A 113,533-nucleotide genomic window follows, 5' to 3' on the forward strand; every position below is an offset into this window, starting at 1 on the left:
GTCCTCTCTCATTGATAGTTTGGTCACTTTCAATAATAAGAGAGGTTATTAAAATTTGGAATCGAGTGGCTCATTTTTTATGCGATCAATACCCTAAAAACGGCTCAATTTTAGATTATCAAATACAGATAATAGCAGCAACAATCCCAATGAGCAATATCGGTGTCCATCCTTCTAACATTAAAGCATCCATTTTGTTCCTCCCTTTACATATTCTTATCAAACAAACTGGAGCATTTGTTGAAATATCGCACCAGTTACTTTAAGTACATTACTTCACAAATTACAGTAGTCGTTCTAAGTTATTCTCTATTTTCAAATGGAAGTCTCGAACTTTCATCTTCATATATAGAGTAAGTCCACCCTCCGATTTCCATTTTTGAGCATTGGTCATTATTGCAAGAAAAAAGATAGGACTGCTCATCAGTACGAACACTAACCCCAAAATAGTATGGGAATACTCCACCTTTATTCCTGTCTATACCTGCATCAATAGCAATGATGTTCTCTTTTTCTTCTAACTTCTTATAATCCTCACTCTCAACAGTTTTTTGAATCATTTCACTTAAAATGACTTTTTCTTCTGGGGAAGGTTCATACCATTGCTCAATTAAAAGCCATTTTCCTAATATATACAAATTTACACATAAACTTATTATTAATAAAGCAAGCACAATCTTTTTTTTCATATATCCCATCCTTTATTTAAGTCGACTTATACTAAGCTGCCCCTTTAGTACAATAACTTCTTCGTAAAATAGCGTTAAACCTTCTTGAATTAATGCACCAGTTTGTTGATTTAATCTTTTAATGTTTCAACTTCCTTTATCACACTTGTTAAAGCTAAATCGTTTTCACTTATCGTATGTCCTTCTACAAGGGAGATGTCGTATTCTCCATTAGAGAACTGTATGTAATTCGCATCTTCTTTGTTCCTTTCAAAATATATTGTGTACTTATTTTTAGTCACTGTATTTAATTCCCAACTAGAACCTATTCCTACTCCCACACTGTCTGATATTCTCTTTGCGTAATATCCTTCCTTGTCTTCGATTAATTCTCCAACAAAAAATACATCCTCTCTCGACTGTACTACTAATAACTTTTCCTCTCTTGTCGTTATAATTAAATCAATATTCCCTTCAATATCTTCTTTCTCAATAAAATGTTCCAAAGTTTCTTCTTTAGAAGAGAAATGGTCTATCTTATCTTTCTCACTACAAGCAGATATGAAAAAAATAGCTATAACCAATAAAATAACTATAAATTGTCTAATAATAACCTCCACCAGTTGACTTTTTATAAAAACCAATTGCCATTGTTCAACAATCTTGCCACTTTAGTTAAGTACAATATTTCACAAAATTATTATACCAGATATTAGTAATTATCAGAAAAAATAATATCCTTGTCATTATAATAGTAAAATTCGTCTGAATTAGACGGAATTTATATGTCATTTTATCCGTCAATTATAATGTCATTTGAGTCGAGTTTTTTGAAAATGCACCTCAAAACGGAACCCTTTACTATTTTCTAAAGACAGCTTTTTGTGCACATACTGAGTTTAAATACAAGGTTTATTCACTACTTTGGACTATCCATTAACTATCTTAAAAATCATAGGAAAACTATCCAAAGTGATCACCAACCTGCCAAAAGCGATTCCTATCTTTTTTTAAATCAGTTTTCTAAACTGCATACCCCCTATCTCGTCAACTATTATCAATAAACATGCTCCACCTCATACTCCTCTTCTTCCAAAATCGAAACTACATGAGGCTCCATAATTAAGTGCAAGCTACCGACAATAACAAATTATGATTCAATTAACCTGTAGTAATATTCAGTTTATTCGTAATGAAAGTAATAATTTATTTTGTGTAAATATATTGACAAATTTAATTTGATAAAATATACTTGTTCAAAGAGTTGAACTTAGTTTTTTATGTTGAACGGAAGAGGGGGAATTTATGAAACAATATAATGTACCTGCTTTAGAGAGAGCAATATCGATTTTAGAATTAATCAGCCAATCAACTGAACAATATACTGTAACTGAAATATGTACAAACTTGGACTTACCTAAAGCAACCGTATTTACCATTATGAATACACTCGAACGTTACAAGATGGTTGAAAAGGATACAACTGGCAGATTTCAAATAGGTGCAAAGTTATTTCAATTAGGTATGACATACTTATCCGACTACAGCATGATCGATTTAGCAAAGCCTTATATGAAAAAATTAATGAAAGAAACGGGATTTACTGTTCATTTAGGTATTCTACATGAAAATAGCATTATGTATATTGCTAAAGAAGAACCAAATAGTTTCATTAAATTTTCTACTTATCCTGGTCTAACTACAGAAATTCATCTATCTGGATTAGGAAAAGCTATTTCAGCTTATTTAGGTGATACAGAGATTGATAAGATTTTAACTGAGGAGGGTCTGAAAAAAGCAACTAATAATACTATTACTTCTATGGAAAAGTTTAGACAAGATTTAGCGAAAGTTCGAGAAAACGGTTATTCTCTTGAGGATGAAGAAGGAGAAAAAGGTGTTAGATGTATTGCGGCTCCAATTATTAATGTTCGACTCCAAACACCAACTGCAATTAGTATAACAGCCCATATTTCTCAATTAGAACCGCAACAATATGAGGATATTGGCCTGTTAGTTAAAACAACTGCACAAGAAATATCTAGGATTATATAAGGCCTAATAAATATGAAAAATAAGGAGGTAATTGAATGTTAAATGAAAAAAGTAAGCAATTGCATGAAGAAGCAAAGAAATTTACTCCGGGTGGGGTGCATACTTCAATAAGAAACATCGATCCTCGCTTAATTTTTACAAAATCTGAAGGTGCATATATATATGACGCTGATGGTAATAAATATATTGATTTTCAGGCAGCATTTGGACCTTATATTTTAGGACATAATTATAAAGAGGTAAATGACCGTGTAATAGAATCCCTAGCTAGAACTGACTTATATGGGGTGGGTACAACAGATTTAGAAATAAAATGCGCCGAGAAAATTACAAAGTATGTACCATCAGCAGAACAAGTACTGTTTTGTAATTCAGGTTCTGAAGCAACTTACCATGCGATACGTTTATCAAGAGCGATAACTAACCGTAAAAAATTAATAAAGTTCCAAGGATGTTATCATGGTTGGCACGATTATGTGGCAAGAAATATGTTAAGTGAGCCTCATATGATTGGAAAAAGGGACCCTGGTTCAGCAGGTATGATGGACGAAGCAATCGATAATACATTAATTTGTACATTTAATGACTTAGATAATGTAGAGAGAACACTAGTGGAAAATAAAAATGAAGTCGCGGCATTAATTGTTGAACCGATTCCCCATAATATAGGTTGTATAATGCCGGAAGTAGGTTTTTTACAAGGATTACGAGACTTATGTAGTAAGCATGGAACTATATTAATATTTGATGAGGTAATTACAGGATTTCGTCATGATCTAGGTGGTTATCAAAATGTAAGCGGTGTCACCCCGGATTTAACAACAATGGGAAAAGCAATGGCTAATGGTTTTCCAATGGCGGCATTAGCAGGTAAGAAAGAATATATGGAACGTTTTAATACGAATTCAGGAGGAGATGTCTGGTTTGCTGGTACATACAATGGCCATGCTATTGGAACATCAGCAACTATTGCAACAATGGAAATAATGGAAACAGAACCAGTGCATCAACATATTTTTGCACTCGGAGACAGAATGCGAAATGGTATTCGTGAAATTCATGATCGATTAAGTCTTAAAGCTTATGTTGCAGGATTTGGTTCTGTTTGGACCACTTATTTTATGGATTTTGAACCCAAAAATTATACAGATCTTATGCAGAATGATGCAAAAATGTATGTAACCTATCGTAAAAAGTTATTGGAACGAGGAATTTTTAAAATGCCAATGAATATTAAGCGAAATCATATAAGTTATAGCCATACGAAAGAAGATATCGATAATACATTACAAGCTATAGAGGATGTTTTAAAAGAACTTGTTCAGAGTAGGGTTTCTAAATAATTTGATTTAAATTAATAAATTTATATTAAATCATAAAGGGGATTCTTTATATGAATAAAAAATCAATCATCTTCTCAACTTTTATTGTTATTAGTTTAATTTTAGTTGGTTGCGGAGCTAATGGTAATCAGTCTGAAGGTAGTAGTGGTGATAAGGTTACATTAACATTATGGCATTATTGGTCTGGGCATTTAGAGGAAGTATTGCAAAGTAATGTGAATGATTTTAACGAAACACAAGATGGTATTGAAGTGGAGTTAACTTTTGTTCCTTATAATGAATTAACGCAACAGCTTTTAATTGGAGCAACTAGTCAAGACGTACCGGATATTATTATCGGTGGTATTAACGAAGTTCAATTTTATGCGAAGTCTGGGATTTTAGAAAACATTAATGAACAAGTAGAAAATTCTGGATTAGCAACTGGCATATACGAAAATATTGCTGCTATTCATAAAATAGATGATGAGTTCCATGGGCTTCCACTCCATACAAATGCAGTAGGGCTTTTTTACAACAAGGACTTAGTAGATGAACCTCCTGTAAATTGGGATGAACTAACTAATTTAGCTACAGATTTAACAGAAGATGGTAAATACGGATTTTCTGCTTCTGCGCATAATTCACAACATGGTACTGCATCATGGATTCCTTTTTTATGGTCAACTGGAAGTGGTGTAGAAGATTTGGGAAGTCCTGAAGCAATAAGTTCACTTGAGCTATGGAAAAACATGTACGATGAAAGTATTATGCCTAAAGAAATCTTACAAAAAGAATTAGAAGAGGTTGGAGTAGATTTTTATAATGAAAGAGTTGCAATGATTATTGGGGGTTCTTGGATGATTCCAGCTTTAGAGGAGGAAGCACCAGATTTAAATTGGTCAGTCGCTCAAATTCCGAAAGACCAAATGCATGCTTCCGTAGTTGGTGGAGAAAGTATTGCGATTGGTAAGGGGCAATCTGTTGATGAAGCATGGCAATTTATTGACTTTCTCATGGAACCTGAGCGTCAACTTGAATGGTTAAAAGCGACTGGTAACTTCCCAGCTATAAGCGAGGTAGCAAATGATCCATATTTCCAAGACGATGAAGTTAGAAAAGTGTTTGCAGAAGTTATTTCAACATCTCAAGGATATGGTTGGGGAGAAAACCATAATGAAGTTAACACTGCTATTTATACTGCTATTCAAGAAGCGCTAGTCGGTGGAAGTACCTCTGAAGAAGCTCTTAAAAAAGCAAGTGAAATTATACAACCGTTAATAGAAGAATAAGTTGAGATTTTGTTATCCTCAAATCTAGTTATATTAGATTTGGGGATGACCTCTTAACAAATTTTTTGTAGAAATGGAGGTTGCATGGTGAAACAGAGTGAGTTCAAGAGGATTATAGAAAAGAGTAAAGACTATACCTTTTTAATGCCTGCAAGCTTGTTTTTATTGCTTTTCTTAGTTTATCCAATATTTTTTAACCTCAATCTTAGCTTTAGAGATGTAAATGTCGGTAATTTAATTCAAGGAGAACGTGAACTAGTCGGTTTAAGTAACTATGTCACTGTTTTAAAAGATCCATTATTTGTAAAGGCTTTAGCTAATTCTATAGTCTTTACAGTAGGTACTATTATATTTTCCACATGTATTGGTTTTATGCTGGCTCTTTATTTTAATAAACCATTCCCTGGGAATAAATGGATGCGTTCAATTTTATTGATTGCATGGATGACTCCAATCATCATAATTGGTACGGTTTTTAGATGGATGTTAAGTGGTGAAAATGGAATAATTAACGAAATTTTAATGAATATAGGTATTCTCTCCCAACCAAATTATTGGTTAACCGATACAAATACAGCTCTATTCAGTGTAATCATCACTAATATTTGGATTAGTATTCCTTTTAGTATGGTAATTATATTATCCGGATTACAAGCTTTACCAGGTAATATTTATGAAGCTGCTAAAATTGATGGTGCTAATAGATTTCAACAGTTTTTTTATATCACTTTACCGTTGATGAAGCCAACTCTACTTGTATTATTAATGCTTGGAGTTATATTCACATTTAAAGTTTTTGATTTAATTTATATAATGACTGCTGGTGGGCCTGCTGATGCAACTCAAGTTATTCCTTTTTTAGCTTATCAATTATCGTTTGGAATGTATAGATTTGGAGAAGGAGCTGCTTTATCTAATATTTCCTTTATTATAATTGGGTTATTTGCTTTGGTTTACCTTTATTTTATAAGAAGGGAGGAAGTAATGTAATGGCAAAAAAATGGATACTATCATTTATTGGCCTCTTTATAGTGCTTACATTTTTATTTCCAATTTATTGGATGGTCATATCTTCTATTAAACCAGCTGGAGATATATTTGGTGATTCATCTATTATTCCAAAACGAATAACGTTTGAAGCATATATTAATATATTTAACCAACAGGATATAAGAGTACTAAGTTATTTTAAAAATAGTTTAATCATTAGTTTTGGTGCAATGATAGGTACACTTTGTTTAGCTACGCCAGCGGCTTATGCGATCGCTAGAAGGAAAATAAAAGGCATTACTTTATTCCTTTTATTTGTGTTAATCACTCAAATGTTTCCTAGTAATATGCTTGCATTACCGCTTTATTCTATGTTTGCAAATATTGGCTTGCTAAACACATATACTGGTGTCATTATTGCGAACATGACTCTATCAATCCCCTTTGCAATTTTGGTAATGAGAACTTATTTTTTAATGATTCCTACTGCTTTAGAAGAAGCTGCAGCTATAGATGGTTGTACTCGATGGGGAACATTTTTTAAAATCATTCTACCACTTGCAAAACCTGGGGTGTTTACGGCCGGGGCCTTTAGCTTTTTGTTAGCTTGGGGGGAATTTTTATACTCATTAACGATGTTAAAAAATAATGATTTGTGGCCAGTTACGCTTGGCATGAGACAATTTGTCGGTCAATATAGTACGAACTGGTCCGAATTAATGGCTCTGTCTGTTGTTTCCTCGCTTCCTATAATTATCATTTTTATTTTTACGCAACGATATATTGTAAGTGGGATTACAGCGGGATCGACCAAATAGTTTATTTAAAGGAGAGGTACTATATGAATAGACTGAAGATTGGTATAGTTGGAACGGTGCGTGGAGCTGATTTTTATGAAGACTTTAATTTGTTTAATAATGTAGAGGTTACAGCTGTTATGGATACGGATAAAGAAGCACTCGAAAATTTTAAAAACAAGTATGAAGTGGGTAAAACCTTTACTAATTATGAGGATTTAATTGATTCCAATATCGATGTAGTAGTGTTGACTTCACCAATCCATTTTCATGCAGAACAAGCGATCCAGGCTTTAGACAGGAATATTCATGTTTTATCAGAAGTTACAGCTGCAACAACTTTAGAAGATTGTAAGTTATTATTTGAAGCTGTAAAGCGTAGCAAAGCACAATATATGATGGCAGAAAATTACTGTTATATACGTGAAAATGTCGCTATTCATAATATGGTTTCAAAAGGTGTGTTTGGAAAAGTATATTTTGCAGAAGGTGAATATTTACATAACGTAAAATATTTACATTATGATAAAGCTGGAAATCCTACATGGCGTAGAAGAGAGACAATGGGAAAACGAGGGTGTACTTATGGCACTCATAGTCTTGGCCCAGCTTTGAGTTGGTTTAATGAGAGGGTTAAGTATGTGAACTGTCTAGGTCCCGGATCTCATACCGTTCCGGAATATGAGAATGATGATACTACCATTATGTTATGTAGAACAGAAAGTGGTGCGTTAATAAAGATTAGGTTAGACATGGTTTCTAATCGACCACATAATATGGGATATTACTCACTACAAGGAACAAAAGGGTGTTATGAATCTCCAAGAGTACCAGGAGAACAGCATAGAGTATGGTTACAAGATTATAGTAGATCTAGTGAGGAATGGATTGATCTAGAGGATTTATATGATGAGTTTCTGCCTAAAGAATATATTAACCTTCCTGTTGAACGAAAAGATTCTAATCATTGGGGCGCCGATTATTTTATGATCAAAGATTTTATCAACTGTATCTTAAATGACAAACCAGTAAGAATCGATATTTATAAAGCCTTAGAATATACTTTACCGGGAATTATATCAGAAAAATCTATTAAATTAGGGGGAGCACCTATAGAGGTTCCAGATATTAAACAATGGTAATGTTATCAAGAATAATAGAGGATGGGGTTTATATTGAATAAAAGAGTATTAATTACTGGCGGAGCAAGTGGTATTGGAAGAGGTATGGTTGAAAAGTATCTATCAAATAATTGTAAAGTAATTATTTTAGATAAAGATGCAGAAAATCTATCTAAAACTGTTTCGGAACTAAATGCATTGTATCGAGATATAGAATCCGTTGTTTGCGATCTAGGAAATGAAGAAGATATAAGGAAAACGGTAGAATGGGCGTACGATGTATGGGGAGGCATAGATATCTTAATTAATAATGCTGGCTTTGCTGTTCGAGAATTGTTTGTGGATATATCTTTAGAAACCTGGGATAGAATATTGGACGTAAATTTGAGAGGGACTTTTATTTTAAGTCAGTTGATTTCAAGAAGAATGATTCAAGATAGAATAAGTGGTTCAATTGTAAATATCTCTTCTAAAAATGGCTTAGCTAGTAGTTCTTATTTAGCACACTATAACACCTCCAAGGCTGGTATTAATTTATTGACACAATCGATGGCTGTAGAATTAGCAAAGTTTAATATAAGAGTTAATGCAGTTGCCCCTGGATTTATAGATACACCTTTAGATACTAAGTTAAAACAGGAAGATGTTAGCTTGGATTTGACTGAAAGAACACCGATGAAACGATTAGGTTCTGTTGAAGAAGTTGCGAATGGTGTTTATTTTTTAGCTTCAGATCAAGCCTCGTATATTACTGGAACTATTTTAGTAATTGATGGTGGTCATCTTGCAAATGCTAGTGAATTATAATATAGCTATAAAATATTGAGGTGGAAATCTTTATGGAAATGTGGGAATTAGTTCAGAATGAACAAGCACAATTAGGAGAAAGTCCATCTTGGAATGAGGTAAATCAAGTTTTATATTGGATTGATAGTAAAAAAGGTCGCTTATATATTTATAATCCGAAAAATAATGAGCAACGTAAAATTGAAATAAATGAACAGATTGGCTGTGTAGTCCCAAGGGGAGAACTAGAAGTTGTTATCGCTGCAAAAAGTGGTATTTATTCTGTTCATCTAATAGATGAAACGAAAAAATTAATTAACAACCCTAATAGAGATCCAGAAAATATATTCAATGATGGGAAATGTGATCCAAGGGGGCGCTTTTGGGTGGGGACAATGAACGGTTTAGATGCTTACAAATTTAGTGGTGAATTGTTCTGTATCGACCGCCGCGATCGAAGTATTTCGACTAAACTTCATTCTATTGGATGCTCCAATGGTATAACTTGGTCTCCCGATTTTACCATAATGTACTATATTGATACATTAGCCTTTGAAATTGCAGCTTTTGATTACAATATAGAAACCGCTGAAATCAGTAACAGGAGTGTTGTTGTAAAAATACCTGATGAATATAAATTGCCTGATGGTATGTCAGGGGATACAGAAGGTATGCTGTGGGTCTCCCATTGGGATGCAGGAATTATATGTCGCTGGAACCCACATACTGGAAATTTATTAGATTCCATTCAATTACCTGCTCCACGTGTTACTTCTTGTGTATTCGGTGGAGAAAAGTTAAATGAACTATATGTTACAAGTGCCCGTGAAGGTTTATCTAAAGAACAGCTAGAAGCGTATCCTTCTTCGGGAGGATTATTCCGAATAAAACTAAATGTCCAAGGGTTACGAACATATTCATTTATTTAGTATCTTTAATAAACGTTAAAAAGGGAGGTTTATTCTTTTGAAAAATGAACCTAAAAAAAGTGAGAAATATTTTTCCGATCCGTCAATGTGGGGATTTATTCATCGTTCCTTTACCAAATCGATGGGTTACACAGACGAGGATATAAAAAAACCCGTTATCGGTATATGTAATACGTTTAGTGAACTAAATAAATGCCATTCTCATTTTAATGAACTTGTCGAGTATGTAAAACAAGGAGTATGGCAAGCGGGTGGAACACCAATGGAGTTTCCAACCATTTCTATTGGAGAACCTTATGTAAAACCGACAACAATGCTTTTAAGAAATTTAATGGCCATGGATACAGAAGAAATGGTGAAGGCACATCCAATTGATGGAGTTGTATTAGTTGGTGGATGTGATAAAACGATACCAGCTCAGTTAATGGCCGCAGCTAGTGCAAACACTCCAGCGATTGTACTTTCAGGTGGTCCGATGTTAAATGGCCGTTTAAATGGTGAAAGTCTCGGTGCTTGTACAGATTGCTATCGATTTACTTTAGAACACAGTGCGGGAACCTTAAATGATGAACAATTAGCAGAAGTAGAAAATGCGATTTGTCGTAGTGATGGTCATTGCATGGTAATGGGAACCGCGAGTACAATGGCTTCAATTGCTGAAGCATTGGGTATGGCTTTACCGGGTTGTGCAGCAATACCAGCTGTTGATTCAAGAAGGCGGCATATTTCTCAAATGACTGGTAAGCAGATTGTCCATTTAGTAAAAGATAATCTAAAACCAAGAGATATTATGACAGAAAAGGCTATTGAAAATGCGATAACTGTAACGATGGCAAGTGGTGGTTCAACGAACAGTATTATTCATATTGTTGCTATTGCTCAACGACTTGGAATGAAATTACCTTTGGAAAAATTTGATGAAATTAGCAAAAGGACTCCATTTTTATTAAACTTGCGTCCATCTGGAAAATATCAAATGGAGGAATATTTTGAAGCTGGCGGTGTTCCAGCATTAATGAAAGAATTGGAATCTCTCTTAAATACAGAATGTATTACTGTTACCGGTAAAACAGTAAAGGAAAATATGATAGGTGTTAAAACTTTAGATCGAGAGGTTATTTTTCCATTAGATGATCCTATTGAAAATGATGGGGGTATTGTTGTTTTAAAAGGAAATATTTCTCCAAATGGGGCATTGATTAAGAAGACTGCTGTATCAAAGAAGTTTCTCAAGCATATTGGTAAAGCAGTAGTTTTTGAGTCTTTGCAAGATATGGAAGAAAGGATTAATGATCCTGATCTTGATGTTGATGAAAATAGTGTATTAGTTTTGAAAAATGTTGGACCAAAAGGTGCGCCAGGAATGCCAGAAGTTGGACAAATTCCTATACCAAAGAAGTTATTGAAAAGGGGTGTGCGTGATATGGTTCGTATTTCTGATGGAAGAATAAGTGGTACCTCTTACGGTACGCTCGTTGTACACGTTGCTCCAGAAGCAGCAGTTGGTGGACCGTTTGCTTTGATTAAAAATGGTGATGAAATTGAAATAGATCTAAATAATCGAATCTTACAACTGCACGTAGATTCCGATGAACTTAAAAGTAGAAGTTCGAAATGGAAAAAACGAGGCACCTATTATGATCGTGGATATGGCTTATTATTTGAGGAAAGAGTTCTACAAGCTGATTTAGGGTGTGATTTTGACTTTTTATTACCTAAAGAATTAAGACCCCTTAATGATTAAAAATGAGATGAAAAGCGAGGAGGATAATGATGGTATTTGATTGCCATACTCATCTATTTGGTCCAGGACAGGTAACAGGTGCAATGAGAACTGCGTGTAAAAGAGCTTGGGGTGATGAGCATGAACTAGTTGCGCTACCAGAAGAAAATTGGGAGAGTGTAAAAGACGTAGATGGTGCAATAGTTTTAGCATTTGATGCACCTGCAACCGGGACAAAAGTGCCGAATGAATATGTTGCAGAATATGTTTCGAAACATCCTGGAAAATTATTCGGTTTTGCTAGTGTAGACCCAAATAATTATCTTGCTCCTAGTATATTAGAAACTGCTATTAAAGAGTTAAATTTGAGTGGTCTGAAGTTAGGACCAATGTATCAAAATTTTTATCCAGATGATAAAAAACATTTCTCACTTTATGCTAAAGCAGATGAACTAAATATTCCTATTTTATTTCATCAAGGTACCTCCTTTGTTCCAGAAGGATTTTTAGATGCTTCACGCCCTGCTGCGCTGGATCCAATTGCAAGGGAATTTCCAGATTTAAAAATAATTATTGCACATATGGGACATCCATGGGTAGGAGAATGTATTTCCGTTGTTCGGAAAAATACAAATATGTATATGGATTTATCGGCTTTAGGTGGACGTCCATGGCAATTTTATAATGCTATGGTATTAGCAATGGAATATGGGGTAACTCATAAAATATTATTAGGATCTGACTTTCCTTTCTTCACTATTAAAGAAACGATAGATCTGTTATGGCGGATTAATGATGTTGTTGAAGGAACAAAGATGCCAAAAATACCTAATCAAATTATAGAAGATATTATAAATCGAATGACCCCTGAAATTCTAAATTTAAGTTAATAAACTTTTATATAGAGATTTAGAGAATTTTGTGATATGAAGGAGGTAATTGGAGATGAAGTTGCTAACTATTTTAAATGAAGGAAAAGAAGTATTAGGTGTTAAAACAAATGAAGGTATTATTAATATTAGTCAAACACTATCTATTCATCCAAATGCTAATATTCCAACTAATTTGATGGATGTAATTAACGGTGGAGAAAAAGTTGTAAATGAAATTGAATACTATATTAAACAATTACCAACTGATTCTATTCAATATCTTAATGAAGAAGAAATTGAATGGGGTCCAGCAGTAACGAGACCTAATAAAATCATTTGTGTAGGTTTAAACTATAGAAAACATGCGGATGAAACAAAAGTTCCATATCCTGAAACTCCGATTTTATTTACTAAATATAACAATACTCTTACTGGACATGAAAAAGATATTACAGTCCCGAAGGTAACAAACAAGCTAGACTACGAGGTAGAGTTAGGAATTGTTATTGGAAAGGAAGCTAAAAATATCTCGAAACAAGACGCATTAAATTATGTGTTTGGTTATGTTACAGCAAATGATTTATCTGCTCGGGATTTACAATTTGTGTCCTCTCAATGGCTATTGGGTAAAAGCTGTGATGGATTTAGTCCAGTAGGTCCTTATCTAGTTACTCGTGATGAGATTAAAAATCCAAATAATTTACAACTTAAAACGATTGTAAATGGTGAGGAAAGACAAAACTCTAATACAAGAGATATGATCTTCTATTGCGATGAGATTATTAGTTATATTTCAAAATATATGACACTAGTACCTGGAGACTTAATATTAACTGGTACCCCGGAAGGAGTAATATTAGGTGACCCAGAAGACAAACAAGTATATTTAAAACCTGGTGATGAAGTTAGTGTGGAGATAGAAAAAATAGGTAATTTAACTAATCGATTTGTAAAAGATCATTAATTGTCTGTTCCATTTATAACTTGTCTTTTGTAATTGAACTTTATAATAATATAACCCTTTACTGGTGTGTATCTTTAGCTATCAAATAAAAAAAGCTGTCTCGAATTGAGACAGCTCTCCAATCAATAAACATGCTCCACCTCATACCCCTCTTCTTCCAAAATTGAAACTACATGAGGCTCCATAATTAAGTGCAAGCTACCGACAATAACAAAGTATGTATCGCCATTATCTTCCTCAAGAAACTCCGTAATTGTATCAGCCATTCCATAGTTACGTTCATCATTCAATGCTTCCATAAATGCTTGTTCTTCAGCTGTTGGTTCTGCCTCTTCCTCGGTTAAAGCAGTTAATAGTTCATCGACATCCCCTTCTTTATAGAGGTTGAATAGCTCTAGCATATCTTCCTCATAATCATCGATATCAACTAATGATTCCTCTAGCATTTGAATTTGATAGTCATCCGATGTATCAGCAAAAATGCTCAGCTGTTCCTCAACTGTTTCGAGGGCAATAATTTCTTTGTCATCTTGAGCGGCTCTGTCTAAAAAGTATTGATCGACCCCATTCATAAAACCAAGTTGTTCTGTCATGAGCTGTTGAATGGTGGAGGATAGGAACCATGGCTTAAAGCCTTCAACCATCTGTAATGGCAATCCAAGTTCATCTAGTGTCGCAGATAAATCAGAATACACATCTTCTGGAATATGATCTTCTATTGTGGTCCCGTCTTGATAGGCGCCAAGATCCATTGTTAATTGCTGTACCTCCATTACATTTAAATCGGTTATATCAATTTCAGGCACAACGACATCAGCTTCTCGATATGCATCTTCAATTTTTTCGTTTAATGGATAGAAGTCTTCTGTTCCAGCATGAATGGTTCCTTGCAGATAAACGGTTGTATCACCGTTTTCTACTTTCCACAAAAAGCCACCCGGACCATCCGGACTTCCGACGACTTCTGTTTCTTCTGTGAAGTGAACGACAACGTCTTGTTCGGTTAATTCATCTAATAGTGCTTGTTGCTCCTCATCAATTGGATTACTCCTTACATTAACTTCTTCGAGACTTTCTAAATCCTTTAAAAGAGAGAAATCATTAATTTCATTATCTTCTAATGATAATACTTTCAAATCATCTAATAACTCTATTCCAGTAAGGTCCTGAATACCTAAACCAGAAAGGTCAAGCTCAACTAATTCATCGAAATCTGACTCGTATAACTCTCCGTCTGTTTTTTCAACTTCCGCACGTAATCCTTCCTCTAATTGTTCATCGGAAAAAGAAACAGCTTCTTCTGATTGACATGCCGTGATAACAAGTGCAAGAATCACAATCAGTAAGTTGGCAAATAGGCGTTTCATAAGAACAGCTCCTCTTGTATGTTGTGTTTTTATCATTGGGATGAAAATAAGTGATGGTGAAGTTTTGTACTAATATTATCCCTGTCTCAATTATAAATGATAATTGGTATGATTAGGAAAATAATATGAAAAAACTCTGGTCATGATTAGTTTTATAAATCAGATTAAAATTTAACGAACGTTAATATATTTTTACATAAATAATGTACGCATTTTGTTGACAAATCGTTACTGAGTTAGTAATCTATTGATGTGAATTAAAAGAAAAGCGTATAATTTCGGGGATAGGGCCCAGAGTTTCTACCAGACTACCGTAAATGGTCTGACTACGCAAAGATGAAAGTAATCAAGGGATTGATGTAATCTCTTGTATTACCCCTTCTTGCATAGTTAATGGGTAGTGCTCTTGGTCAAATGATCAAGGGCATTTTGGCAAGCATAAAAGTATAAAACTTTTAAATTTGCATGAGTGCTACTAAGGCATCCGCTTAAAAGCATAGCGAATGCCAAGTTTGCTAATTTCCGAAAAAGCTGAGGAGGACAATGAATGAAAAAGTATTTTCAGTTTGATGAACTGCGGACGAATTACAGAACGGAGTTTATGGCTGGTTTAACCACGTTTTTAGCGATGGCATATATTCTTTTTGTTAACCCATCAATACTTGCTGAAGCGGGAATGGATGAACAGGCTGTCTTTGCAGCAACTGCCATAGCTGCAGCTGTTGGTTCGTTATTTATGGGAGTGATTGCGAAGTATCCAATTGCATTGGCGCCTGGAATGGGATTAAACGCCTTTTTTGCATACACGGTTGTATTAGGCTATGGTATTCCTTGGCAAACGGCATTAGCAGGAGTTCTAGCATCAGGAATTATCTTTATTATTTTTACATTAACAGGTTTACGTGAACTGATTATAAATGCTATTCCTGCAAATATGAAATTAGCAGTTGGAGCAGGGATTGGGTTATTCATTGCTTTAGTTGGGCTTATTAACTCAGGAATTATTGTTAGTGATGAAGCCACTTTAGTTGCACTTGGTGACTTAACTTCACCAACTGTTTTATTAGCTATCTTTGGGGTTGTCGTATCTGTCATACTTCTAACGCTCGGTCTAAAGGCTGGGATTTTCTACGGGATGATTCTAACGGCAATTGTGGGAATGATCTTCGGGTTAATCGCTGCACCTTCCGGAATTGGCAGTATTGTAAGTTCTGTTCCAAGTCTAGAGCCAACATTTGGTCAAGCGTTTTTGCATTTTGGTGAAATTTTTACATTAGAAATGCTCGTTGTTATTCTAACGTTCTTATTTGTTGATTTCTTTGATACTGCAGGGACACTGTTAGCAGTCGCAAGGCAAGCTGGTTTAGTGAAAGATAATAAACTGCCTCGTGCAGGAAGAGCATTGTTTGCAGATTCGACTGCAACTGTAGTTGGAGCAGTTGTTGGTACATCTACAACAACTTCTTATGTCGAATCAACGTCTGGTGTTGCTGTTGGTGGACGCTCTGGATTCACCTCGGTTGTTACAGCTGGATTCTTCTTATTGGCTTTGTTCTTCTCACCATTATTAAGTGTTGTAACAGCAGAAGTGACAGCTCCTGCATTAATTATCGTCGGTGTGATGATGGCGAGTGCGCTGAAACATATTGAATGGGAACAATTTGAGATCGCAGTACCTGCTTTTTTAACAGTACTCATGATGCCGTTAACCTATAGTATTGCAACAGGAATTGCAATTGGATTTATTTTCTATCCAATCACAATGATTGTAAAAGGGCGGGCGAAAGAAATACATCCAATCATGTACGGATTATTTGTTGTCTTTGTTCTATATTTTGTTTTCTTAAGTTAGCCAAGAGAATGTTTCTTTTCTCTTGGCTTTTTTTATGTATCTATCCAATTACTGATGGTCACAATGAAATGGCTGATGTTTTAAATGAAAAAGCTGATGTTCACAAATAGTTTTTCACGAATACTTACTCACATCAAAAAGTTGAATCAATATGTAATACGTTGGATTATTACCACGAAATAAACATAAAAAAGGACTACTGTTGCAGATTTGAAATAAAGTTAAATCGTTTGTAAGAAGTTCGACCATTTATTCAAAAGGTTGCACCGTTTTCCCCCTTTGGATAAGATGAATCCAAAGGGTTTTTTACGGAAAACCATATTCCGCAATCAGGCCATTATGCGGAATAACGTTATGAAGGATTTTTATTTTTGGAGGGAGGGTATCTAATGAAAAACTTTCATTACGAAATTAAAAAGCTTCCTGCCTATCGTGCTATGGGAATTAAATGCGACGTTGCATTTACTGAAATGAAAAAGATTAAAGATGTGATTCAAAGTGGAATTAACAGAGTGGATGAGCTTGAATATGCTGTAAATAAAGATACAAGATTGGGCTTTTCTTATCATATTCGATCAGATGGTTTCGTTTATTATTCTGCCTATGAAGTACGGGAGGAACAACAACTTCCAGAAGATATGGTTGAAATTCATGTGCCAGAAATGACCTACTTGGCCACAAAACATGATGGTGGAAGTATTGAAGAAACTTATGGAAAAATCATGGAATGGCTAAATGAAAATGAATACATAGTTTTTAAAGAGCAAGGTGTTGATTACTATGATGACTTGCCGATAAAGCATGAAAAATACCCAATTGATGTAGATACAAGGGATCCACATTTTGAAATCTTAATACCTATAGAAAAGCTATAGACAATCTAAATGAGGTGCTTTTGCGGAACAAGCGCTTTGCAGGCCATTTAATGGATTAATAAGGTAGCTTAGTAACAAATCATTTGACATTCAAAGGAGGAGTTTCTTTGAAGTTTAACACTGAAAGATTAACAATTCGACCGTTTAAAAGTAATGACTTACATAATGTATTTAACATTTACAAAAACGATGATACATGTAAATATCTCCTGCATGATAAATGGACACATGAAAATATGGAAGAAGAGTTTAATAAAAAGCTAGAAAATAGTGCACTTACTAAAGAATCAATGTTAAGTGTGGCGGTAGTAAATCGTTCTAAAGTAATTGGAGATTTATCTGTATGGTATACAGATATGAAAGATACTGTTGAAATTGGTTATAGTTTTTCTAATGAATCTTCAGGAATGGGTTATGCAACAGAAGCCGTGGGCAGTTTAGTCAAGAAGCTATTTGATGAATTTGATGTGCATCGTATACAAGCTAACCTTGATGCAAGAAATGAAGCATCACAAAAATTATGCGAGCGTATTGGTATGAGGAAAGAAGCTCATTTCATTCAGGATTTTTGGAATAAAGGGGAATGGACAGATAGCATTGTATATGGAATGTTGCTTTCAGATTTAAATTAAAGCTAAAATCAAGAATACCTGCTAATATCAGTTTAACCGAACTTAGGTAAATAGAGTGGGATTGTCGAAAATCACATAAGAAAGTGGTCAAGCTTTTTTATAAAAATTGAACAATCCCTCACAAAGAAAAGAATCCATTTTGATCAGTCTTTTTTCAAAATGGATTCGTAATACTAGTATTTTGATCGACCTTTATTTTAAACCTACTACTAACAAAATAGAAGCTCCTAATACATTATTCCACTTCCCGAACCGCACCCTCTTTTCCGAATGGCAGCAAGTGATAAAGAATAAGCGAGACCGTTCCGATTGCTGCGAGAGACCCCATAACTAGATACATCATGCTTCCACCAAATAATTCGATAATTGGACCACCTGCTAATGAGCCGATAATCCCGGAAAGACCAAAGTACACAGAGAAGAAAATGAGATGACCAGTTGATTGTAGTAAACTTGGAATTAATCGTGTCACATATTCAAAGGCAGCTGTGTAAAATACACCAAACGTTAATCCATGCATGAATTGAAGTGCGATAACATGCATCGGGTCATCAACATATGCGTATAAGAACCAACGAATCGTATAAAGGATTGCTGCAGCTATGATAAAGATTAATGTTCGGTACTTTTTGAACCAAAAGCCTGCAAGTGCAAATACTGCAGCTTCTGAAATAACTCCCATGAACCAAGCAAGTCCAACTAACGATTCGCTTCCGCCAAGTTCTGCAATATAGAGTGCTATATAATAATCATTCATGCGGTGGGTTATGGTAATAAAGACAATGACAACCAGAAAGAGAAGGAAAGGTTTATTTGTAAAAATTTTGCGAACATCTTTCAACTTTACAGGCTCTGATTCCACTTTCACATCTTTCATTGGAATGAGGACAAATAAAATAACGAGTCCGAAAAATAAATACGGCCAAATCATATATTGAACACCGAATTGGTCAAGAATTCTACCAACAATTAATGCTGAAATTGCAAAGCCAACAGAACCCCACATCCGAATTGAACCAAAGGAAATATTTAATTCATCTGCTCGTCTTTGGGCAAGGCTGTCACTTAGCGCTCCAATTGGTGTCGCGAAGAAGTAAAACGCTGCGCCTGTAATTAAGATAGTCGATAATGTATCCATCTGAAAGAAGATAGAGCTTCCAATTAGGAGACCAATCACACAAATGAACAATATTTTTCGTACTGTTTTGAATTTATCGCTTAAATATCCCCAAATTGGCTGTGCAAGAAGGGATGCACAAGATTCAACTGCGAGCACCCAGCCAATTTCAGTTCCGTTTAACCCACGATAATGTAAATAAAGTGGCAAAAAACTAATCAGAATGGTGTTGGAGGCATGAAAGCTTACAAATAATGTTTTTAAAGGTATAAGTGATTTTTGTATGGACAAACGTCTTGGGCCCTCCTTATATAAAGTCTACGATTAAATAGTAAGCATATAAATGAATGTGTTAGACTACTATACCATGATTTTTTAGTGTTAAATAGAATTGTTAAGAAAAAAACAAATAACAGATTAATCAGAATGTATTGGTTGCACAGACCAATTAGGAGGAGTTGTAATGAAACCAATTATTGGAGTAACAGCGTCCATGGAAACGGACCGGGCTTACTACAGTACAGCTAAACGAAATGTGAAAGCAATTATCGATGCAGGAGGTATCCCTGTCATTCTACCATACATCATAGAAGGGGAGGATGTTGCAGAAATTGTTAACCGGTTGGATGGTCTTTATGCCACAGGTGGGGGAGATATCGACCCGATTCTATTTGGAGAAGAACCGCACCCTAAGCTTGGTTTGATTATACCGGAACGCGATCAATCGGAACTTATTCTTATTCAAAAAATGCTAGAAATGAAAAAACCAATTCTTGGTGTTTGTAGGGGAAGTCAGATTTTAAACATAGCTGCTGGTGGAGATATGTATCAAGATATTTATTCGCAAATCGATAAGCAATTGCTCCAGCATTCGCAAAAAGCGCCTTTTGATTATGGTTCCCATTTTGTTTATGTCAAGAAAGACTCGCTATTACACAAGCTGACAGGTGAAGATAAATTACGTGTGAATAGCTATCACCACCAGGCTAATCGTAAGGTTCCGAAAGAGTTTCAGATTAGTGGGGCTGCAAGTGATGGTGTGATTGAGGCAATTGAGAGTAAAACCCATCCTTTTGTACTTGGCTTGCAATGGCATCCGGAGGGGATGACGGAAGTAAATGATGAAGCATCGCTTAAAATTTACGCTGGCTTCATTAAGGCAAGTATTTCTAAATAGAAGGAGAGCTGTCTTTTAAAGACAGCTCCCTCCTCGCAATTATTTCCAAACGCTATCAATAAACTCATCTCTTCCAGATTTCGCACGGTCTTCTTCATATTCCGCTTTATGCGTTTTGTAAAAATCCTGATGGTAATCTTCTGCATGATAAAAGGTGGTAGCTGGAAGAGTCTCTGTAACAATCGGTTTTGAGAATTTGCCACTTGCAGCTAATTCCTGCTTAGCAGTCTCCGCTAATTCTTTCTGGTTTTCATCGTGATAAAAGATTGCAGTACGATATTGGTCTCCACGATCATCAAACTGTCCCCCAGCATCTGTAGGATCAATTTGTTTCCAAAATAAATCAATGATTGTCTCGTAGGAAATTATATCTGGATCATAGGTGATTTCAACTGCTTCATAATGTCCCGTTGTACCAGTTTTTACTTGTTCATATGTCGGGTTTTTCACATGTCCACCAATATATCCGGAAATAACACTATGTACGCCATCCCATTGATCAAATGGCTTTACCATACACCAAAAGCAGCCCCCTGCAAATGTCGCCTTTTTAATTGTCATTCATGATTCCTCCCTGTATGAATTGGAACGATAATCTAGTAAAATATACTATATCACAAATAAGCAGGTGACATAATGGAAGAACCTCACGTACATAAAATATTTACAAATCATAAGGAGTTAATGGAATCCTTTTTATTACAGAAAACGGGATTTTTGAGTGATGCAGAGAGTCAAGATGCTAATAAAAGCAAAATGGATAAAGCAATCTTTGCTTACCCAATTAAACATTATACGGAGTTGCAAGACATGGGGTCGAACGGTGAAAATTTTGCTGTGCTTGAAATGGATGAATTTACTGTGTTTATTGGAGATACGTTTAAAATTGGTGATGCCATTATTCAAGTTTCGCAGCCCGGCCCTGTATCAAGGCAACATCTTCAAGGTGGATTACAAACAGGCTGGTACTTTCGGATAATACAGGAGGGGATGATTCAAGGCGCGACAGATTTTGAATTACTTGAGCGCCCATATCCAGAATGGTCAATTGCGGCATGTACAGAAGTAGTATATTTGCATCAAGATGATTTTCGCGCTGCAGATGATTTGTATGCCTGTGAAGCACTTGGTGATATTTGGAGACGTACATTGCGAAAGAGATTACGGGGATTTTAATTGACCTTAAGTGCGTGTTCACCAGATTTTTTGAACAACCTTCTATAATCAAATATCGATGCACAAAGGAATGGTTATCTTGCTAGCCATTCCTTTTATGATATTAGAATATACAGTGCTTGTAATTCGTAATTCCAATAACTTCCACGTAAGTGTTACTTCGCGCATTTCTACAAGTTCTCGGGCGGCACCTCTACAAGAATTTAGTTTTATTCCTATTTAGGAAGGGTAGTAGAAAAAGGATGTATCAATTACATTTGTTGACGAATTGTTATACATATACATGCAATTCGAAACATAGGGATTAAAAAAATGAAAAATTAGAGGTGAGTCAATGGGGTTAACCCAGCAAGAAAACGATGATTCAGACGGTAGGAAGGATACAATTATTGACAAGATAAAGAGCGTTGGTCCAGGGGCCATTATTGCCGCGTCATTTGTTGGTCCGGGGACTGTGACAACAGCAACGCAGGCTGGTGCATCATTTGGCTACGCGCTTGTCTGGGCGGTTGTGTTTTCGATTATTGCTACCATGGTTTTGCAGGAAATGTCAGCTCGCCTAGGAATTATCGCACAAAAAGGTTTGGCAGAGGCGATAAGAGATCAATTTGCAAATCCTATTATTAAATATAGTGTGATTTGGTTTGTGATCATAGCCATTTCGGTAGGCTGTGCAGCGTATATGAGTGGTGATTTGAATGGCACATCATTGGGTATATCTGCTTTAACAGGTGGATCGGTTAAAATGATTGGTCCGATCGTTGGTGTTATTATCCTAATACTTGGATTAACGGGAAGTTATAAATTAATTGAGAAATTAATGATTGTATTTGTCGTTCTCATGAGTGTTATCTTCATTACAACCATGTTTATAGCAAAGCCAGATATTGGAGGGATTCTTACTGGAATGTTTGTGCCGACAATTCCGGTTGGTTCCATTATTACGGTTATTGCTTTAATCGGAACAACAGTTGTACCGTATAATTTGTTTATTCACTCTACATCTGTGCAGGAAAGATGGAATAAGCCTGAGCATTTGAAAAAGTCACGTTGGGACATTTATTTATCGATTGGCGTCGGAGGATTGATCACAGCAGCTATCTTAATTACATCCGGTACATTAATGAGAGGAATTGAAGTTCAAAGTGTTGTCGATTTAGCGGTACAATTAGAGCCGCTTTTAGGAACCTATGCAGAAGCTTTTCTTGCAATTGGTATCTTTTCAGCAGGGTTTTCTTCTGCTACTGCATCAGCACTAGGGGCAGCAATCACAGTCAGCAGTATGCTAAAGTGGGAGAATGGGATGAAAAATTGGCGTTTTAAAGCGGTCTTTGCTTCCGTTATCCTCATTGGAATCATTACCTTTATCTTCAATTTCCAGCCGATGGATGTTCTACTTTTTGCTCAAGCACTAAATGGCATCCTTTTACCTGGTATTGCGATCTTGTTAATGATTATTATGAACAACAAAAAAACACTTGGCAGCTATCGCAACTCCATAAAAATAAATGTGATCGGTTCTGTTGTTGTGTTAATCTGTCTTGGTCTCGGTATGTATAGTTTTGTTACCGCTATTCAATCATTCTTAGCATTATAATAGGTGAGTTAGCATGATAATCAAGAAAAGTTCCATTATTGGTGTCCCTGTGCTTTTTTGGCTGGACACCAATTTGGTATGCTCGGATGAAAAAGGAAATTACCCACAGATGGAAAGATAGCTCATAAAAAAAATAATGCGATGGTACAAATTATATTTAAAATGAGGTATTCTAAAAGTGTGTATTTAAAATGAAATTTTACAACCTCTAAAATGGAAAGAAATCTAAGGAGGAATTCTATTGCTAAGTAATGCATTAATCATGCTCGCAATTATTTTTGCTGTTAATGTTGTCTACGTATCATTAATGACTATCCGAATGATTTTGACACTTAAAGGACGCAAATATATTGCTGCTTTTGTCAGTGTGTTTGAGATAACTGTATATATTGTTGGTTTGGGACTTGTACTAGATAATTTAAATGAAATTCAAAACTTAATTGCTTATGCACTTGGGTTTGGAACGGGATTAATTATTGGCTCCATAATTGAAGAAAAGCTGGCGCTCGGTTACATAACAGTTAATGTTGTTTCCACTAATCCTGATCTTAAATTTACAAAGAGAATTAGAGAAAAAGGATATGGAGTCACAAGCTGGTCATCGTATGGGATGGATGGAGATCGGTTATCGATATCAATTCTCACCCCGAGAAAATATGAGTTAAGGCTATACGAACTGATCCAGGAAATAGATCCGAAAGCATTTATCATTTCCTATGAACCAAAACGGATTCATGGCGGTTTTTGGGTTAAGCAAGTACGAAAAGGAAAGCTAATGAATCCAAAGAAAAAAGCTGCTGCAGAATCGGCGAAAAAGCAAATAGAGCGGGAAGAGCTAATGAAAGAAGATCCCAGTTCAGTAAATCAAGAAAAGAAATGAGTAGACGTTCATAAGTCTATTCATTTTTTTATGCATTGTTATAAGATATGGATTCTTGAAATATAAATCAATTTATAGGTAAACAATGGTATGATAAAATAATAGAATATAAAAATAATTTGGAAAGGAGGATGAAAATGAGACATATACCAATTGTTCATAGCCAGCTTTCACCACCGCCAATACGTGACCGATTTGTACAGCGCAGTCATTTGAATAAAAAGCTCATGCAGATACCGAACTACCCGTTAACATTATTGTATGCTGGAGCTGGATATGGCAAAAGCACGGCATTATCTCTCTTTACCAAAAATAGAAATGCAGCTGTCTGTTGGTATTCCATTTCCAAAAATGATGATGATCTCTTTCCATTTCTAACAAAACTCATTAGCTCTATTCGGCAATGCCATCCGCGGTTTGGCAACTCCATCGAAAAGGAATTAATGCGGCTGGATAATTATATGAATACGGAAGAAATTTATTCACTCGCAACGTTCTTTATCAATGAAGTAATTCAGCTTGATGAAGAAATTCTGATAATCTTAGATGATTTTCACCTTGTGATGAATTCGAGTGAAATTGAAAATATGCTCTTATATGTAGTCGAATATATACCATCAAATTTGCATATGATTGTCTCGAGCCGGAAAAAACCACGTTGGAATATTCTGCCCAAATTAAGGGGACAAGGGGAATTACTAGAGCTAACGCATTTTGACTTTGTTTTGTCGCCTGCTGAAATGTCCTATATTTTAGAGGAAATATACAAGACTGATGTTTTGGAGGAAGAGGTAGCGCAAATTTATCGCGCTACAGAAGGGTGGGCAATCGCATTCAATATGTTAGCCCAACAAATTGCTGAAAATACGTCCATAACTGCGATTTTACAAAATAAAAAGAAATCATTAAAGGACTTGTTTGCTTATTTGGCCTCGGAAGTATTGTCCAAACAGTCGTTAATTACACAGCAGTTTCTCATGCAGTCCAGTATATTTCATGTTTTATCACCTGAGATTTGTGATCACGTCCTTGAAATTCAAGGATCAGAAGAAATTCTAGTTGGACTCGTAGAACAGAATTTGTTTATTGAAGAAGGGGAAGGAAATGTCTATCGTTATCATGCATTGTTTCAAGCTTTTTTAGAAAACTTATTTATGCGTAAATATGAAAACGAATTCAACCTTTTGCATAAACGGGCAGCTAGCTACTATAAGCAAGTAGAGGACTTGGAATCTGCACTATATCACTATAAAAAGATAAATGAATCACAAGCAATTGCTGTCTTATTAAATGAGCATGGCCGTACAATGCTCCAATCTGGTAGATTGCAAGCTTTATATGATTTACTAGTTGAACTTCCTGACAATTATAAAGGGCAGTATCCACTGCTTTATTTTTATCAAGGGGAAATTGAGCGGTACAGATCATTATATGATCAAGCAGAGCACAACTATAATGCGATAAGTGATGCAATCACAAAAGGTGATAAAGCAAAAGACTATATTATGAGTCTTGCTTTAGAGGGAAAGGCACGTATCTATTTGGACACGATTCAGCCGGACCGGGCAGAGCATTTTGTAAATCAGGCCATTCAATTGCGTGAAAAAGCCTCCGCATCAAAGGAAGAGATGGCACGGCTATATGTATTAATGGCTGAGAATTTATTGAATGCCGGTCAAGCAGTAAAGGCAGAGGTTTGGTATGATCGTGCAAAGCGTCTAAACCTGCCGTTGGAAGAGAGTGAAAGTAATTTACAAGCGAGAATATATTTGAGGACAGGAAGGCTTGCACAAGCGAAGGAGATTTTAATTGCACGTAAACAGCAAAATGCAGGAAGTGAGAAAGAGCATTTGCCACAATCGCATCGAGAAACGGATTTAATTTTATCGATTATTGAAGCTTTTATGGGCAATGAAAAAGCAAGTAAACAATTAGCATCAGATAGCATTCAATTAGGGTTGGCGATTAAATCACCTTTTGTAGAAGCATGTGGCTGGATGCGATTAGGACATGCAGTTCAATTAATCAATCAATATAATCACAAATTAGCAATTCAATGCTACCAAACTTCCCTTGATATAATGGAGAAGATTAATGTATCTCGGGGCAAGGCAGAGCCATATATGGGGCTTTCTATTCTTTATGGGAAGCAGCAAGCATACAGCCTCGCGATGGATAATGCAAAACGAGGATTGCTGGAAACAGAGAAGGTAAATGACCGCTGGCTAAGTGCATTAATTAAGCTAGGAATTGCGATTACAGAAGTGTATCGGATGAATTACGATCAAGCAGTAAAAGCGATTGAAAAAGTAAGAACAGATATGATTGCTTGTGGTGATCGATATGTTATGATGGTTACCTCCTTTTGGTCAGCGTACATCGCATTTGAAAAGGGAGAGGCGGATGGATTTAAAGAAGAAATGATTGCGTTTCTTACAGCGGTTCAAGCTGAAGCATACGACTTTTTTCTGAAAAGAAGAACGACCTTTGGTCCGCTTGATATGCAAAACATGGCACCGATGCTGCTCAAAGCAAAGCAATTAGATATCGAATCTACCATTGTTACACGCATGCTGTCTGATCTTGGACTTGATAAAACTGTTAAAAATCATCCTGGCTATACGTTAGTAATTCAAACGTTAGGTCAATTCAAGCTATGGCTAGGTACAAAGCAAATTGAGTCAAACGATTGGCAACGTGGGAAGTCGAAGGAGTTATTTGAGCTTTTTATAACTAATCGAAATATAAAATTACAAAGAGAAGAGATTTTCCAAAGTCTCTGGCCAGACCAAGATGAAAAAACAGCAACTAAAAACTTTAAAGTAACCCTTAATGCTCTCTTAAAAGTACTAGAGCCACATCGAAAAGCAAGAGAGGATTCCTTCTTTATTATACGAGAAGGCAGCTCCTACGGGATTAATCCTGATGCGGTCTATGAATTAGATACGATCACGTTTGAAGCGCTTATCTTAAAGGGATTAGAAGAAAGTAATCCAAAGCACGCAGCAGAGTTATTAGAAAAAGGGTTAATGGTATATCAAGGTGATTACTTAAAAGACCTTCGATTTATTAGCTGGTGTACCACTGAAAGAGAACGCTTGCGTCAGTTGTTTTTACGTGGTGCAGAAAGGCTAGCGCAGCATTCGGTTCGATTACTAGACTTCCATCGGTGTATAGAATGGTGTGAGAAAATCCTAAGCTTGGACTCCACGTGGGAGGAAGCATATCGCCTAATGATGTATTGCTATTATCAAAATAATAACCGTCCTCAAGCGATTCGATGGTATGAGAAATGCTGTAATGTGCTGCAAGTGGAATTAGGTATCGAGCCAATGCAACAAACAGAAGAAATATATGATTTGATTATGGAATCAGAGGAATTAGACAAATATTGAGGAAGTTCTAAAGTATGTTATATCGAATGAACATCAAGCATCCGATTTCTTGGATGCTTGATTTTTTAAATGAATTTAGTAACTTTTAATATTTAAAATAAAATACACTTGCTAATTTTTAGATAATTATTTATAATCAAAAACTGAGGGGTGATTCATATGTCAGAAATTAAAGCGACACAATTAACTAAAAAGGGAATAAAAACAAGGCAAAAAATATTAGCAACGGCAGAGCAAATCTTTGGTGAAAAAGGATACTTTGAAACATCGATTGCTGAGATCACTGTACGAACAGGGGTAGCACAAGGGACGTTCTACAATTATTTTCCAACGAAAAAGGCGATATTTGATGAGCTGATTTATCAATTAAGTTCGGATTTCCGTTATGCGATTAAAAAGAATATGGATGAGGCTGACACATTTGAAGAAAAACAACGTGCGGGGTATTTTGCCTTTTTTAAATGGGTAATGAACCATCGTAATTTATATAGCATTATACAGCAATCCGTATTAGTTGATAACGAGCTTTATCGATGGTATTACGAAAAAATAGCCGATGGATTTATCAGAGCCATTGAGACAGCGGTTGATAGTGGAGATTGTAAACCGTTAAATCCAGAAACCGTGGCATATTGTTTAATGGGGATTGGACAATTTATTGGAATGCGCTGGGTGCTTTGGGAGGATAAGCTCGTACCAGAGGATGTATTTGATGAAGCAATGGAAATAATCTTTCATGGAATACGTGGCAGGGGGTAGACGAAATGGAGTCAATTGCTAATTGGATTCATAAGCGAGGATTAATCACGCCGAATCGCACCGCATTAATAAGTGAACATAATCAATATACCTACAAATCCCTTTCTACTAAAGTCAAATCGATGGCTGGTTTATTGCAAAACAAGTATCAGCTGGAAAAAGGAGATCGGGTCGCAATTCTTTCGCACAACCGGGAAGAATATATTATTTCTTATTTCGCAATAGCGCAGCTTGGTCTAATTGCAGTTCCTTTAAATATCCGTTTACGAGCTACTGAAATAGCTTTTCAATTAACGGATAGTGGCACAAAAATGATTCTCTTTGAAACAGAGACAGAAGCATTACTTGAGGAAATAAAAGACTTGTTCGTTTTTGAAAACGCTTACTCGTTTGATGAGAGAATAGCAGATACCGAAGAAACAGTAGTGACAGTGGAAGTAGACGCGAGTGTGGATCCGTTTATTATTTGTTACACATCGGGAACAACTGGAAGGCCAAAGGGAGCTGTATTAACACAGGGAAACATGTTTTGGAATGCGGTAAATAATCAATATGCAATAGATATTACTTCAACAGATATTGTTCATGTGCTGCTTCCATTGTTCCATATCGGAGGAATTGGTTTATTTGCTTTTCCAACATTACTTGCAGGTGGATCCATCGTTATTCCCGGTAAATTCAATGCAGAGCTGGCGATTCGTTCCATTGAAACCCATCGTGTAACGATCGTTATGGGAGTCCCTACAATTCATGATGCAATTAGAAAGCATGCCTTATTTGATACAGCCGACTTTTCATCCGTGAGATGGTTTTATAGTGGAGGAGCCCCTTGTTCAGAAGAGATTATCCGCTCATTTATTGATCGTGGTCTTCCGTTTGGCCAAGGAATGGGGATGACAGAAACTGCTCCAACCATCTTTATGTTGTCTAAGGAGGATTACAAGCGAAAGATAGGATCCATTGGAAGGCCAGTCATGTTTTGTGAGATTGCTCTCGTAGATGAAATGGGTCAACCAGTTGATACTGACGAAGTTGGCGAACTGATTATTAAAGGACCAAATGTGATGAAAGAGTATTGGGGGTTGCCTGATAAAACAAAAGAAGCAATACGTGATGGGTGGTTCTATTCAGGTGATTTAATGCGTCAGGATGCGGAAGGCTTTATTTATGTGGCTGGAAGAAAAAAAGATATGATCATTTCTGGCGGGGAAAATATTTATCCATTGCAAGTGGAACAAACCATTTATGAGCTTCAAGCAATCCATGAATGTGCTGTAATTGGGATGGCTGATGATAAATGGGGAGAGGTACCGATTGCATTTATCTCATTAAACGATGGGAAAACCATAAGTAAGACAGAAATTATGGCACACTGCAGAGCGAACTTAGCAACTTATAAAGTACCGAAAGACATTCGGATTATCGAAGAATTACCGAAAAATGCGACTGGAAAAATAGATAAGGGAAAACTTACTCCTTTATTCAATTTCCCAATTTAAATTTATCAAACTAGCCTAAAGGGGGAATTACATTGGATTTTGCAGTTGGTGATGCAGCAGCTTTTTCAAGGACAATAACAGAAACAGATTTTACTATTTTTGCAGGTTTAAGTGGAGACTATAATCCGATACATGTGGATAAGGAGTATGCAAGGGAGACATTTTTTGGAGAACGAATTAGTCATGGGCTACTAACTGCAAGCTTCCTATCGAGATTATTAGGAATGCATTTGCCAGGTCCTGGATCTGTGTATGTATCACAAACCTTAACCTTTAAAAAGCCTGTCTATATTGGCGATACGATTACAGCTAGAGCAGAGGTCATCAAGGTAGAAGATGAAAAAAGGCTGCTAACGTTGGCCACGACCTGTTTAAATCAACATGGAGAAATCGTATTGGATGGCGAAGGGGTTATGAAACTACCAAAAAAGGAGCGTAATCGATGATTGGCATACAAGCAACCAGTATTTATGAACCAGAATTGAAAGAAACTGCAGTAGATTTAGCAGTTAAAACTGGGATACCAGAGCAGGTTATTGTGGAGAAGTTTGGTCTTTATGAAAAACGAATTGCTCCGGATCATTTGCATGCATCCGATTTGGCAATTGCAGCAGGTAAGAAAATTTTAAGGCATATCGATCCGAAAGCAATTGATGTTGTGATTTATTTTGGTAGCCCCTACAAGGACTATCCAATTTGGACAGCGTCCTCTAAAGCACAATATGAGCTTGGAACAACTAGTGCATATGCCTTTGAAATGATGAATGTAAGCTCTTGTTTTCCAATCGCAGTCAAAGTGGCGAAAGACATGATTCGTTCCGATGAAAGTGTTAACCATATTTTACTCGTTGGCGGATCAAAAGAGTCCATGACAATCAATTACGAGAACCCTCGTTCACGGTTTATGTTTAATTTTGCGGATGGTGGGACCGCTGCATTAGTATCGAGAAATGCGACAAAAAGTGAGATTCTTGCTTCATCGATTATCACGGATGGTTCGTTTAGCGGTGATGTACTTGTTCCAGGAGGAGGGTCTGTCCAGCCTGTTAGTACGGAAGTGGTAGAGAAGAAACTACACTTTCTTGATGTACCCGACCCACTAGGAATGAAAGAGAGGCTTGATCCGGTCTCCATACCGAACTTTACGCGTGTGATCAAACAAGCGGTAGAAAGGAGTGGAGTAAGACTAGATGATTTGAAAATGCTCTTTCCATTGCATACAAAGAAATCCATGTTCCGTGAGATGCTTGAAGGAGTTGGCTTAAAGGAGGATCAAGCTGTTTACTTAACACATCACGGACATATGTCTGCACTTGATCCATGCTATGGGCTTCATCTGGCAGAACGAAACGGATTATTGAAGAACGGGGATATCGCTGTTATTGTTTCCGCCGGAACTGGCTATACGTGGGCTGCTACTGCGATTCGTTGGTTTGGGATGGCTGTGTAAAAGACGTAGGTTTACGCAATGCACTGTAACTTCCTTGTAACTTGAAAATTTTATGATGATTGTAGGTAAAACGATTCTATTCAAAGGGGGCAAAAAGTAATGATAGCTAGGAGATTTGGAGTTGTTTTGATTGCAGTGTTGATCATTGGTGTACTAGCAGCTTGTGGAGATAGTGAAGGGGCATCTAGTGAAACAAAGGATACAGTCAAGGTTGGTGTACTTATTTCAGCAACTGGGGCATTAGAAACATACGGTGGCATGACAGAAAGAGGATTTAAATTAGGAATGGAATATGCTACAGACGGAACGATGGAAGTTGCAGGCAAGAAAATCGAATATATTTTTGAAGATACAGAGACAGACCCGACGATTGCACGGCAAAAGGCATTGAAGCTACTGGAAGATGATGAGGTAGATTTTCTTGTTGGATCATCAAGCTCAGGCGATACGCTAGCTGTAACACCATTAGCAGAAGAATACGAAAAAATCATGATTGTTGAACCAGCTGCAGCTGATAGTATTACAGGCTCTGAGTACAATGATTACGTATTCCGTACGGCAAGAAATTCCTCACAGGATGCCATTGCAGCCGCTGCAGCAGTAGCGGGTGAAGGAGTTAAAATAGCAACGCTTGCACCAGATTACTCCTTTGGTCATGATGGGGCAAAAGCATTTATCGAAGCTGCAGAGGAATTAGGGGCAGAGCTTGTTCATGAGGAATATGCCGATCAAGCAGCAACCGATTTTACAGCGAATATCCAAAAAATAATTGAAAAGAAACCAGATTATCTTTTCGTTGTGTGGTCGGGAGCAAATACGCCATGGAATCAAATTGTAGATATGCGTGTGGAAGAGCAAGGAATTAAAGTAACGACAGGTGTTGCCGATAATGCAACATTGCCATCTATGAAGCCTTTAGTAGGGATGGAAGGTTTTACGCTTTATTATCATACATTACCGGATAATGAAGTGAATGACTGGTTAGTTGAAGAGCATAAAAAACAATATGATGGTGAAGCACCAGATCTATTTACAGCTGGAGGTATGAGTTCAGCTCTCGCAATTGTGGAAGCGCTTAAGCAAACGGATGGTGATACAGACGGTGCAACATTAATTGAAGCGATGGAAGGAATGAGCTTTGAAACACCAAAAGGAACAATGACATTCCGTCCAGAAGACCATCAAGCATTGCAGGAAATGTATTCGGTAACATTAGAAGAAAGTGATGAATTTGATTATCCAGTTCCAGTATTAAAACGTGTTCTAACACCGGAAGAAACAGCACCACCAATTATGAATGAGTAGTTGTAAAACGCGTTACAGGCAAGATAAATTGCTAGAGTATTATACAGAAAATAGGACAAATCTTTCATATCCTTACCTAAAGGGATTTGTCTAAGGATAAGAATGTATAAAATTAGGCGCAATCATGCTGATTTATCATAATTTACCACGTCTGGCTCCAGCGCCCTAAATGGGCGCTCCTTGAGCCTTTGTAATACATCATGCTGTAGGGGAGGAAGGAAATTGGCAGCAATTTTGGAAACAAAGGATTTATCGATAGCATTCGGTGGGCATGTAGCAGTAGATCGTGTTTCTGTACAAATTACCGAGAAAAAGTTCACCTCGATTATCGGGCCTAATGGTGCAGGAAAAACCACCTTTTTTAACCTGCTTAGCGGACAGCTCTCACCCACAAATGGTTCCATCTATTTTAAAAATCATGACATAACAAAGCTTTCTACAACTGAACGTACACGTATGGGAATTGGAAGGTCGTTTCAGATTACGAATGTTTTTCCAAAACTAACCGTCTTAGAAAATGTCCGTTTAGCGGTTCAATCACAAGCGAAGGTTCGATATCATATGCTTTCTCATTATTTACATTATAAGAAATTTGAAGAACGGGCCTATGAGCTACTGGAAGTTGTCTTTTTGAAGGATAAGGCAAAATCGATTGCAGTTAATTTGGCACATGGAGAAAAACGAAAGCTTGAGATTGCTATGTTACTAGCCTTAGATACAGAGATTATGCTGCTGGATGAGCCAACGGCAGGTATGTCCTTAGAGGAAGTCCCGGCAATCATCGATGTAATTAATAAAATTAAACAACAAGGAGAACAGACAATCGTCCTCATCGAGCACAAAATGGATATGATTATGGGATTATCAGATGAAGTGCTCGTTCTATACCACGGAGAATTAATTGCGCAAGGTTCACCACATGAAATTGTGGAGAATGAAACGGTTCAATCCGCCTATTTAGGAGGTGGTGTCTAATGGAGAGCTTACTCGAACTAAAACAAGTCGAAGCATTTATTCAGCATTATCATATTTTACATGATATCTCTTTTGAAGTTCCAAAGAGTGAGGTTACTGTTCTATTAGGAAGAAATGGTGCTGGGAAAACAACCACATTGCGTACGATTATGGGATTAAATCAAGTATCTAAAGGGACGGTGCGATTTAAAGGAGAGGAAATTTCAAATCGATCCACACATCAAATTGCAAAAAGAGGTATTGGTTACGTACCGGAGGATCAAGGGATTTTTAATGGCCTGACCGTAGGAGAGAATATGCGCGTAGCGATGAAAAAAGAAGACGAAGAAACAACAAAACGGATGGAATGGGTGCTTGAACTGTTTCCGGATTTGAAGAAGTTTTGGAAGAAAGAAGGCGGCCAATTAAGTGGCGGGCAAAAACAAATGCTTGCTATCTCCAGGGCATATGTCAATAGAAATGATCTATTACTGATTGATGAGCCGAGTAAGGGACTCGCACCAATCATCGTTGATAAGGTGACTGAGTCGATTCAGCAAATGAAGGAGCAAACGACAATTGTTTTAGTGGAACAAAACTTTATGATGGCAAGTAATATCGGCGATCATTTTTATATTATTGATGATGGCGCTACGGTCCACCACGGGAAAATGGAAGAATTGAAGGAAGACAAGATAACAATGAAAAAATACCTTGGTATTGCATAGGAGGGATTGGAATGGATTTATTAATAAGCTTAGTAATCAATGGGCTTGCGACGGGCATGCTAATATTCCTCCTTGCAGCCGGATTAACACTTATATTTGGTTTAATGAGCGTGCTGAATTTTGCTCATGGTGGCTTATTTATCTGGGGTGCTTATACAGGTGTTTGGGTTTTTCAAATGAGTAACAGCTTTATCTTAGGAATTATTGCTGCAATCAGTATAGGATTGCTTCTGGGACTCGTAACGGAGAGACTGATTGTTAGGCCAGTATACGGAAATCATATTCAGCAGATATTGATTACCCTCGGATTTATGCTTGTGTTGCAAGAGTTAATTAAAGTGGTGTTTGGACCAGATCAAAAAGCAGTTTTTCCACCGGATATTCTTGCAGGAAGCTTTATTGTTGGTGACATTGTCTTAATTAAGTATCGACTGTTTATTATTGCAATCGGCATACTGATCTTTGTTATTTCAACCATTATCTTAAAAAAATCACGAATTGGATTAATTGTACGAGCAGGTGTTATGGATAAGGAAATGATTCAGTCGCTTGGGATCAATATTAAGCTCGTATTTATGCTTGTCTTTATGGTTGGAGCTGGGCTTGCAGGATTAAGTGGCGTGCTTCATTCCGTGTATTCTGGTGTTATTTATGCAGAAATGGGATTGGAATTCTCCATTCTCGCATTTATCGTTGTTGTTATCGGTGGGATGGGCAGCTTCTCTGGCTCTTTATTTGCGGCTATATTAGTTGGCTTAGCGCAGGCTTTTATGGCTTATTATGTACCAGCACTTTCCTTGGCAGTGAACATGTTATTAATGACAATTGTACTCATTTTCAGACCACAAGGCTTGTTTCAGGTGAAGGGGTGAGGACGAAGTGAATTTACGTAATGTAGATAAAAGTACCTGGATTTATTTAATTGCTAGTTTGTTATTGTTTATGGTGCCATTTATTCTTACGGGCAGAAGCATGCAATTTATTTTTATCCAAATATTTATTTTTGCGATCTTTGCCATGAGTTATGATATTTTGCTAGGATTTACTGGGATTATTTCATTTGGGCATGTGATGTTTTTCGGAATAGGAGCGTATTCAACGGCAATTACAATGAGTAAGTTTGATTCAACAATAGGTTCTTTTCTTTTTGGGGTCGTTATAGCGGTGATTCTCGCAGCCTTTGTAAGTTTTATCGTCGGTGTTTTAACATTAAGGCTGAAGAGCCACTTTTATGCGATGCTCACATTGGCTCTTGCCGGGTTATTCTTAGTTGCCGCTGAAAAATGGCGCACCTTAACAGGAGGAAATGATGGATTTACATTTAGACTTCCAGAGATATTCCGTGATTCACAAAGTATGTATATGTTCTGCTTGCTATCTCTGATTTTAATATTTTTTGGGCTTAGACGATTTACGAAATCTCCATTTGGTAGAGTATTAATGGCCATCCGTGAAAATGAAAACCGTACAGAATCATTAGGCTATAAAATAGTTCATTATAAAGTGATTGCCAGTGTTGTAGCAGGGGTAGTAGCTAGCTTTGCAGGTGTTTTATATGCACTTTCGCTTCGTTTTGTAAATACGGGTGTATTTGCGACCGACCTTACGATTGATGTCCTCTTGATGACGATTATTGGTGGTGTTGGGACATTAGTTGGACCGATACTGGGTGCCGGTTTAGTTGAATTTGCGCATCATTGGTTATCTGGTTTAGCAGATGTACACTGGATATTCGAGCGTTGGATTATCCTGTATGGAACTGTCTATATTCTAGTTGTTATTTTCTTTCCGCTTGGCATTGTTGGGACCATTCAATCGAGGTTTTCAAATCGTCCATTAAAAGGGTTACGCGATAATCGAAAAGCAAATGAAAATAAGGGGAGGAGGGCTTCGTGATATGCAAATAGGAATTTTAAGTACGGGTGTCTATATTCCGGAAAAAAGAATAACATCAGGTGAAATAGCAAAGCGGGCAGGACTTCCACTAGAGGTTGTCGAACATAAAATGGGGATAAAAGAAAAGCCGATCCCAGGTGAAGCTGATCATACGGTGGAAATGGGGGTTCGTGCAGCGAGAATTGCAATCCAAAAAGCTGGAATTGATCCGAAGACCGTTGACCTTGTCATCTATATTGGGGAAGAATATAAAGAATACCCCGTTTGGACAGCCGGAATTAAGCTGCAATATGAGATTGGTGCGAGTAATGCATGGGCTTTTGATACAGCATTGCGATGCGGAACGACGGTAATGGCATTAAAAGTTGCTAAAGATATGATGATTGCTGATGATAGTATTCAAACCGTACTGCTCGCAGGAGGCTACCGAAACGGAGATCTGATAAACTATGAGAATCCCAACACAAGGTTTATGTTTAATTTAGGTGCGGGTGGTGGAGCAATCATCCTGCAAAAAGGCGATGTGAAAAACGAGTTGCTTGGCACGCACATGATTACAGATGGGGCATTTTCCGAAGACGTGATTGTTCCAGCCGGTGGAACAAAAACCCCAATAACAAAAGAATCATTAGAGGAAGGTCTCCATCAATTTGATGTGCCAGATCCACTTGGAATGAAGCAACGATTAGAAGAAAAATCAATGGTTAATTTTATCGCATGTATCGAGAAAGCATTGCATAAAAGCGGCTATCGTAAAGAAGACATTGACTATGTTGCGATGCTTCATATGAAGCGTTCTGCACATACATATGTCTTAGATCAACTTGAAGTTTCACTGGACAAATCGATTTATTTGGAAAACTACGGTCATATTGGCCAGATGGATCAGATCATTTCATTAGAGCTTGCTGAACAACAGGGAAAGCTTAAAGATGGATCTATTGTTGTCTTTGTGTCTGCAGGAATTGGCTATGCATGGGGTGCAACGATTTTAAAATGGGGAAATTAGAGGTGAGTAAAATGATTGATGTGAAAAAGGTTTTACTAGCAAACGGTGAGGAGATTGCTTACCAGGAAAGAGCCGGTGGTGAGGATGTTGTTATACTTGTTCATGGGAATATGACATCTTCGGTCCATTGGGATGTGGTGATCGATAATTTAGCATCTCATTATAAGGTGTATGCCATTGATCAACGAGGATTCGGAAAGTCCAGCTATCATCAACCGATAACAGAGATTAAAGATTTTGCGGATGATCTGAAGCTTTTTGTAGATGAATTGCAATTGAGAGATTTTGCACTTGTAGGCTGGTCACTTGGTGGAACGGTTTGTCAGCAATTCTGTGCCGATTATCCAGGTTACTGCAATCGTTTGTTTTTGCTAGCTTCAGGTTCATCCAGGGGTTATGCTTACTATCCAATTGGAGAAGACGGGCTTCCAGATACAATCAACCGCCTTCGTACGATAGAAGAAGTGCGGGAGAGTGATAAGGCGAAAATTGTACAAACAGCGTATGATACGTTGAATTACGATTTTCTAAGGCAAATGTGGGATATGGTTATCTACATTGACAACAAGCCTGATCCGGAACGCTATCAGAAATATTTAGAGGATATGACAACGCAACGCAATTTAGCAGAATGCTATCAAGCATTAAACCTATTTAATATTAGTGATGTTCATAACGGTCTTATTGCTGGTACGAATCAAGTAAAGGATATTGATATCCCTGTCATGATCGCATGGGGTGAAACAGATATGGTTGTAACAAAGGATATGACAGATGAATTAATTGCGGATTTTGGTGACAAAGCAGTGCATAGGGAGTTAAAGAAATGTGGACATTCTCCTTTAATTGATGATCTTGATCAATTATTAGACGCAATGGAAACGTTCTTCGTTGGATCGACTACGAATAAAGGGGTTTTATAGATGGGGAGACTTGAGGGGAAGGTTGCAATTATAACCGGGTCCGCAAATGGAATCGGACTGGAGGCTGTCAGGGTGTTCGCAAGTGAAGGGGCAAAGGTTGTACTTGCAGATTTTGACCATGAAGTTGGTGAGAAACGTGAGCAGGAGTTAGCTGCTGAAGGGATAGAATGTAAGTTTATTCCAGTGAACGTATCAGATGCGGATAGTGTGAATTCAATGACTGAACGTGCCAAAAGCGAATTTGGAAAAATTGATATTTTGGTTAATAATGCCGGAATAACAAGAGATGCTATGCTTTCAAAAATGTCAGTAGAACAGTTCCAGGAAGTAATTGAGGTGAATTTAACTGGTGTTTTTAACTGTACGAAGGCAGTTCTTCCAGCGATGATAGAGCAGGGTAAAGGAAAAATTATTAGTACGTCCTCGGTATCTGGCGCATATGGCAATGTTGGACAAACAAATTATGCCGCAGCAAAGGCTGGTATTATTGGGATGACAAAGACGTGGGCAAAAGAGCTTGGTCGCAAAGGGATTAACGTGAATGCTGTCGTTCCAGGCTTTACAGAAACAAGCATGGTGGAGGCAGTTCCAGACAAAGTCATTGAGCAAATGAAAGCCCAAATTCCACAACAGCGCCTAGGAAGACCAAGAGATATTGCGAATGCATATCTGTTTCTTGCATCAGACGAATCAGATTATGTAAACGGGCATGCATTACATGTTGATGGAGGAATTATGATGTAATTGAATACAGGTGATTTACAGTCTGATGGGCTGGTAAATCACCTGTTTTTACTTGGGTTTGTAATTCTTGCTCCCTTTATACTAAACGTACTTCATCTTGATCAGTTACTGAATGATCTAGCTTATGCCCCAAATGAGTTACCAACTGGCCAAGAAATCCGTGGTTTTGGGCGCTTATGCCCTCAATGAGTTACCAACTGGCCAAGAAATCCGTGGTTTTGGGCGCTTATGTCCTCAATGAGTTACCAACTGGCCAAGAAATCCGTGATTTCGGGCGCTTATGACCTTAATGAGTTACCGAATGGCCAAGAAATCCGTGGTTTTGGGCGCTTATGCCCTCAATGAGTTACCAACTGGCCAAGAAATCCGTGGTTTTGGGCGCTTATGCCCTCAATGAGTTACCAACTGGCCAAGAAATCCGTGATTTCGGGCGCTTATGCCCTCAATGAGTTACCAAATGACCAAGAAATCCGTGGTTTTGGGCGCTTATGCCCTCAATGAGTTACCAAATGACCAAGAAATCCGTGGTTTTGGGCGCTTATGCCCTCAATGAGTTACCAACTGGCTAAGAAATCCGTGATTTCGGGCGCTTATGACCTTAATGAGTTACCGAATGGCCGAGAAATCCGTGGTTTTGGGCGCTTATGCCCTCAATGAGTTACCAAATGATCTAAATATCCCTCCGTTCGGTAACTCAACGCCCTAAGAGTTATCAAACACGCTAGTGAAGTACCGAGTCCCAGGTGTAACTCCCCTGTAACTAGATCGATTTATACTGAACGTAATTACTTAGTTGGGCAAGGGGTGGCGAGGATGCTATATGATATTAATTGGTTTGAGAGCCGTGTTCAGTTAACACCGAAGGATATTGCGATTATTGATTCAGAAACAAAAGAATCATGGACATATGAAGAGTTATATGAGCGTGTAATAAAAGTTTCAAATTTTTTTCATACAAAAGGAGTGCGGAAAGGTGACCGAGTTGCTATCTTAGCTCCTAATCATATTAGTTATTTTGATTTTTTCTTTGCTTCCATGAAAATTGGCGCAATCTTCGTCCCGTTAAACTGGCGAGTCGCAAAAGCTGAATTGCATTATTGTATAAATGATTGTGACCCAAAGGTTATAGGGGTGAATCCAGATTTCAAGGCGAATCTAGATGCTGCTGAAACAAATGGAACGTATATTACTATTGATACGAGTAATTATATCGACGATCTATATTATGAACAAGCTACTTTTGATGGAAATCTGCATGAGGAAGATCCACTAGCAATGATCTATACTGGTGGAACTACCGGATGTCCAAAAGGGGTTGTGTTATCCCATAAATCGATTTTATGGAATGCTTTAAATACAATCGTTAGCTGGGGACTAAGTAAAGAGGATACGACGCTTACTTGTTTACCGATGTTTCACACTGGTGGTCTTAATGTATTGTCCTTACCATTATTATTAAGCGGTGGTAAAGTAGTTCTCCTAGCAAATTTTGATGCAAGTCAAGTAATAGAGGAGTTACTCCAGTATAAATGTACAATTGCTATGTTGGTGCCCACAATGTACCACATGATGATTGAAACAAAAACCTTTAAAACAGCAACATTTCCTGATATGAAGGTGTTTGTGTCTGGCGGAGCGCCATGTCCTTATAAAGTTTATGAGGCATTTTCGAAAAAGGGGATTGCTTTTAAAGAAGGGTATGGGTTGACAGAGGCTGGTCCGAATAATTTCTACATCGATCCCAAGGATGCCATGCATAAATTGGGCTCCGTTGGCAAACCAATGCTTTTTAATGATATTAAAATTATGAAAGATGAAGAAGTTATCACAACTGTTGATGAAGTGGGGGAATTATATATTCGTGGAAGTCATGCCTTTACATACTATTGGAATAGACCTGAAGAAACAAAAACAACGTTGATTGATGGGTGGATCCGAACTGGGGACATTGCAAGACAGGATGCAGATGGCTATTTTTATATCGTCGGGAGAAAGAAAGACATGATTATAACAGGAGGAGAAAACGTTTATCCATTAGAAATAGAGCATTGGCTGGAGGCACATCCTGCTATCGATGAAGCAGCAGTAATTGGATTGCCGGATGAAAAGTGGGGAGAGGCTGTTGTGGCATGTATTGTCACGGAGAAGGTATTGACTGTAGAGGAATTGGAAGACTACTGTAAACAGCAGTTAACACGGTATAAGGTTCCGAAACAGTTTTTCTTCTTAACTGAGTTGCCGAAAACCGATGTTGGTAAAGTAAATAAAAAAACGCTAAAGCTCAAGTATAGCAATCATACCGACAGCACAATTTCATAATTAAAATTGTATGTTATAAAACTAGCTATCCCCGTAAATGGAGTCAATGAACCTTATTTTACGGGGATATATTAAAAGCACTGCAAAACTATTCAATAAGCCTTTTTATGTCATGAATATCTTTTATACTTATTTGAGTTTGTAAACTGTTATTTAACAGTATTAACATCTCTTCAACCTGTAGTTGCCCTTTTTTTAATAAAAGAACATAGACTGATCGTTTATCATTTTCATCTGTTTGACGCTGCACTAAAGACTCACCACGATGCTTTTCCAATCTTGTTACCAACCGAGATAAAGCACTATGACTAAGCCCCACTTTTGGCACCAAATCCAAAAGCTTCATTTTTTTGTTTTCGGATTGGGCAAGAAAATACAAAAGATAAAACTCATTAATCCCTAATTGAAAGTGATCTTGAAGTGTATAATCTATCGCTTTTAAGAGACGATTATGATATTTAGTTAACTTGAGCCACGTATCAAATAATTCATTATCATACATGTTGATATTCCTCTCCGATTTAAATTATTGACTTCATTATATCATATGCTATATTATATGCATGCGCAAACAAATAATAAAGTGTAGATAGGTGGTTAAAGAATCTTTTTATGTTATTTATATGTATGCGCAAGCAAATTAAAGGAGTGATGCATACATAGAGATATTTCAACCTTTTATATTTAAATGTTGGATTCATTAATTACTCTCCATATCTTAGCTAAATAGAACAACTGATGAACACTTTTATTACATTGTAATGAAAAAATAGTTCTAAAAATAATCTTAATCAATAAGGAGTTTTCATAATGAGTAACATGTTTAGTCCCTATTCTATCAAAAACTTAACTATAAAAAATCGTATTGTTATGCCACCGATGTGCCAGTATTCGGTTGATAAAGAAGATGGTGTTCCAAATGATTGGCATTCTGTCCATTACGTTTCAAGAGCTGTTGGGGGAGCCGGATTAATTATCTTGGAAATGACAAGTGTAACCCCCGAGGGACGTATTACAAATCGCGACTTAGGTCTATGGTCAGACGAACAAATTCCACATTATCAACGGCTTGTTAGCCAGATAAAGAAATATGACGCTAAAGTTGGAATTCAAATTGCACATGCGGGTAGAAAAGCAGAAGATGCAAATCAGCCTGTCGGAGCTTCCGAAATTCCAGTTGAGGTTCTGCCAGAGGAGACTATGAACGGTGAACTAAAACAACCGAGAGCTTTAACAACCCAAGAAGTTAAGGAAACCATTCAACAGTTTAAAAAGTCTGCTGAAAGAGCAGTGAAAGCAGGTTTTGATACCATTGAGTTGCATGGAGCACACGGATATCTTTTACATCAATTTATGTCACCGAGCATTAATAACCGTACGGATGAATATGGACAAGACTTAGCCTTATTTGGGGAAGAAGTTGTAAAAGCAGTGAAGAGCGTAATACCTTCTGAAATGCCTTTAATTATGCGTTTATCTGCTATTGAGTATATAGATGGAGGTTATAACTTACCGCATGCTATTAATATGGCGAAACGATTTAAAGCAGCAGGTGTCGATGTATTCCATGTTTCAAGTGGTGGTGAGGGACTTCCTGGGAAGTTAAAACCTAAAAACACACCAGGTTATCAAGTACCTTTTGCACGTGAATTTAAAAATCAATTAGGTCTCCCAGTTATCGCTGTTGGGAAATTAAGTGATCCTGATCTTGCAGAAGCAACGATTTCTAATGGAGATGCTGAACTGATAGCTATTGCACGAGGCATGCTCAATGATCCTTACTGGGCATTACACGCAGAAAAAACATTGACCCGTAAAGTTAATCCACCTTTTCAATATTCAAGAGGAATACGATAAAAAGTTTTCCCTAATTAGTGTTGTCCCCAAAGTTAGATTTGGAATCTACTTTGGGGGCTACCATTGTAAAACTAATCAAAAATATTTATGAACCAGCTTCATGACGAACAAAAAATAGGCAGTTAGAGCCTGCGCACTTTATTTTACAAAATTCTAAAGAGTTTCGTATCTACTACTCATAAACCTCTGTCATCCAATCAACAATGCCCATTTGCTTCTGTTCACGCAGTTCTTCCACATTATGATGTCCAATAATGGAACCGGCTTTAATCGCTACGACTTCATCAAGAATATTTTCAACTTCTCTAATTTCATGTGTCGTGATAAGAACAAGCTGCTTTTCAAGATCAATGAAGGAAATCAGCCCTTTAACAATGGAATTGCGGACCATTGGATCAAGTCCGGAGAATGGTTCATCCATCAAGATGACTGGTACATTCCGTGCTAGAGAGAGTACGATTTTTAGTCGACCGCGGTTTCCCTTTGATAAATGTTTTAATTTATCATTTGGATCCAGCTTCATAAATTTCAAAATTTCATAAGCCTTTTCTTTATCGAAATCCTTAAATTGACTAGATTGGAATTCGATTGATCTTTTCACCGTGAAAAATCGATAATACTCATCGAGCTCTGATAAATAGGATACGGAATCCGCAATTTTACGGGTAACTTTTTCTCCATTCACCCTTACTTCCCCATTTGTTGGGTGATTGAGCCCCGCGATTAGCTTTAGGGTTGTTGATTTGCCACTTCCGTTCTCACCGACTAGACCAATTAATTTCCCCGGCGTCAGCTCTAAATTCACATGGTCTAATGCTTTTTTAGTGCCATATCTTTTTGAGACATTTGTTAATGTAATCATCCCTTTTGCTCTCCCTTCTCATTCAAAAAATCAATTAATCCACGCTCGATTTCCTCGTTCGTATAGCCCATTTCATGCATTCCTTGAAAAAAGGTCGTCATCAATTCTGTTTTCATTTCTTCACGGATGGATTCAAGCACTCCTTCATCTTCTGTTACAAAGGTCCCTTGCCCACGTCTGGATTCTACGATATGCATTGATTCCAACTCCCGATACGTGCGTTGTACTGTATTTGGATTAACACTCACTTCAATTCCTGTCTCCCTAACAGAAGGAAGCTTATCACCTGGGGCCAGTTCCCCTCTTATTATTTGTTTTTTCATTCGTTCCGCAAGCTGCTGGTAAATTGGCTGGGATGAATGGAATATGTCTGCCATAACTTACACCTCAACTTTTTTCTCAATAATCCAGCAAGCAGCAATAAACATAATGACTGCAACAACAATATCACGGACAAAATGCCCGATATAGAAGATAGATGATTCGCTCATTGCTTGTGCTTCAAATGCATTCTCTACATAACCGAACTCAAATCCAACGATAATATCATTGACTTGAATACTTCCCCAATTTGTTAATGTTTGCATAAAGGATAGATCCATCAAAGAACCATAGATCCAGGATATGAATAAGAAGAGAATAAACGTTAGAATGAAGCTGATAAAATCATTCATCCGCTGACTAAAGGTCAGGAAAATGGACCAGAAAAAGAGGAAGAGAGCTGCGATGAAGAATCCTAATGTAAACACAAAGACAGTAATTGATCCTAACAAATTAAATATTGTTTCCTGATTAAAAAAATCGAAAGTATGAAGGAAAAATTGTGTTGAACCGATAATGAATACGGCAAAAGTAAATACCATAAAAGTGATTCCTGTAACTACTTTTGAAGAAAGCAATCCTGCTATCGACATCGGCGTGTGCAGCCATAAGTGTAATCTCTTTCTTTCAGCGCTCAAGCTGTAATATAAATAAAACGGTAGAAAAAAGATGTGAAGTATTACCACGAATCCCAATGCCACTGATAGCAAGCCTTCTGTGTAACCTGCATAATTACCAGTAAAATATCCACCACTCAAAATACCCAAATATAGTATCAAAGCAATGAGAAAAGCTGGTAAACCAAGCTGGAATTCTTTCTTTGTTAACGACAACCATGCATTCATTTTTCATCCTCCTATAACAATGTATTAGTGTACTATTTAAATAGTACACTAATACATTGTTAGTTGTCAATAATATTCAGAAACAAATTTAAAATAGGACTGCATTTAGAAAAGTGGGTTATTTTGCCGAAATGCTCATTATAAATCAATCTAATTATTACACTGTATAAATTTAAGCAAATTACAACATCTATATCAGTAAAATCCGTACGTTAATTAAATATGGCAAAACATCGTATGAAATTCAGTTGATTTTTTAGTTTTGTTTTGTTATGCTTAATCCGACAAATAAATAGAGTTCCTCATATATTTACTGAGAATATGGCTCAGAAGTTTCTACCCAGCACCGTAAATGCTGGACTATGAGGGAAGGTGAATCGTTGTGTAAGAACAATGAAAAGTTTTCACTTGATCGAAGGATTGAAAAGTCTATTCATCTTCTCTCATTTTGAGGGAGACGAATAGACTTTTTTAATTGATTATTTTTTGATGTTTCAACATGACTTCATGATAGAAAGAGGGATTTGATGACTCAGGTAGGCGTAATTATGGGAAGTATCTCAGATTGGGACACGATGGTACATGCGTGTAACATTCTTGAATTATTAAATGTCCCATATGAAAAGGATGTTATTTCTGCGCATCGTACACCGGATGAAATGTTTACGTATGCTAAAACAGCACGTGAACGTGGTTTGAAGGTGATTATTGCAGGGGCTGGGGGAGCTGCTCATCTACCAGGGATGGTTGCGTCCCAAACGACATTGCCAGTCATTGGTGTTCCCGTTCAAAGCAAGGCATTGAATGGACTTGATTCTTTATTGTCGATTGTACAAATGCCTGGTGGTGTGCCAACTGCTACTGTTGCAATAGGGAAGGCCGGGGCAACAAATGCAGGTATTCTTGCTGCGCAAATTATAAGTACATTCGATGAAGAGATTGTTAAAAATCTAGAAAACTATCGTGAAACAATGAGAAAGAATGTATCGGAAATGAGGGAAGATCTTGGAGAAAAATAAAACCATACTTCCACCACATACAATTGGAATCATCGGTGGTGGACAACTAGGAAGAATGATGGCAATCGCTGCTAGATATATGGGATATAAGGTTGCAGTGCTTGATCCTACGCCTAACTGTCCAACTGCCCAAGTGGCTGATATTCAGATCACTGCCGCTTATGATGATATGAACGCAATTAAAGAATTAACGGAAATTAGTGATGTTATCACGTATGAATTCGAAAATGTTGATTTGACAGCGGCTGCTTATATTGAAAAGCAAGGAAAGCTACCACAAGGTACCTATGCACTTGAAGTTACACAGAACCGTGAAAAAGAAAAAAACGTAATCCAGGAAATGAACTTACCAATTCCCGACTTCGCAATTGTAAAAAATGCAGAAGAATGTAGAAATGCATTACACACATTTACGTTTCCAGCAGTGATTAAAACATGTCGTGGCGGTTATGACGGCAAAGGACAAATTAAAATAAATTCGATTGAAGACACAGACCGAGCAGCACAATTTGCAGAGGAAAACGGCTATTGCATTATTGAACAATGGATAACGTTTGATAAAGAAATTTCTGTTGTGTTCTCAAGGTCTCACGAAGGAAAAATTACAATTTTCCCAATTGCAGAGAATAAGCATCGTGACCATATTTTGTATCAAACAACTGTTCCAGCAAAAATTAGTTCCACTGTTGAAAATAAAGCGTATGAAGCAACGAAAATCCTTGCAGAGAAAATGAATATTGTTGGCACATTTGCAATTGAAATGTTTGTACAAGGTGATGACATTTTCTTAAATGAAATGGCGCCAAGACCACATAATTCTGGACATTATACGATAGAAGCTTGTAATGTATCTCAATTTACCCAGCATATTCGCGCTATTTGCGGGCTTCCATTAGTAGAGGTTCAATTACTGAACGAAGCAGTAATGATCAATATTTTAGGCGAGGATATGGACGGCGTATTCAAGGCATTGCCACAGGCAGAGAACGGTTTTGTTCATTTATATGGCAAATCCGAGCCAAAAGAAAAGCGAAAAATGGGACATATCACATTTATTGCAGCTAACGAAGAAACGTTACAGAAACAGATCGAACATTTCAAGGGGGCAATGGCATGATCGAACGCTATACAAGAGAAGAAATGGGAAATATTTGGACGGAAGAGAATAAATTTAAAGCTTGGCTTGAAGTGGAGATTCTTGCATGTGAAGCATGGAGTGAGTTGGGTGTTATTCCAGCTGATGATGTAAAAAAAATACGAGCGCACGCTTCTTTTGATATCAATCGAATCTACGAAATAGAACAGGAGACACGTCATGACGTTGTTGCCTTCACACGGGGAGTATCGGAGACACTTGGAGAAGAACGGAAATGGGTCCATTATGGACTAACCTCAACAGATGTTGTCGATACGGCATTAAGTTACTTAATTAAGCAAGCGAATGAAATTATTCGCAAAGATTTACATCGTTTTATTGATATTTTGAAAAACAAAGCGATTGAACATAAGCATACGGTGATGATGGGACGAACGCATGGTGTCCATGCAGAACCGACTACTTTCGGGTTAAAGCTTGCCCTCTGGTATGAAGAAATGAAACGTAATCTGGAGCGATTTGAGTTGGCTGCGAAAAATATCGAATTTGGTAAATTGTCTGGAGCGGTAGGGACATATGCCAATATTGATCCGTTTGTTGAAACCTATGTATGTGAAAAGCTTGGAATCACGCCTGCACCAGTGTCTACGCAGACCTTACAGCGTGATCGCCATGCTGGATATATTTCTGCAATAGCGTTAATTGCTACATCAATTGAAAAGTTTGCTACGGAAATTCGCAGTTTGCAAAAAACAGAAACCCGTGAAGTAGAAGAACGGTTTGCTAAAGGGCAGAAGGGTTCCTCTGCTATGCCGCATAAGCGTAATCCAATCGGGTCAGAAAATATGACCGGAATGGCACGTGTGATCCGTGGTTATATGATGACTGCATATGAGAATGTAGCCCTATGGCATGAACGTGATATTTCCCATTCTTCCGCAGAACGTGTCATTCTGCCAGATGCCACAATCGCACTGAATTATATGTTAAATCGCTTTGCGACCATCGTGAAGAATTTAACCGTATTTCCGGAGAATATGAAACGAAATATCGATAAAACACATGGTGTTATTTTTTCACAGCGTGTCTTGTTGAAATTAATTGATAAAGGGATGGCACGTGAAGCAGCCTATGATATCGTTCAGCCAAAGGCAATGCAAGCTTGGGAAACAGAAACACCTTTCAAGCAGCTTGTGGAATCAGACGAAGAAATTACAGCTAAATTAACGCAGGAAGAAATAGAGGATTGTTTTAATTACACCTATCATTTGAAAAATGTTGATGTCATTTTTGAGCGAATTGGATTATCAAGAGGTGTACAGGATGAAGGCTGATCTTGTGTATGAAGGAAAAGCGAAAAAGGTATATCAGGCAGAAGGAAGACCTGGAGAACTTGTTCTTTCCTATAAAAATGATGCAACAGCATTTAATGGAAAGAAGAAGGAATCCTTTGAAGGAAAAGGAGAATTGAATAATTCTATCTCAACCTTAATCTTTCAGAAGCTTCATAAAAGTGGAATTGAAACTCATTTTATAGAGAAGTTGAATGATACCGAACAGCTTGTGGTTCAAACGGAAATCATTCCATTAGAGGTCGTTGTTCGCAACATAGCCTCCGGTAGTATTGCGAAGCGTTTAGGGATTGAAGAGAAGACAATTTTTGAAAAACCAATCATCGAATTTTACTATAAAGACGATGCACTAGGGGATCCGCTGATTAATGATGAGCATGCATTATACGTAACAACGATTACAGAAGCAGAGATTAGTGAAGTGAAACAAAAAGCATTACAGATTAATCACCAATTATTGGAGCTTTTTCAATCGATCGGGATTACATTAGTTGATTTCAAATTAGAATTTGGAAGAAAAGCGTGTGGCGATATTGTTTTAGCGGATGAAATCTCGCCAGATACATGCCGCTTATGGGATAGAGCGACTGGAGAGAAGTTGGATAAGGATGTTTTTCGTCAAGGAAACGGAGATTTAATTGAAGTTTACAATGAAATATTACAACGGCTGGAGGCTAAAGCATGAAGAAGGTAACTGTCTATATTACATTAAAACAAGGTGTTCTGGATCCACAAGGAAAAGCAATTCAGGAATCATTAAATTCTTTAGGTTATAAGGAAGTAGAAGAAGCTCGTGTTGGGAAATTTATTGAATTACAAGTAGAAGAAGGACCCGATTTAACGGAACGTGTTACGGTAATGTGTGACAAGTTACTAGCTAATCCAGTAATCGAGGAATATCGTTTCGATGTGGAGGAGGCTGAAGCACTGTGAAATTTGCAGTAATTGTTTTTCCTGGATCTAACTGTGATCGTGATATGTATCATGCTGTTAAAGACGTTTTAAAGACAGAAGCTGACCTTGTATGGTATGAAGGCAGCAATTTAGAGAACTATGATGGAATATTGCTGCCAGGCGGTTTTTCTTATGGTGATTATTTACGCTGTGGAGCAGTTGCTTCCACTTCCGATATCATGAAGCAAATTAAAGTACATGCTGCAAAAGGAAAGCCAGTGCTCGGTGTATGTAATGGATTCCAGATTCTAACGGAAGCTGGTCTGTTGCCTGGTGCATTGCTGCGTAATGAGAAACTTTCGTTTATGTGCCATCAGGAACCACTTGTTGTGGAAAATAACGAAACTATCTTTACTGCTGCATATGACAAAGGAGAAGTTGTACATTTTCCAATTGCTCATGGAGAAGGTAACTATTTCTGTGATGAGGAGACGTTAAAAGAGCTTAAAGCGAATAACCAAATTGTTTTTACCTATCAAAACAATCCGAATGGATCGGTTGAAGATATTGCTGGGATTATGAATAAACAAGGAAATGTACTTGGAATGATGCCACATCCAGAGCGTGCTGTGGAACAGTTACTCGGCAGTGATGACGGGTTACGACTATTCCAGTCTATGATTCAGAATTGGAGGGACATGTATGCTGCAAACGCATGATATAAGTCCAGAGCAAATTGAACGTGATAAATTGTATCGTGAAATGGGTTTAAGTGATCAGGAATTTGAAATGATAAAGGATATTCTGAAGAGACTTCCTAACTTTACAGAGACTGGAATCTTCTCCGTCATGTGGTCAGAGCATTGTAGTTATAAAACATCCAAACCACTTCTTCGTAAATTTCCAACAAAGGCATCACATGTGCTGCAAGGGCCTGGAGAAGGAGCTGGAATTATTGATATCGGTGATAACCAGGCAGTTGTGTTTAAAATTGAAAGTCATAACCACCCATCTGCAGTAGAACCGTATCAAGGAGCCGCAACTGGTGTTGGGGGAATTATTCGTGATGTGTTTTCTATGGGTGCACGTCCAATTGCATCGATGAATTCATTGCGCTTTGGAAACTTAAATACCGATCGAACGAAATATCTCTTCTCAGAAGTTGTGAACGGGATTGCTGGCTATGGGAACTGTGTTGGTGTTCCTACCGTCGGAGGAGAAGTTCAATTTGATGACAGCTATGAGGATAACCCACTTGTAAATGCAATGTGTATTGGGTTAATCAACCATGATGAAATTCAAAAAGGGATTGCAGCTGGAGTTGGGAATACCATTCTTTATGCAGGTCCTCCAACTGGACGCGATGGAATTCATGGGGCAACCTTTGCATCTGATGATTTAGGGGAAGATGCAGCCAAGGATCGTCCTGCCGTTCAGGTTGGTGATCCATTTATGGAGAAGCTTCTGATTGAAGCGTGTTTAGAAGTCATTCATTCCGATGCATTAGTAGGAATGCAGGACATGGGTGCTGCTGGTCTTACGTCGTCTGCAAGTGAAATGGCTAGTAAAGCAGGAACAGGACTTGAAATGAACTTGGATCTTGTACCACAACGAGAACAACATATGACAGCTTATGAAATGATGCTCTCGGAATCGCAAGAGCGAATGCTTCTATGTGTGAAAAAAGGGCGCGAACAGGAAATCATTGATATTTTTGAGAAATACGGATTAAAAGCAGTTCCTGTTGGTGAAGTAATCGAAGAAAAAGTATTCCGTATTAAGCATCACGGGGAAGTTGTGGCAGATATTCCTGTAGACTCACTAGCGGATGATGCACCAGTGTTTCATATGCCATCAAAAGAAGCAGCTTATTATAAAGAATTTCAGAAAATAGAAAATACGGCCCCGTTTGTAAATGATCATGCGGAAATACTAAAGCAATTATTACAGCAACCTACAATCGCTAGTAAGGAATGGGTCTATGATCAATACGACTCAATGGTACAGACAAATACAGTCGTAACACCAGGTTCTGATTCGGCAGTTGTTCGGATTAAAGGAACAGATAAAGCATTGGCGATTACAACGGATTGTAATTCGCGTTATATTTATTTGGATCCTGAAACAGGTGGGAAAATTGCTGTAGCAGAAGCGACGCGTAATATTGTTTGTTCTGGTGCAAAACCACTTGGCTTAACCGACGGATTGAACTTTGGAAATCCAACAAATCCAGAAGTGTTTTGGCAAATGGAAAAAGCAGTAGAAGGAATGAGTGAGGCTTGTGAAGTCTTAGAAGCTCCTGTAATCAGTGGAAATGTGTCCTTATACAATCAGTCAAAAGGTAAATCTATTTATCCAACACCAATTGTTGGAATGGTTGGACTTCATGAGTCATTGGAGCATATTACACCAAGCTTCTTCCAAAAAGCAGGGGACGCTATCTATTTAATTGGTCATACAAAAATTGAATTTGGTGGAAGTGAGCTGCAAAATCTACTTGACGGAGAATATAAAGGGAAAGCACCTGCCATCGATTTAGAAGTGGAAGCAACAAGGCAGAAGCATTTGTTAGAAGCAATTCAAAGCGGATTAATTGTATCTGCGCATGACCTTGCTGAAGGCGGGCTTGCGGTTGCTTTGGCGGAAAGTGTATTTGCTGGAAAAGGACTAGGTGCAGACGTACACCTGAGCGGAGAAGCTACCGTTGAGCTATTTAGTGAAACCCAGTCAAGATTCATAGTTACAGTAAAGGCTGAGGATCAAGCGCGCTTTGAGAAAGAAGTAAAAGACGCTAAGCAAATCGGTGTTGTAACCGATGATCAAACATTAAGCATAACTGTCAATGAAGCAGCAGTTATCCAGGAAAATGTTAACCAACTAGAGAAACTATGGAGGGAAGCGATCCCATGCTTGCTGAAATCAAAGGCATAAACGAAGAATGCGGTGTGTTTGGAATTTGGGGACATGACAAGGCGGCTGAACTTACCTACTATGGGCTTCATTCTATGCAGCATCGTGGGCAGGAAGGAGCAGGAATTGTTGTTAGTGATGGCAAGGAATTAACAGCACATAAAGGGCTCGGTTTGGTTAATGATGTTTTTAAAAAGGCAAAATTTGAAGAGCTTGCTGGCAGGAATGCAGTTGGGCATGTACGATACACTACCCAAGGCGGGAAAGTAATCGAAAATGTCCAGCCCCTTCTTTTCCGTACACAAACAGGCAGTATGGCCCTTGCGCATAATGGGAATATCATGAATGCTCACCAACTGCGCGGGGAGCTTGAAGATGAAGGAAGTATTCTACAGACATCATCTGACACGGAAGTACTTGCACACTTGATTCGAAGAGGAGGACAGCGAACAAATGAAACCTCCATATCAACTGCTCTCAACCAAGTTGTTGGAGCATATGCATATTTAATCTTAAAAGAGGATCGTATGTATGCAGCCCTTGATCCCGCTGGAATTCGTCCACTTTCCATTGGCAAGCTTGGCGATGCATATGTTGTTGCATCAGAGACATGTGCATTTGACCAAATCGGTGCAACCTTTGAACGGGAAGTTTTACCAGGAGAACTTGTAACGATTAGTGATGATGGCATAGAGATTAGGCGATTCGCTCCTCGCGGTGGCCGTAAATTGTGTGCAATGGAGTATGTCTATTTATCAAGACCGGACAGTGATCTGAATCATGTAAATGTCCATGCATCACGAAAACAAATGGGTGTGGAACTTGCAAAAGAAGCGCCAGTAGATGCAGATATGGTTATTGGAGTTCCTGATTCCAGTATTTCTGCTGCAATCGGCTACGCAGAAGAAAGTGGCCTTCCATACGAAATGGGAATTTTAAAAAATCGCTATGTTGGAAGAACATTTATCCAGCCTTCACAAGAGTTACGGGAGCAAGGTGTTAAAATGAAACTCTCTCCTGTTCGTGGCATCGTGGAAGGCAAACGGATTGTGATGATTGATGATTCCATTGTGCGTGGTACAACGAGCAAGCGAATTGTGAAAATGTTAAAGCAAGCCGGTGCAAAAGAGGTCCATGTTCGGATTGCATCACCATCCATTCAGCATCCCTGCTATTATGGAATTGATATGTCGACGAGAAAAGAACTTATAGCTGCTAATAATAGCCCAGAGGAGATCTGTGAAATAATTGGTGCTGACAGTATTGCTTATTTATCAGAGAGAGGTCTCGAACAAGCAATTGTCAAGGACAAAACGATTAACCAAGGAGTTTGTATGGCATGCATGACAGGGCGATATCCAGTGATGGAAAATGGAGAAACTGAAATAAATTATACAAAGTGCTAACAGCACGTTTTGACCAATAAGCTATAACCGAGGCGAAGACACGTGGACACCGTAGCTGGAAAATTGATCGTTGCTAATGATTGAGCATTTCGATTTAAATGTGGTGACTGTGTTTGAAAACACATATACGTGGCTGGTCAAAATTGCCAAAATCTAATCCAACATTAAAGGAGATATTCATTCATGTCAGAAGTATATAAACAAGCTGGAGTAGACGTGGAAAAAGGCTATGAAGCTGTGGAAAGAATGAAAAAGCATATTGCAAAAACGACACGCCCAGAAGTAATGGGGGGGATTGGCTCATTTGCAGGACTATTCGATCTTTCCAGTTTTACTTATAAAGAACCAGTGATGGTATCAGGTACCGATGGTGTTGGTACAAAATTGAAACTTGCCTTCGAATTAAATAAGCACGATTCAGTTGGAATTGACCTTGTTGCGATGTGTGCCAATGATATTGTTGCGCAAGGTGCACAACCTTTGTTTTTCCTGGATTATATTGCTTGTGGAAAAAATGACCCTGCAATGATTGAACAAATTGTTGCCGGAATCTCTAATGGTTGTGTTACTGCAGGAGCTGCATTAGTTGGCGGAGAAACAGCAGAAATGCCTGGGATGTACGAAGAAAATGAGTATGACCTCGCAGGCTTTGTTGTAGGAATCGCCGAAAAAACAAAATTGATTACAGGTGAGGCAATTAAAGCTGGGGATATTGTTATTGGCTTAGCCTCCAATGGTATTCACTCCAATGGCTACTCACTTGTACGGAAAATCATTGAGCAGCTTGATTTAAACTCAACATACCACGGGCTGTCAGCAAGTCTTGGAGAAACGGTAATGACACCTACGAAGATTTATGCGAAACCTGTAGCCGCAGTATTAAAGGAAGTGACGGTAAAGGGTATTTCACATATTACTGGTGGTGGATTCTATGAAAACTTCCCACGAATGATGCCAAAAGGGCTGGGTGTGGAACTAGATAAGAAAAGCTGGAACGTACCGGAGATTTTCACCTTCTTACAAGAAAAAGGAAGCATCTCAGAAAAAGAAATGTATGGTGTCTTTAACATGGGGATCGGTATGGCACTTGTCGTTGATGAAGCAAATGTTAACCGCACACTTACGATTTTAAAAGAAGCTGGTGAGGAAGCCACTGTTATTGGAAGTGTAACCACTACTGAGGGAGTGCAATTTCAATCATGAGCAAGATAAAAGCAGCAATTTTTGCCTCTGGTACAGGAAGTAACTTCGAGGCAATCATGGAAACAGAGCAGCTCGTATGTGATATTGCATTGCTCGTTTGTGACAAAGCTAATGCGGGTGTCATCGTCAAGGCAGAAAAATATGGTCTTCCTACATTCGTATTTGATGCAAAACAATTTCCTGACAAGGCAGCCTATGAAAAAGCTATCATTGACAGATTGGAAGAATCCGAGATCTCTTGGGTTTTTCTTGCGGGCTACATGCGGATTGCAGGAGCAACATTACTAGATCACTATGAAGGTAGGATCGTAAATATTCACCCATCGTTATTACCATCGTTTCCTGGGATTGATGCCATAGGGCAGGCATTTCGTGCTGGAGTGAAAACAACTGGAGTTACGGTTCATTTTATTGATGAAGGAATCGATACGGGTCCAATCATTGCACAAGAAAAGGTAGCTATTCTTCAAGATGATACAGAGGAAACATTAAAGAAACGAATCCAAAACGTGGAGCATCAATTATATCCAAAAGTAATTAATCAACTTTTACAAACAAAGTGAGGTATTCGTAATGAGCAAGAGAGCGCTAATCAGTGTTTCAGATAAAAGTAATCTTACAGCATTTGCAAAAGGCCTTATTGAAGCGGGATATGAAATTATTTCAACAGGTGGTACACTAAGCACCCTTGTAAATGGTGGGATTGAGGCGAAGCCAGTTGATGATGTAACAGGTTTCCCGGAAATTATGGATGGTCGTGTGAAAACATTGCACCCACTCGTTCATGGTGGCTTACTAGCAAAACGTTCCAATCCAGATCACATGAAGCAAATGGAAGAAAACAATATTTCACCAATTGACATGGTTGTTGTTAATTTATATCCATTTAAACAAACCATAGAAAAACAAGGTGTTTCCAATGAGGAAATTATCGAAAATATCGATATAGGTGGACCAACCATGCTTCGTTCTGCTGCAAAGAACTTTGAAGACGTTGCAGTAGTTGTTGATCCTGCTGATTATGATAAAGTACTGCAAGCACTCCAGTCTGACCAGCTAGATGCAGAAATTCGTAAACAATTAGCTGCAAAGGTATTCCGTCATACAGCGAACTATGACGCTATGATTGCAAACTATTTTATGACAGAAACAAATGAAGAATTTCCAGAAACCTATACCATTACATATGAAAAAGTCCAAGATTTACGTTACGGAGAAAACCCGCATCAGCAGGCAGCTTTTTACCGAAACCCAATAAATAAAAGCACGAGCCTTGCGACAGCTAAACAGTTACATGGCAAGGAATTATCCTACAATAATATCCAAGACGCTAATGCTGCACTTGAAATATTAGCGGAATATAATGAACCAGCGGCAGTGGCAGTGAAGCATATGAATCCTTGTGGAATTGGTGTTGCTGAAACAATTGAAGGAGCATTCAGCCGTGCTTATGATGCAGATCCGATTTCTATTTTTGGTGGTATTGTTGCTTGTAATCGGGAAATCGACTATGCTACCGCAGTGAAGCTCAGTGAAATATTCCTTGAAATTGTTATTGCACCTGGGTTTAATGCAGATGCAATGGAAATTTTGACAAGGAAGAAAAATATCCGCTTGCTAGAATTAGAACTAACAAACGAGTCAACTGCAATGAAAAAACTAACAACAGTTAGTGGTGGTGTCTTGATTCAAAATAGCGATAACGGAAACATCTCTATCGATGATTTAAAGGTTGTAACGAAACGTCAGCCCTCAGAAGAAGAACTGGATAACCTATTGTTTGCATGGAAAGCTGTAAAGCATGTGAAATCTAATGCAATCTTACTTGCTAAGGATAACCAGACAATTGGTGTTGGTGCAGGGCAGATGAATCGGATTGGTGCAGCAAACATTGCGATCGAACAAGCTGGTACTAAAGCGGAAGGATCTGTGATGGCATCTGATGCATTTTTCCCAATGCCTGATACAGTCCAAGCGGCAGTAAAAGCTGGAATTACAGCAATCATCCAGCCAGGCGGTTCAAAACGTGACCAGGATTCCATTGATGTTTGTGATGAACATGGCATCACAATGGTCTATACAGGGATGCGTCACTTTAAACATTAAACACTAAAGTCACCAGATCAAGGAAGGCTGTTCCAACGGTTCTGGTGACTTCTCTACTCGATTTAAGGAGGGTTCCAATTGAAAGTGTTAGTAGTCGGACGTGGTGGTCGTGAACATAGTATCGTTATGAAGCTTGCTGAAAGTAAAGCAATCACAACCCTTTATACAGCGCCAGGTAATGGTGGAATTCGGGAGCGGGCAACTTGTATTGCGATTGATGAAATGGATATTGAAGGGCTTTTGTCCTTTGCAAAGGAAGAAGCAGTTGATTTAACCATTGTTGGTCCAGAAAATCCATTAAATGAAGGAATTGCCAACCGTTTCCAGGAAGAAGGATTGCGAATATTTGCCCCAACAAAAGAAGCTGCACTGCTTGAAGGAAGCAAAAGCTTTGCTAAAGAATTTATGAAAAAATATGATATCCCAACAGCGGATTATGCTGTATTTACAGAAGCTCGTGAAGCAAAAGCGTATATTGAGGAAAAAGGTGCGCCAATCGTTATCAAAGCAGATGGACTGGCAGCGGGAAAAGGAGTTATCGTTGCTTTAACAAAAGAAGAAGCCCTAAATGCAGTAGACGATATGCTCATATCTAAAGCTTTTTCGAATGCTGGAGCTACTGTGGTTATCGAGGAATTTTTAGATGGAAAAGAATTCTCACTTATGGCATTTGTTCATGAAAATCAAGTCTATCCAATGGTAACAGCGCGTGACCATAAACGTGCATATGACCATGATGAAGGGCCGAATACGGGTGGAATGGGAGCATTTGCACCTGTGCCAGATGTTACAAAAGAGCATTTAGATTTTTCAATCGAGCATATCTTGCAAAAAACAGCTGACGGCATGATGGAGGAAGGCAGAACCTTCACAGGTATTTTATATGCTGGATTAATCATGACTGTAAAGGGTCCAAAGGTGATTGAGTTCAATACACGCTTCGGAGATCCAGAAACACAGGTTGTTTTGCCATTGTTAAAGAATGACCTTGTTCAAGTTTTCAACGATGTCTTGGATGGGAAAAATCCAGAACTAGACTGGGAGGATGCCGCATGCACAGGTGTTGTTGTAGCATCTAAAGGCTATCCAGGTACATATGAAAAAGAAGCGCCAATTCCATCATTTAATGTCACGGACAATACGTTTGTTGTTCATGCAGGAACTAAGCTGAAAGGTGACACAATCGTTTCGGATGGTGGCCGTGTCCTCTTGGTGGGTGCTAAATCTACCTCTCTAAAAGCGGCAACGGAGGATGTCTACCAGTTGCTTCATCCGCACGTGGAGCACTCAGCATTTTTCTTTAGAAATGATATAGGTAAATAGTTAACCCTCTCCCAGGTTTTATTCTAACAAGGGAGAGGTTTTTTTCTGTCCGTCACTTTTGCAGATAAATCTACTCTCGCAGTTCTTCAGATTCTTGAATAATCCACACCCTACTAGAACTACGTCCATTCGACGGAATCAGTTATGTTTGCAGATTATTAGACTTAATTTTCAATTTTATTAAGTTAATTTAAATTTATAATTAATTAACCCTTTTAAAGTGAAAATATGGTAAAATAAAGCAAATGGTTGATGAGAGAGTTGGGATATGAAATGATCAATGGATTGAATTGGCGTAACCGTGAACTAAGACAGCATGTAAAAGTGATTGATGGCTTAGTAGCACCAACACTTGTACTGAAAAACAGCACGTATTTAAATGTATATACAAAACAATGGTTAGAAGCTAATATATGGATTTTTAATGACCGCATTATTTATGTTGGTGAACAATTACCAAAGCAGCTTGATGGTGTAGAGGTAGTTGATTGTACTGGGAAATACTTGGTTCCAGGATATATTGAACCCCATGCACACCCATTTCAATTAGCGAACCCGGAAGCATTAGCATTTCATGCTGCAAGATTCGGTACAACAACATTGGTTAATGACAGCTTAACGTGGAATTTGACATTAGACAAAAAGAAAGCGTTTTCTATAATAGAGGAGTTCAATAAATTACCGACTTCGATGTATTGGTGGGCGCGATTTGATTCACAAACAGCCTTGAACGATGAAGAAGAATTTTACAACACTCCAGATGTTCTATCATGGTTATCACATCCAAATGTCGTGCAGGGTGGCGAATTAACAGCATGGCCTAGTCTTCTTGCTGGAAATGACCGGCTGCTCTATTGGATTCAGGAAGCAAAGCGGCTTGGGAAACCAGTGGAAGGGCATTTGCCAGGAGCATCGGAGAAAACATTAACAAAAATGAAGCTGCTAGGTGTGAGTGCAGACCATGAGGCGATGACAGGTGAAGAAGTCATTCGCCGCTTGCGACTCGGATATAGTGCTGCATTGCGTTATTCTGTTATACGTCCAGATTTACCGATTCTTATAGAAGAAATTCTTGAATCGGGTCTCAAGCATTTTGATAATTTGATGTTCACGATGGATGGACCAACACCGGCATTTATGCAAAAAGGAATCATTAATGTTTGTCTTGAAATTGCGTTAGACAAAGGAATTCCGTTGGAAGAAGCATATCGTATGGCAAGCTATAATGCAGCAAAACACTTCCATCTTGATGAACAGATTGGTAGTATCGCACCAGGGCGCGTTGCTCACATTAATATATTAACAGACAAAGCCAACCCGCATCCGGAGAGTGTTTTGGCAAAAGGACAATGGATAATGCGTGAGCAACAAGTGCAAGTTTCCGAGTCGAAGATTAATTGGGAAAAGTATGGAATCGAGCCAGCAGCCTTTGACTGGGATTTAGATGAAGGGGATTTGCAATTTTCCGTTCCGATTGGATTAGAAATGGTTAACAATGTAATCGTAAAGCCGTACAGTATTGAGGTAGATATTAATGTCGAAGATTTATCAGAAGCGAATGGTGATCAATTTCTACTATTAATGGATCGAAAAGGTACATGGCGAGTCAATACGACAATTCGTGGCTTTGCACCAGGCTTAGGTGGTATAGCAAGCAGTTTTTCTGCTTCTGGTGATATTGTGTTTATCGGGAAAAACAAAAAGGATATTCTACTTTCATGGCAACGCTTGAAAGAAATTGGCGGTGGTATTGTCCTTGTGCATGATGGAGAAATATTAGCGGAGATACCTCTTGAGCTTGATGGATTTATATCAAAAAAATCAATTCAAAACCTTATCGAAGAAGAAGAAAAATTAAAGGGATGCTTAAAAAAGGCTGGTTATGCTTTTAGTGATCCATTTTATAGTCTTCTATTTCTATCATCAACCCATTTACCGTTCTTACGCATTACGCAACAAGGGCTGGTGGACATAAAGAATCGGACAATTCTCTTCCCAGCAACGATGCGATAGCATATAATAGAACATAGACTAAATTAGAGAGTGTGGACATAAATGAAAAAACTACTTTTGTTAACACTAACGGTCTTTGTTCTAGCACTTGCAGCTTGTTCGTCGGATAATCAAGCGTCAGATGATAATAAAGAGAAGGACAATGTTCCCGAACAGCAACCAGAGGGGAATGATCGTTATGCAGCTACATTTCCATTTTCAGGAATCGAAACTGACGAGTCTGTAGACAATCGAACGATTGGTGTCATGATAAATAATCATGCTGCAGCAAGACCACAATCTGGGTTATCAGAAGCAGATATCGTTTTTGAAATTTTAGCTGAAGGAACAATTACTCGATTTCTTGCTTTATATCAAAGTGAATTGCCAGAAGTCGTCGGACCAGTTAGAAGTGCGAGAGAATATTATTTCGAGCTTGCTGAGGGATATGACGCAATTTATGTGTATCATGGTGCAGCAGATTTTGTAAATGATATGATTGTGAATCGGGGCATTAATTTCTTAAATGGTTCTACCTATGATAATGATGGGATTCTATTTAAAAGAGAATCCTTCCGAAAAGCACCACATAATTCATATCTGCAGCTGGGTGCTGTTTATGATGTAGCATCAACGAAAGGATATGAAACAACAAGTACGCAGGAGTCGCTGAACTTTCTAACGGAAGAGAAAATTGAAACGCTTGATGGCGAAAAGGCTGCACAAGTTAAGGTTGAGTATGGCGATAATACATCAGAAAGCGTTGAATACACATATGATGAAGCTAGTGGAAAGTATGCACGCTCCAGTAATGGAGAGCCGTCAGTTGATTTAAATACAGAAACTGCAATCCAAGTGGATAATGTTTTTATAGTAGAAGCCTTCCATGAAGTAATCGATGATTCAGGACGCAGGGCGATTGACTTGAAAACAGGCGGAGATGGATACCTAATTCAAAAAGGCCAAGTACAGGAGATTCAATGGGAAAACAAAGATGGAAGAATCATTCCTGTAAAAGATGGCCAGCCGATTGGTCTTGTCCCTGGAAAGACATGGGTCAATGTTGTACCAACAGATCCTGGAATCAAGCAGTCTGTCACAATATCAAATGAGTAGAATAGTCAGGAGGGTTTTGTCTTGCAAATCGATAAACTACGTGGAAAACAGTTAGATCAATTATTCGAAGCAATCCTATCACTGGAAAATATAGAAGAGTGCTATCGCTTTTTTGATGATATTGCAACAATGTCTGAAATACAGTCTATTTCACAGCGCTTGCAGGTTGCTAAGATGCTGACAGAAGGAAAGACATATAGTGCAATTGAAAATGAAACAAAAGCATCAACAGCAACGATATCCCGTGTACGAAGATGTCTCAATTACGGCAGCGATGGTTATATGATGGTTTTAGATAGAATTAAGGAAAAAGAATAGAAACCGTGTCCCAGCTTGGGCTACGGTTTCTATTCTTTTGTTCCTGCATAGGGAACTATAAAATTTGAATGCTGTGGATAACTTAGTTACCTAAACGGCTACGTCCAGCTCCAGCGCCCAGCGACTAGCGAGACTTCCTTCACCTCCGTACGATAAGTCAACATCGGCTCCCTGCGGTCGCCGTGTTTCCTTTATCTCCTACGGCTCAGTCCAGTCCGTACGTCGCTAACCGGGCGCTTGCGCTTTTGTTCCACAGTTATCTATCCTATTACTTTATTTCGATTTCATAAACATTCCTCAAATTGCTAAATTCCAACCTTGATTTTTGGTATAATAGACTAATGTAAAATGATGATGGAGGAATCAACCTTTGAAGACAATTAATGAATGGAAACATATATTTAAGCTTGATCCAGCAAAAGAGATTTCGGATGAGGATTTAGATCTAATTTGTGAATCAGGTACGGATGCAATAATCGTTGGCGGAACGGATGATGTAACATTGGACGGTGTACTTGATTTATTATCACGGATTCGCCGCAGCCATACGGTTCCATGTGTTTTGGAGATATCGAATGAAGAAGCACTTACTCCCGGATTTGATTACTACTTTATTCCAATGGTGCTCAATTCCAAGGAGAAAAAGTTTATGATGGATATCCAGCATAAAGCGATTAAAGAGTATATTGATATGATGGAGTACAGCGAGATATTTTTCGAAGGATACTGTATATTAAATGAGGACGCGAAAGCATTTACGCATACGAATAGCTATTTACCAGATAAAGATGATGTGAAGGCATATGCATATATGGCAGAGCATGTCTTTCACTTGCCCATCTTTTATGTAGAGTATAGTGGTACATATGGAGAACCTGAACTTGTGAAAGAAGTAAAGAACGAGCTTGATAAAACACTGCTTTTTTACGGTGGGGGAATCGAAAATCCCGAGCAAGCGAAGGAAATGAAAGAGTATGCAGATGTAATTATAGTTGGGAATAGTATCTATACCGACATCAAAAAAGCACTCAAGACAGTAGAAGCGGTAAAAGATAAATGATTCAAGGAGTGATGTAATCATGAGTCAGGCATTTGACGAAATGATAAATAGATTAAATAAAGAGCAGCAGGAAGCTGTTAGACATACAGAAGGACCATTATTAATTATGGCAGGAGCGGGAAGTGGAAAAACGAGAGTACTCACACACCGAATCGCTTACTTAATGGATGAGAAAGAGGTTTCACCGCGAAATATTCTGGCGATTACGTTTACGAATAAGGCTGCAAGAGAGATGAAGGATCGTGTGAGCAGACTTGTAGGAGCTCAAGGGGAGCAAATGTGGGTTTCAACTTTCCACTCGATGTGCGTGCGAATTTTACGTCGTGATATTGATCGGATTGGATATAGCAGCAGCTTTACAATCCTGGATAGCAGTGACCAGTTATCGGTGATTAAACAGGTGTTAAAGAATTTAAATATGGATCCGAAAAAGTTTGACCCCCGTGCTATGTTGGGACAAATAAGTACAGCAAAAAACGAATTAATTACCGATGAAGAATTTAGTAAACATGCGGGTAATTTTTACGATAGACAAGTAGCACAGGTCTATGAAGGGTACCAGAAAATGCTTCGAAAAAATCAATCTCTTGATTTTGATGACTTAATTATGCAGACAATCCATCTATTTCAACGTATCCCTGAAGTGTTAGAATACTATCAACGTCGTTTTCAATATATTCATGTGGATGAGTATCAGGATACCAACCATGCACAATACTATTTAGTAAAACAGCTGGCAAGTCGTTATCAAAACCTTTGTGTTGTTGGGGATTCAGACCAGTCGATTTATCGCTGGCGAGGAGCAGATATTAAGAATATCCTTTCTTTTGAAAATGATTATCCAAGTGCGAAGACAGTGTTTTTAGAACAAAATTATCGTTCGACAAAATCAATTCTTGCAGCTGCGAATAAAGTCATTGGAAATAATGCTGGACGTAAACCGAAGAATTTATGGACAGAAAATGATGAAGGTCAGAAAATAAGCTATTTCCAAGGTGCAACAGAACAGGAAGAAGCTCTTTATATAACAGATAAGATTCAGGAGCTAACTCGGAATAAAGAGTATTCACCAAGTGAAGTTGCGGTTTTATACCGAACCAATGCGCAGTCCCGTGCAATTGAGGACACACTATTAAAGTCTGGTATTTCTTATCAAATGGTTGGAGGTATGCGATTCTACGACAGGAAAGAAATTAAAGATATGGTGGCCTATTTACGATTAATTACCAACCCGGATGATGACTTAAGCTTTGAACGTGTGGTGAATGAGCCCAAAAGAGGAATTGGGAAAACATCTGTTGAACGACTTCGTGCATATGCAGCAGAGCACGGCATTTCCTTCTATGAGGCAGTGAAGGAAGTAGACTTTACAGGTGTTTCAGGCAAAGCAGCAAATGCACTTGCAGCCTTTGGTAATTTAATCAAAACGTTAAATCAACAACAGGATTTCCTGACTGCAACAGATATGGTTCAAGCAGTTTTAGAACGAACTGGCTATGAAGAAATGCTTTTAAATGAGAAATCAATCGAAGCACAAAGTCGTTTAGAGAACTTAGAAGAGTTTATGACGGTGACAAAGGATTTTGAAGAGACAAGTGAAGATAAAACACTAATTTCATTTCTAACGGATCTAGCCTTAATCGCAGATATTGATCGTGTGGATGAAGAAGATCCGGACAATGAGGAAAAAATTACATTAATGACGCTCCATGCTGCAAAAGGGCTGGAATTCCCGGTCGTCTTTTTAATCGGTATGGAGGAGAATGTTTTTCCACATAGTCGTTCATTAATGGATGAAGAGGAAATGCAAGAGGAACGACGCCTCGCGTATGTAGGAATAACCCGAGCAGAAAAAGAGCTTTATTTAACACATGCAAAAATGCGCACTCTATATGGCAGAACGAATATGAACCCCATCAGTCGATTTATCAATGAAATCCCGAGAGAATTGATTGAGGGAATGGAAGAAACTAGAAACACGATGTTTGGCAGCATATTCAGTAAACCTAAGGATGTCCAAAGCCCAGCACCTGTGAAGCGAAAAGCAGAGCGGATGCAAACAACAACTGGAGCAGAAGATAAGGATTGGTTCCCAGGAGATAAAGCGAATCATAAAAAATGGGGCATTGGCACAGTTGTGAAAGTTCAGGGAGATGGAGACAAAATGGAATTGGATGTTGCCTTCCCAGCACCCGTAGGTATCAAACGATTGCTTGCAAAATTCGCACCAATCACGAAAGAATAGGAGTCAGCTAATGGATAAACAAAAAGCGCAGGATCAAATACAAGGACTGATCGAATTACTGAATCAATATGGTTATGAATATTATGTGCTCGATAAGCCAAGCGTACCGGATGCAGAGTATGATGAAAAGCTAAGAGAATTACAGGAACTCGAAAAGCAATTCCCAGAGTTCCTTTCTGAGAACTCTCCAACACAGCGTATTGGTGGAGAACCATTGGATGCATTTAAAAAAGTGCAGCACAATGTGCCAATGCTAAGCCTTGGTAATGCATTTAATGAGCAGGATCTTAGAGATTTTGCTAGGAGAGCAAGTAATGGAACGGACGAACCCCTTACGTTTGTGTGTGAGCTTAAAATTGATGGACTTGCTATTTCTCTAACCTATGAAAATGGTAAGTTTGTTCGTGGTGCAACTCGTGGTGATGGAACAACGGGTGAGGACATTACTGCAAATTTAAGAACGATTCGCAGTATCCCGCTCTCCATTAAAGATGAAGCAACACTAGAAGTTCGCGGAGAAGCTTTTATGCCGCATAAGTCATTCCTTGCATTGAATGAAAAGCGAGAGAAAAATGAAGAAGAGCCATTTGCTAACCCGCGGAATGCTGCGGCTGGGTCTTTAAGACAGCTTGACCCTAAAATAGCTGCCCAGCGTAATCTTGACATCTATTTATATGGTGTTGGTGAGTGGAATGATAGCTCCATTACGTCACACAGTGAACGACTTGAGAAATTGAAAGAGCTTGGATTTAAGACAAATCCAGAATGGAAAAAATGTGAAACAATTGATGAAGTCATCGAATTTGTTAACTATTGGACGAAAGAACGCCCGAATTTATCCTATGAGATTGACGGGATTGTGATAAAAGTCGATGATTTAAATCAGCAAGATGAGCTCGGCTATACTGCAAAAAGCCCTCGCTGGGCAATCGCTTATAAGTTTCCAGCGGAAGAAGCCATCACAAAGCTTCGAGATATCGAGCTAAGTATCGGCAGAACTGGTGTGATTACACCAACTGCAATTCTCGATCCTGTAAAGGTTGCTGGATCTACAGTACAACGTGCTTCACTGCATAATGAAGATTTAATTCGTGAGCAAGATATCCGAATTGGTGATACAGTCGTTATTAAAAAGGCAGGCGATATCATTCCAAAAGTCGTCCGTGTCGTGGAAGAAAAGCGGAACGGGGAAGAGCAAGAATTCCATATGCCAACAGAGTGTCCTGCTTGTGGCAGTGAAGTTGTTCGATTGGAGGAAGAAGTGGCGCTTCGCTGTATTAACCCGAATTGCCCAGCACAGCTCATGGAAGGACTCATTCACTTTGTATCTAGAAATGCAATGAATATTGACGGGCTTGGAGAAAAAGTAATTATACAGCTTTTCCAAAACGAGCTCATTCACACAATGGCAGATTTATATCGATTGGAACGAGAAGAATTACTCAACCTGGAGCGAATGGGTGAAAAATCTGTATCTAATTTGCTGGAAGCGATCGAAGCATCGAAAGAGAATTCATTGGAGAGACTGTTATTTGGCCTGGGCATTCGTTTCATAGGAGAAAAGGCAGCTAAAACGCTTGCGATGGAATTTGAAACAATGGATAATCTACAGCAGGCTACATTTGAAGATCTTGTAGCTATTGATGAAATTGGCGATAAGATGGCTGATTCCATTGCACAATATTTTACCGAGGAAAAAGTGGTTGAACTCTTAGATGACCTACGTGGATTACAGATTAATATGGAATATAAGGGTCCAAAAAAGTCAGCCCAACAGGACGAGGGTGACACTGTTTTTGCCGGTAAGACAATTGTATTAACAGGGAAGATGGAAGAGTTTTCTCGAAATGAAGCAAAAGCCTTCATTGAATCGCTCGGTGGGACAGTTACCGGAAGTGTAAGTAAAAAGACAGACATTCTCATAGCTGGGGAGGATGCTGGATCGAAATATGAAAAAGCCGTGAAACTCGGTGTTGAAATATGGAATGAACAGCAGCTAAAAGCAGTTGTGGAAGAATAAGGAGTGTTAAACTTTGAAAAAAATAAGTGCTGTTTTGTTATGTACACTCCTAATTATAACGGGATGTGTACAAACACCAACCGAAGAAGAAGTGCTGCAAAATGATGATACTGAACAAGAAACTTCTATTGTCCCTAGCTATCAATTATCGGATGAAAATTATAAAATGATTCTTCCTTACAAAACGAGTCAGGCGAGAGGTGTTATTGTCAATCAATTGGCAAACCGAGTAGACATTGATGAGATGGAGCAAGGCCTGCAGCGGTTATCAAAGGATGTTTTCGACCCAAATGATTTCTATTTTCAAGAAGGACAATATTTAACATCAGGACGAATCTATGAATGGATCGATGGTTTGAATCCACAGGTGGAAACAGGATCGGATGAGGATACGTATCGCGACAATCCGCGCTATCTATCGCATATATTGGAGCAAAATTATTTGAAACAAAATGATGATGGCACCGTTCAAATCGCAGGAATGTCTATCGGAATTGCGCTTAAATCCGTTTATCGCTTCCAAACCGAAATCGGTGGACCATATTATTATGAAAATATTTCAGAGGAAGATATGCTCGAGCAAGGTAATCGAATTGCTGAAGCTGTTGTGGAGGAGATTCGCCAAGAGGAGGGGCTAGGTGAGATTCCAATTATGGTTGCATTGTATCGAGAAGCAGAACAAGCATCACCTGTGCCAGGGAGCTTTGTCGCTAAAGCAAATGTATCAGGTGGAAGCAATTCGATAGGTGATTGGGAAGACGTTGATGAAGAAAATATTTTATTCCCTTCAGCTGAAGGAAGAGAAAAGTATTACGATGACCATGAGATTGTAACTAGTTTTGGCAATGAAATCGCTGAGTTTTTCCCTAACTATGTTGGTTTAATTGGAGAAGGATTTTATGTTGATGGTGAATTGCAAAAATTAACGATTGAGGTTCCGATAGAGTTTTATGGAAAAGCAGAGGTAATAGGTTTCACACAATATGCATATGGACTTGTTCAAGACATGTTCTCAAACTATTATGACCTTGAAATAAACATTACATCCAGTAATCAAGCAGAAAGTTTGATTTATCGAAATGCTGGTGATGAGTCGCCAACAGTTCATATTTTTCATTAAATAAGCATGTAAATGTACAAATAAGAGTGACACGTTATATGTTATAAAATATGAAAAGCTCGTTTAAATAATTGTATTTAAACGAGCTTTTTTATTGGATTTAATGCCTGGTTTTCTAAACGAATGGATTATTTAAAACTTTAGTCGTAATACAAGACTAATTATTCATATTTATTCGAATAAAATAATGGTATAATTATTTTTTAGGTGAGAAAAATCTTGTTAAATTTTTACTCCGAAAAGTTAGGGTTACTGTACCTCATTTAGTTTGTTTTTTTATTGCAGCCCTACATCCACTTCATATGATTGACATTTAGGATTCAAGGCCAGAAAAAGAAAAAACCGCGTAAATTTTCCTCTCTCAGGAAAATCAAGAAAACTAAAGTGCTGTTATACGTGCTTTTGACCTATGATTTTCCCAATATGCATTTCCGTTAAATATGATATAATACTAGTAAATAGAAATATTTCTGAATATGAGGGTGGGTATTTTGATAGAGATAGGATCATTTATAAAATTACAGCGTACAAAACAGGAAATGACCTTAAACGAACTTTCTGAAGGAATCGTATCTGTCTCCTATTTATCAAAAATTGAGAATCAGAAAACCCAGGCTAGTCCCGATATTATTCAATTATTATGCAATCGCCTTGGGATTGAGAATGATAACAGTCAAGAGGAACAGATTAAAGAAAAATGTAACAGATGGTATAGCATGCTGTTTGAGGTTAACAACAAGGAAGAAATTATAACTACATATAAAGAAATCCAGGAAATGCTGGACAAAAACCTTTCGAATAGCTTGCTAATGTTTGAGATTCATAAGATTAGATACTATCTCATAATGGAAAATTTTGATGAAGCATTGAAAAAGATTAATGAACTGAGTGAGATTGCCAGTACATTCGATAGTTTACAGCAGTTTTATTGGTTTAAATTCAAAGGGAATTATTATTCAACTGCAAGTGATTTTCAACAGGCTTTGCAAATGTATAAACTTGCAGAGGAAAAAATAAATAGAATAGATATTACTGAAGAAGAAACAGCAGATCTTCAATATACAATGTCCGTTACGCATAGCAAACTAAGACATACATTGGAGTCGATTGATTATGCAAATCGGTCTTTAGAAATTTTTATGAAACAATATAATTTCCAACGATGTGCACAGTGCCATATTATTTTAGGTATATCTTACAGACGAATCAAAATGCATGACCGTGCAATAAAAAACTATAATTTGGCAAAGCACTTGGGAGAATTGAATAAAGATAAACAAATTATTCAATTAACGAATTTAAACCTAGGTTACTTATATTCTGTAATCGCTGAGACAAACGAAGCAATTAGCTTTTATGAGAAAGTAGCAAATGACGAAGAAGTAAATTTAGAACAACGTTTAATCGCAATAACATCGATTATTAAAGAGTTTTATAATATAGATAAAATAAATGAAGTGAGAGTAGCTATTGTCAAAGCCCAGAATATACTGGACTTGGCTAAGGATAAAGGTTATTCCAAGCTATACTCCTATATTATTCATACGTTTGAATATGCAACCAATGGTGAGAATGACAGATTTGTATCATTTGTTAAGGATAAGTTTATACCTTTTTTAAAGAATCATAGTGATCATGCTAACTTGGTATTCTACTCAACAATGTTGGCTAGACACTTTGAAGAACAATATAAGTATAAAGATGCTGTAAAATATTATAAGCTTGCTAATTCAACTTATGATAATTAAATAAGCCTGTAAAGGAGGGGAGAAAATGAAAAAGCTGTTTTCAGGTGTTGCATTAGCTGCGGTACTGGCTACTGGATTCTTTTTTGCCCAGGGAGTACAGCAAGATAATGTTGAAATTGCTGGTGAACATGAGCCAAGTATCTTTAGTGTCAGCAGTTCAAGTGTATTTTTCTAAGTTTTTACTTTTACATTAATTATTTCAATTTTTTACCCTATTACTATATGATGGATTTGCCTGAAACGGAGTGGAACCTGTTTCAGGCCTTTTTTTGCGTAGATATATATAAGTAGTTTTCCAATATCCTACATAATATGCTAAGGAACTTTCATATACAACATAATTTGCCTATCTAGACCTATCTTTGCTATTATCAATAGTGTTATAATGGTACAATGAGAAAAAAATAAAGCATCACCTATATAAATTATTGATTTGGAGGTAATCACATGGCGGATATTTCAAAAGAGCAAGTGAAGCATGTAGCACACTTAGCAAGGCTCGCTGTAACGGACGAAGAGGTAGAGCAGCTTGTAGATGAACTGAGCGCAATTATCGATTATGCTGAACAATTGAATGAATTGGATACAGACGGCATTGAGCCAACAACGCATGTGCTTGATTTGAAAAATATAATGCGTAAAGATGAACCGAAGGAATGGATTACGCAAGAAGAAGCATTTAAGAATGCTCCTGATCACGAAGACGGTCATTTCCGCGTACCATCAATTCTGGGAGATAGTTAAGTTTCGAACTTTTCTATCCGTAAACAAAGACATTTGCCGCAGAAGGTCAGGCAAATTCTTTAGTTTTCTAAAACAAGGAGGGAAACCCTAGATGTCATTATTTGACCATACAATTAAAGAATTAGAAGCAAAGCTACATAATAAAGAGATTACGGTTCAGGATCTAGTCGATGAATCTTACCGTAGAATTAAAGAAGTAGACGGACAAGTAAATGCCTTTTTAACCTTGGATGAAGAAAATGCTAGGGCGAAAGCAAAAGAACTTGATGAAGCAGCAGATGCTACAGCGAGTCTATTTGGGGTTCCAGGTGGAATTAAGGATAATATCGTAACAAAAGGTGTTCGTACTACATGTGCGAGTCAGTTTTTAGATAACTTCAATGATCCGTTATACGATGCAACAGTTGTACAAAAATTAAAGAACGAACAAGCAATTTCTGTTGGAAAACTAAACATGGATGAATTTGCAATGGGATCAACCAATGAAAACTCCAGCTATACACCAACAAGAAATCCATGGAATACAGATTATGTCCCAGGAGGTTCTAGTGGTGGTTCTGCAGCAGCGGTTGCAGCAGGTGAAGTATTGTTCTCACTAGGCTCTGACACAGGTGGTTCGATTCGCCAACCAGCATCTTTCTGTGGAGTTGTAGGAATGAAGCCTACTTACGGACGTGTGTCTCGTTTTGGATTAGTTGCATTCGCATCTTCGCTTGATCAGATTGGACCAATTACAAGAACAGTAGAAGATAATGCACGAGTATTAGAGGTCATTGCAGGACATGACGAAATGGATACGACAAGTGCTAATATTGACGTGCCGAAATATACCGAAGCATTGACGAAGGACATTAGCGGGTTGAAGATTGCTGTACCGAAAGAATACTTAGCTGAAGGTGTGGCACCAGAAGTTAGAGAGTCTATTCTTGAGGCATTGAAAGTATATGAATCACTTGGTGCTACATGGGAAGAGGTTTCTTTGCCGCACTCTAAATATGCTGTATCTGCTTATTACTTATTATCTTCATCTGAAGCATCTGCTAACTTAGCTCGTTTTGACGGGGTGCGCTATGGTGTGCGTAGTGAAAATGCAGATAATCTGATTGATGTATTTAAGAAATCTCGAAGCGAAGGCTTTGGACCTGAAGTGAAAAAACGAATTATGCTCGGAACATTTGCATTAAGTTCTGGATATTACGATGCATATTATAAAAAAGCGCAAAAAGTACGTACTTTAATTAAACAGGATTTTGACAAAATCTTTGAGGACTTTGATGTTATTGTTGGACCAACTTCTCCTACACCAGCATATAAAGTAGGCGAACTTATTGATGACCCATTAACAATGTATGCAAATGATATTTTAACCATTCCAGTTAACCTTGCTGGCGTTCCAGGAATCTCCCTTCCGTGTGGATTCTCTGAAAATGGACTACCTATCGGCTTGCAAATTATTGGCAAGTACTTTGATGAAAGTACGGTATATCGTGCAGCACATGCATTTGAACAGGCAACAGAGCATCATAAAAAACGACCTCAGCTTGGAGGTGCCAACTAATGAATTTTGAAACAATAATTGGACTTGAGGTACACGTTGAATTAAAAACAAATTCGAAAATATTTAGCCCGAGTATTAATGCATTCGGATCTGATCCAAATACGAATATAAACCCAATTGATCTTGGCTATCCAGGAACACTTCCAGTTTTAAATGAAGAAGCAGTTAACTTTGCAATGAAAGCAGCTATGGCATTAAATTGTGAAATTGCGACACACACAAAGTTTGACCGTAAGAATTACTTTTACCCAGATAACCCGAAAGCATATCAAATTTCTCAGTTTGATCAGCCAATCGGTGAAAATGGCTGGATTGAAATTGAAGTAAATGGGAAAAAGAAACGTATCGGCATTACGCGTGTTCATATGGAAGAGGATGCTGGTAAATTGACTCACGGTGAAGATGGTTATTCGTATATTGACTTTAACCGTCAAGGGACACCACTGATTGAAATCGTATCAGAACCAGATATGCGCTCTCCAGAGGAAGCCTATGCATATTTGGAAAAACTAAAAAATATTATCCAGTATACAGGCGTTTCCGATGTGAAAATGCAAGAAGGTTCACTAAGATGTGATGCGAATATTTCATTACGTCCAATTGGACAAGAGAAGTTCGGTACGAAAGCAGAGCTTAAGAACTTGAATTCATTCTCCTTTGTACAAAAAGGTCTTGAATTTGAAGAGAAGCGTCAAGAGAAGGTACTCCTTTCAGGTGGCGAAATTCTTCAGGAAACACGTCGTTACGATGAGAAAACAAAAGAAACAATTCTCATGCGTGTAAAGGAAGGTTCAGATGACTATCGTTATTTCCCAGAACCAGATTTAGTACCACTATACATTGATGATGTATGGAAAGAACGTGTGCGCAGTGAAATTCCTGAACTGCCAGATGCTCGCAGAAAACGTTATGTTTCAGAACTTGGCTTATCCGAATACGATGCAAATGTATTAACGAACTCGAAGCAAGTGTCCGATTTCTTTGAGGAAGCTGTCTCGCATGGCGGTGACATCAAGCAAGTATCGAACTGGCTGATGGGTGAAGTTTCTGCATACATGAATAAACACTATAAAGAAATCCAAGAATTAGCGATTACACCAGAAGCATTGGCTAAAATGATACAGTTGATTGAAGACGGAACGATTTCCTCTAAAATTGCGAAGAAAGTATTTGCTGAGCTCGTAGAAAATGGTGGAGATCCAGAACAGATCGTAAAAGACAAAGGTCTCGTACAAATCTCTGATCCAGAGCAGCTGAAAGAAATTGTTAATAATGTGCTGGATGAGAATGAGCAATCCATTATTGACTTTAAAAGTGGAAAAGGCAAAGCGCATGGTTTCCTTGTTGGTCAAATTATGAAAGTTACAAAAGGACAAGCGAACCCGCCACTTGTTAACAAGATTCTTTCTGAAGAACTCAGCAAACGTTAAATATATATGGAAGGCTGTCATTTGCTTGCAAATGGCAGTCTCGATATGTTTTAATCCTTTTCAATTGATATGAAAAAGGCTATGATATTTATTAGATGCAAAAGTACGAGTTTTAAATGGATAAAGCCTTCAGAGTGAACATATTGGGGGAGGAAATAGAATGAAAAAGGCCCGAATAATATATAATCCGACTTCGGGGCGTGAAGCAATCAAAAGAGCATTGCCAACGATACTGGAAAAGTTTGAGGTTGCAGGTTTCGAGACATCCACACATGCTACTACTGGCGAAAATGATGCGATTGCAGCAGCGAAATCAGCGGTAGAGCGTGGCTATGATCTAATTGTAGCTGCAGGTGGTGACGGCACTATTAATGAAGTAATTAATGGAATAGCTGGTTTCGATAACCGACCAAAGCTTGGAATTATCCCTGCTGGAACAACAAATGATTTTGCCCGAGCATTGCGAATCCCACGAGATATCTATAAAGCAGTGGATATTATTTTATCGAATAAATCGATGCTGCTGGATATTGGAAAAGTCAACGAGCATTACTTTATGAATATTGCCGGTGGCGGGAAGCTAACGGAATTAACCTATGATGTACCAAGCAAGCTAAAGACAATGCTTGGACAGCTGGCATATTATATCAAAGGGATTGAAATGCTTCCATCGCTAAAACCAATTAAAGTAAAGATTGAATATGATGATGAAGTATTAGAAGATGATATTATGTTATTTCTCGTATCAAATACCAATTCGGTTGGGGGATTTGAAAAGCTCGCCCCAAGTGCGAAAATGAATGATGGATATTTTGATTTGCTAATTTTGCGCAAAACAAACCTAGCTGAATTCATTCATATTGCCTCCCTCGCTCTACGAGGCGCACATTTGGATAGTAAGAATATTATTTATAAACAAGCGAGGTACGTAAAAGTATCTGCTGATGAAAAAATGCAATTAAATATCGATGGTGAATATGGTGGGTTATTGCCTGGTGAATTTGTAAACCTACAGGAGCACATCGAATTTTGTGTGCCAGAAGAATTTATTGATATGCAGGAAGACTTGGATTAGAGTCTTCCTTTTTGGTGTTATTGACCGTTCAACAATGCTATAATAAATAATAAAATTTGCTAACTTGGGGTGATTACATGTCATTACCAAAGGAAGATCGCATTTATACGTATAACGACTATTTATCATGGCCCGAGGACGTAAGAGTAGAGATTATTGATGGTCGTCTTTATATGCAGGCAGCCCCTTCAAGAATCCATCAAGAAATTCTATCGGAGTTACATCGCCAACTTGCTAATTATCTAGTTGGAAAAGCGTGTAAGGTATATCCTGCACCATTTGAAGTGGTGTTATATCTTGATGAAGAAGATAAAGACGATAGCAGAAATGTATTCGAGCCAGATATTACGATTGTTTGCGATACCTCTAAATTAGATGATGCAGGTTGTAAAGGGGCTCCAAATATGGTCATTGAAATTTTATCACCATCGACAGGAAGAAAAGATAAACTTGAAAAGTTCAATAAATATGAGCAGGCTGGTGTTCAGGAATATTGGATTGTTGAACCCCAAGAAAAGATGGTTAGTGTTTTTACCCTCGAAGAAAGTCAAAACTACGGTAGGCCAAGTTTGTATTCAGATGAGGAAGAAATTCAAGTATCTATTTTTGATGATTTACGGATTGATTTGAAAACCGTATTTTCTTATTAGTAAAATAAGTATCTGTCCGCTTTGCCGGTGGGTACTTATTTTACTGCTTGCTGAAGAGGAAATAGGATAAAATAATTATAAATAATGTAATTGAAGGAAGATATAAATGGTAAAACAAACCACACCGGTGAAAAAAAACGAGACAATCACACTACGCTTTGAAGACCTGACTCATGAAGGCAATGGTGTTGGAAAAATTAATGGTTATCCATTATTTGTTCCAAACGTACTGCCAGGGGAAGAAGCGATTGTAAAGGTTGTAAAAGTAAATAAAAATTTTGGTTTCGGAAAATTAATGGAGCTTACCAAGTCAAGTCCTGAACGAGTGGAGCCAACCTGCCATGTACATTGCGGTGGTTGTCAGCTACAGCATATGAGCTATAAGCTTCAGCTTGATATGAAACAAAACCAAGTGAAGAATGTGATGAAGAAAGTTGCCCATCTTCCGCATGTACCAATTCATCCAATTATGGGGATGGAGCATCCATATCATTATCGCAACAAAGTACAAGTCCCTGTTGGAGAGAAGAACGGTGAGCTTATAGTTGGCTATTACCAAAAACGAAGTCATCGAATCGTTGAAAATATGGACACATGCAGTATTCAAGCTGAGACAATCAATGAAATTCTGCCAGTAGTTAGACAGCTTGCTAACCAGCTTGGGATTGAACCTTATCAGGAAGAAAACCATCGTGGGGACCTTAGACATATTATGATTCGAACCGGTCATGCAACCAATGATGTCATGATTGTGCTCGTTACCCGGACGAATAGATTGCCAAATAAAGATGTCTTAATTGACGAGTTAACGAGACGATTCCCTCAGATTAAATCGATTGTTCAAAATGTAAATGAAAAGCGTACAAATGTCATACTTGGTGAGAAAACAAAAGTGCTTTGGGGCGAAACATATATTTACGATAAAATCGGCGATATTACTTTTGCGATTTCAGCTAAGTCTTTTTATCAAGTAAATCCAATACAGACGAAGGTGCTTTATGACAAAGCATTAGAGTTTGCAAACATTGGAAGCGATGATGTTGTCGTTGATGCATACTGTGGTATCGGCACAATTTCTTTATTTTTAGCGCAAAAGGCGAAAAAGGTTTACGGAATTGAAGTTGTTCCAGATGCTATTGCGGATGCAAAAAAGAATGCTGCACTTAATGGAATTACGAATGTTGAATTTACAGTAGGACAAGCTGAAAAAGTAATGCCAAAATGGAAAGAACAGGGCCTTACTCCAGACGTTATTGTAGTTGATCCACCACGTAAAGGCTGTGAAGCTGATTTCTTACAAGCAATGATCGATATGGAACCACAGCGGATTGTATATGTATCCTGCAATCCATCAACATTGGCAAGAGATCTTCGTATTTTAGAGGATGGTGGCTACGTGACGAAGGAAGTGCAGCCTGTAGACATGTTTCCTAGTACGAATCATGTGGAGGCTGTTACGTGGTTGGAGAAACGCTGTAGATCAATAATAAACACCTGACTGTCAAAATAAACATCTGCTACTCCCACCACCGATTTCGTAATAATAAACATTTGCTTTTTCAATATAGATCCAATAATTTCTCGGGTTTTCCTCATCAGGAGCCCGAGTTTTTTCATGTCTTTTCCAATATCTTTTCAATGCAGTTATGTTCCTAAATCCTTGTCATTACTGGGTTTATCCAATATCCAATTCAATAATAAATCAATACTCATTCAATATTTTCTCTTTATTTTATCCCTCTTTTCTCCACTATCTTTTCTAGAATTTTTCCTTATTCCATTCCCAAAACTTTATTCCAACTTCGAAAAAACCATGAAAAAACAGCCGAAAAAGGCCGGAAAAACGGTCATTTTTGATTCGAAAAACGTCCGAAAAGGGGGTTCCGTAGCAAAACTTTATTATAACTCAAACGGTGGAATGCGGGTTGGAGGGGCGGAAAAAAGCAGGAGTTTATTATGGTTGTACAAACGCTTTGTCTAACTAAAATAAACATCTGCTCGTCAAAATAAACATTTGCTATTCCGACCCTGATTTCGTAATAATAAACATTTGCGAATTCGGGGTCTTTTCATGCCGAACCCCTTGTCCTGTCTATCTTTTCTCGATTTATTCTTCTGTCCATTACTCCCAAAACTTTATTCCAACTGTCCGAAAAAGGTGAAAAAAACAGGTGGAAAAGAGCGGGAAAACGGTCATTATTGAACCAAAAACCCTTCAAAACGGGGGTTCGGTAGCAAAACTTTATTTTAACTCGAACAGTGGAATGCGGGTTTGAGGTGGGGGATTTCGGAGGAGATTAAATTAACGTCACATAGTAGAGAAAAGAAGTGAAGTTTGGTTTGTAATATTTCCAACCTAGTCTTAGAGATAGAAGAAAAGAGTAAAGTATTTCTGTTGTTTTACAATGCAACTTTGCTAAGAGTGTAACTGTAGAATAAAATATCAAATCTAAGTGGAAGCTGTTGTCTAGTCACAAAAAAGTGAGTAACTAACAATAAAAGATAGAAACTAACTAAAAAAGATGTATACTAACTAAAAAAGTTAGAAACTTCTTTTGGATGAATAAAAGTAGCTGTATTGGTAATAATTAAAATACTCCTTGTAGAACTATCATTACTATATTTCTACAAGGAGTAATAAAACTAGTTAGTGTATCCAGCACTAATTATCTATTAGCTTAAGAAGGATGTTTGTTATAAAATTGGGCTTTAGTTAAAAAATTCCATTTAACTAAGCTCTCTTTGTAACGGACTTTTTTTATTAGGTTTTTAAGATAATTAGTGTTTTTTAATACAAATTTTTAGGAGGATTAGAATGGCGAAGCGAAACAGGGGGACAACGAAGAAAAAAATAGAAAAGTGGACTTTGGAAGGTAGAGGACAAGGCGTGAGGGAAGATTATAAGCCGTGGTTAACAATACAAGATGTCCCTTCAGAAGGGATGCAGAAGATAGTATATGTATCGAAGCTTTTCAGGTTTGTTTATATCCTAAAAAGAAAAAGGAGATATTTTATAGAAGTATTGGAATATCTACTGAGGATTTAGTTATCTGTTAAAATATAATGCATAAACCAGTAATTCCGCCGTCTGCCACACTGGTCGGTTTCTAGCCCATAAACTGTAATAACCCGCCAGGTATAAGCAGGGAATTACTCTTGAAACCCCATCGTAATTCCCTGCTTATACCAATAATTGAATCGCCAAGACCTTTATTTAATACCAACGCGTGCTTTTGGAAATAAAAGTTAATAATGTTTAGTGGAGGGAAGCTCTTAACAATTATTGGATCATATATTCTGGAATCGTAATATCTTCCAGAACCTCTATAAAATTTTTAACTAGATTCCCGTCAAATTGTTTCCAAGAACCTCTTTCTAATTCTTCATATGCTTCCTCGTAGCTTAATCTTTGTTTATAGTTACGTTGATCAAACACCATAGTGTCGAAAGCATCACACAGAGAAATAATACGCCCCTGAATAGTTATTTCATCTCCTAACAAACGACGAGGATACCCTGTTCCGTCCCATCTTTCGTGATGATCTCTAATATACCTTGCAGCGTTCGTTAATCCTAAGTGCTTTCTTACAATTACATTTCCTACGTGAGAGTGGCTTTGAATAATAGTATATTCTAGTTCAGTTAATTTACCAGGTTTCATTAAAATCTTTTTTGAAACCCCCATCTTACCTATGTCATGTAACAAAGCAGCTATGCGTAGATCTTCATTATAGCAGTTCACTTTCTTAGCTAAAGCGCTAGAAAGAAACATTACTCTTAGGGAATGATATTTGTATAATTGAATGATTTCATTATCTTGAGCAATTTCGTAAAAAAGTGCTTCAGGATCATTTCCCCCACTGCGCAATTCTTTTTTATCCAGAGTTGAAGAGTCTTTGATAATACGATCCTCTTTTTGCCTAAGGGAGAATTTTTCATTTACTTGCTTCAGTATTTCACTAAACGGCATTTTTTTCTCTCTCTTTTCAGAAATAAAGGTAGCAACTTTTAAATCCTCTTCATTAAATACCTTTTTGTCATCTTCAACGGGGACATAGTAATTGGATTTATTTTCCAACTCGTTAAACCATTTTTCTATAGAAAGCGCATTTTTTCCTAATTGAGAAGATAAGTCCTGTAAGTTGTATTTAACCATTTAAAACGGCTCCTTTATGAAAATGAGTTGATAATAATTTGCATTATAACATACTTGGTGTTGTTAAAAATAGAGAAGTTGGGGATCTCGCCATTATATAAAGAAGTTTAGAGAACCATAGAGTAGCATTCTATATTTACAAACGAGCTATGTACAGTATCTAGTTAGATAGATGAGATTTTCAAGCTATCCAATTACATATTTATGATTAACTGATTTTAGCGGAGGAGGATATCTACCTATAAATAAATATATACTAGTTAAAAAGTCACTTTGAAATGCCGATAATAGTATTAATAAGAATAAAAAGGGAGGATTATCTGTGTTTCCTTATTTGTAAGGACGGGTTGTAATATATAGTTTTAGACTATCGAATTAAGTTGCCAGGAAGGAATCTAGTAATCGAGAGAACATTTTCAAAAACTTGGATACCTATAGAAAATTACAAGTTTATAGTTGATTGATTCTTGTTCTCCCTCAAATATACTACATATTTTCTTGAGGTTGTCCCTCAGATAACGAGTGAAAGTCAACTACTTGGATAGCAGATTGTACTGTTTCTAAGATTCACTCCTCACATATGATAATCTGGGTATCATTATATCAGTTTAGAACGTTTGGCTTCTGTGTATCTTATCGTAGCTTATATACAACAGAACATTTTTATGAAGAGAGCCATTTATAAATTTATAATTAAATGTTCGTTCAATGACAAACATAAGCTTGTAGATACTCCTCACTTACAATTAAAGCCCATTTCTAATTCCCAAGTAATTCGGATTAATGAAAGGAGTCGAGGTATAGCTCTAAGGATTGAATTCTGGTATACTTCATGATTTCCTTATAGGTATATATGGTATTAATTTTTTATAATATCATTGGATGAATAGGTATTAAATTTAAGCTGAAAACAGAAAAATCATAGGAAGAACTTTTTTATAAAGGGAGGTTAAAAGATGGAATTTAGTATTTTTATATTAATCATAGGAAGTCTACTACTTCTTCTCTTCGTATCATTACTCATAATTGGGAAATTCATAAGATCGCTTGAGAAAAAAATGTTGCTTTTTGAAAAAAAGATGGTAGGAACGGATGTAGAAAAGGTAAGAAAGCACCAAGATAATATTGAAAATTTATACTCTAAAATCAATCAAAAATACTTTGAAATTGAAAAGAATCAAGATGACTTAGTGAAGGATATAAAAAAATTCAGGCAGAACACTTTTGATTACAATTCTCTACAAGGAGATATGAAGTCTACTCATAACCGTCTAGAGTCTTTGGAAATGAAAATAGACGATTTATTGAAGGAAAGGGATATTAGAAATAGTATTAGTGTAAACAATACCTATTTAACAGAAATAAAATCTGATGTAAAAGAATTAATTCGAAAAATAGACCTAAACAATGTAAACATAAAACCAAAAACTGCTGTATCTCTGAATGTCGATGAAGAGCAACAAACAGCAACAAGCGATGGCTTAACTTCGCATATTAAATCGTTATTTTTAGATACTAATAAATTAAAAAATCATTTATTATCTAAGGATTCAAAATGGAATGTAAAACAAGTAGAAGTGATGTTTAGTAGTCTATTAGAGAGCATCTCGGAAATGGAACAAAATATAGTTACAGACCTTTATAAGCAAAGCAATAATGCAGTTACTTTAAATGAAAATTATAAATACATGGAAGAGAAAATAGTAGATATTCATCAAATGATGAAATATACTCAAAGTTTCACTAATGAGTATTCTACAGAAATTAAGAAAGACTTAGAAAATATCGCGCGTTTTGTTTCTCCTCTGCAATCTAATGTAATGCATAGCTTAAACGAGTCTATAAGAGAACTAAACGCTATAAGAGAAGATATGAAGCTTTCTGATAACCTTTCATCTTCAGGAAAAGTTAGCGGCAGTGAATACATGATTATAAAAGAATCACTAGATGCCCTATCTGAATATATTAGCATTTCTCAACAACAATTATTTAATGTATTAAATTATAATAATGAGAATTTAAGTGCCGAAAATAAAAAGGTTTTAAAACTTTTAGAAAACAATCAGAAAAACTTAAAAGGTTCTGAAGATAAATTAATTAACTATCTATCTTTTATTTATAAAGCGGTTGAATCGCAAACCAATAAAAATATGGATATGACTCTAATTAAAAAAATAGAAAATCTACGAAGTAGTATAGATGATCAAAAGGCAGAATCGCAAAAATATTTCACAACTTTGTATAAAACACTGACTTAGTAAGAGAGAAGGATTAAAGTATGAGCAAAATAGTGATAACAGGGTATGGAGTGGCTGTACCGGGGAGCACTAACAGCAAGCAGTTTGAACAGCAATTGAGGAATGGAAGACACGGACTCGAAATGATGAAAGATGACTTAGTCACAAGGAATAAAACATTAATACTTGGATATTTAGACAATAAATCATTTGAAAGAGAAGAGAAACTCTATAAAAAATATCCTAGAGTAGCAAAGGTTCAGATTAACACAACAGAAGAAGCTTTAGAAATGTCAGGTTTAGAGGTCTCTAGTGAGAGAACTGGCGTATTTATCGGAACTTCTTTGGGAGGAACAGAAGGTTATGAAGCAAGTATTGCTTTATCAAGTAGAGGCGACTATAAAATTTTTCCCACCTTTGCTTGCGGACAAACAAATTACCAAAGTACAGCTTCAGCTATTAATGGCCATTTCTCTTTGAAAAGTATTGCCAAGACTGTTTCAACAGGTTGTACGGCAGGATTAGAGGCATTAGAAAGCGCGATTTTATATATAAGAAGTGGGATGATAGACAATGCAATAGTTGGGGGAGTCGATATAGCAAATACCGCAAGTCTCATATATGCTTTTAGTAAAATACGCGCTATTCCACTTGGCAGAGATTTTGAAGCATCCGGAATACCATTCAGTGAGAATAGTAAAGGATTTGTCGCTGCGGAAGGCTCAGCTAGTATTGTTATAGAAAAAGAAGAAGATGCGATTAGAAGAGGAGGCACTATTTTAGCAGAAATAGATGAAGTTAAAAGTAACAATGACGGGTTAGGTGTATTTGGGAGCGATCATACTGGTAACAGTATGTATGAGTTATGTAAAGAAGTAGTAGGCAATAAAAACCCTGATTATGTAAACAGCCAAGCACTGGGGTTACGTGCTAATGATGAAATTGAAAGGTATACTCATAATAAATTATTTGGTAACAAAATTCCAATAACATCTATTAAAGGTATGGTCGGACATTCCTTTGGAGCTTCTGGGTTAATTCAATTAATTGCAACTTTAATAGGAATGAAAGGAAACTTTATACCATACACAGCGAGAACTGATAAACATGGATTCGAAGAATTAAATATTGTTGATGGTTTTAAAACTAGTGATGTCTCTGAAGTTTTGATTACTTCCCACGGTTACGGTGGAAATAATTCTATCGCTTATATTAAAAAATATAAAGCGGGGGTTGAATAATTTTGATTTTTTCAATTCTTATTTTTATAATCGGTTTAATCCCAATACTGTTAGGATATTCTTTGTTTCATTTATATGAAAAAAGTAAATTAACTTTCTTGATTTTTTTGTACATGTTATGCATCACTTTCTGGCAAATTGATATCTCAATACTTTACATGGTATACCCAGCTGTAGATGAAGATATTGTTACTTTATTGTTTAGATTTTTTAGGCTAGGACCAATTGCAGCACTTCCTTTAATTTTATATATTACTTATGAAATATATAATAGTTCTGTCATTAGGAATAACAAGATCTTGGACAAAATAGCAAAACTAATTTTAAATAAAAAAGTAATTATCGTATCGTTTATAAGCACAGGAATTGTATATGGAATTAATTGGACACGTTATGGTATAGACCATTTGCAGAAACTAGAAAATAGTCAGTTAAATTTGGATTATTACTATCCAGTCTATGGGAGATTAGCATTAAGCTTTAATTTACATTTACTCATATTGCTATTATTACTAATATTACTTGCTTTTGTAAGCCATAGTATTGAAAATAATAAAATGAGATCGTTTATGACTACATTAGTTATATCATCCTTGTTGCTCTTCATTTTAGGTCTGACAAATTTTATACCTAGTTATCAGGTGTTAATAAGCAGTATTGCTGTATTAATTTATTCTATTTTAATTCTTCTATCGTTTATAAAAATGTATAATGATTTTAACCATCAATATTTAAATGTTGTTCAACGGCAAAATAAGTTGGATTATATAGGAAACATGACTGCAAGTTTGATACACGAAGTGAAAAACACTTTATCCATTATTAAGGGCTATTCAGAGATAATTCCTTCTATCCAAAAGTTAGAACCACAAACGGATAAGATGATGAAAGATGTCATTGCCTCAAGCAAGCAACTGTCTAATTTAGTAAATGCTTATAATGAATTTTTAAGGAACGATATGGATATGGAGATGAAAAGTGAAAATATAATAAAGTGTATTGAGGTTGCAAAACAGATGATGGGAAAAAAGTTGCAAGAGAATGAAGTACTCGTGGAAATTAATTCAAATAAGAAGGTAGTAAATGCGTATGTAAATGAGACTTATTTCACTCAAACTTTAATAAATCTAATAAAAAACGCTATAGAGGCAACTCCTCAAGATAGAGAGAATAAAGTGATTAAATTAGATGTAACAGAGTATGATAGTAATAAGGTTATAATAGATATGTATGATTCTGGAGAGGGGATCCCCCCTGAAAATTGGGATAAAGTTTTTTTACCCTATAATAGCACTAAAACGGAGGGGACGGGGCTGGGGTTACCTTTTTGTAGTAAAGTAATATTCTCACATAGAGGATTTATAGATATCATAAACAGTACTTCAGAAGGAACGCATTTTAGAATACAGTTACCCCGGAATAAGTTTATTGAAATAAATAAAGATAGTTAAATTATTTAGGAGTGAGTGAAATGAAAAAGAAAAAAGTACTGGTAATAGAAGACATAAGCCAAATGTTTATATTGTATAAATATTGCTTAGACAATTATTTTGAAGTGGTTCATGGAAAAAGCTTTACTGATATTCAAAACCTATCAGATAAAGACGAGGTAGTAGTAACTATATTAGATTATCACATGCCGGGTGAAAGTTTCGACAATATATTAGACTATATTGATGAAAACTATATTAACACAAAAAAAGTATTAATATCTGGCCATGCAGACAGTTTAGGACTGGAGCAGAAATATGGTGATCGACTAGATGAAGTTTTTTCTAAGCCATTAGACGATTATACGAAGCTAGCTGATTATTTAGTAGAGTTAGTTGGCCTAGAAAAGGTAGCAGAAGATTCATCTTCAGTAAATAATGATGCGGAATTGGATAAAATACAAATTGATGACACTCGAAAAAAAGTGTTAACAGAGAAAGATATTAAAGATGATTTGTTAAATAGAGAGTTTAACTTAGATAAGTCATAAAGATAAAATGGAGGGTATAGCACTATCAAGTAATGGAATGGTCACCCGATTGTACTTTAACAATCAGTAATCAAAAATAATATCTTTGAATTAAGTATGCTTCTTTTGATATCTTTATTAACGAGTTAAACAACAAAAACAAGAAGAAATTGCACCCTTTACGAGTAAACTAAGTGTTGAAGAGGGTGTTTTTTAATGTCTAAAAGAAGCCATCTATACCTTGTATTACGTAGTAGACACATACTACCTAACACATAATTCGATTTAATAAATTGATAAAAATTTTAATTTTTATAGGATTATTATAATGTAGTGTCGAAGAATGTATTAAGGTGCTATTTTCTCTGTAAGTATTAATAAAATAATTGTCATCTGAATAATTTTTAAGGAGATGAAAATGAGTAAAAGATCTGCAACAGAAACAATTCTTGGATATGTTTATCAATTTGATTACTCCATACTAAAAATACTAAATTTAGACGATTTAGATGATTCTATTACAGTTGAAGGGGTAGAAGATGTAGATATTAAGACCATATATGAAGAAATTGCTACACAATGTAAGTTTTACGCAAAAACTGAATACAATCACTCAATCATAGCAAAGCCGCTAAGGTTGATGCTAGATCATTTTAAACAAGTGAAAGAAGGTAAAAAAAAGCAGTCCAATATTATTTATATGGTCACTACAAGTCTGGTCAAGAAAAACTGGTATTGCCAATAACAATTGATTTTTTTAAAAAATATTTTCTTACATATACAAGTGATAAGGTTAGATATGAACACCATACAGAGCTTGCACTCGATAATAGAGATTTAGAAAGTTTTATTCAAAAACTTACTATCAATATCAATGCCGTTAGTTATGCTGATCAATATAAAAAGACTATTAATTCATTTGAAAATTTATTTGATTGTAGCAGTTTTCAGGCAGAACACTACTTTTATAACAATGCATTAAAAGTAATAAAAGATCTTGCAATCCAAAATATGGTGGAGAATAGACGAATATCTAAAAGAGAATTTCTAGAAAAGATAGATAACAAAAAGTTATTATTTAATGAATGGTTTGTTGCACTAAAAGGAAAAAAGCAATTTCTAGCTGAGCTTAGAAAAGAATACTTTACAACTTTAAACTCTTCTCATTTTGAAAGGTTTTTTCTAATTGAAATTGATGAGAGTAATTATTTGCGTTCTAGTTTAAAGGAATTATTATTCTTGATTTCAAGGAAGTGGTCAAATTTATCTAGAAGGGCTCCTATACCATTCTGTCCTTATGTTTATATACATAATATTCCTGCTTTATAATCTTGTACGAAAGACGAATAGGAACTTTCCTCCGAAAAAGAAAATTGATTATTGACGATAAATTCTCCAAATGCTAAGAATCCCTCTATTATTGCTTTCGAATACTCATCTTTAGGAATTGTATTTGAAATTTGATTGTCTTTACTTGATGTATTATTAATACAAAAAGTAAATCCTGAGTTATTGGTTAATATCTTAACTTCATATAAGGAATCTAAAATTGATATTTCATACTCTTTATTTCCTGGTGTTAATATAGGTTCAACTAATGTTTGCCATGTAAATAACAAATCTGTTGTTTCCATGTTTTCGGTTAGGATAACTTCAGAGTTGCATTCTAATCTGATTGCTCCTTCTAGATAATCATGGTCATTTTCATCTAAGGTTTGATTCACTAAATCACCAGATAATGGATTATTAATTGATAAAAAAGTAGACTTGTGACCTATGTTGATATTTGTATCCTTAATCAAAGTTTCAATCTTTAGCATATTATCACCTCATTAAACTGGATATGCTGATTTTACATACCCATCTTTCCCTATATTTACTTTATATTTTATTCCATTTATAGTCTTATAAACATTAACAGAGTTTCCTTTTTTAAGAGCATTTCCAATGGTAGTTTTATTACTGTTAATAACATTAGTAACAATGTTTTTTACACCATTGACACTTAAACTAGGGTCAAACATGGATTTCCCACCTTTTCCTGTCCAATAATTTGGGTGGTGGTTTTGTAGAATATGTTGCATTTTAGCCTTAGTAAAATAAACATTTTTTCCTCCAGCTTTAATGGTTGCATTAGAAAAATTGACTGTTGCTTTCTTGGCAGCATCTTTAGATTTCGCTTGGAATGTTTTTTTACCAATTTTTAAAATGGCTTTTTTACCAATATGTTGAACTGGCAACTTGTGAACCAATAAAATAAACAATTACAGGTAAAGCAGATGCTTCAATTTGCGTGGAGTCAACAATATATTCTTCTCCTGTGTTAAGATCAATAAAATTAAAAACATATGAATCTTCGTTTATTTCTAGGATTTCTATTTCATATTCCCCTTCAACTACTTGTCCTTCTTCGAGATATTCACTTGTCATAATGATTTCTTCTGTTTCAAATGAAAATTCCAACTCAAATTTTGCTGCAATAATTAAACCCAAAATTGGGGGGAATGGTGGTTCGGTAGCAAAACTTTATTTTAACTGAAACGGTGGGATGCGGGTTTGAGGTGGGGGATTGCGGAGGAGATTAAATTAACGCGTGTCTAATTAAAAAAGTCATTTGGCTGTAAAAATAAACATTTGCTAGTCCGATCCTGATTTCGTAATAATAAACATTTACTTTTTTCAGTCCGAATCCAATAATTTCTCGGGTTTTCCTCATCAGGAGCCCGAGTTTTTTATGCCGATTCCAATTTCAAGTTCAATACTCTTTCATCCCCAAACTGTTGTCATTACTGGATTTATCCAATATCCCACGCAATATTAAAGCAATAATAATTCAATACTTATTCAATAAAATTCATCTTTTCTCAAAGCTGTGTTTTACAGGTGAAATAATAGAAACAAAATTATTGTTGGAATATAGCTTAATAGCTCAAGATTCTAATTCTCATCTTGATACATAGCTAAAATTTCTTCAGCTTGTTTACGTAATCCAACTATTAATTCCTTTGGTTCCAAAATTCGTGCATGACTTCCAAGCCTCAAAAATAGTGATGTTATAAAATTAAGTTCACCTCTATCAATGATTGTATCAATGTATCCAGTTCCATCTTCTTGTGTGCCTACAAAACCATCGAAATAATGAACACTTTTACATTGACGGACACCTTCCACTGTTAAGATCACATGCAGTCGAACAGGGTTTTTTACCTCATGAAAGTTGAACCATTCTTTTAAATTCATGAAATCATCTTCATTTTTCTCAGCTGATAAGATTGATAGAATGCGATCTACGCGATACAGTAATATTTTTTTCTTATCATAATCGTAAGCAGGTAAGTACCATAATCCATCATGAGCATATACACCGATAGGATGGATGTGTTTTTTTCTCATTCCTGATTTAGATTCATATTGAATATGTAAATTTTTATTTTCAATAGAATGCTCTAGAATATCTTTTAAAAATGGGGTATCAATAGTTCTTTTAGGATTCCAAAAAGCAATATAAGAACGAATTTTATCCACTTTTGTTTTAGCTTCACTCTGAAGTGAACTATATAATTTATGTTCAACCGAAGTAATTTCAGAATCAAAAGGCAAGTTGCGATAGTAATTTAGAGATTGAAAAGCAAAGAAGATAGAAACAACTTCTTCTTCTGTAAATAAAATAGGGGGAAGAAGTCTACTTGTTAATACTGTATACCCTCCATTTCGTCCTTGTTCAGAGTAAATTGGCATTCCCATATCAGATAAATCTAGTATGTATCTATGTACAGTACGAATGGATATATTAAATTCATCTGCTATTTCTTGTGCTGTAAAATTTTTCTTAGCGGTGACAAACATAAGAATATCTAATAGACGCTTTGCTTTTGACATTTTGTTCACCTTTTTTCAATTAATCATGTCATTACTTGTCATGTTTTACGTTTAGTATAGTTTATACGTTATGATTTTATCAACAAGGAAAATCTATAAGATAAAAGGAGATAAAAATATGGCCATTAACGAAAGTGCAAGAAGAGTAATTCTGGATTTAGCAGTTACTTTAGATGGATTTATTGAAGGACCGAATGGCGAAGTTGACTGGTGCATCATGGAATCGGATATGGGTTTCATAAATTTCTTGAATCAAATTGATACTATTTTATATGGAAGAAAAAGCTACGATTTATGGGGACAATATATCCCCATAAATGATGATTCAGATAACGAAAAAGAAATTTGGAAATTGGTTCATAGTAAAAAGAAATATGTATTTTCCAGAACACAAAAAGAGTCTGATAATCAAGCGATATTAATAAATGATAACATTGTTGAAGAAGTAAATAAATTAAAGAAAAAACCTGGTAGAGATATCTGGCTATATGGTGGAGCGAGTCTTATTACAACTTTTATAAAATTAGGGTTGGTTGATGAATTTAGGTTATCTGTTCACCCTGTTATTTTAGGGGAAGGAAAACCTTTGTTTATTGACATAAAGAAGAGAGTGAATCTAAGACTGATTGACACAAAAAGATTTTACTCTGGTGTTGTTCAACTTTGCTATCACCTTAATGACAGTAATTGATAAGTTTATGCTAAGGCTGAGGTGAAAGTAAATTTTCTTCTCAACTAATGAAAGAGTAAATAATTATTAACATCCTTCCATTCTTAATGATGGGAGGATTTTTCTTACTAAATAGTCACTAGAGCTTCGGTTAAATACATAGTTGCCGAACTATATAAGCAGAGTTATCTTCGTCATTTGTAGATCTTTTTGTTCAGACTGATTTAACGCTTCAAAGTGGAAGAGAATGAAGCAAGATTATTCATTAATTTTAATTTGTCTCGTTATATCAAGGCGTGTCTGCCTAGTTCGATCTGCGAAAGTTGAGTTATCAAAGCGGAGGTAAAGATACCTTTTTTAAAATTAATATGTATTTTTTAAGACAATAGAAATATGATTTTATATGTGAATGAGATATATTTGTATTAGAGGATAGTTTTTTTATGAAAAAAATTTTACTATAGAAGATGATTCAAAAACTGTTTTTTGTTTTGAAAGAGTAAAAAAAGATTTTGAGGGTGCAAATCTTTTATGGTAATGAAATTTCAATATAAAAGGAGTTTAAAGAATGGATTTCGTTGAGTTAATAAAAGCAATAATATTAGGGTTAGTGGAGGGATTAACAGAATTCGCACCAGTATCCTCTACAGGACATATGATCCTAGTTGATGATATGTGGCTAAAGTCTACCGAATTTTTGGGACAATATGCGGCAAATACGTTTAAGATAGTTATTCAGCTCGGATCTATTTTAGCCGTTGTGATTGTATTTAAGGATAGATTTATTGATTTGCTTGGATTAAATCGTATTTTTAATAAAAAGGGTGAAGTATATAATAGGGAACATCTAAAATTAACCCACATTATTGTTGGTTTGATTCCAGCAGGGGTTTTAGGATTACTATTTGAGGACTATATTGATGAGAACCTCTTTACAACCAAAACCGTTCTAATTGGTTTATTAATTGGTGCCTTCTTTATGATTGCAGCGGATTTACTTCGTTCTAAAAATCCAAAAGTTGTATCTGTGGATCAAATAACTTATAAACAAGCATTTTCAGTTGGATTAATTCAATGCTTATCATTGTGGCCAGGGTTTTCTAGGTCAGGTGCAACCATTTCAGGTGGTGTATTAGTGGGGATGAATCACCGCACAGCCTCAGACTTTACATTTATCATGGCTGTCCCAATTATGGCTGGTGCAAGTTTCTTGTCATTAATAAAAAACTGGGAGTACTTTACCTTAGATGCTTTACCATTTTTCATTGTTGGGTTTATTAGTGCATTTGTATTCGCATTAATATCTATTCGTTTTTTCCTGAAATTAATTAATAAAGTTAAATTAATCCCATTTGCAATTTATCGTATTATATTAGTAATTGTAATCTACTTTTTATATTTCTAAATCTGAAATAGGACAATACACATGATCTTATTTGTATATTAATGGAGTCTATTTCATTAAAAATTGATTTTTATTGTGCTACTGAAACACTTCCTTTTCCTATGTAATACAATAATACTTTGCTAAGCAAATAAACATCCTCTATTCTAATCCTGTCTTCGTAAAAATAAACATTTGCGAATTCGGGATCTTTTTTTATTCGATCTCCTATCCTTCCTGGCTTACCTTTGGATTTTTGTTCCTAAATCGAATCTGATCGAATCCCATTTTTAATCTAAAATCGTAATTATGGAACAATATATAAATTGTTTCGCACTACAAATAAATTCTTCTGCCCTCTGCTAAATATTTGGTAGAGTCATACAATTCTAGTTGAAGATATGTGGTTAAGGTCTACCGAATTTTTGAGGAACGGGTGATACAGATTTGTCTCTGGTTTGTTTCCACCACCAGTTTAATCGTCTTTACCAATCAAATCAAAAATCAATATCGTAAGCTGGATTCATTAAGAGGTCTAGCTTTATTTCTTCATCGAATAGTGTTTCGAACATATTTTGTCAGTTGAAACTTTTACCTTTTTATTTCGTATGAAAAGTATAACGCATTATTTTAGGGAGGTGCTTCTAATGGAATCAATTGTAAATTTTGTACACTCAATAATTACAATAACTTCCTTCCCATATGAGGAACGTGGTATTGCAGGTCAATAAAACAGAAAGGAGGGAGAGATAATGAAAAGAACAGTCGAAATTGTATTAGCTATAATTGGAATTTTAGGTTACGGACTTCTTGGAGCTTTTGGAGTTGTTATGTTAGTTCTGCAAAATAATGAAGCTATCCTCCAAGATATCGTAGAGCAAACTCCAGAAATGGGTCTTGGTGATCTGGACACTCTAATTGAAGGATTGAGTACAGGCGGATGGCTTATTCTCATTGTAGCTGTGCTGGCTATTATATTGAGTATTGTCGCTATTTTCTTAATTAAAGGTAATAAGCACCCTAAAAGTGCTGGTATTATTTTCGTTGTGACTTCTATCTTGGGTGCTGTTATTACTGTTGGATTTGGTATTTTTCCAGGCATCTTCATACTTATTGCTGGTATTATGTGCTTTGTTCGGAAACCGGCTCAACTTATTCAGTAACATAATCTTACTGGGACACTTAGTCTCTTCTTACTACAAATGCGTGGTCTAACGCCACCGCCTTTAAAAGGTATCAGCTTTTTGGTCTTTTTTAGGGTTAAGGCATGTTATGTACACATAGTTAAAAATCCCATCAAAATGCAAAGTAAAAAAAACAAGTGGTTTTCATTATTCCACTTGTTTTTTACTTCTAAATAAAGGATTGACAAAAGATAGTGGTTATGACTATAATTCAACTATTCAATAAAACACTTGAATAGTTGGTGATTTAAAATGCTAAACGAAAGAAATTTAAAAGATTTATTATATCAAGAGTTTGCAAGACTAGGTAAAAGCCTTTCCAGCCCAAAGCGTATAGAGATTCTTGATATCTTATCTCAAGGCCCAAAATCGGTGGAAGCATTGGCAAAAGCAACTACCATGTCTGTGGCAAATGTATCTCAACATTTACAAACTCTCTCTAATTCCAGATTGGTAAAGTTTCAGAAGAAAGGTAACTATGTAATCTACGAATTAGCAGATACAGCGATTTCCGGCTTTCTAAAGTGTCTGCATACTTTGTCAGAAAAGCAGTTTGTACAGGTGCAACAAATAAAACAAGAATTCTTAAATGCCAATCTTGGCATGAATGGTATTTCACTTGTGGAACTTAAAGACCGGATGGAAAAAGGTGAAGTTTTATTGTTAGATGTCAGGCCGAAAGAAGAGTATGAAAAAGCTCATATTCCGGGTGCTGTTTCGATGCCAATTGAGGAATTAAAGGAAAAACTCTCTTCTTTACCAACCCACTGTGATGTAGTTGCCTACTGCAGAGGACCATACTGTTTGATGTCAGTAGAAGCAGTAGAGCTTTTAAAGACGAGAGGAATACATGCCTTTCGTTTTGAAAGCAACGTTCAAGATTGGTATCAATTTGAAGATAGCTTAAATTAATGGAGGAAGGAGGGGTAATATGTCTCGTGAAACGAATGATTTGATCCAAAGTTATATAGATAATCCAGCGAAACAAAGACAATTATATAAACGTACATTAATCATCGTTGTTATTTCTCAAATGTTTGGCGGGGCAGGATTAGCTGCTGGAATAACAGTAGGGGCACTACTTGCTGAACAAATGCTTGGAACAAACGCATTTGCAGGGCTTCCTGCTGCTTTATTTACGTTAGGATCTGCAGGAGCTGCTTTAACAGTAGGGAGACTTTCTAACCGTTTTGGAAGACGTATGGGTCTAGCAACAGGATTTATAACAGGTGGACTTGGAGCAATAGGTGTTGTGTTTGCTGCTGTCTTAAATAGTGTATTTTTATTATTCGCTTCTCTACTTGTTTATGGTGCAGGTACTGCAACCAATTTACAAGCCCGTTATGCTGGTACAGATTTGGCTTCGAACAAACAGCGAGCAACTGCAGTGAGTATAGCGATGGTTTCAACTACATTCGGTGCAGTTGCAGGTCCCAACTTAGTAGAGGTGATGGGGAATGTTGCTCTTTCTATTGGTGTCCCAGAATTAGCAGGTCCTTTTATTTTATCCGCGGCAGCATTTATAGTAGCAGGTATTGTATTATTTTCCTTTTTACGTCCTGATCCATTCATTATAGCGTTAAAAATAAATGAAAATAAGCAAAAAACAGAACCTAAAAAAATACCTGAGAAGAATCACCTAAACAAAAAGCGAATTACAGTTGGTGCTCTCACAATGGTACTTACGCAAATTGTGATGATTGCTATTATGACAATGACACCAATTCATATGGGGCATCATGGTCATAGTTTAGGTGCAATTGGGCTTGTTATTGGCTTTCATATAGGTTCCATGTATCTTCCATCACTTTTCACTGGAATTCTTGTTGACAAGATAGGTCGAACCGCCATGGTAATTGCTTCTGGCGTTACATTACTCGCCTCAGGTATTGTAGCAGCGCTTGCCCCGGGAGATTCTATATTTCTTCTAATTGTTGCACTTTCATTACTTGGAATCGGATGGAATTTTGGTTTGATAAGTGGAACAGCTTTAATTGTTGATGCAACAGAACCTTTAACACGGGCCAAAACTCAAGGAACAGTTGATGTCTTTATAGCATTAGCAGGAGCGTCTGGTAGTGCCATGTCAGGAATGGTTGTCGCTGGTTCAAGTTACGAAATGCTATCACTTGCTGGAGGGGTTTTATCTTTAATCCTTATTCCGGTTGTGATTTGGTCTCATAAAAGTAAAGCTGTATTAACCTCGGACAAAAAAGTAAAAGAGTTATAAAAGGTATCTGTTGCAGTTGATATAACACTACGTATTCAATCTTTCTTTAAATGATTTTTTTACTTAAATATCATTTTATATCAGGGCTGGATCCAATATGGGTTCAGTCTTTTTTAAAATGTCGTGAATAACCAAATCCCAATACCTCATTTAATGTTTTAGTCCACTTTTTTTCATTCCATTTCTTCTAATATTGCTTTTTACAACCATTGATTTGAATCTGGAAAACTCTATTTTATTTAAAGCAAGATTTTCTTCCTTCGAAAAAACAAAGCATAAAGTAAGTAAATGACTGCGGTGATACCAAATATAGCTGCACTCACTTTTATCGTCGTTATGGTTTGATTTTGGTTGGCTAAAACGCTGCCGATGGTTGGTCCAATCATGACACCAAAGCCTTGTAAGGCGGAGAAGATACCCCAGCCAGCTTCCTTTAAATTTTCAGGTATAAATCCAGCAATAAATGCATTCCAAGCTGGTAAAAATAAGGCGTAAAACAATCCGAGCGAAATGACGATTGCAAATGTAGCCACAATGTTAGGGCTCGTAATTAGGATTAATAGCGACAGAGCAAACAAACAAAAACCAATAATAAAAAGGACGACTTTATTTGAAATTTTATCAACCAATTTTCCAATTGGAACAAGGAATAATAACGCACTTCCTCCACCTAGCAACATTAATAAGGAATATTGATCCGTTGAGACGTGCAATACATTAATTGCGAATGCCGGGAGAATTGGGATAATCATTCCCATTGCAACACCCTGCAATAATAATCCAGGTACGACGACTTTACTCTTTTTTATTAATGTAATGGTATTGTCTTTTTGTTCCTTAAGGTTAGAGAGCCGATATGATACGTCACCCTTGTTCACAAGCGTATAAATTAGCCAGCCAAGTAGGATGAGTGCAGGAAGAAACCATAAAATATATTTAAAGTTGAATTGTAAATAATGATTCATCGTTATTAACCCAGCGCCAATTCCAGCAAGCCAACCGAAATAGACAATACTAATATTTTGCCCACGCTGTTGTTTACCTGCTTTGGATAATAAAATGATCCATAGGGGACAAATACCAATTCCTAAAAATAAAGCACTAACAATCAGCGTTATACCATTCGTCCATATTGCAGCCATCACAAGACCTATTATCGAAAAGGTAAAGCTTAGATGAATGACAACATTACTTCCAAATAGCTTCATGAAATAGCCAACAATTAAATTTGTCACGGAATCACCTATAAAGTGAATGGATATAGCTAGTCCAATGATTGTTAAAGCAATCCCCCCAGGGTGGATAGATAAACCTGGAAGGTAGCTAAAAACAAATGCCCCCCTAACAAATTCAATGAGAAAAAGAGGGATAATGAGTAATAAAAATTCTTGTCTTGCGGTGATGTTCTTTAAGATTGTCATCTGTTAGATAATTTCCTTTATACGTTTTTCCTTTTGTTCTTCCAACATATTGCGAACATCGTCACAAATAACCTTTGCAGCATGAGGATGATATAGGGATTTCATATTTTCTTTCATTGTCGTTTGCATCTGTTCCTGAGAAATGAGATTTGTGATCGTTTCGATTAATGAATCTGGGCTGTCAACATTGATACAAGCACCTTTTTGTTCGAAAAATAGAGCATTTTCTCTTTCTTGACCAGGTACAGAACGGTAAAGAATTAATGGAACCTGCACTGCCAGCGCTTCACTTAATGTAATGCCACCAGGCTTCGTAACCATCACATTTGATAGCTTCATTAAGTCGTCCATGTTATTCGTATAACCTAAAATTTTCACATGATTATTTTCTCCAAATTTACTAGTTAAGCTCATTTTTAGTTTCTTGTTATGGCCACAAACGATGATAACTTGGTTGTCCTTTATTGCTAACAAGCGCTGGACGATGTCAACCATGTTTTTCATTACTCCATGAGCACCGGCGGCAAGAAGCGTAACAGGCATATTTTTCTTTAAATCATAGGATTCGAGCAATAAATTTTTATCATCATCACTTTCAAAACTCGACTGGATCGGAATGCCTGTAACTTTGATTCTTTCAGAAGAAATTCCTTTTTCGATCATTTCAGCTTTTAAATCATCGGAAGCAACATAATATCGTCCGATCTCCTCATGTATCCAATTATTATGCAGGCCGAAGTCTGTTAACACGTTTACCATTGGAATTGGTGAACCTGCTTTCTTTAAGAATTCCGGAACAACAGTCATTGGAAATGTATTGATAATGATATCGGGATTAAATTCTTTTACTAAATTTGCTAATGTTTTTCTACCATAGTAATTGATGAAATCTAATGGAGAGACACTTTTTTCTTTCTTTCCTGCATAATAAAAACTGCCATATAGTTTCTGTCCATAGGTAAAACTCTTAATATATAAAAATTTGGTTGCTTTTGTTAATAATGGATGCGCTTCTAAATATAAATCGGATTCTATTACTTCATTGCAGCCATACGCAATCAAAGTTTCCTTTAATGTATTAGAAACTTTCAAATGGCCATTACCGTAGCTTCCAGTTAAAATTAAGATTTTTGAGTTTTGTATCATCAAATCACCTTTCAGAAAACTAGTATGAGTGTGTTTGCCTAATAATATCAAAATTCAGTCATTACATTGTGATTATATCATATGAATATTAAGTTAGATTAAACAAATCGTAAATTTATTATAAGAAAGGACGGAGCTCTTGAGTTTTGTGATCCACAAGCTTGTAGCGAAAGCTGAGATCGTGTTTGAAAACAAATAACTCCGCATTATATTCTAGTTTTGTCGGAAATAATAAAGAGGTTGATAAGTTAATGTTGTACGTTATGAACAATGGGAATACGACACAGGGTTTTATTAACTCATTCCGACATGTTATTACATCTTTGCTACTAAGATGTTTACCCAACTAATTCCATTTTTTAAACGCAACATCGATTCTGAATTCATTTTTATGAACATCTGCAACTACTTTCCCGCCCTGTTTGTTGATAAGCTGTCTGACAATATGAAGGCCTAATCCAAGGTGCCCAGCTGTTCGGCTGTTATCCAATCTAAATGTTCGATCAAAAATTCGATTGATCTCAGTACGATTAAACTCGGTAACATCATTTATTGCTCTTAACCAGACATATTTCTCATCTTCAATTAAGGTAATGGTTAAATAGCTTTTTGCATATCGTAATGCATTTTGAATAATATTTGTTACAATTCGGTTTGTTGCCTTCTTGTCTGCAATAATGGGTGGTAAAACAACTTCATCCACATGGATTCTTAACTGGCTTTTCTCAAAATCGTCGTAAAACAGTAGCATAGCTTCTACGACAAGTTGATCTAAAAACTGCTGTTCCATAATCAATTGCTTGTCCGCAGAGTCGATCTGGGAAAGTTCATAGAATAGATCCACCATCATTGTGAGATTGTCAATTTTTTTTTGGATAATAGCTAGAAACTCTTCCTTTTCTGTTTCAGATAAAGATCGATCAGTTAACAATTCCGAAAATCCTTTAATTGATGTTAAGGGCGTTCTCAAATCATGAGAGATATTAGTTATTTCTTGCTTTAGTTCTTTTTCTCTTCTGTGGGTGTACTGTTGATCTTCCTTAAATAATTGAATGAGCTGATTGATTTTGGCGGCAAATCGAATTAGGCTTTTACTATGTGTATTTGTGCGAACCAATTCATTTGTACCGAAATTTTCAATGATTACTTCTAATTGGTTTGTCATCTTTTTGATATCCCAATGAAAAAGCAGAAGCATCCCGATATTAACAATTAGTAGTAACATCAAAGTAATGATTATCAACCAGCTACTCACTTCCATTCATCCCATCTCCATCAATTGATATTTTGTTTAGCGAACTTTCTTGCCCCTATTAGTAAAGAAAACACAGAAATAACGATGCCAGTAACCCAGTAATGGTAATCGAATTGAACTGCTTTGTTCAAGAAGCTCATTAGGTTTTCGTTTAATAATGTACTGGGTGCATATTTGTATAGCTCATTTAATCCTGAAATCGGGCGAAGTAGCATCCGTAATAGATCACCAGAAAATATAAAGATAAATAGCAACGTGATAATGATATAGACTTCACCGAACCTCAACATTTTCAGCACATGAATTATAAAAAACCCACTGATAACAATCGGGAACATGTTTATACTAGCTGACAAGAAATACCTAACTGATTGTTCCTCACTAGCCAAAAGATTCTCTCCCAATCCAATCATTAAGAGAAGACCAACGGCACATATTGCCAGAAAGTAACTCAATGTTAGGATTAGTTTTGACCAAAAGATTGTGTTTCGAGATACACCAAAGGATACAGATTGTTTGATTAGAGACGTATCCTTGCCAGTAAGAGCCAAATTAAAGAGAAAGGCAACGATTATAATTAGTATCCCACTGCCAATTACGTTCGAATAAAAAAACAAACTCGTAGCGTAGGGGAAATTCTGATCTTGTTGCCCGGAATAGTACAAGACAGCCGCTGCCGCAGCAATTAACACTAAACAGATAACACTCGTAATATGGAGTCCTTTTTTGTGTAATAAACGATAATTTTCGCTTTTTAAATAATTAATCATTTTTCATTCCCCTCCACTAATCCTAAGAAGTACTCTTCCAAATTCAGTGCCTCCATACGAAACTCCATTACTAACACACCATTGTCGACTAAAAGACGATTGATTTCGCCGCCCTTCTCTACATGATTTTGGATGGTTATGATATGATTAGGAAGGACTTTATACTGAATATCAGCATATGCTTGTTCTAACAATCGTGATGCCTTTGCAGCATCATCGACTTTAAGCTGAACTTGTTTCTTGCTTTTATCGTTTAAATTCTCCTTGCTTAAATCATCGACAATTACACCATTCTTGATAAATACAAAACGTGTAGCTAGTAATTGTAGTTCCGTTAAAATATGGCTGGAAACTAAAATCGTTATTTGTTTTTCTTGATTTAACCTCAATAATAAATTACGAATCTCAATAATCCCTTCAGCGTCTAAACCATTAATTGGTTCATCCAGCACTAGACAATCTGGACTGCCTAGCAGGCAAAGGGCGATCCCTAAACGTTGCTTCATTCCCATCGAGTAATCTTTAAATCGTTTCTTCTTTTGATTTGCTAAACCAACAATTTGCAAAACCTCATAAATGCGTTTCTTTTCAATAACGCCTCGTTGAATTCGAAAATACTCTAGATTTTGAGTTGCAGTAAAATCTGGGAAAAATTCAGGTGTTTCTATCATAAAACCCATTCTTTTTTTTGAGTGAATCATCTCCTTGCCTGATTTCCCAAATAAGTGAATGTCTCCTCCAGTTGGCATTAATTGTCCCGCAAGCATTTTAAAAAACGTCGATTTTCCAGCACCATTCTTACCAATTAATGCACAAATTTCTCCTTTCCTTAATGAGAAATCAAGGGGTTTGATGATGTCTTCTTCCTTAAAGGTCTTCTTTAATTGATATGTTTGAATAATGGTATCCATTTTGTTGACTCCTTCACTAAATTTCTTGATATATTTAGTTTAGCTTAGGTGCCTTTAATTTCCCTTAAACAAAACATAAAGAAATCATAAAGAAATTACACCAGCATGAATCCTACTCCCCATAGTGTCTTTATGTACTCATCGGAAGTGATTTCGGCAATTTTTTTGCGGAGATTTGAGACATGGACACTAATCGTATTGTCATCACCTAAATAGGTACCTTTCCAGATTCTTTCATAAATCTCCCTTTTGGAAAAAGCATGCTCTGGATGACTTACAAATAAAGAAAGAATATCAAATTCTGCATTCGTCAATTGCAGCTCGTTGTTTTCTAAAGATACAGATCGTTTTTCAGGTTTGATTTTAAGTCCGCGCCATACATTCTGCGCTGTTCGTGATGGAATGCTTGATTTTCGTAATTGAACTTCAACTCTAGCAAGAACTTCTTCTTGATTAAAAGGTTTGGTTATATAATCGTCTGCCCCCATTTTCAATACGTGCACTTTATTTTCTATATCAACCTTGGCTGAAATCACAATTATTGGGATGGAATTCTCTTCTCTGATCTTTTTTATTAATTCCTCTCCACTCTTACCTGGTAACATTAAGTCTAATAAGATTAAATCGAACTTATTATTTTGTAGTTGCAGGAGACCTTCAGTGCCAGAATAAGCCACAATCGAATCTAATTCTAATTTTGTTAAAATAACGCTTAGTAGTTTACTTATTTCTTGATCGTCTTCAATTATTAAAATCCTTTTCCCTTCATTCATAATCATCACCCGTCTTTTTCCTATTGATTATAACTAATTATAGCTTATTTTGTTTGACTAAATTAGAGAATGTTGATGCAGGTGGGAGAGTCGAAATTCGGAATAGCTTATTTTAAATGTAATTCAGGTGTCTAATTAAAATAAAATAACTCGCACTCGGATTGATAAAAAGTACTTAAACATGGTATAAATATAAAAGGAGCAGAAGCCATTTTCTGCTTTTTAATTTTGTGGTAAGGGTTTGTCCTGGTTTCCCGGAATGAGAGGATTTGAATTTGAAATGATAGATAATTTTTGGCGTGATTTACCACGACCGTTTTTTATATTGGCACCAATGGAAGATGTGACGGATGTTGTTTTTCGTCATGTTGTGAGTGAGGCAGGTAGACCCGATGTGTTCTTTACAGAGTTTACAAACTCGGAGAGCTATTGTCACCCAGATGGGAAACAAAGTGTCCGTGGGCGTTTGACTTTTACAGAGGATGAACAACCGATTGTAGCCCATATATGGGGCGATAAGCCTGAATACTTTAGGCAAATGAGTATCGGTATGGCGGAAGAAGGATTTAAAGGGATCGATCTCAATATGGGCTGTCCTGTACCAAATGTGGCAGGGAAAGGGAAAGGTTGTGGCCTTATCCGCCGTCCGGAAGTTGCAGCAGAGCTAATACAAGCCGCAAAAGCAGGTGGATTGCCTGTAAGTGTGAAGACAAGGCTTGGTTACACGGATGTAGACGAATGGCGCGACTGGTTGACACATGTCTTGAAACAAGACATTGTTAATCTTTCCATCCATCTTCGTACGAAAAAGGAAATGAGCAAAGTAGATGCCCATTGGGAATTAATTCCGGAGATTAAAAAACTTCGTGACGAGATAGCGCCAGATACGCTTTTGACGATCAACGGAGATATTCCTGACCGTCAAACTGGCTTGGAGCTTGCCGAGAAATATGGTGTTGATGGGGTTATGATTGGGCGTGGAATTTTTCAAAATCCGTTTGCCTTTGAAATGGAGCAGAAAGATCATAGCAGTCAGGAACTGCTTGAACTTTTAAGACTGCATCTGGATCTCTTTGATAAATATTCAGCAGTAGAACCACGTGCGTTTAAGCCTCTACGTCGTTTCTTTAAAATATATGTCCGCGGGATTCGCGGTGCAGGCGAGTTAAGAAATCAATTGATGAGCACAGAGTCAACAGATGAAGTGCGTGCATTGCTCGATAAGTTTGAGGGAAAGCGTACTGAGGGTACAGGGGAAATTTAGATTTTTACCAATTTATGGTAAAAATCTAAAGTGGGGCGTTTAAAGAATGTGCTTCTACAGTTAGCGTCTATATAAGCTGTTAATTGGCATGTGTGAATACGGTAATCATCCGTGTTCACGCATGCCAATTTGTATTTTAAACGTTTGTTGTAGGAAGTTATTTTATTATTCTGGGGCTATAGCCTGCTTCCTGAATAAAATTACATAAATAAATCATTAATCCATAAAATAAGCCTGAAAATTAGGAGGGATTTTGTGGATTATATAGAATATCGGGATGAAATATATGTGAAGACAGAAGAATTTAATGGGCTTATATCGAACTACTGGAACGATTATTCCAATTTTGGTACATGGCAGTTCTGGGTAACGTTGCTGGTTTTTATTCTTCCACTGGTTCTGCTTTTCTTTGCAGTGGATCGAAGTAGAATTTTTGAAGTATTTTTCTTTGGCTTTATGGTACATATTTTATGGACTTATGCCAGTATAATTCTTGAAAGATATAATTTCATGTTTCATACATTCTTTCTCGCACCGGCACTGCCATACTCTTTGAATATAACAGTGTCCATTCTTCCTGTTGGTTTTTTACTTCTATATCAATATACAACAAAGCATAGGAAGAATTTTTACGTATATGCTATTCTGTTAAGTGCAGTGTTTGCATTTGGTTTTGCAACACTGGAAGAATGGATGGGCTTATTGGAGCTTCATAAGGGAACTAATAATTTCCACATTTTTCTTGTCGATCTTGCAGTAGTCTTTATATCCTACTGGGTTACATTGTTTATAAAAAGTTTAAAAGATAACAATGTCAAATGAAAACGCAACTACCTACTCAAATGCCATTATAAATAAAAAAAGCCGTCTAAATTTAGATGAATTTTTATTTATAATGGCAAGTTTACCTTGAAATTTTAAGATGTTTCTAATATATGGCAAGATAACTATGTGATATTATGTACTTAACGGGAAATCATAGTGAAACTTCAATTTTTTCTAATTCGTATATAAGGTATAAAGGTAAATATATCTAATTATTTATCAGAACATTAAAATTAATAGGACTTCCACTATGCTACAGATTTTATTTCCATGGTAACTATAGTTTCTTTAGTTATATGGATTGTGGTGACCCGAAAACTTGCAAAATCTTCTTAAAAGAAGAACGGACGAAAAATAGTAACTTTAATGTGCCTTATGTACTTCGTGGAAGATTCAGATTATATTGCTGAATTTAAAGGCGATATTATCAGTATTATCATTCTAATTATAAATTTAGTAAGGCTATAAAGAAACCAGATGATAAAACTATTGAAAAATTGAATTTATAATTATGAAATCATTTATCAGGAATCTAAAGGAGGGAATTAAATGAGTAATACTACAAGAGACATTTATAATAAACTAGCTCATACCTATCAGAACGATATTGATGAAGGGAGTCCTTATAACGCTTATTACGAACGTCCAGCTATGTTAGCGGCTTTACCCTCCGAGTTAAATGGAAAAAAAGTTCTTGATGCTGGTTGTTCGGCTGGATGGTATGCTTCGCAATTATTGCAGCAAGGAGCGGAAGTTACTGGTATAGATGTAAGTCCTGAAATGGTAAAGGCAGCAAAGCATCGTTTAGGGGAAGAGGCTACATTCCTTTGTCAAAATCTTCAAGAACCCCTTCCGTTTAAAAATGATTCCTTTGATGTGATTATAAGCTCACTTACACTTCATTATCTAAAGGATTGGACTTACACATTTCAAGAATTCAACCGCATTCTACACGCAGGAGGAACTTTTTTATTTTCGCTTCATCATCCTTTTATGGATTATACAAGATTCGATTGTGAGGATTACTTTAAAACACAATACTTATCAGAAACTTGGCACAAACCTAATATTACAATTGATGTTAGCTTCTACAGAAGACCCATGCAAAGCATCGTAAATGAAACAACTGCTTTTTTCAACCTCGATAAACTGATTGAACCTAAACCGCAAAAAAAGATGAAAGAAGTAAAAGAAAAATCGTACTACTATCTAATGACCAGCCCTCATTTCCTAATAATAAAAGCTACGTCCAAAAAATAAATCTAACTATAAGATTGGGTATCTGATATTCTGCAAATTGGTGTTTTAGTGAAAGATGGAAATGTAGTTTTTTCATAAAAAGTTGTAGGTTATTGAATTGTTCTTCAAAATTTAATAACAGGGATTAAAATGTGAGCAAAAATAGATTGATGATGAAACATGGACATAGGTAATACGGTGCAAGCATTAAACAAGTTGTTCATCAAAACGAATGGAGAACATTTCCATCCTAAAGTGAAGGGTGCACTTTAGGATGGTGCTTTTCATTAAAGGTTGCCGTTGAATACCTGTCCATGATCGTTCACATCAATGATTTTCAGAAGGTTGTCGTGTTTTACGAAAATGGTTTTAAAGTGCTTTTTTCCCTCGTCGTCAACAAGGAACATGATGCGATTTCCTGGATTGTCAGTAACCAGATGAAAAGTCAAATCTTCTGCGTTTACCTGATCGATAATGGTGTCGTACTCTTCAAGTGAAGTAACATTAGTTGATTCATTCGAGTTGTTACTGTCATCAAAAGAGCGTTTCTGTCCAGCTTCTTCCTGTTTTTCTTCTTCTACAGTATTTTCAATTTCCTGTCCTACAATTTTCCCTGTTGCTGCATCAATGTTAAATTCATACTCGTTTACGCTGCTTTCGATTTGAACTTCATAATAATTTTCATCCTCTTCGAAGGAAAGATCCACTTCCTGAACGAATCCTTCCACTTTTTCGAATGCTGTCTGGATGGCTTGTTCTGCGGTAAATGCTTGATTATCCTTGATGTTATTGTCATCCGATGCCCCCACAACAGCGGCACCACCCAAAATGACTGTTGCTGCTGCTGTTCCAATCAAAAGATTTCTTTTCAAAATACTTCCTCCTTTATTTGTTTTACGCATTAATATTAACTTATCTGTCATTCACGAATACTTTAATCAATTTTTTTAAAGATAGAGCGTGATGATGAACAATGGAACCTATCAAGTTTCTGAACGGAACGTTTTTCCTACTTCTCTTCCTAATTCAAAGTAATGCCTAAAATTATAAATTAGAGGACTCCATTTTGATGGATTGATATAATTTTCATTTTGTATAATACTTTCATTAGCATGGAAATGTAATACTTGTGTTTCAACAATAGCAAACAATGAATTATATTCAGGGATGCGAATATTTTTAACTGCTGCTTCAATTTGAATCGGACATTCTTCAATACGAGTAGGTAAAACAGTTTTTGATTTTAAAGGTGTTAACTCTGCTGATACGTATTTATCCTTTTTATAAGTGAATCCAATCTCTTTCTTATAAGATGGTACATTCTTTTTACCAGTGTAAGAAGAGATTTTTTCAATGTTTTCCCAAAGGTTTGGGCTGGGTAAATTGATGACACACTCTTTATGTCTATCTAAGTTTTCTATCGCTTTTCCTTCAAGCCCTATACCGAGAACAATGCAGTCACCTAATGCCCAAGAAGAAGACATTGGGCTAATGTTCGTTGTTCCATCTTCATTTAACGTGTTAAGAAGTAGTGTTGGTGTCCCATAATACATAATGTTAGGTTTTATTTCTTTAAAACTATCCGTATCCTTTTCTTTAATAATCAAGTGTTTTCTTCCTCCTTTAAATTTAGCTCACAATTGGATTATAATAGAATAACATTTCCACTATCATCGAAATATGAATGCGAGGAGAATAAAAGTGAATCCGAATATCTCAAAAATAGCTTCGCTAATATCTGATCCAACTCGCTCTTCTATTCTGCTTAGTCTTATGGATGGAAGAATACATCCTGCCAGTGAACTGGCCTATACTGCAAAAGTAAAACCTCAAACAGCTAGTTTTCACCTGCAAAAAATGCTTGAAGCAAATCTTGTTAGTGTGGAAAGACATGGAAGACATCGTTATTATAAGTTGACTAGCAGTGACGTAGCAAAAGTGATTGAGCAGATGTTAATTATCTCACCGAACTCTCCTGTAACCTCATTAAGGGATTCAAGAGAAAAAAGTGCTATACATTTCGCTAGAACTTGTTACGATCATTTAGCTGGTTATATTGGTGTGCAAATTACAAATTCTTTAATAGAACAAGGTTTTATAAAAAAGATAGATATGAATTATGAGGTAACATCAGAAGGCTTCCAATTTTTTCAGGAGTTTGGAATTGATTTAGAAGAACAAAAGAAAAAGCGTAGAGCATATGCCCGATGTTGTCTAGATTGGAGTGAGCGTGAGCATCATATTGCGGGAGCTCTGGGTAATGCGTTGCTACTAAAAATGCTCGAATTAAATTGGATAACACGTATGCCTAAAATACGTGCTGTTAAAGTAACGCCAAGCGGAAAGGTTGAATTACAGAAACATTTTAAAATGCAATTATGAAGATGATCTATAACCTTTTGAAGAAATAGGAATGGATGTAATTTATAATAGATTCTAAGTTATGTCTTCATACTAATAAAAGGGAAAAAGGAGTGAAATGCTATCGAATTGCGACATTTAGAATATTTTTTAATGATTTGTAAAGAACTGCATTTTACAAGAGCAGCTGAAAAATTAGGAATTTCCCAACCAACTTTAAGCCATCAAATTAAGATGCTAGAACAAGAGGTAGGATATCCACTTTTTAACCGTGTTGGCAAGAAAATTGAGCTTACGAAGGTTGGAGAAATTGTACAACAAGAAGCATTGAATATTAAAGGTTCGCTGCAAAGCATGTCGTCTCAAATTGAAGCATTTACGAAAGTGGAAATCGGAGAATTGAAAATTGCTGTGTTACCAGGAGAAATAACCGATTTGGTATCAACTTTGTGCATTCAATTTAACCAACTATATCCGAACATTAATGTGTCCATCCTAACAACTGATCAGGTGGAAAAAGCCGTTCTAGAAAATCGAGCTGATTTTGGTATTAGTTTTCAACTTAATCAATGTGATAGGTTGCAAGTGACGAAGCTGTATGATGAAGAATTTTACCTGATTAGTAATCAGCGCAATGAAGAGGATCGGGTTTCATTTTCCACTGTTTTAGAATTGCCTCTGATTTTATTTCCAAATATGCATCAATGCAGAAAAATACTTGATATAGCGAGTAAGGAGGTTGGCAAGCAATTACATCCTATTGTGGAAACATCTAGTATTCAATCTATCTTGAATCTAGTCCGAAGTGGTGTTGGCCGTAGTGTTGTTTCACGTACATTATATGAGTTTTATGACACAGGGGATTTATTTTTTCAGCATATTGAGAAACCGGTTTTGACAAAGGAAGTTTATCTCGTGATGAAAAAGAATTGTTTTATTAATTATGCAGCACGTAAATATATTACGTTATTAGTACGTGAAATCGAAAAACTGCATTTTCCCACAGAGAAAGACGCGATTACTTCTATACAGAGCTCTTTATTATAGTTTTTATCTATCATTATGATAGATATGATGTAATAGACAAATGATGAAGTCCTCTTTACAATGAAGACAACTCATGGAATGAGAAATTATATTGTAAAGGGGTTTTAATCATGCAACAAACAATAGCAGGTATCAAAATTCCAGATTCCAGGTTGGCAAAAGATGCAGCCGATATATTACGTGAGTATGGGAATGACCTATTGTGGAATCATTCCAATCGTGTATTCTTATTTGGTGCAGTAAACGGGGAAAAAGCGAAGCAGAATTATGATTTAGAGTTATTATACATTAGTGCTTTATTCCATGATTTAGGCTTGACTAAAAAATACAGTAGTGCAGATTTACGGTTTGAAGTAGATGGTGCAAATGCAGCAAGAAGTTTCCTTCAGCAGTATAAAATTCCAAATGATTCGATTCAGCTTGTATGGGATGCGATTGCTTTGCATACGACACCCGGAGTTGCTGAGCATAAAGAATCTGAAGTTGTATTGCTCTTTCATGGCGTTGGTTTAGATGTTATGGGTGATGGCTTTGAACAGTTCCCGGAAGACTTGCGTGAAGATATTATAAAAGCGTTCCCTCGTAACAATTTCAAAAAGGAAATTATTCCAGCGTTTTATGATGGATTTAAACATAAACCCGAAACAACTTTCGGCAATATGAAAGAAGATGTTGTTCAATATTTTAGACCCGAATATAAAAATAAGAATTTCTGTCAATGCATTTTACATTCCCCATGGTCAGAATAAGCAATTGAATTGACAGAAGGTTAACGGTAATCTACTTAAAAGTCGGTTTCCACTATCAATTCGATTATACTATAATAAAGGATAATCAATAGTAGGGGCAGATTCGATAAGAATTTGCCCCACTTCTTTAATGTAATCCTTCAATCCATTATGCAATAAGTGTCTCAAGCTTCCTTTTTCCAACCTCTTTTCCTCCTGCTCGCTATTAAGAAACACGCTTTATATTTCAGTAGAGTGATGAAACAAAATCTATTGATAACTCTCTGCAACATGCCAGCCCCAACTGTTAAATAATCAGCTAGAGGGAGTTGCATACAGGAACTCTCTGAATGAATTTACTAGGTAGTACAAAAATTGATATACTGAAAATAGTTAACAAAAACTATGTGATCAAATTCACTTAAACTATAAGGGCGGTTTATTGGAAAAAAATAGATTAGATGACTAATTTCCCTTATTAAAAATAGAGATGTATATGAGAAGGGAATGTTTTAATGAAGAAATTCTATTTTATCCTCTTGGCTGCAGCTGCTATCATGATTGTTTTAGTTTTTAGCAATATGTTTGATAAGCAAGATCAAGCTATTTACGTTGCTAAAAATGGGGATGATCAAAATGCTGGTACAAAATCAAAACCATTTCGCACACTAAAAAAAGCGGCGTCAGAAGCAATTGCGGGGACTACCGTCCACATACGAGAAGGAAAGTATAATGAAAAGCTTGTCGTTAAACATAGTGGCACCAAATCAGAACCAATTACTTTTAAATCCTACAACAATGAGAAGGTTGTCCTTAGTGGGATAGATCTAAAGGATGCTGAGGGGGATACATCCTTAGTTACGATAAATAGTAAAAACTACGTGACGATTAGTGGACTAATTATCCAGGATTTATCTACTGATTTGGCAGATGAAACAGTGATGGGGATTTATGTAGCAGGATCTAGCAACCATATTACATTAGAAAATAACAATGTGCAGCGGATTGAAACCAATGCAGATGATGGGAATGGTCATGGGATCGCTATATACGGAAATGATCCAATGAAAGATATAAATATTTTGAATAACACGATAGAAGATTTAAAACTCGGTTCAAGTGAATCTCTTGTTCTAAATGGAAATATTGACGGTTTTAAAGTGGAAAATAACACAGTTCGCCGAAGTGATAATATCGGGATTGATCTGATCGGTTATGAAGGCGTCTCTAATGATAAAAGGATGGATTACGTGCGCAATGGAGTAGTAAAGAATAATCAAGTTTATGAAATATCCTCTTACGGCAATCCGTCTTATGGGGAAGATTATTCTGCTGGCGGAATTTATGTAGATGGTGGAAAGAATATAACCATTGAAAAGAATACGATTTATAAAAGTGATATTGGAATTGAAGCAACCTCAGAGCATGCAAAAAAATACGCCGATAATAAACAATATTATTTATGAAAACTTTTACACTGGGATATCGATTGGTGGGTATGATGTAGATCGGGGAGGTACAATTAATTCTACTATCTCTCAAAATATTCTTTATCAAAATGATACGAAGGGGCTAGATGGGGGACAGCTTTTATTACAACATGATACCAAAAACAATGTGATAGAAAGAAATATTTTAACCGCAGGGCCATCACGGATTTTTATCGCCAACTATTTTTCAACCAATCAAGAGAATAAACTGCAAAAGAATGTATTTCATAAAGAAAAAGAAGAAAAGGGTGTTTGGATATGGAAAGAGGAAGCATATACTTCTTTTCCTAAATTCAAAAAGGCTTCAGAAAGTGATGAGCAATCCAGTTATATAGATCCAAGGTATCAAAATGAAAACAAATATGATTTCGGGCTGAAAAAGGATTCACCCGCAAGAAAAATTTTAGACTAATTCTGTATTCTAATAATCTAGCTCTTTTAGATTTTAAAACGGCGATTACTACATATAGGCTTTGTTATTATTTCATCCTCTTTATTTTGTTTTAAATTTAAGATAACGGGTAGAGGGCTATGTAAAACAAAAATTAAAGGAGGAGATCGAATGAGAAAAGCGAAACGAGTTGTTGTAACTTCTGCATTAGGGATAGCCGTGTTAGCGACGCCATTAGCTCTGCCGACTTTAGGGGGTTCTACAGGTTCCGCAGAGGCAGCAGAGGTCAGTGGAGAAATAACTGTTGATCCTGTGGCTATTGGACAAGCTATTGAAGATGCTAAGAAATCAGCTGACAATCGAAGTGGCTTTGTAAAGGGAGCGATGGAAAAAGCATTCTTTGAAGCAGGCCAGCAATATAATGTAATGGTGATGAATTTGAGTCAAGGTTATAATTCCAATCAATTGCAAGGTGTACACTTCTTTGATACGGTAAATTACGATGGCATTACATTTGGAGTCTGGGTGTTTGAAGAAGGAACATTCATTAACGAAGGTGATGGAGGTTACGATAATTGGGCCTTCAGAGGTTGGTTTGAACGAACTGGAGACGACGAGAAAACGGTCAATTTTCATAGACCTTAAATACAAATAGAATTGAAGATGAAGATGAAGATGGAGTAGTGTCGGGAAAATGCAGGTTTACAAAGTTAAGGAAACCCAAATAACAAAAGCCAGATTTCTCGCACTGAGAAATTTGGCTTTTGTTACTTTAAAGTACTACCCTTCACCAAATGAACACATTTTTGAAATATAAAGTAAGATTCCAATTAATGATAATTTGAAAACCATTATGTTATTATGGAATTGGACTTATTAAAATAAGGAAGGCAATGCACAATGGAATTCAATTTTGGTGATTTTGCTATCGTTCTCCCACCTTTACACATTACGATTATCGCAATAATTATTATTTTCTTTTTAGTAAGGTGGAGCAGGCAATTAGAAACAAGGCGTTTTACGGTCTTCTTTTATTTTTTGATTAGCACTTACATTGTTCCAATCTTTTCTCGCAGTACAGAAGAAGGTGTTTTTGAGTTATGGATTCCCTTGGGGTTTATAGTCGTTTTCTTTTACTTGTTTCGCAACAAAAGAAACCATCCGTCTAAAATAAAGGCAAGTCTTTTAGGGTTTTCCATAGCATTATATCAGTTAATTCTTCAATATATCGGGTAGTTTTTAATTCTACTAACAGGTAACTATTACATAGAGCTATTTTAAGAATTTGGAGTGATATGATGGCACGATATTATATTGCAGTGACATATGATGTTTGCGAACATGATAATCTATATCAAGATATGAACGAATATCCTTTAGATTTGTCCATTGATATAGATAAGCAAATAAGGGGATTTGCAAAAATGGATGTAGCTCCCTTAATAAAGATTTATGAATCAGATACAAGTGATCTTAAAGAGTTAAGGTTGTATAGAGAGTATAATTTTAAAGAATTTGAGTGTGATTGTATACAATAGGTTTTAATTAGTATAAGAATGAAATAAACGGGATCATCAATCGATGGTCTCTTCTTTCTGGTAAATTTCAGAAATTTGCAATTTAAATGTTGTTTATTATGATATTATTTTTTTATAGATATGAACGGAGTGGGACTGTTTAAGAAGAATTATAAAATGGAAAGAAGGTTTTGAGATTGGCAATTATCTCTGAAAGACTGGTATTTCGTCCCTATAATGATGGTGATTTTGAATTTCTTATGTCCTTGCTGTCCGATCCTGAAGTAGTCAGATACATTGGAAACGGAAAAACAAGGGATAGAAACGGTGGTAAGGACTTTTTAAATTGGATTTATAATACATATGAATTTTGTGAAGATATGGGTTTAATGGTTTTAGTTAATAAAGAAGATAATACTTTAATTGGACATGCGGGTTTAGTTCCACAAACAATTGATGGTAATAAGGAAATCGAAATTGGTTATTGGATATCTCGTAAATATTGGGGAAAAGGATACGCAACAGAATCAGCTAAAGCATTATTAAAATATGGAAATAAACAATTTGACAGACAACGATTTATCGCATTGATTCAACCTAATAATTTTTCTTCTCAAAAAGTAGCAAGAAGAATAGGAATGGAAATAGATAAAAAAATTATATTAGGCGGGAAAGATGTAAATGTATATGCTACTAAGTAGGCAATGTTTGTTTACTATTAGTGTAATAACAGGGGTGCAGCTTGTTAAACACTATAATGTGAAATAAGGATTAAGGAGATGTAAGAACTTCTTAACCCTTTTTCAAGGCGTTGTAAAATAAATTCCTATTAGTGTTAGGAATTGGGTTACTGAATATAAAGTATAATATTCATCCATAAGAAGAAATCTACTCTCTATAATAATTATATATTGAATAGCAAATACCCATGACTAAATTTAGAGGAATTATTGCTCTTTTTATAGAAATGAAATCATTAGGTATTAAACTATCTAGTAGATATAAAGAATAAAGGAGATAAAATAATGCTATCAGAAAAAGTCCATATTGCTGTGCCAACAGCTTTTTTTGAAGATGAATCTGTAAATATTCAAGGGACAATCAGCCATATAAGAGACCTGTTTAAAAAAGGAGTAAAATCAGTTCTTGTCTCTGGTAGTACTGGAGAACAGCATAGTCTTAGCCTCCAAGAGAAAATTGAAATAACAAATGCTTTAGAACTGGAAGAAGAACTTATTCGTAATATGGAAATTATATTTGGAGTGGCTTCAATTAGACAGAAAGAGGCAGAGGAATTAGCTGAGAAGATTCGTCATACAAAAATATCTGGTATCATGCTTGGGTATCCGCCGTATGTTTTACCTACACAAGAAGAAGCATGCGTTTATGCAAAGAGGATTATACACCTTAGTAATAAACCTGCAATTTTATATAACAATCCAAAAAGGACTGGATTTGATTTATCAGAAAAAAGTATTATTCAATTAAGTAAGGTAGACTTAGTGATTGGCATAAAAGATGCTGGCAATAAAGAAAAAGTTGAACGAATAAAAAATGGTATCCATAGAAATGATTTTTATTTTTATGCTGGTGGAGAAGTGGATGTAGAAGAAAAAGTATTACATGGATATGATCGTCTTTCTTCTATTGCTGGGAATGTTTCCCCGACAGAAATTAGTCAATGGTTTCAAAAACTGCTCATGAAGCAAAAAGTAAGCAAACAAGAAAGCGATACAATAGAAAATATAATGGAACAAGTTTTTCAAGGAAATGCTATTGTAAATCTGAAGAAAATAATAAATCATAAAGGTATTCCAATAGGGATTTGCAGGAGCCCAATAGGAAATATTTATTAGATGGGAATAAGGAGCTGCAGCAGCTGTTGGGAGTGTAAACTGAACTGTGTAAGTGAGAGAGCGTACGGCTCTTACTTCGCAGTTCAGTTTTTTATTGTTAGAATAAAACTATAACGATTGGGAGGTTGTTCTATTGGCTAAAACAAAGCGAGAAG

At 36.5% G+C, this 113,533-nt stretch carries 106 protein-coding genes, 1 pseudogene and 2 riboswitches; of the genes and pseudogenes, 85 read left to right on the top strand and 22 right to left on the bottom strand.

The window, feature by feature from the left end:
* The coding region (locus D1B32_RS24170) for a hypothetical protein (RefSeq protein WP_205126992.1) at positions 1 to 266 on the top strand (266 nt) is incomplete at its 5' end.
* A 36-nt stretch (positions 267 to 302) separates the two neighbouring features.
* On the opposite strand, the gene D1B32_RS18345 is transcribed toward D1B32_RS24170, so the two are convergent.
* Positions 303 to 689 carry a hypothetical protein gene (locus D1B32_RS18345; protein ID WP_118890088.1) on the bottom strand — a complete coding sequence of 129 codons (387 nt, stop codon included), beginning with the start codon at positions 687 to 689 and terminating at the stop codon, positions 303 to 305.
* Positions 690 to 799: 110 nt separating this feature from the next.
* The gene (locus D1B32_RS18350; protein WP_148617411.1) at positions 800 to 1,288 is read right to left on the bottom strand and encodes a hypothetical protein; all 489 of its coding nucleotides are present in this window, start codon (positions 1,286 to 1,288) and stop codon (positions 800 to 802) included.
* Between the two features lie 685 nt (positions 1,289 to 1,973).
* Here D1B32_RS18350 and D1B32_RS18355 point away from each other — a divergent pair.
* The 11 genes from D1B32_RS18355 to D1B32_RS18405 all read left to right on the top strand — a co-directional run bounded on the left by D1B32_RS18355 (position 1,974) and on the right by D1B32_RS18405 (position 13,519).
* The gene (locus D1B32_RS18355) at positions 1,974 to 2,723 is read left to right on the top strand and encodes an IclR family transcriptional regulator (RefSeq protein WP_118890090.1); all 750 of its coding nucleotides are present in this window, start codon (positions 1,974 to 1,976) and stop codon (positions 2,721 to 2,723) included.
* 35 nt (positions 2,724 to 2,758) lie between these two features.
* Complete coding sequence (locus D1B32_RS18360) at positions 2,759 to 4,066, top strand: aspartate aminotransferase family protein (protein WP_118890091.1); 1,308 nt, start codon at positions 2,759 to 2,761, stop codon at positions 4,064 to 4,066.
* Positions 4,067 to 4,116: 50 nt separating this feature from the next.
* A complete protein-coding gene (locus D1B32_RS18365) occupies positions 4,117 to 5,337 on the top strand; it encodes an ABC transporter substrate-binding protein (RefSeq protein WP_118890092.1) in 1,221 nt (406 codons plus the stop codon).
* An 87-nt stretch (positions 5,338 to 5,424) separates the two neighbouring features.
* Entirely contained in the window at positions 5,425 to 6,327 is a 903-nt protein-coding gene (locus tag D1B32_RS18370; RefSeq protein WP_240033838.1) for a carbohydrate ABC transporter permease, read from the top strand.
* The gene (locus D1B32_RS18375; protein WP_118890094.1) at positions 6,327 to 7,145 is read left to right on the top strand and encodes a carbohydrate ABC transporter permease; all 819 of its coding nucleotides are present in this window, start codon (positions 6,327 to 6,329) and stop codon (positions 7,143 to 7,145) included. Before D1B32_RS18370 ends, D1B32_RS18375 begins: the two co-directional genes overlap by 1 nt.
* A gap of 23 nt (positions 7,146 to 7,168) precedes the next feature.
* The gene (locus D1B32_RS18380; RefSeq protein WP_118890095.1) at positions 7,169 to 8,266 is read left to right on the top strand and encodes a Gfo/Idh/MocA family protein; all 1,098 of its coding nucleotides are present in this window, start codon (positions 7,169 to 7,171) and stop codon (positions 8,264 to 8,266) included.
* Between the two features lie 33 nt (positions 8,267 to 8,299).
* Positions 8,300 to 9,052 (top strand): SDR family NAD(P)-dependent oxidoreductase, encoded by a 753-nt coding sequence (locus D1B32_RS18385; RefSeq protein ID WP_158586292.1) that lies wholly within the window; start codon positions 8,300 to 8,302, stop codon positions 9,050 to 9,052.
* Positions 9,053 to 9,084: 32 nt separating this feature from the next.
* On the top strand, positions 9,085 to 9,960 hold the full coding sequence (locus tag D1B32_RS18390; RefSeq protein ID WP_118890097.1) for an SMP-30/gluconolactonase/LRE family protein: 876 nt from the start codon (positions 9,085 to 9,087) through the stop codon (positions 9,958 to 9,960).
* Positions 9,961 to 9,997: 37 nt separating this feature from the next.
* Positions 9,998 to 11,704 (top strand): IlvD/Edd family dehydratase, encoded by a 1,707-nt coding sequence (locus D1B32_RS18395; protein WP_118890098.1) that lies wholly within the window; start codon positions 9,998 to 10,000, stop codon positions 11,702 to 11,704.
* Between the two features lie 29 nt (positions 11,705 to 11,733).
* Positions 11,734 to 12,573: an amidohydrolase family protein gene (locus tag D1B32_RS18400; RefSeq protein ID WP_118890099.1), complete on the top strand. Its 840-nt coding sequence runs from the start codon at positions 11,734 to 11,736 to the stop codon at positions 12,571 to 12,573.
* A 55-nt stretch (positions 12,574 to 12,628) separates the two neighbouring features.
* On the top strand, positions 12,629 to 13,519 hold the full coding sequence (locus D1B32_RS18405) for a fumarylacetoacetate hydrolase family protein (RefSeq protein ID WP_118890100.1): 891 nt from the start codon (positions 12,629 to 12,631) through the stop codon (positions 13,517 to 13,519).
* Positions 13,520 to 13,641: 122 nt separating this feature from the next.
* Here D1B32_RS18405 and D1B32_RS18410 read toward each other — a convergent pair whose 3' ends face one another.
* The gene (locus D1B32_RS18410; RefSeq protein ID WP_158586293.1) at positions 13,642 to 14,886 is read right to left on the bottom strand and encodes a TraB/GumN family protein; all 1,245 of its coding nucleotides are present in this window, start codon (positions 14,884 to 14,886) and stop codon (positions 13,642 to 13,644) included.
* A gap of 248 nt (positions 14,887 to 15,134) precedes the next feature.
* Positions 15,135 to 15,235: riboswitch (purine riboswitch) on the top strand.
* A gap of 198 nt (positions 15,236 to 15,433) precedes the next feature.
* On the opposite strand from D1B32_RS18410, the gene D1B32_RS18415 reads away from it, so the two are divergent.
* The 3 genes from D1B32_RS18415 to D1B32_RS18425 all read left to right on the top strand — a co-directional run bounded on the left by D1B32_RS18415 (position 15,434) and on the right by D1B32_RS18425 (position 18,245).
* Complete coding sequence (locus D1B32_RS18415; protein WP_095312539.1) at positions 15,434 to 16,738, top strand: NCS2 family permease; 1,305 nt, start codon at positions 15,434 to 15,436, stop codon at positions 16,736 to 16,738.
* A 389-nt stretch (positions 16,739 to 17,127) separates the two neighbouring features.
* Positions 17,128 to 17,613 (top strand): GyrI-like domain-containing protein, encoded by a 486-nt coding sequence (locus D1B32_RS18420; protein WP_118890102.1) that lies wholly within the window; start codon positions 17,128 to 17,130, stop codon positions 17,611 to 17,613.
* 107 nt (positions 17,614 to 17,720) lie between these two features.
* Positions 17,721 to 18,245, top strand: coding sequence for a GNAT family N-acetyltransferase (locus tag D1B32_RS18425; RefSeq protein ID WP_095312545.1), 525 nt, complete (start codon positions 17,721 to 17,723; stop codon positions 18,243 to 18,245).
* A gap of 235 nt (positions 18,246 to 18,480) precedes the next feature.
* Here D1B32_RS18425 and D1B32_RS18430 read toward each other — a convergent pair whose 3' ends face one another.
* Entirely contained in the window at positions 18,481 to 19,653 is a 1,173-nt protein-coding gene (locus D1B32_RS18430) for an MFS transporter (protein WP_118890103.1), read from the bottom strand.
* Positions 19,654 to 19,825: 172 nt separating this feature from the next.
* Here D1B32_RS18430 and D1B32_RS18435 point away from each other — a divergent pair, with 172 nt between their 5' ends.
* Positions 19,826 to 20,539 (top strand): gamma-glutamyl-gamma-aminobutyrate hydrolase family protein, encoded by a 714-nt coding sequence (locus tag D1B32_RS18435; RefSeq protein WP_118890104.1) that lies wholly within the window; start codon positions 19,826 to 19,828, stop codon positions 20,537 to 20,539.
* A gap of 39 nt (positions 20,540 to 20,578) precedes the next feature.
* Here D1B32_RS18435 and msrA read toward each other — a convergent pair whose 3' ends face one another.
* Positions 20,579 to 21,100 (bottom strand): peptide-methionine (S)-S-oxide reductase MsrA, encoded by a 522-nt coding sequence (gene msrA / locus D1B32_RS18440; protein ID WP_118890105.1) that lies wholly within the window; start codon positions 21,098 to 21,100, stop codon positions 20,579 to 20,581.
* Positions 21,101 to 21,175: 75 nt separating this feature from the next.
* On the opposite strand from msrA, the gene D1B32_RS18445 reads away from it, so the two are divergent.
* From D1B32_RS18445 to D1B32_RS18530, 17 genes are all read left to right on the top strand, one after another.
* Complete coding sequence (locus tag D1B32_RS18445) at positions 21,176 to 21,715, top strand: MOSC domain-containing protein (protein WP_118890106.1); 540 nt, start codon at positions 21,176 to 21,178, stop codon at positions 21,713 to 21,715.
* Between the two features lie 334 nt (positions 21,716 to 22,049).
* A complete protein-coding gene (locus D1B32_RS18450; RefSeq protein WP_095312557.1) occupies positions 22,050 to 23,312 on the top strand; it encodes an Nramp family divalent metal transporter in 1,263 nt (420 codons plus the stop codon).
* A gap of 262 nt (positions 23,313 to 23,574) precedes the next feature.
* On the top strand, positions 23,575 to 24,192 hold the full coding sequence (locus D1B32_RS18455; protein WP_392391125.1) for a DUF2179 domain-containing protein: 618 nt from the start codon (positions 23,575 to 23,577) through the stop codon (positions 24,190 to 24,192).
* Between the two features lie 137 nt (positions 24,193 to 24,329).
* Positions 24,330 to 27,587 (top strand): AfsR/SARP family transcriptional regulator, encoded by a 3,258-nt coding sequence (locus D1B32_RS18460; RefSeq protein ID WP_095312563.1) that lies wholly within the window; start codon positions 24,330 to 24,332, stop codon positions 27,585 to 27,587.
* Positions 27,588 to 27,746: 159 nt separating this feature from the next.
* Positions 27,747 to 28,346: a TetR/AcrR family transcriptional regulator gene (locus D1B32_RS18465; RefSeq protein ID WP_095312566.1), complete on the top strand. Its 600-nt coding sequence runs from the start codon at positions 27,747 to 27,749 to the stop codon at positions 28,344 to 28,346.
* Positions 28,347 to 28,351: 5 nt separating this feature from the next.
* Positions 28,352 to 29,845: an AMP-binding protein gene (locus D1B32_RS18470; RefSeq protein WP_118890107.1), complete on the top strand. Its 1,494-nt coding sequence runs from the start codon at positions 28,352 to 28,354 to the stop codon at positions 29,843 to 29,845.
* Between the two features lie 32 nt (positions 29,846 to 29,877).
* On the top strand, positions 29,878 to 30,291 hold the full coding sequence (locus D1B32_RS18475; protein WP_095312572.1) for a MaoC family dehydratase: 414 nt from the start codon (positions 29,878 to 29,880) through the stop codon (positions 30,289 to 30,291).
* Positions 30,288 to 31,295, top strand: coding sequence for a 3-oxoacyl-ACP synthase (locus D1B32_RS18480; RefSeq protein WP_095312575.1), 1,008 nt, complete (start codon positions 30,288 to 30,290; stop codon positions 31,293 to 31,295). The genes D1B32_RS18475 and D1B32_RS18480 overlap by 4 nt, the downstream gene beginning before the upstream one ends.
* 99 nt (positions 31,296 to 31,394) lie before the next feature.
* Positions 31,395 to 32,600, top strand: a complete 1,206-nt coding sequence (locus tag D1B32_RS18485) for a substrate-binding domain-containing protein (RefSeq protein ID WP_187393178.1) — start codon at positions 31,395 to 31,397, stop codon at positions 32,598 to 32,600.
* A 222-nt stretch (positions 32,601 to 32,822) separates the two neighbouring features.
* A complete protein-coding gene (locus D1B32_RS18490; protein WP_095312578.1) occupies positions 32,823 to 33,575 on the top strand; it encodes an ABC transporter ATP-binding protein in 753 nt (250 codons plus the stop codon).
* Positions 33,575 to 34,282 carry an ABC transporter ATP-binding protein gene (locus D1B32_RS18495; RefSeq protein WP_095312582.1) on the top strand — a complete coding sequence of 236 codons (708 nt, stop codon included), beginning with the start codon at positions 33,575 to 33,577 and terminating at the stop codon, positions 34,280 to 34,282. Before D1B32_RS18490 ends, D1B32_RS18495 begins: the two co-directional genes overlap by 1 nt.
* A gap of 11 nt (positions 34,283 to 34,293) precedes the next feature.
* Positions 34,294 to 35,154: a branched-chain amino acid ABC transporter permease gene (locus D1B32_RS18500; RefSeq protein WP_095312585.1), complete on the top strand. Its 861-nt coding sequence runs from the start codon at positions 34,294 to 34,296 to the stop codon at positions 35,152 to 35,154.
* Between the two features lie 7 nt (positions 35,155 to 35,161).
* The gene (locus tag D1B32_RS18505) at positions 35,162 to 36,178 is read left to right on the top strand and encodes a branched-chain amino acid ABC transporter permease (RefSeq protein WP_392391123.1); all 1,017 of its coding nucleotides are present in this window, start codon (positions 35,162 to 35,164) and stop codon (positions 36,176 to 36,178) included.
* A gap of 1 nt (position 36,179) precedes the next feature.
* Entirely contained in the window at positions 36,180 to 37,187 is a 1,008-nt protein-coding gene (locus D1B32_RS18510; protein WP_118890108.1) for a 3-oxoacyl-ACP synthase, read from the top strand.
* Between the two features lie 11 nt (positions 37,188 to 37,198).
* Positions 37,199 to 38,110, top strand: coding sequence for an intracellular short-chain-length polyhydroxyalkanoate depolymerase (gene phaZ, locus D1B32_RS18515; RefSeq protein ID WP_240033842.1), 912 nt, complete (start codon positions 37,199 to 37,201; stop codon positions 38,108 to 38,110).
* Positions 38,111 to 38,854 carry a 3-oxoacyl-ACP reductase FabG gene (gene fabG / locus D1B32_RS18520; RefSeq protein WP_118890110.1) on the top strand — a complete coding sequence of 248 codons (744 nt, stop codon included), beginning with the start codon at positions 38,111 to 38,113 and terminating at the stop codon, positions 38,852 to 38,854.
* Positions 38,855 to 39,667: 813 nt separating this feature from the next.
* Positions 39,668 to 41,173: a class I adenylate-forming enzyme family protein gene (locus D1B32_RS18530; RefSeq protein WP_118890112.1), complete on the top strand. Its 1,506-nt coding sequence runs from the start codon at positions 39,668 to 39,670 to the stop codon at positions 41,171 to 41,173.
* An 88-nt stretch (positions 41,174 to 41,261) separates the two neighbouring features.
* On the opposite strand, the gene D1B32_RS18535 is transcribed toward D1B32_RS18530, so the two are convergent.
* Positions 41,262 to 41,675, bottom strand: a complete 414-nt coding sequence (locus tag D1B32_RS18535; RefSeq protein ID WP_095312602.1) for a MarR family transcriptional regulator — start codon at positions 41,673 to 41,675, stop codon at positions 41,262 to 41,264.
* Positions 41,676 to 41,983: 308 nt separating this feature from the next.
* Between D1B32_RS18535 and D1B32_RS18540 the strand changes: the two genes are divergently transcribed.
* Positions 41,984 to 43,030: an NADH:flavin oxidoreductase/NADH oxidase gene (locus tag D1B32_RS18540; protein ID WP_118890113.1), complete on the top strand. Its 1,047-nt coding sequence runs from the start codon at positions 41,984 to 41,986 to the stop codon at positions 43,028 to 43,030.
* 172 nt (positions 43,031 to 43,202) lie between these two features.
* Here D1B32_RS18540 and D1B32_RS18545 read toward each other — a convergent pair whose 3' ends face one another.
* From D1B32_RS18545 to D1B32_RS18555, 3 genes are read right to left on the bottom strand one after another with little or no spacing between them, the layout of a single operon-like run.
* Positions 43,203 to 43,892 (bottom strand): ABC transporter ATP-binding protein, encoded by a 690-nt coding sequence (locus D1B32_RS18545; protein WP_095312608.1) that lies wholly within the window; start codon positions 43,890 to 43,892, stop codon positions 43,203 to 43,205.
* Positions 43,889 to 44,269: a GntR family transcriptional regulator gene (locus tag D1B32_RS18550; RefSeq protein WP_095312611.1), complete on the bottom strand. Its 381-nt coding sequence runs from the start codon at positions 44,267 to 44,269 to the stop codon at positions 43,889 to 43,891. Before D1B32_RS18550 ends, D1B32_RS18545 begins: the two co-directional genes overlap by 4 nt.
* Positions 44,270 to 44,272: 3 nt before the next feature.
* Positions 44,273 to 45,058, bottom strand: a complete 786-nt coding sequence (locus D1B32_RS18555; RefSeq protein ID WP_118890114.1) for a hypothetical protein — start codon at positions 45,056 to 45,058, stop codon at positions 44,273 to 44,275.
* Positions 45,059 to 45,340: 282 nt separating this feature from the next.
* Positions 45,341 to 45,441, top strand: a riboswitch (purine riboswitch).
* A 144-nt stretch (positions 45,442 to 45,585) separates the two neighbouring features.
* Here D1B32_RS18555 and purE point away from each other — a divergent pair.
* The 28 genes from purE to D1B32_RS18695 all read left to right on the top strand — a co-directional run bounded on the left by purE (position 45,586) and on the right by D1B32_RS18695 (position 78,489).
* The gene (gene purE / locus D1B32_RS18560; protein ID WP_187393179.1) at positions 45,586 to 46,077 is read left to right on the top strand and encodes a 5-(carboxyamino)imidazole ribonucleotide mutase; all 492 of its coding nucleotides are present in this window, start codon (positions 45,586 to 45,588) and stop codon (positions 46,075 to 46,077) included.
* Complete coding sequence (gene purK, locus D1B32_RS18565) at positions 46,064 to 47,194, top strand: 5-(carboxyamino)imidazole ribonucleotide synthase (protein WP_118890116.1); 1,131 nt, start codon at positions 46,064 to 46,066, stop codon at positions 47,192 to 47,194. The genes purE and purK overlap by 14 nt, the downstream gene beginning before the upstream one ends.
* Positions 47,191 to 48,507 carry an adenylosuccinate lyase gene (purB, locus tag D1B32_RS18570; RefSeq protein WP_118890117.1) on the top strand — a complete coding sequence of 439 codons (1,317 nt, stop codon included), beginning with the start codon at positions 47,191 to 47,193 and terminating at the stop codon, positions 48,505 to 48,507. The genes purK and purB overlap by 4 nt, the downstream gene beginning before the upstream one ends.
* Entirely contained in the window at positions 48,497 to 49,210 is a 714-nt protein-coding gene (purC, locus tag D1B32_RS18575) for a phosphoribosylaminoimidazolesuccinocarboxamide synthase (protein ID WP_095312620.1), read from the top strand. The genes purB and purC overlap by 11 nt, the downstream gene beginning before the upstream one ends.
* Positions 49,207 to 49,458, top strand: a complete 252-nt coding sequence (gene purS, locus D1B32_RS18580; RefSeq protein WP_118890118.1) for a phosphoribosylformylglycinamidine synthase subunit PurS — start codon at positions 49,207 to 49,209, stop codon at positions 49,456 to 49,458. Before purC ends, purS begins: the two co-directional genes overlap by 4 nt.
* On the top strand, positions 49,455 to 50,138 hold the full coding sequence (purQ, locus tag D1B32_RS18585; RefSeq protein ID WP_118890119.1) for a phosphoribosylformylglycinamidine synthase subunit PurQ: 684 nt from the start codon (positions 49,455 to 49,457) through the stop codon (positions 50,136 to 50,138). Before purS ends, purQ begins: the two co-directional genes overlap by 4 nt.
* Positions 50,122 to 52,350, top strand: a complete 2,229-nt coding sequence (gene purL / locus D1B32_RS18590) for a phosphoribosylformylglycinamidine synthase subunit PurL (RefSeq protein ID WP_118890120.1) — start codon at positions 50,122 to 50,124, stop codon at positions 52,348 to 52,350. The genes purQ and purL overlap by 17 nt, the downstream gene beginning before the upstream one ends.
* A complete protein-coding gene (purF, locus tag D1B32_RS18595; RefSeq protein WP_095312628.1) occupies positions 52,326 to 53,735 on the top strand; it encodes an amidophosphoribosyltransferase in 1,410 nt (469 codons plus the stop codon). The genes purL and purF overlap by 25 nt, the downstream gene beginning before the upstream one ends.
* Before the next feature lie 183 nt (positions 53,736 to 53,918).
* Positions 53,919 to 54,938 carry a phosphoribosylformylglycinamidine cyclo-ligase gene (purM, locus tag D1B32_RS18600; protein ID WP_118890121.1) on the top strand — a complete coding sequence of 340 codons (1,020 nt, stop codon included), beginning with the start codon at positions 53,919 to 53,921 and terminating at the stop codon, positions 54,936 to 54,938.
* On the top strand, positions 54,935 to 55,501 hold the full coding sequence (gene purN / locus D1B32_RS18605) for a phosphoribosylglycinamide formyltransferase (RefSeq protein WP_118890122.1): 567 nt from the start codon (positions 54,935 to 54,937) through the stop codon (positions 55,499 to 55,501). The genes purM and purN overlap by 4 nt, the downstream gene beginning before the upstream one ends.
* A 10-nt stretch (positions 55,502 to 55,511) precedes the next feature.
* The gene (gene purH, locus D1B32_RS18610; RefSeq protein WP_118890123.1) at positions 55,512 to 57,044 is read left to right on the top strand and encodes a bifunctional phosphoribosylaminoimidazolecarboxamide formyltransferase/IMP cyclohydrolase; all 1,533 of its coding nucleotides are present in this window, start codon (positions 55,512 to 55,514) and stop codon (positions 57,042 to 57,044) included.
* Positions 57,045 to 57,122: 78 nt separating this feature from the next.
* Positions 57,123 to 58,367 carry a phosphoribosylamine--glycine ligase gene (gene purD, locus D1B32_RS18615; protein WP_118890124.1) on the top strand — a complete coding sequence of 415 codons (1,245 nt, stop codon included), beginning with the start codon at positions 57,123 to 57,125 and terminating at the stop codon, positions 58,365 to 58,367.
* Positions 58,368 to 58,640: 273 nt separating this feature from the next.
* On the top strand, positions 58,641 to 60,380 hold the full coding sequence (locus D1B32_RS18620) for an adenine deaminase C-terminal domain-containing protein (protein ID WP_095312643.1): 1,740 nt from the start codon (positions 58,641 to 58,643) through the stop codon (positions 60,378 to 60,380).
* Between the two features lie 42 nt (positions 60,381 to 60,422).
* Entirely contained in the window at positions 60,423 to 61,475 is a 1,053-nt protein-coding gene (locus tag D1B32_RS18625; protein WP_118890125.1) for a DUF3048 domain-containing protein, read from the top strand.
* A gap of 21 nt (positions 61,476 to 61,496) precedes the next feature.
* On the top strand, positions 61,497 to 61,793 hold the full coding sequence (locus D1B32_RS18630; protein ID WP_118890126.1) for a YerC/YecD family TrpR-related protein: 297 nt from the start codon (positions 61,497 to 61,499) through the stop codon (positions 61,791 to 61,793).
* 370 nt (positions 61,794 to 62,163) lie between these two features.
* Entirely contained in the window at positions 62,164 to 62,853 is a 690-nt protein-coding gene (pcrB, locus tag D1B32_RS18635) for a heptaprenylglyceryl phosphate synthase (RefSeq protein ID WP_118890127.1), read from the top strand.
* A gap of 19 nt (positions 62,854 to 62,872) precedes the next feature.
* Positions 62,873 to 65,098 (top strand): DNA helicase PcrA, encoded by a 2,226-nt coding sequence (gene pcrA / locus D1B32_RS18640; protein ID WP_095312645.1) that lies wholly within the window; start codon positions 62,873 to 62,875, stop codon positions 65,096 to 65,098.
* Positions 65,099 to 65,108: 10 nt separating this feature from the next.
* On the top strand, positions 65,109 to 67,118 hold the full coding sequence (gene ligA / locus D1B32_RS18645) for an NAD-dependent DNA ligase LigA (RefSeq protein ID WP_118890128.1): 2,010 nt from the start codon (positions 65,109 to 65,111) through the stop codon (positions 67,116 to 67,118).
* A 13-nt stretch (positions 67,119 to 67,131) separates the two neighbouring features.
* A complete protein-coding gene (locus tag D1B32_RS18650) occupies positions 67,132 to 68,238 on the top strand; it encodes a CamS family sex pheromone protein (RefSeq protein ID WP_095312647.1) in 1,107 nt (368 codons plus the stop codon).
* A gap of 491 nt (positions 68,239 to 68,729) precedes the next feature.
* Positions 68,730 to 69,986, top strand: a complete 1,257-nt coding sequence (locus tag D1B32_RS18655) for a helix-turn-helix domain-containing protein (RefSeq protein ID WP_118890129.1) — start codon at positions 68,730 to 68,732, stop codon at positions 69,984 to 69,986.
* A 25-nt stretch (positions 69,987 to 70,011) separates the two neighbouring features.
* A complete protein-coding gene (locus D1B32_RS23880) occupies positions 70,012 to 70,161 on the top strand; it encodes a hypothetical protein (RefSeq protein ID WP_158586294.1) in 150 nt (49 codons plus the stop codon).
* A gap of 272 nt (positions 70,162 to 70,433) precedes the next feature.
* Positions 70,434 to 70,730: an Asp-tRNA(Asn)/Glu-tRNA(Gln) amidotransferase subunit GatC gene (gatC, locus tag D1B32_RS18660; protein ID WP_118890130.1), complete on the top strand. Its 297-nt coding sequence runs from the start codon at positions 70,434 to 70,436 to the stop codon at positions 70,728 to 70,730.
* 91 nt (positions 70,731 to 70,821) lie between these two features.
* Entirely contained in the window at positions 70,822 to 72,288 is a 1,467-nt protein-coding gene (gene gatA / locus D1B32_RS18665; RefSeq protein ID WP_095312653.1) for an Asp-tRNA(Asn)/Glu-tRNA(Gln) amidotransferase subunit GatA, read from the top strand.
* Positions 72,288 to 73,718, top strand: coding sequence for an Asp-tRNA(Asn)/Glu-tRNA(Gln) amidotransferase subunit GatB (gatB, locus tag D1B32_RS18670; RefSeq protein WP_118890131.1), 1,431 nt, complete (start codon positions 72,288 to 72,290; stop codon positions 73,716 to 73,718). The genes gatA and gatB overlap by 1 nt, the downstream gene beginning before the upstream one ends.
* A gap of 160 nt (positions 73,719 to 73,878) precedes the next feature.
* Entirely contained in the window at positions 73,879 to 74,793 is a 915-nt protein-coding gene (locus tag D1B32_RS18675; RefSeq protein WP_095312656.1) for a diacylglycerol kinase, read from the top strand.
* A 77-nt stretch (positions 74,794 to 74,870) separates the two neighbouring features.
* Positions 74,871 to 75,443, top strand: coding sequence for a Uma2 family endonuclease (locus tag D1B32_RS18680; protein ID WP_118890132.1), 573 nt, complete (start codon positions 74,871 to 74,873; stop codon positions 75,441 to 75,443).
* A gap of 106 nt (positions 75,444 to 75,549) precedes the next feature.
* Positions 75,550 to 76,941, top strand: a complete 1,392-nt coding sequence (gene rlmD / locus D1B32_RS18685) for a 23S rRNA (uracil(1939)-C(5))-methyltransferase RlmD (protein ID WP_118890133.1) — start codon at positions 75,550 to 75,552, stop codon at positions 76,939 to 76,941.
* A gap of 1,317 nt (positions 76,942 to 78,258) precedes the next feature.
* Complete coding sequence (locus tag D1B32_RS18695; protein WP_095312661.1) at positions 78,259 to 78,489, top strand: hypothetical protein; 231 nt, start codon at positions 78,259 to 78,261, stop codon at positions 78,487 to 78,489.
* 234 nt (positions 78,490 to 78,723) lie between these two features.
* On the opposite strand, the gene D1B32_RS18700 is transcribed toward D1B32_RS18695, so the two are convergent.
* Positions 78,724 to 79,599, bottom strand: coding sequence for an HD domain-containing phosphohydrolase (locus tag D1B32_RS18700; protein ID WP_240033839.1), 876 nt, complete (start codon positions 79,597 to 79,599; stop codon positions 78,724 to 78,726).
* Between the two features lie 956 nt (positions 79,600 to 80,555).
* Between D1B32_RS18700 and D1B32_RS18705 the strand changes: the two genes are divergently transcribed.
* The 6 genes from D1B32_RS18705 (at position 80,556) to D1B32_RS18730 (ending at position 86,366) form a co-directional block, all read left to right on the top strand.
* Positions 80,556 to 81,857: a coiled-coil domain-containing protein gene (locus D1B32_RS18705; RefSeq protein WP_118890135.1), complete on the top strand. Its 1,302-nt coding sequence runs from the start codon at positions 80,556 to 80,558 to the stop codon at positions 81,855 to 81,857.
* A 20-nt stretch (positions 81,858 to 81,877) separates the two neighbouring features.
* Positions 81,878 to 83,077 (top strand): beta-ketoacyl synthase N-terminal-like domain-containing protein, encoded by a 1,200-nt coding sequence (locus D1B32_RS18710; RefSeq protein ID WP_095312665.1) that lies wholly within the window; start codon positions 81,878 to 81,880, stop codon positions 83,075 to 83,077.
* Positions 83,078 to 83,079: 2 nt separating this feature from the next.
* Positions 83,080 to 84,528, top strand: coding sequence for a sensor histidine kinase (locus D1B32_RS18715; protein ID WP_095312667.1), 1,449 nt, complete (start codon positions 83,080 to 83,082; stop codon positions 84,526 to 84,528).
* A gap of 20 nt (positions 84,529 to 84,548) precedes the next feature.
* Positions 84,549 to 85,058 (top strand): DNA-binding transcriptional response regulator, encoded by a 510-nt coding sequence (locus D1B32_RS18720; protein ID WP_095312669.1) that lies wholly within the window; start codon positions 84,549 to 84,551, stop codon positions 85,056 to 85,058.
* A gap of 397 nt (positions 85,059 to 85,455) precedes the next feature.
* On the top strand, positions 85,456 to 85,782 hold the full coding sequence (locus D1B32_RS18725) for a hypothetical protein (protein WP_095312670.1): 327 nt from the start codon (positions 85,456 to 85,458) through the stop codon (positions 85,780 to 85,782).
* Positions 85,773 to 86,366 carry a hypothetical protein gene (locus tag D1B32_RS18730; protein ID WP_095312673.1) on the top strand — a complete coding sequence of 198 codons (594 nt, stop codon included), beginning with the start codon at positions 85,773 to 85,775 and terminating at the stop codon, positions 86,364 to 86,366. The genes D1B32_RS18725 and D1B32_RS18730 overlap by 10 nt, the downstream gene beginning before the upstream one ends.
* Here the strand turns inward: D1B32_RS18730 and D1B32_RS18735 are convergent.
* The 4 genes from D1B32_RS18735 to D1B32_RS18750 form a co-directional block, all read right to left on the bottom strand.
* On the bottom strand, positions 86,339 to 86,857 hold the full coding sequence (locus tag D1B32_RS18735; protein WP_118890136.1) for a hypothetical protein: 519 nt from the start codon (positions 86,855 to 86,857) through the stop codon (positions 86,339 to 86,341). The two genes, D1B32_RS18730 and D1B32_RS18735, sit on opposite strands and share 28 nt — an antisense overlap.
* Before the next feature lie 12 nt (positions 86,858 to 86,869).
* A complete protein-coding gene (locus tag D1B32_RS18740; protein ID WP_187393180.1) occupies positions 86,870 to 87,277 on the bottom strand; it encodes an EndoU domain-containing protein in 408 nt (135 codons plus the stop codon).
* A complete protein-coding gene (locus D1B32_RS18745) occupies positions 87,255 to 87,500 on the bottom strand; it encodes an SAR2788 family putative toxin (protein ID WP_187393181.1) in 246 nt (81 codons plus the stop codon). Before D1B32_RS18745 ends, D1B32_RS18740 begins: the two co-directional genes overlap by 23 nt.
* A gap of 474 nt (positions 87,501 to 87,974) precedes the next feature.
* Positions 87,975 to 88,916, bottom strand: a complete 942-nt coding sequence (locus tag D1B32_RS18750) for a helix-turn-helix transcriptional regulator (RefSeq protein ID WP_095312694.1) — start codon at positions 88,914 to 88,916, stop codon at positions 87,975 to 87,977.
* A 118-nt stretch (positions 88,917 to 89,034) separates the two neighbouring features.
* Between D1B32_RS18750 and D1B32_RS18755 the strand changes: the two genes are divergently transcribed.
* The 5 genes from D1B32_RS18755 (at position 89,035) to D1B32_RS18775 (ending at position 94,384) form a co-directional block, all read left to right on the top strand.
* Positions 89,035 to 89,607 (top strand): dihydrofolate reductase family protein, encoded by a 573-nt coding sequence (locus tag D1B32_RS18755; protein ID WP_095312696.1) that lies wholly within the window; start codon positions 89,035 to 89,037, stop codon positions 89,605 to 89,607.
* A gap of 547 nt (positions 89,608 to 90,154) precedes the next feature.
* Positions 90,155 to 90,991 carry an undecaprenyl-diphosphate phosphatase gene (locus tag D1B32_RS18760; protein WP_095312698.1) on the top strand — a complete coding sequence of 279 codons (837 nt, stop codon included), beginning with the start codon at positions 90,155 to 90,157 and terminating at the stop codon, positions 90,989 to 90,991.
* Positions 90,992 to 91,722: 731 nt separating this feature from the next.
* The gene (locus D1B32_RS18765) at positions 91,723 to 92,133 is read left to right on the top strand and encodes a DUF4064 domain-containing protein (RefSeq protein WP_095312700.1); all 411 of its coding nucleotides are present in this window, start codon (positions 91,723 to 91,725) and stop codon (positions 92,131 to 92,133) included.
* 273 nt (positions 92,134 to 92,406) lie between these two features.
* Entirely contained in the window at positions 92,407 to 93,066 is a 660-nt protein-coding gene (locus tag D1B32_RS18770) for an ArsR/SmtB family transcription factor (RefSeq protein ID WP_118890138.1), read from the top strand.
* A 19-nt stretch (positions 93,067 to 93,085) separates the two neighbouring features.
* Entirely contained in the window at positions 93,086 to 94,384 is a 1,299-nt protein-coding gene (locus tag D1B32_RS18775; RefSeq protein ID WP_118890139.1) for an MFS transporter, read from the top strand.
* A gap of 239 nt (positions 94,385 to 94,623) precedes the next feature.
* Here the strand turns inward: D1B32_RS18775 and D1B32_RS18780 are convergent, their stop codons facing one another.
* From D1B32_RS18780 to D1B32_RS18805, 6 genes are all read right to left on the bottom strand, one after another.
* On the bottom strand, positions 94,624 to 95,805 hold the full coding sequence (locus D1B32_RS18780; RefSeq protein ID WP_095312707.1) for an MFS transporter: 1,182 nt from the start codon (positions 95,803 to 95,805) through the stop codon (positions 94,624 to 94,626).
* A gap of 3 nt (positions 95,806 to 95,808) precedes the next feature.
* Positions 95,809 to 96,951 (bottom strand): MGDG synthase family glycosyltransferase, encoded by a 1,143-nt coding sequence (locus D1B32_RS18785; protein ID WP_095312711.1) that lies wholly within the window; start codon positions 96,949 to 96,951, stop codon positions 95,809 to 95,811.
* A 346-nt stretch (positions 96,952 to 97,297) separates the two neighbouring features.
* Positions 97,298 to 98,206, bottom strand: coding sequence for a sensor histidine kinase (locus D1B32_RS18790; protein ID WP_095312725.1), 909 nt, complete (start codon positions 98,204 to 98,206; stop codon positions 97,298 to 97,300).
* A gap of 20 nt (positions 98,207 to 98,226) precedes the next feature.
* Positions 98,227 to 98,976 (bottom strand): ABC transporter permease, encoded by a 750-nt coding sequence (locus tag D1B32_RS18795; RefSeq protein WP_095312713.1) that lies wholly within the window; start codon positions 98,974 to 98,976, stop codon positions 98,227 to 98,229.
* The gene (locus D1B32_RS18800) at positions 98,973 to 99,887 is read right to left on the bottom strand and encodes an ATP-binding cassette domain-containing protein (RefSeq protein ID WP_095312715.1); all 915 of its coding nucleotides are present in this window, start codon (positions 99,885 to 99,887) and stop codon (positions 98,973 to 98,975) included. The genes D1B32_RS18795 and D1B32_RS18800 overlap by 4 nt, the downstream gene beginning before the upstream one ends.
* Before the next feature lie 95 nt (positions 99,888 to 99,982).
* The gene (locus D1B32_RS18805; protein WP_118890148.1) at positions 99,983 to 100,660 is read right to left on the bottom strand and encodes a response regulator transcription factor; all 678 of its coding nucleotides are present in this window, start codon (positions 100,658 to 100,660) and stop codon (positions 99,983 to 99,985) included.
* A gap of 280 nt (positions 100,661 to 100,940) precedes the next feature.
* Here D1B32_RS18805 and D1B32_RS18810 point away from each other — a divergent pair, with 280 nt between their 5' ends.
* The 3 genes from D1B32_RS18810 to D1B32_RS18820 all read left to right on the top strand — a co-directional run bounded on the left by D1B32_RS18810 (position 100,941) and on the right by D1B32_RS18820 (position 104,009).
* The gene (locus tag D1B32_RS18810; RefSeq protein ID WP_095312728.1) at positions 100,941 to 101,924 is read left to right on the top strand and encodes a tRNA dihydrouridine synthase; all 984 of its coding nucleotides are present in this window, start codon (positions 100,941 to 100,943) and stop codon (positions 101,922 to 101,924) included.
* A 255-nt stretch (positions 101,925 to 102,179) separates the two neighbouring features.
* Positions 102,180 to 102,746, top strand: coding sequence for a hypothetical protein (locus tag D1B32_RS18815; RefSeq protein ID WP_095312717.1), 567 nt, complete (start codon positions 102,180 to 102,182; stop codon positions 102,744 to 102,746).
* Positions 102,747 to 103,298: 552 nt separating this feature from the next.
* Complete coding sequence (locus D1B32_RS18820) at positions 103,299 to 104,009, top strand: class I SAM-dependent methyltransferase (RefSeq protein WP_095312719.1); 711 nt, start codon at positions 103,299 to 103,301, stop codon at positions 104,007 to 104,009.
* Between the two features lie 266 nt (positions 104,010 to 104,275).
* Here the strand turns inward: D1B32_RS18820 and D1B32_RS18825 are convergent, their stop codons facing one another.
* Both D1B32_RS18825 and D1B32_RS18830 read right to left on the bottom strand, forming a co-directional pair.
* A complete protein-coding gene (locus D1B32_RS18825; RefSeq protein ID WP_095312721.1) occupies positions 104,276 to 104,860 on the bottom strand; it encodes a PepSY domain-containing protein in 585 nt (194 codons plus the stop codon).
* A 111-nt stretch (positions 104,861 to 104,971) separates the two neighbouring features.
* Positions 104,972 to 105,595 carry a flavin reductase family protein gene (locus D1B32_RS18830; protein ID WP_118890140.1) on the bottom strand — a complete coding sequence of 208 codons (624 nt, stop codon included), beginning with the start codon at positions 105,593 to 105,595 and terminating at the stop codon, positions 104,972 to 104,974.
* Positions 105,596 to 105,689: 94 nt separating this feature from the next.
* Between D1B32_RS18830 and D1B32_RS18835 the strand changes: the two genes are divergently transcribed.
* The 9 genes and pseudogenes from D1B32_RS18835 to D1B32_RS18875 all read left to right on the top strand — a co-directional run bounded on the left by D1B32_RS18835 (position 105,690) and on the right by D1B32_RS18875 (position 113,378).
* Positions 105,690 to 106,370, top strand: coding sequence for an ArsR/SmtB family transcription factor (locus tag D1B32_RS18835; RefSeq protein WP_118890141.1), 681 nt, complete (start codon positions 105,690 to 105,692; stop codon positions 106,368 to 106,370).
* A 108-nt stretch (positions 106,371 to 106,478) separates the two neighbouring features.
* Positions 106,479 to 107,396 carry a LysR family transcriptional regulator gene (locus D1B32_RS18840; protein ID WP_240033840.1) on the top strand — a complete coding sequence of 306 codons (918 nt, stop codon included), beginning with the start codon at positions 106,479 to 106,481 and terminating at the stop codon, positions 107,394 to 107,396.
* Between the two features lie 110 nt (positions 107,397 to 107,506).
* On the top strand, positions 107,507 to 108,145 hold the full coding sequence (locus D1B32_RS18845; protein ID WP_118890142.1) for an HD domain-containing protein: 639 nt from the start codon (positions 107,507 to 107,509) through the stop codon (positions 108,143 to 108,145).
* Positions 108,146 to 108,639: 494 nt separating this feature from the next.
* Positions 108,640 to 110,026, top strand: a pseudogene (locus tag D1B32_RS18850) (DUF1565 domain-containing protein).
* A 150-nt stretch (positions 110,027 to 110,176) separates the two neighbouring features.
* On the top strand, positions 110,177 to 110,650 hold the full coding sequence (locus tag D1B32_RS18855) for a stress protein (protein ID WP_118890143.1): 474 nt from the start codon (positions 110,177 to 110,179) through the stop codon (positions 110,648 to 110,650).
* A gap of 255 nt (positions 110,651 to 110,905) precedes the next feature.
* Positions 110,906 to 111,241 (top strand): hypothetical protein, encoded by a 336-nt coding sequence (locus D1B32_RS18860; protein ID WP_118890144.1) that lies wholly within the window; start codon positions 110,906 to 110,908, stop codon positions 111,239 to 111,241.
* Positions 111,242 to 111,303: 62 nt separating this feature from the next.
* The gene (locus tag D1B32_RS18865) at positions 111,304 to 111,543 is read left to right on the top strand and encodes a hypothetical protein (protein ID WP_118890145.1); all 240 of its coding nucleotides are present in this window, start codon (positions 111,304 to 111,306) and stop codon (positions 111,541 to 111,543) included.
* A gap of 176 nt (positions 111,544 to 111,719) precedes the next feature.
* Positions 111,720 to 112,223: a GNAT family N-acetyltransferase gene (locus D1B32_RS18870; RefSeq protein WP_240033841.1), complete on the top strand. Its 504-nt coding sequence runs from the start codon at positions 111,720 to 111,722 to the stop codon at positions 112,221 to 112,223.
* 324 nt (positions 112,224 to 112,547) lie between these two features.
* Positions 112,548 to 113,378 (top strand): dihydrodipicolinate synthase family protein, encoded by an 831-nt coding sequence (locus tag D1B32_RS18875; protein WP_118890146.1) that lies wholly within the window; start codon positions 112,548 to 112,550, stop codon positions 113,376 to 113,378.
* Positions 113,379 to 113,533 lie beyond the last annotated feature (155 nt).

The sequence above is a fragment of the Oceanobacillus profundus genome, assembly GCF_003515705.1.
Classification (GTDB): Bacteria; Bacillota; Bacilli; order Bacillales; family Amphibacillaceae; genus Oceanobacillus; species Oceanobacillus profundus.

Coding starts and splice junctions, on each gene's coding strand:
- D1B32_RS18345 (WP_118890088.1), bottom strand. CDS start 689: ATGAAAAAAAAGATTGTGCTTGCTTTATTAATAATAAGTTTATGTGTA.
- D1B32_RS18355 (WP_118890090.1), top strand. CDS start 1,974: ATGAAACAATATAATGTACCTGCTTTAGAGAGAGCAATATCGATTTTA.
- D1B32_RS18360 (WP_118890091.1), top strand. CDS start 2,759: ATGTTAAATGAAAAAAGTAAGCAATTGCATGAAGAAGCAAAGAAATTT.
- D1B32_RS18365 (WP_118890092.1), top strand. CDS start 4,117: ATGAATAAAAAATCAATCATCTTCTCAACTTTTATTGTTATTAGTTTA.
- D1B32_RS18375 (WP_118890094.1), top strand. CDS start 6,327: ATGGCAAAAAAATGGATACTATCATTTATTGGCCTCTTTATAGTGCTT.
- D1B32_RS18380 (WP_118890095.1), top strand. CDS start 7,169: ATGAATAGACTGAAGATTGGTATAGTTGGAACGGTGCGTGGAGCTGAT.
- D1B32_RS18390 (WP_118890097.1), top strand. CDS start 9,085: ATGGAAATGTGGGAATTAGTTCAGAATGAACAAGCACAATTAGGAGAA.
- D1B32_RS18400 (WP_118890099.1), top strand. CDS start 11,734: ATGGTATTTGATTGCCATACTCATCTATTTGGTCCAGGACAGGTAACA.
- D1B32_RS18405 (WP_118890100.1), top strand. CDS start 12,629: ATGAAGTTGCTAACTATTTTAAATGAAGGAAAAGAAGTATTAGGTGTT.
- D1B32_RS18410 (WP_158586293.1), bottom strand. CDS start 14,886: ATGAAACGCCTATTTGCCAACTTACTGATTGTGATTCTTGCACTTGTT.
- D1B32_RS18415 (WP_095312539.1), top strand. CDS start 15,434: ATGAAAAAGTATTTTCAGTTTGATGAACTGCGGACGAATTACAGAACG.
- D1B32_RS18420 (WP_118890102.1), top strand. CDS start 17,128: ATGAAAAACTTTCATTACGAAATTAAAAAGCTTCCTGCCTATCGTGCT.
- D1B32_RS18435 (WP_118890104.1), top strand. CDS start 19,826: ATGAAACCAATTATTGGAGTAACAGCGTCCATGGAAACGGACCGGGCT.
- msrA (WP_118890105.1), bottom strand. CDS start 21,100: ATGACAATTAAAAAGGCGACATTTGCAGGGGGCTGCTTTTGGTGTATG.
- D1B32_RS18445 (WP_118890106.1), top strand. CDS start 21,176: ATGGAAGAACCTCACGTACATAAAATATTTACAAATCATAAGGAGTTA.
- D1B32_RS18450 (WP_095312557.1), top strand. CDS start 22,050: ATGGGGTTAACCCAGCAAGAAAACGATGATTCAGACGGTAGGAAGGAT.
- D1B32_RS18455 (WP_392391125.1), top strand. CDS start 23,575: ATGCTCGCAATTATTTTTGCTGTTAATGTTGTCTACGTATCATTAATG.
- D1B32_RS18460 (WP_095312563.1), top strand. CDS start 24,330: ATGAGACATATACCAATTGTTCATAGCCAGCTTTCACCACCGCCAATA.
- D1B32_RS18465 (WP_095312566.1), top strand. CDS start 27,747: ATGTCAGAAATTAAAGCGACACAATTAACTAAAAAGGGAATAAAAACA.
- D1B32_RS18470 (WP_118890107.1), top strand. CDS start 28,352: ATGGAGTCAATTGCTAATTGGATTCATAAGCGAGGATTAATCACGCCG.
- D1B32_RS18480 (WP_095312575.1), top strand. CDS start 30,288: ATGATTGGCATACAAGCAACCAGTATTTATGAACCAGAATTGAAAGAA.
- D1B32_RS18485 (WP_187393178.1), top strand. CDS start 31,395: ATGATAGCTAGGAGATTTGGAGTTGTTTTGATTGCAGTGTTGATCATT.
- D1B32_RS18495 (WP_095312582.1), top strand. CDS start 33,575: ATGGAGAGCTTACTCGAACTAAAACAAGTCGAAGCATTTATTCAGCAT.
- D1B32_RS18500 (WP_095312585.1), top strand. CDS start 34,294: ATGGATTTATTAATAAGCTTAGTAATCAATGGGCTTGCGACGGGCATG.
- D1B32_RS18510 (WP_118890108.1), top strand. CDS start 36,180: ATGCAAATAGGAATTTTAAGTACGGGTGTCTATATTCCGGAAAAAAGA.
- phaZ (WP_240033842.1), top strand. CDS start 37,199: ATGATTGATGTGAAAAAGGTTTTACTAGCAAACGGTGAGGAGATTGCT.
- fabG (WP_118890110.1), top strand. CDS start 38,111: ATGGGGAGACTTGAGGGGAAGGTTGCAATTATAACCGGGTCCGCAAAT.
- D1B32_RS18530 (WP_118890112.1), top strand. CDS start 39,668: ATGCTATATGATATTAATTGGTTTGAGAGCCGTGTTCAGTTAACACCG.
- D1B32_RS18535 (WP_095312602.1), bottom strand. CDS start 41,675: ATGTATGATAATGAATTATTTGATACGTGGCTCAAGTTAACTAAATAT.
- D1B32_RS18540 (WP_118890113.1), top strand. CDS start 41,984: ATGAGTAACATGTTTAGTCCCTATTCTATCAAAAACTTAACTATAAAA.
- D1B32_RS18545 (WP_095312608.1), bottom strand. CDS start 43,892: ATGATTACATTAACAAATGTCTCAAAAAGATATGGCACTAAAAAAGCA.
- D1B32_RS18550 (WP_095312611.1), bottom strand. CDS start 44,269: ATGGCAGACATATTCCATTCATCCCAGCCAATTTACCAGCAGCTTGCG.
- D1B32_RS18555 (WP_118890114.1), bottom strand. CDS start 45,058: ATGAATGCATGGTTGTCGTTAACAAAGAAAGAATTCCAGCTTGGTTTA.
- purE (WP_187393179.1), top strand. CDS start 45,586: ATGACTCAGGTAGGCGTAATTATGGGAAGTATCTCAGATTGGGACACG.
- purB (WP_118890117.1), top strand. CDS start 47,191: ATGATCGAACGCTATACAAGAGAAGAAATGGGAAATATTTGGACGGAA.
- purC (WP_095312620.1), top strand. CDS start 48,497: ATGAAGGCTGATCTTGTGTATGAAGGAAAAGCGAAAAAGGTATATCAG.
- purS (WP_118890118.1), top strand. CDS start 49,207: ATGAAGAAGGTAACTGTCTATATTACATTAAAACAAGGTGTTCTGGAT.
- purL (WP_118890120.1), top strand. CDS start 50,122: ATGCTGCAAACGCATGATATAAGTCCAGAGCAAATTGAACGTGATAAA.
- purF (WP_095312628.1), top strand. CDS start 52,326: ATGCTTGCTGAAATCAAAGGCATAAACGAAGAATGCGGTGTGTTTGGA.
- purM (WP_118890121.1), top strand. CDS start 53,919: ATGTCAGAAGTATATAAACAAGCTGGAGTAGACGTGGAAAAAGGCTAT.
- purN (WP_118890122.1), top strand. CDS start 54,935: ATGAGCAAGATAAAAGCAGCAATTTTTGCCTCTGGTACAGGAAGTAAC.
- purH (WP_118890123.1), top strand. CDS start 55,512: ATGAGCAAGAGAGCGCTAATCAGTGTTTCAGATAAAAGTAATCTTACA.
- D1B32_RS18620 (WP_095312643.1), top strand. CDS start 58,641: ATGATCAATGGATTGAATTGGCGTAACCGTGAACTAAGACAGCATGTA.
- D1B32_RS18625 (WP_118890125.1), top strand. CDS start 60,423: ATGAAAAAACTACTTTTGTTAACACTAACGGTCTTTGTTCTAGCACTT.
- pcrA (WP_095312645.1), top strand. CDS start 62,873: ATGAGTCAGGCATTTGACGAAATGATAAATAGATTAAATAAAGAGCAG.
- ligA (WP_118890128.1), top strand. CDS start 65,109: ATGGATAAACAAAAAGCGCAGGATCAAATACAAGGACTGATCGAATTA.
- D1B32_RS23880 (WP_158586294.1), top strand. CDS start 70,012: ATGAAAAAGCTGTTTTCAGGTGTTGCATTAGCTGCGGTACTGGCTACT.
- gatC (WP_118890130.1), top strand. CDS start 70,434: ATGGCGGATATTTCAAAAGAGCAAGTGAAGCATGTAGCACACTTAGCA.
- gatA (WP_095312653.1), top strand. CDS start 70,822: ATGTCATTATTTGACCATACAATTAAAGAATTAGAAGCAAAGCTACAT.
- gatB (WP_118890131.1), top strand. CDS start 72,288: ATGAATTTTGAAACAATAATTGGACTTGAGGTACACGTTGAATTAAAA.
- D1B32_RS18675 (WP_095312656.1), top strand. CDS start 73,879: ATGAAAAAGGCCCGAATAATATATAATCCGACTTCGGGGCGTGAAGCA.
- D1B32_RS18680 (WP_118890132.1), top strand. CDS start 74,871: ATGTCATTACCAAAGGAAGATCGCATTTATACGTATAACGACTATTTA.
- rlmD (WP_118890133.1), top strand. CDS start 75,550: ATGGTAAAACAAACCACACCGGTGAAAAAAAACGAGACAATCACACTA.
- D1B32_RS18695 (WP_095312661.1), top strand. CDS start 78,259: ATGGCGAAGCGAAACAGGGGGACAACGAAGAAAAAAATAGAAAAGTGG.
- D1B32_RS18700 (WP_240033839.1), bottom strand. CDS start 79,599: ATGGTTAAATACAACTTACAGGACTTATCTTCTCAATTAGGAAAAAAT.
- D1B32_RS18705 (WP_118890135.1), top strand. CDS start 80,556: ATGGAATTTAGTATTTTTATATTAATCATAGGAAGTCTACTACTTCTT.
- D1B32_RS18710 (WP_095312665.1), top strand. CDS start 81,878: ATGAGCAAAATAGTGATAACAGGGTATGGAGTGGCTGTACCGGGGAGC.
- D1B32_RS18720 (WP_095312669.1), top strand. CDS start 84,549: ATGAAAAAGAAAAAAGTACTGGTAATAGAAGACATAAGCCAAATGTTT.
- D1B32_RS18725 (WP_095312670.1), top strand. CDS start 85,456: ATGAGTAAAAGATCTGCAACAGAAACAATTCTTGGATATGTTTATCAA.
- D1B32_RS18735 (WP_118890136.1), bottom strand. CDS start 86,857: ATGCTAAAGATTGAAACTTTGATTAAGGATACAAATATCAACATAGGT.
- D1B32_RS18750 (WP_095312694.1), bottom strand. CDS start 88,916: ATGTCAAAAGCAAAGCGTCTATTAGATATTCTTATGTTTGTCACCGCT.
- D1B32_RS18755 (WP_095312696.1), top strand. CDS start 89,035: ATGGCCATTAACGAAAGTGCAAGAAGAGTAATTCTGGATTTAGCAGTT.
- D1B32_RS18760 (WP_095312698.1), top strand. CDS start 90,155: ATGGATTTCGTTGAGTTAATAAAAGCAATAATATTAGGGTTAGTGGAG.
- D1B32_RS18765 (WP_095312700.1), top strand. CDS start 91,723: ATGAAAAGAACAGTCGAAATTGTATTAGCTATAATTGGAATTTTAGGT.
- D1B32_RS18770 (WP_118890138.1), top strand. CDS start 92,407: ATGCTAAACGAAAGAAATTTAAAAGATTTATTATATCAAGAGTTTGCA.
- D1B32_RS18775 (WP_118890139.1), top strand. CDS start 93,086: ATGTCTCGTGAAACGAATGATTTGATCCAAAGTTATATAGATAATCCA.
- D1B32_RS18780 (WP_095312707.1), bottom strand. CDS start 95,805: ATGACAATCTTAAAGAACATCACCGCAAGACAAGAATTTTTATTACTC.
- D1B32_RS18785 (WP_095312711.1), bottom strand. CDS start 96,951: ATGATACAAAACTCAAAAATCTTAATTTTAACTGGAAGCTACGGTAAT.
- D1B32_RS18795 (WP_095312713.1), bottom strand. CDS start 98,976: ATGATTAATTATTTAAAAAGCGAAAATTATCGTTTATTACACAAAAAA.
- D1B32_RS18800 (WP_095312715.1), bottom strand. CDS start 99,887: ATGGATACCATTATTCAAACATATCAATTAAAGAAGACCTTTAAGGAA.
- D1B32_RS18805 (WP_118890148.1), bottom strand. CDS start 100,660: ATGAATGAAGGGAAAAGGATTTTAATAATTGAAGACGATCAAGAAATA.
- D1B32_RS18810 (WP_095312728.1), top strand. CDS start 100,941: ATGATAGATAATTTTTGGCGTGATTTACCACGACCGTTTTTTATATTG.
- D1B32_RS18820 (WP_095312719.1), top strand. CDS start 103,299: ATGAGTAATACTACAAGAGACATTTATAATAAACTAGCTCATACCTAT.
- D1B32_RS18845 (WP_118890142.1), top strand. CDS start 107,507: ATGCAACAAACAATAGCAGGTATCAAAATTCCAGATTCCAGGTTGGCA.
- D1B32_RS18855 (WP_118890143.1), top strand. CDS start 110,177: ATGAGAAAAGCGAAACGAGTTGTTGTAACTTCTGCATTAGGGATAGCC.
- D1B32_RS18860 (WP_118890144.1), top strand. CDS start 110,906: ATGGAATTCAATTTTGGTGATTTTGCTATCGTTCTCCCACCTTTACAC.
- D1B32_RS18865 (WP_118890145.1), top strand. CDS start 111,304: ATGGCACGATATTATATTGCAGTGACATATGATGTTTGCGAACATGAT.
- D1B32_RS18875 (WP_118890146.1), top strand. CDS start 112,548: ATGCTATCAGAAAAAGTCCATATTGCTGTGCCAACAGCTTTTTTTGAA.